118 protein-coding genes and 1 pseudogene (2 of these 119 running past the window's edge) are annotated in these 115,343 nt (G+C 51.3%); 49 read left to right on the plus strand and 70 right to left on the minus strand.

The window, feature by feature from the left end:
- Nucleotides 1-1,762: the 5' portion of a threonine--tRNA ligase gene (thrS, locus tag HV334_RS13840; RefSeq protein WP_047500283.1), read on the minus strand. Its footprint begins 167 nt before the window's first position; 1,762 of the gene's 1,929 nt are visible here — the first part of the coding sequence; its start codon is at nt 1,760-1,762; its stop codon lies beyond the left edge, outside the window.
- 304 nt (nt 1,763-2,066) lie between these two features.
- On the opposite strand from thrS, the gene yniD reads away from it, so the two are divergent.
- Nucleotides 2,067-2,174: a small membrane protein YniD gene (yniD, locus tag HV334_RS13845; protein ID WP_003030590.1), complete on the plus strand. Its 108-nt coding sequence runs from the start codon at nt 2,067-2,069 to the stop codon at nt 2,172-2,174.
- A 167-nt stretch (nt 2,175-2,341) separates the two neighbouring features.
- Here the strand turns inward: yniD and HV334_RS13850 are convergent, their stop codons facing one another.
- Nucleotides 2,342-3,100, minus strand: coding sequence for a YdiY family protein (locus HV334_RS13850; protein ID WP_016152863.1), 759 nt, complete (start codon nt 3,098-3,100; stop codon nt 2,342-2,344).
- A 287-nt stretch (nt 3,101-3,387) separates the two neighbouring features.
- Here HV334_RS13850 and pfkB point away from each other — a divergent pair, with 287 nt between their 5' ends.
- Entirely contained in the window at nt 3,388-4,317 is a 930-nt protein-coding gene (pfkB, locus tag HV334_RS13855; RefSeq protein WP_181220507.1) for a 6-phosphofructokinase II, read from the plus strand.
- Nucleotides 4,318-4,586: 269 nt separating this feature from the next.
- Nucleotides 4,587-5,447 carry a fructosamine kinase family protein gene (locus HV334_RS13860; protein WP_016152861.1) on the plus strand — a complete coding sequence of 287 codons (861 nt, stop codon included), beginning with the start codon at nt 4,587-4,589 and terminating at the stop codon, nt 5,445-5,447.
- A gap of 64 nt (nt 5,448-5,511) precedes the next feature.
- Here the strand turns inward: HV334_RS13860 and HV334_RS13865 are convergent, their stop codons facing one another.
- Nucleotides 5,512-6,048, minus strand: a complete 537-nt coding sequence (locus tag HV334_RS13865; protein ID WP_019076635.1) for a YniB family protein — start codon at nt 6,046-6,048, stop codon at nt 5,512-5,514.
- Nucleotides 6,049-6,216: 168 nt separating this feature from the next.
- Here HV334_RS13865 and hxpB point away from each other — a divergent pair, with 168 nt between their 5' ends.
- The 4 genes and pseudogenes from hxpB (at nt 6,217) to tcyP (ending at nt 9,248) form a co-directional block, all read left to right on the plus strand.
- A complete protein-coding gene (gene hxpB, locus HV334_RS13870) occupies nt 6,217-6,885 on the plus strand; it encodes a hexitol phosphatase HxpB (protein ID WP_016156335.1) in 669 nt (222 codons plus the stop codon).
- A gap of 16 nt (nt 6,886-6,901) precedes the next feature.
- Nucleotides 6,902-7,038 (plus strand): annotated as a pseudogene (locus tag HV334_RS13875) (SDR family oxidoreductase); the annotation flags it as partial.
- 83 nt (nt 7,039-7,121) lie between these two features.
- Nucleotides 7,122-7,721: a metal-dependent hydrolase gene (locus HV334_RS13880; RefSeq protein ID WP_087121839.1), complete on the plus strand. Its 600-nt coding sequence runs from the start codon at nt 7,122-7,124 to the stop codon at nt 7,719-7,721.
- Between the two features lie 135 nt (nt 7,722-7,856).
- Nucleotides 7,857-9,248: a cystine/sulfocysteine:cation symporter gene (gene tcyP / locus HV334_RS13885; protein WP_019078417.1), complete on the plus strand. Its 1,392-nt coding sequence runs from the start codon at nt 7,857-7,859 to the stop codon at nt 9,246-9,248.
- 67 nt (nt 9,249-9,315) lie between these two features.
- Here the strand turns inward: tcyP and cedA are convergent, their stop codons facing one another.
- On the minus strand, nt 9,316-9,558 hold the full coding sequence (cedA, locus tag HV334_RS13890; RefSeq protein WP_029139771.1) for a cell division activator CedA: 243 nt from the start codon (nt 9,556-9,558) through the stop codon (nt 9,316-9,318).
- Nucleotides 9,559-9,770: 212 nt separating this feature from the next.
- Here cedA and katE point away from each other — a divergent pair, with 212 nt between their 5' ends.
- Nucleotides 9,771-12,029, plus strand: a complete 2,259-nt coding sequence (gene katE, locus HV334_RS13895) for a catalase HPII (protein ID WP_181220508.1) — start codon at nt 9,771-9,773, stop codon at nt 12,027-12,029.
- A gap of 36 nt (nt 12,030-12,065) precedes the next feature.
- Here the strand turns inward: katE and chbG are convergent, their stop codons facing one another.
- The 7 genes from chbG to osmE form a co-directional block, all read right to left on the minus strand.
- Nucleotides 12,066-12,824, minus strand: coding sequence for a chitin disaccharide deacetylase (chbG, locus tag HV334_RS13900; RefSeq protein WP_181220509.1), 759 nt, complete (start codon nt 12,822-12,824; stop codon nt 12,066-12,068).
- Between the two features lie 12 nt (nt 12,825-12,836).
- Nucleotides 12,837-14,192 carry a 6-phospho-beta-glucosidase gene (locus HV334_RS13905; protein WP_016152854.1) on the minus strand — a complete coding sequence of 452 codons (1,356 nt, stop codon included), beginning with the start codon at nt 14,190-14,192 and terminating at the stop codon, nt 12,837-12,839.
- A 124-nt stretch (nt 14,193-14,316) separates the two neighbouring features.
- Complete coding sequence (gene chbR, locus HV334_RS13910; protein ID WP_085951046.1) at nt 14,317-15,159, minus strand: transcriptional regulator ChbR; 843 nt, start codon at nt 15,157-15,159, stop codon at nt 14,317-14,319.
- 10 nt (nt 15,160-15,169) lie between these two features.
- Entirely contained in the window at nt 15,170-15,517 is a 348-nt protein-coding gene (gene chbA, locus HV334_RS13915) for a PTS N,N'-diacetylchitobiose transporter subunit IIA (protein WP_003030618.1), read from the minus strand.
- Nucleotides 15,518-15,571: 54 nt separating this feature from the next.
- The gene (gene chbC / locus HV334_RS13920; RefSeq protein ID WP_003030619.1) at nt 15,572-16,930 is read right to left on the minus strand and encodes a PTS N,N'-diacetylchitobiose transporter subunit IIC; all 1,359 of its coding nucleotides are present in this window, start codon (nt 16,928-16,930) and stop codon (nt 15,572-15,574) included.
- An 86-nt stretch (nt 16,931-17,016) separates the two neighbouring features.
- Entirely contained in the window at nt 17,017-17,337 is a 321-nt protein-coding gene (gene chbB, locus HV334_RS13925) for a PTS N,N'-diacetylchitobiose transporter subunit IIB (RefSeq protein WP_003832547.1), read from the minus strand.
- 297 nt (nt 17,338-17,634) lie between these two features.
- Nucleotides 17,635-17,976, minus strand: coding sequence for an osmotically-inducible lipoprotein OsmE (gene osmE / locus HV334_RS13930; protein WP_003030621.1), 342 nt, complete (start codon nt 17,974-17,976; stop codon nt 17,635-17,637).
- Between the two features lie 208 nt (nt 17,977-18,184).
- Here osmE and nadE point away from each other — a divergent pair, with 208 nt between their 5' ends.
- Nucleotides 18,185-19,015, plus strand: a complete 831-nt coding sequence (gene nadE / locus HV334_RS13935; protein WP_103766219.1) for an ammonia-dependent NAD(+) synthetase — start codon at nt 18,185-18,187, stop codon at nt 19,013-19,015.
- 133 nt (nt 19,016-19,148) lie between these two features.
- Nucleotides 19,149-20,036, plus strand: coding sequence for an excinuclease Cho (gene cho / locus HV334_RS13940; protein ID WP_219916535.1), 888 nt, complete (start codon nt 19,149-19,151; stop codon nt 20,034-20,036).
- Here cho and ves read toward each other — a convergent pair.
- From ves to HV334_RS13975, 7 genes are all read right to left on the minus strand, one after another.
- Nucleotides 19,996-20,571: an environmental stress-induced protein Ves gene (gene ves, locus HV334_RS13945; RefSeq protein WP_016152850.1), complete on the minus strand. Its 576-nt coding sequence runs from the start codon at nt 20,569-20,571 to the stop codon at nt 19,996-19,998. The genes cho and ves overlap by 41 nt on opposite strands.
- A gap of 351 nt (nt 20,572-20,922) precedes the next feature.
- Nucleotides 20,923-21,408 (minus strand): ATP-independent periplasmic protein-refolding chaperone Spy, encoded by a 486-nt coding sequence (gene spy / locus HV334_RS13950; RefSeq protein ID WP_003030629.1) that lies wholly within the window; start codon nt 21,406-21,408, stop codon nt 20,923-20,925.
- A gap of 349 nt (nt 21,409-21,757) precedes the next feature.
- Nucleotides 21,758-22,723 (minus strand): succinylglutamate desuccinylase, encoded by a 966-nt coding sequence (astE, locus tag HV334_RS13955; RefSeq protein WP_181220511.1) that lies wholly within the window; start codon nt 22,721-22,723, stop codon nt 21,758-21,760.
- The gene (astB, locus tag HV334_RS13960; protein WP_181220512.1) at nt 22,716-24,059 is read right to left on the minus strand and encodes an N-succinylarginine dihydrolase; all 1,344 of its coding nucleotides are present in this window, start codon (nt 24,057-24,059) and stop codon (nt 22,716-22,718) included. Before astB ends, astE begins: the two co-directional genes overlap by 8 nt.
- Nucleotides 24,056-25,534: a succinylglutamate-semialdehyde dehydrogenase gene (gene astD / locus HV334_RS13965; protein ID WP_181220513.1), complete on the minus strand. Its 1,479-nt coding sequence runs from the start codon at nt 25,532-25,534 to the stop codon at nt 24,056-24,058. The genes astB and astD overlap by 4 nt, the downstream gene beginning before the upstream one ends.
- Nucleotides 25,531-26,565, minus strand: coding sequence for an arginine N-succinyltransferase (astA, locus tag HV334_RS13970; RefSeq protein ID WP_016152846.1), 1,035 nt, complete (start codon nt 26,563-26,565; stop codon nt 25,531-25,533). Before astA ends, astD begins: the two co-directional genes overlap by 4 nt.
- The gene (locus tag HV334_RS13975; RefSeq protein WP_181220514.1) at nt 26,562-27,782 is read right to left on the minus strand and encodes an aspartate aminotransferase family protein; all 1,221 of its coding nucleotides are present in this window, start codon (nt 27,780-27,782) and stop codon (nt 26,562-26,564) included. Before HV334_RS13975 ends, astA begins: the two co-directional genes overlap by 4 nt.
- Nucleotides 27,783-28,226: 444 nt before the next feature.
- On the opposite strand from HV334_RS13975, the gene xthA reads away from it, so the two are divergent.
- The 7 genes from xthA (at nt 28,227) to HV334_RS14010 (ending at nt 35,356) form a co-directional block, all read left to right on the plus strand.
- Entirely contained in the window at nt 28,227-29,033 is an 807-nt protein-coding gene (xthA, locus tag HV334_RS13980) for an exodeoxyribonuclease III (RefSeq protein WP_181220515.1), read from the plus strand.
- A 223-nt stretch (nt 29,034-29,256) separates the two neighbouring features.
- Entirely contained in the window at nt 29,257-29,913 is a 657-nt protein-coding gene (locus HV334_RS13985) for a TVP38/TMEM64 family protein (protein ID WP_016156322.1), read from the plus strand.
- On the plus strand, nt 29,910-30,620 hold the full coding sequence (locus HV334_RS13990; protein WP_181220516.1) for a TVP38/TMEM64 family protein: 711 nt from the start codon (nt 29,910-29,912) through the stop codon (nt 30,618-30,620). The genes HV334_RS13985 and HV334_RS13990 overlap by 4 nt, the downstream gene beginning before the upstream one ends.
- A gap of 32 nt (nt 30,621-30,652) precedes the next feature.
- Nucleotides 30,653-31,822, plus strand: coding sequence for an ABC transporter substrate-binding protein (locus tag HV334_RS13995; RefSeq protein WP_181220517.1), 1,170 nt, complete (start codon nt 30,653-30,655; stop codon nt 31,820-31,822).
- The gene (locus tag HV334_RS14000; RefSeq protein ID WP_181220518.1) at nt 31,795-33,330 is read left to right on the plus strand and encodes a thiamine ABC transporter permease; all 1,536 of its coding nucleotides are present in this window, start codon (nt 31,795-31,797) and stop codon (nt 33,328-33,330) included. The genes HV334_RS13995 and HV334_RS14000 overlap by 28 nt, the downstream gene beginning before the upstream one ends.
- Nucleotides 33,330-33,962, plus strand: a complete 633-nt coding sequence (locus tag HV334_RS14005; protein WP_181220519.1) for an ATP-binding cassette domain-containing protein — start codon at nt 33,330-33,332, stop codon at nt 33,960-33,962. Before HV334_RS14000 ends, HV334_RS14005 begins: the two co-directional genes overlap by 1 nt.
- A gap of 86 nt (nt 33,963-34,048) precedes the next feature.
- On the plus strand, nt 34,049-35,356 hold the full coding sequence (locus HV334_RS14010) for a sulfurtransferase (protein WP_181220520.1): 1,308 nt from the start codon (nt 34,049-34,051) through the stop codon (nt 35,354-35,356).
- A 100-nt stretch (nt 35,357-35,456) separates the two neighbouring features.
- Here the strand turns inward: HV334_RS14010 and HV334_RS14015 are convergent, their stop codons facing one another.
- Both HV334_RS14015 and HV334_RS14020 read right to left on the minus strand, forming a co-directional pair.
- Complete coding sequence (locus tag HV334_RS14015) at nt 35,457-36,080, minus strand: CDP-alcohol phosphatidyltransferase family protein (protein WP_181220521.1); 624 nt, start codon at nt 36,078-36,080, stop codon at nt 35,457-35,459.
- Nucleotides 36,073-36,642 carry a carboxymuconolactone decarboxylase family protein gene (locus HV334_RS14020; protein ID WP_103766208.1) on the minus strand — a complete coding sequence of 190 codons (570 nt, stop codon included), beginning with the start codon at nt 36,640-36,642 and terminating at the stop codon, nt 36,073-36,075. Before HV334_RS14020 ends, HV334_RS14015 begins: the two co-directional genes overlap by 8 nt.
- Nucleotides 36,643-36,721: 79 nt before the next feature.
- Between HV334_RS14020 and HV334_RS14025 the strand changes: the two genes are divergently transcribed.
- The gene (locus tag HV334_RS14025) at nt 36,722-37,135 is read left to right on the plus strand and encodes a pyrimidine (deoxy)nucleoside triphosphate diphosphatase (protein WP_181220522.1); all 414 of its coding nucleotides are present in this window, start codon (nt 36,722-36,724) and stop codon (nt 37,133-37,135) included.
- Here HV334_RS14025 and HV334_RS14030 read toward each other — a convergent pair.
- Complete coding sequence (locus HV334_RS14030) at nt 37,095-37,355, minus strand: YnjH family protein (RefSeq protein ID WP_219916543.1); 261 nt, start codon at nt 37,353-37,355, stop codon at nt 37,095-37,097. The two genes, HV334_RS14025 and HV334_RS14030, sit on opposite strands and share 41 nt — an antisense overlap.
- Before the next feature lie 252 nt (nt 37,356-37,607).
- Here HV334_RS14030 and gdhA point away from each other — a divergent pair, with 252 nt between their 5' ends.
- On the plus strand, nt 37,608-38,951 hold the full coding sequence (gene gdhA, locus HV334_RS14035) for an NADP-specific glutamate dehydrogenase (protein WP_181220524.1): 1,344 nt from the start codon (nt 37,608-37,610) through the stop codon (nt 38,949-38,951).
- A gap of 63 nt (nt 38,952-39,014) precedes the next feature.
- Here gdhA and topB read toward each other — a convergent pair whose 3' ends face one another.
- From topB to HV334_RS14050, 3 genes are all read right to left on the minus strand, one after another.
- Nucleotides 39,015-40,961, minus strand: coding sequence for a DNA topoisomerase III (gene topB, locus HV334_RS14040; protein WP_049282049.1), 1,947 nt, complete (start codon nt 40,959-40,961; stop codon nt 39,015-39,017).
- 4 nt (nt 40,962-40,965) lie between these two features.
- Nucleotides 40,966-42,009, minus strand: a complete 1,044-nt coding sequence (selD, locus tag HV334_RS14045) for a selenide, water dikinase SelD (protein WP_103766207.1) — start codon at nt 42,007-42,009, stop codon at nt 40,966-40,968.
- A 116-nt stretch (nt 42,010-42,125) separates the two neighbouring features.
- Nucleotides 42,126-42,677 (minus strand): NAD(P)H nitroreductase, encoded by a 552-nt coding sequence (locus HV334_RS14050; RefSeq protein WP_016152830.1) that lies wholly within the window; start codon nt 42,675-42,677, stop codon nt 42,126-42,128.
- Nucleotides 42,678-42,852: 175 nt separating this feature from the next.
- On the opposite strand from HV334_RS14050, the gene sppA reads away from it, so the two are divergent.
- The 5 genes from sppA to yajD all read left to right on the plus strand — a co-directional run bounded on the left by sppA (nt 42,853) and on the right by yajD (nt 48,386).
- Entirely contained in the window at nt 42,853-44,709 is a 1,857-nt protein-coding gene (sppA, locus tag HV334_RS14055) for a signal peptide peptidase SppA (protein ID WP_016156312.1), read from the plus strand.
- A 55-nt stretch (nt 44,710-44,764) separates the two neighbouring features.
- A complete protein-coding gene (gene ansA, locus HV334_RS14060; protein ID WP_016156311.1) occupies nt 44,765-45,781 on the plus strand; it encodes an asparaginase in 1,017 nt (338 codons plus the stop codon).
- 8 nt (nt 45,782-45,789) lie between these two features.
- Entirely contained in the window at nt 45,790-46,434 is a 645-nt protein-coding gene (gene pncA / locus HV334_RS14065; protein ID WP_181220525.1) for a bifunctional nicotinamidase/pyrazinamidase, read from the plus strand.
- Between the two features lie 260 nt (nt 46,435-46,694).
- The gene (locus HV334_RS14070) at nt 46,695-47,948 is read left to right on the plus strand and encodes a glycoside hydrolase family 18 protein (protein WP_181220526.1); all 1,254 of its coding nucleotides are present in this window, start codon (nt 46,695-46,697) and stop codon (nt 47,946-47,948) included.
- A 93-nt stretch (nt 47,949-48,041) separates the two neighbouring features.
- Nucleotides 48,042-48,386, plus strand: a complete 345-nt coding sequence (gene yajD, locus HV334_RS14075; protein WP_003832478.1) for an HNH nuclease YajD — start codon at nt 48,042-48,044, stop codon at nt 48,384-48,386.
- Nucleotides 48,387-48,430: 44 nt separating this feature from the next.
- Here yajD and HV334_RS14080 read toward each other — a convergent pair whose 3' ends face one another.
- Both HV334_RS14080 and msrB read right to left on the minus strand, forming a co-directional pair.
- Nucleotides 48,431-48,706 carry a YeaC family protein gene (locus tag HV334_RS14080; RefSeq protein ID WP_047498910.1) on the minus strand — a complete coding sequence of 92 codons (276 nt, stop codon included), beginning with the start codon at nt 48,704-48,706 and terminating at the stop codon, nt 48,431-48,433.
- A 42-nt stretch (nt 48,707-48,748) separates the two neighbouring features.
- Nucleotides 48,749-49,162, minus strand: a complete 414-nt coding sequence (msrB, locus tag HV334_RS14085; RefSeq protein WP_016152816.1) for a peptide-methionine (R)-S-oxide reductase MsrB — start codon at nt 49,160-49,162, stop codon at nt 48,749-48,751.
- A gap of 341 nt (nt 49,163-49,503) precedes the next feature.
- Between msrB and gapA the strand changes: the two genes are divergently transcribed.
- Together gapA and HV334_RS14095 are read left to right on the plus strand one after the other, a co-directional pair.
- A complete protein-coding gene (gene gapA / locus HV334_RS14090) occupies nt 49,504-50,499 on the plus strand; it encodes a glyceraldehyde-3-phosphate dehydrogenase (protein ID WP_003030697.1) in 996 nt (331 codons plus the stop codon).
- A gap of 199 nt (nt 50,500-50,698) precedes the next feature.
- On the plus strand, nt 50,699-51,583 hold the full coding sequence (locus HV334_RS14095) for a D-hexose-6-phosphate mutarotase (protein ID WP_131348412.1): 885 nt from the start codon (nt 50,699-50,701) through the stop codon (nt 51,581-51,583).
- A 95-nt stretch (nt 51,584-51,678) separates the two neighbouring features.
- Here HV334_RS14095 and HV334_RS14100 read toward each other — a convergent pair whose 3' ends face one another.
- From HV334_RS14100 to HV334_RS14110, 3 genes are all read right to left on the minus strand, one after another.
- A complete protein-coding gene (locus HV334_RS14100; protein ID WP_047498916.1) occupies nt 51,679-52,533 on the minus strand; it encodes an aldo/keto reductase in 855 nt (284 codons plus the stop codon).
- 178 nt (nt 52,534-52,711) lie between these two features.
- The gene (locus HV334_RS14105) at nt 52,712-53,065 is read right to left on the minus strand and encodes a hypothetical protein (protein WP_181220527.1); all 354 of its coding nucleotides are present in this window, start codon (nt 53,063-53,065) and stop codon (nt 52,712-52,714) included.
- Between the two features lie 10 nt (nt 53,066-53,075).
- A complete protein-coding gene (locus HV334_RS14110) occupies nt 53,076-53,318 on the minus strand; it encodes a hypothetical protein (protein ID WP_019076610.1) in 243 nt (80 codons plus the stop codon).
- Between the two features lie 536 nt (nt 53,319-53,854).
- Between HV334_RS14110 and HV334_RS14115 the strand changes: the two genes are divergently transcribed.
- A protein-coding gene (locus HV334_RS14115) for an IS1-like element IS1B family transposase (protein WP_095033700.1) occupies nt 53,855-54,552 on the plus strand; the annotation gives its coding sequence in 2 pieces (ribosomal slippage) (nt 53,855-54,104 and nt 54,104-54,552; 699 coding nt in all).
- A gap of 121 nt (nt 54,553-54,673) precedes the next feature.
- Here HV334_RS14115 and HV334_RS14120 read toward each other — a convergent pair.
- Nucleotides 54,674-55,420, minus strand: a complete 747-nt coding sequence (locus HV334_RS14120; protein WP_047498918.1) for a MipA/OmpV family protein — start codon at nt 55,418-55,420, stop codon at nt 54,674-54,676.
- Between the two features lie 434 nt (nt 55,421-55,854).
- Between HV334_RS14120 and yeaG the strand changes: the two genes are divergently transcribed.
- Together yeaG and HV334_RS14130 are read left to right on the plus strand one after the other, a co-directional pair.
- Nucleotides 55,855-57,789, plus strand: a complete 1,935-nt coding sequence (yeaG, locus tag HV334_RS14125; protein WP_047498919.1) for a protein kinase YeaG — start codon at nt 55,855-55,857, stop codon at nt 57,787-57,789.
- Between the two features lie 123 nt (nt 57,790-57,912).
- Nucleotides 57,913-59,196: a YeaH/YhbH family protein gene (locus HV334_RS14130; RefSeq protein ID WP_047498921.1), complete on the plus strand. Its 1,284-nt coding sequence runs from the start codon at nt 57,913-57,915 to the stop codon at nt 59,194-59,196.
- Between the two features lie 62 nt (nt 59,197-59,258).
- Here HV334_RS14130 and HV334_RS14135 read toward each other — a convergent pair whose 3' ends face one another.
- The 10 genes from HV334_RS14135 to HV334_RS14180 all read right to left on the minus strand — a co-directional run bounded on the left by HV334_RS14135 (nt 59,259) and on the right by HV334_RS14180 (nt 68,608).
- Nucleotides 59,259-60,515 carry a fimbrial protein gene (locus HV334_RS14135; RefSeq protein WP_181220528.1) on the minus strand — a complete coding sequence of 419 codons (1,257 nt, stop codon included), beginning with the start codon at nt 60,513-60,515 and terminating at the stop codon, nt 59,259-59,261.
- Nucleotides 60,508-61,113, minus strand: a complete 606-nt coding sequence (locus tag HV334_RS14140; RefSeq protein ID WP_047498925.1) for a fimbrial protein — start codon at nt 61,111-61,113, stop codon at nt 60,508-60,510. Before HV334_RS14140 ends, HV334_RS14135 begins: the two co-directional genes overlap by 8 nt.
- Nucleotides 61,114-61,174: 61 nt before the next feature.
- A protein-coding gene (locus tag HV334_RS14145; RefSeq protein WP_095033700.1) for an IS1-like element IS1B family transposase occupies nt 61,175-61,872 on the minus strand; the annotation gives its coding sequence in 2 pieces (ribosomal slippage) (nt 61,175-61,623 and nt 61,623-61,872; 699 coding nt in all).
- 92 nt (nt 61,873-61,964) lie between these two features.
- Nucleotides 61,965-62,579: a type 1 fimbrial protein gene (locus tag HV334_RS14150; protein WP_047498927.1), complete on the minus strand. Its 615-nt coding sequence runs from the start codon at nt 62,577-62,579 to the stop codon at nt 61,965-61,967.
- A gap of 16 nt (nt 62,580-62,595) precedes the next feature.
- On the minus strand, nt 62,596-63,162 hold the full coding sequence (locus tag HV334_RS14155; RefSeq protein ID WP_047498928.1) for a hypothetical protein: 567 nt from the start codon (nt 63,160-63,162) through the stop codon (nt 62,596-62,598).
- Nucleotides 63,163-63,341: 179 nt separating this feature from the next.
- Entirely contained in the window at nt 63,342-63,920 is a 579-nt protein-coding gene (locus tag HV334_RS14160; RefSeq protein ID WP_181220529.1) for a hypothetical protein, read from the minus strand.
- Between the two features lie 15 nt (nt 63,921-63,935).
- Entirely contained in the window at nt 63,936-64,502 is a 567-nt protein-coding gene (locus tag HV334_RS14165; protein ID WP_153690442.1) for a hypothetical protein, read from the minus strand.
- 63 nt (nt 64,503-64,565) lie between these two features.
- Nucleotides 64,566-67,193, minus strand: a complete 2,628-nt coding sequence (locus HV334_RS14170) for a fimbria/pilus outer membrane usher protein (protein WP_049282068.1) — start codon at nt 67,191-67,193, stop codon at nt 64,566-64,568.
- Between the two features lie 33 nt (nt 67,194-67,226).
- Nucleotides 67,227-67,934: a fimbria/pilus periplasmic chaperone gene (locus HV334_RS14175; protein WP_047498933.1), complete on the minus strand. Its 708-nt coding sequence runs from the start codon at nt 67,932-67,934 to the stop codon at nt 67,227-67,229.
- A 65-nt stretch (nt 67,935-67,999) separates the two neighbouring features.
- Nucleotides 68,000-68,608, minus strand: a complete 609-nt coding sequence (locus HV334_RS14180; RefSeq protein WP_141875090.1) for a fimbrial protein — start codon at nt 68,606-68,608, stop codon at nt 68,000-68,002.
- Nucleotides 68,609-69,468: 860 nt separating this feature from the next.
- On the opposite strand from HV334_RS14180, the gene dgcJ reads away from it, so the two are divergent.
- From dgcJ to HV334_RS14195, 3 genes are all read left to right on the plus strand, one after another.
- A complete protein-coding gene (dgcJ, locus tag HV334_RS14185; protein WP_016156302.1) occupies nt 69,469-70,959 on the plus strand; it encodes a diguanylate cyclase DgcJ in 1,491 nt (496 codons plus the stop codon).
- A 44-nt stretch (nt 70,960-71,003) separates the two neighbouring features.
- Nucleotides 71,004-71,507: a YbaK/prolyl-tRNA synthetase associated domain-containing protein gene (locus tag HV334_RS14190; RefSeq protein ID WP_046275927.1), complete on the plus strand. Its 504-nt coding sequence runs from the start codon at nt 71,004-71,006 to the stop codon at nt 71,505-71,507.
- Nucleotides 71,508-71,644: 137 nt separating this feature from the next.
- Nucleotides 71,645-72,091: a DUF441 domain-containing protein gene (locus HV334_RS14195; RefSeq protein WP_016152803.1), complete on the plus strand. Its 447-nt coding sequence runs from the start codon at nt 71,645-71,647 to the stop codon at nt 72,089-72,091.
- Here HV334_RS14195 and HV334_RS14200 read toward each other — a convergent pair.
- On the minus strand, nt 72,048-72,866 hold the full coding sequence (locus tag HV334_RS14200) for a helix-turn-helix transcriptional regulator (protein WP_181220530.1): 819 nt from the start codon (nt 72,864-72,866) through the stop codon (nt 72,048-72,050). The genes HV334_RS14195 and HV334_RS14200 overlap by 44 nt on opposite strands.
- 99 nt (nt 72,867-72,965) lie before the next feature.
- Between HV334_RS14200 and HV334_RS14205 the strand changes: the two genes are divergently transcribed.
- On the plus strand, nt 72,966-74,153 hold the full coding sequence (locus HV334_RS14205) for a CynX/NimT family MFS transporter (RefSeq protein WP_181220531.1): 1,188 nt from the start codon (nt 72,966-72,968) through the stop codon (nt 74,151-74,153).
- 37 nt (nt 74,154-74,190) lie between these two features.
- Here HV334_RS14205 and HV334_RS14210 read toward each other — a convergent pair whose 3' ends face one another.
- Nucleotides 74,191-74,898, minus strand: a complete 708-nt coding sequence (locus tag HV334_RS14210) for a CTP synthase (RefSeq protein WP_181220532.1) — start codon at nt 74,896-74,898, stop codon at nt 74,191-74,193.
- Nucleotides 74,899-75,096: 198 nt separating this feature from the next.
- On the opposite strand from HV334_RS14210, the gene HV334_RS14215 reads away from it, so the two are divergent.
- Entirely contained in the window at nt 75,097-75,444 is a 348-nt protein-coding gene (locus HV334_RS14215) for a DUF488 domain-containing protein (RefSeq protein WP_181220533.1), read from the plus strand.
- A gap of 7 nt (nt 75,445-75,451) precedes the next feature.
- Here HV334_RS14215 and HV334_RS14220 read toward each other — a convergent pair whose 3' ends face one another.
- A complete protein-coding gene (locus tag HV334_RS14220) occupies nt 75,452-75,700 on the minus strand; it encodes a DUF333 domain-containing protein (protein WP_094761889.1) in 249 nt (82 codons plus the stop codon).
- 186 nt (nt 75,701-75,886) lie between these two features.
- Between HV334_RS14220 and HV334_RS14225 the strand changes: the two genes are divergently transcribed.
- Genes HV334_RS14225 through yoaJ form a run of 3 tightly spaced genes read left to right on the plus strand, consistent with a single transcriptional unit; the run spans nt 75,887 to nt 77,135 of the window.
- On the plus strand, nt 75,887-76,912 hold the full coding sequence (locus HV334_RS14225; protein ID WP_103766195.1) for a sensor domain-containing diguanylate cyclase: 1,026 nt from the start codon (nt 75,887-75,889) through the stop codon (nt 76,910-76,912).
- Between the two features lie 47 nt (nt 76,913-76,959).
- Nucleotides 76,960-77,058 (plus strand): YoaK family small membrane protein, encoded by a 99-nt coding sequence (locus HV334_RS14230; protein ID WP_032941789.1) that lies wholly within the window; start codon nt 76,960-76,962, stop codon nt 77,056-77,058.
- Between the two features lie 2 nt (nt 77,059-77,060).
- On the plus strand, nt 77,061-77,135 hold the full coding sequence (gene yoaJ, locus HV334_RS14235) for a protein YoaJ (RefSeq protein WP_101700011.1): 75 nt from the start codon (nt 77,061-77,063) through the stop codon (nt 77,133-77,135).
- A gap of 50 nt (nt 77,136-77,185) precedes the next feature.
- Here the strand turns inward: yoaJ and HV334_RS14240 are convergent, their stop codons facing one another.
- Entirely contained in the window at nt 77,186-77,434 is a 249-nt protein-coding gene (locus tag HV334_RS14240) for a GlsB/YeaQ/YmgE family stress response membrane protein (protein ID WP_016152796.1), read from the minus strand.
- A 360-nt stretch (nt 77,435-77,794) separates the two neighbouring features.
- Here HV334_RS14240 and fdhF point away from each other — a divergent pair, with 360 nt between their 5' ends.
- Nucleotides 77,795-79,942 carry a formate dehydrogenase subunit alpha gene (gene fdhF, locus HV334_RS14245; RefSeq protein WP_181220534.1) on the plus strand — a complete coding sequence of 716 codons (2,148 nt, stop codon included), beginning with the start codon at nt 77,795-77,797 and terminating at the stop codon, nt 79,940-79,942.
- A 49-nt stretch (nt 79,943-79,991) separates the two neighbouring features.
- On the opposite strand, the gene HV334_RS14250 is transcribed toward fdhF, so the two are convergent.
- From HV334_RS14250 to HV334_RS14295, 10 genes are all read right to left on the minus strand, one after another.
- Nucleotides 79,992-80,639, minus strand: a complete 648-nt coding sequence (locus HV334_RS14250) for a hypothetical protein (protein ID WP_053389826.1) — start codon at nt 80,637-80,639, stop codon at nt 79,992-79,994.
- A gap of 216 nt (nt 80,640-80,855) precedes the next feature.
- Nucleotides 80,856-81,059: a DUF1869 domain-containing protein gene (locus HV334_RS14255; RefSeq protein WP_181221900.1), complete on the minus strand. Its 204-nt coding sequence runs from the start codon at nt 81,057-81,059 to the stop codon at nt 80,856-80,858.
- A complete protein-coding gene (yeaR, locus tag HV334_RS14260) occupies nt 81,025-81,387 on the minus strand; it encodes a DUF1971 domain-containing protein YeaR (RefSeq protein ID WP_005120376.1) in 363 nt (120 codons plus the stop codon). Before yeaR ends, HV334_RS14255 begins: the two co-directional genes overlap by 35 nt.
- A gap of 173 nt (nt 81,388-81,560) precedes the next feature.
- Entirely contained in the window at nt 81,561-82,199 is a 639-nt protein-coding gene (gene leuE, locus HV334_RS14265; RefSeq protein WP_016152793.1) for a leucine efflux protein LeuE, read from the minus strand.
- 140 nt (nt 82,200-82,339) lie between these two features.
- Nucleotides 82,340-82,951: a metal-binding protein ZinT gene (gene zinT, locus HV334_RS14270; protein ID WP_230330239.1), complete on the minus strand. Its 612-nt coding sequence runs from the start codon at nt 82,949-82,951 to the stop codon at nt 82,340-82,342.
- 124 nt (nt 82,952-83,075) lie between these two features.
- Complete coding sequence (locus HV334_RS14275) at nt 83,076-83,666, minus strand: ATP-binding cassette domain-containing protein (RefSeq protein ID WP_047417943.1); 591 nt, start codon at nt 83,664-83,666, stop codon at nt 83,076-83,078.
- On the minus strand, nt 83,650-84,444 hold the full coding sequence (locus HV334_RS14280) for an ATP-binding cassette domain-containing protein (protein ID WP_016152790.1): 795 nt from the start codon (nt 84,442-84,444) through the stop codon (nt 83,650-83,652). The genes HV334_RS14275 and HV334_RS14280 overlap by 17 nt, the downstream gene beginning before the upstream one ends.
- Entirely contained in the window at nt 84,438-85,250 is an 813-nt protein-coding gene (locus HV334_RS14285; RefSeq protein ID WP_049271223.1) for an ABC transporter permease, read from the minus strand. Before HV334_RS14285 ends, HV334_RS14280 begins: the two co-directional genes overlap by 7 nt.
- Complete coding sequence (locus tag HV334_RS14290) at nt 85,240-86,214, minus strand: ABC transporter permease (RefSeq protein ID WP_181220535.1); 975 nt, start codon at nt 86,212-86,214, stop codon at nt 85,240-85,242. The genes HV334_RS14285 and HV334_RS14290 overlap by 11 nt, the downstream gene beginning before the upstream one ends.
- Nucleotides 86,214-87,800, minus strand: coding sequence for an ABC transporter substrate-binding protein (locus HV334_RS14295; protein ID WP_103766191.1), 1,587 nt, complete (start codon nt 87,798-87,800; stop codon nt 86,214-86,216). Before HV334_RS14295 ends, HV334_RS14290 begins: the two co-directional genes overlap by 1 nt.
- A 432-nt stretch (nt 87,801-88,232) precedes the next feature.
- Here HV334_RS14295 and HV334_RS14300 point away from each other — a divergent pair, with 432 nt between their 5' ends.
- Both HV334_RS14300 and HV334_RS14305 read left to right on the plus strand, forming a co-directional pair.
- Nucleotides 88,233-90,320 (plus strand): TonB-dependent receptor, encoded by a 2,088-nt coding sequence (locus tag HV334_RS14300; protein ID WP_181220536.1) that lies wholly within the window; start codon nt 88,233-88,235, stop codon nt 90,318-90,320.
- 30 nt (nt 90,321-90,350) lie between these two features.
- A complete protein-coding gene (locus HV334_RS14305; RefSeq protein ID WP_049282075.1) occupies nt 90,351-90,551 on the plus strand; it encodes a hypothetical protein in 201 nt (66 codons plus the stop codon).
- A gap of 53 nt (nt 90,552-90,604) precedes the next feature.
- Here HV334_RS14305 and htpX read toward each other — a convergent pair whose 3' ends face one another.
- The 4 genes from htpX to HV334_RS14325 form a co-directional block, all read right to left on the minus strand.
- Nucleotides 90,605-91,486: a protease HtpX gene (gene htpX, locus HV334_RS14310; RefSeq protein ID WP_003034964.1), complete on the minus strand. Its 882-nt coding sequence runs from the start codon at nt 91,484-91,486 to the stop codon at nt 90,605-90,607.
- Between the two features lie 192 nt (nt 91,487-91,678).
- Nucleotides 91,679-93,727 (minus strand): carboxy terminal-processing peptidase, encoded by a 2,049-nt coding sequence (gene prc / locus HV334_RS14315; RefSeq protein ID WP_046276431.1) that lies wholly within the window; start codon nt 93,725-93,727, stop codon nt 91,679-91,681.
- A 19-nt stretch (nt 93,728-93,746) separates the two neighbouring features.
- Nucleotides 93,747-94,433 carry an RNA chaperone ProQ gene (proQ, locus tag HV334_RS14320; RefSeq protein WP_003833781.1) on the minus strand — a complete coding sequence of 229 codons (687 nt, stop codon included), beginning with the start codon at nt 94,431-94,433 and terminating at the stop codon, nt 93,747-93,749.
- A gap of 96 nt (nt 94,434-94,529) precedes the next feature.
- Complete coding sequence (locus tag HV334_RS14325) at nt 94,530-95,027, minus strand: GAF domain-containing protein (RefSeq protein ID WP_016152783.1); 498 nt, start codon at nt 95,025-95,027, stop codon at nt 94,530-94,532.
- A 128-nt stretch (nt 95,028-95,155) separates the two neighbouring features.
- Between HV334_RS14325 and yebS the strand changes: the two genes are divergently transcribed.
- The 5 genes from yebS (at nt 95,156) to HV334_RS14350 (ending at nt 101,177) form a co-directional block, all read left to right on the plus strand.
- Complete coding sequence (gene yebS, locus HV334_RS14330; protein WP_016152782.1) at nt 95,156-96,439, plus strand: membrane integrity lipid transport subunit YebS; 1,284 nt, start codon at nt 95,156-95,158, stop codon at nt 96,437-96,439.
- The gene (locus HV334_RS14335; RefSeq protein WP_181220537.1) at nt 96,408-99,041 is read left to right on the plus strand and encodes a PqiB family protein; all 2,634 of its coding nucleotides are present in this window, start codon (nt 96,408-96,410) and stop codon (nt 99,039-99,041) included. Before yebS ends, HV334_RS14335 begins: the two co-directional genes overlap by 32 nt.
- Before the next feature lie 116 nt (nt 99,042-99,157).
- Nucleotides 99,158-100,546 (plus strand): 16S rRNA (cytosine(1407)-C(5))-methyltransferase RsmF, encoded by a 1,389-nt coding sequence (gene rsmF / locus HV334_RS14340; protein WP_249415071.1) that lies wholly within the window; start codon nt 99,158-99,160, stop codon nt 100,544-100,546.
- A 100-nt stretch (nt 100,547-100,646) separates the two neighbouring features.
- Nucleotides 100,647-100,883, plus strand: coding sequence for a YebV family protein (locus HV334_RS14345; protein ID WP_029139506.1), 237 nt, complete (start codon nt 100,647-100,649; stop codon nt 100,881-100,883).
- A gap of 102 nt (nt 100,884-100,985) precedes the next feature.
- Nucleotides 100,986-101,177 carry a YebW family protein gene (locus tag HV334_RS14350; RefSeq protein ID WP_016152779.1) on the plus strand — a complete coding sequence of 64 codons (192 nt, stop codon included), beginning with the start codon at nt 100,986-100,988 and terminating at the stop codon, nt 101,175-101,177.
- Here HV334_RS14350 and pphA read toward each other — a convergent pair whose 3' ends face one another.
- The 5 genes from pphA to yobA all read right to left on the minus strand — a co-directional run bounded on the left by pphA (nt 101,178) and on the right by yobA (nt 105,368).
- Complete coding sequence (gene pphA / locus HV334_RS14355; protein ID WP_016156284.1) at nt 101,178-101,819, minus strand: protein-serine/threonine phosphatase; 642 nt, start codon at nt 101,817-101,819, stop codon at nt 101,178-101,180. It abuts the gene before it with no gap.
- A gap of 77 nt (nt 101,820-101,896) precedes the next feature.
- On the minus strand, nt 101,897-103,177 hold the full coding sequence (locus HV334_RS14360) for a hypothetical protein (protein ID WP_181220538.1): 1,281 nt from the start codon (nt 103,175-103,177) through the stop codon (nt 101,897-101,899).
- A gap of 581 nt (nt 103,178-103,758) precedes the next feature.
- Nucleotides 103,759-104,097, minus strand: a complete 339-nt coding sequence (locus HV334_RS14365; RefSeq protein WP_003833793.1) for a YebY family protein — start codon at nt 104,095-104,097, stop codon at nt 103,759-103,761.
- 20 nt (nt 104,098-104,117) lie between these two features.
- The gene (gene copD, locus HV334_RS14370) at nt 104,118-104,990 is read right to left on the minus strand and encodes a copper homeostasis membrane protein CopD (protein ID WP_049271209.1); all 873 of its coding nucleotides are present in this window, start codon (nt 104,988-104,990) and stop codon (nt 104,118-104,120) included.
- 3 nt (nt 104,991-104,993) lie between these two features.
- Nucleotides 104,994-105,368, minus strand: a complete 375-nt coding sequence (yobA, locus tag HV334_RS14375; RefSeq protein ID WP_047415373.1) for a CopC domain-containing protein YobA — start codon at nt 105,366-105,368, stop codon at nt 104,994-104,996.
- A gap of 143 nt (nt 105,369-105,511) precedes the next feature.
- Between yobA and HV334_RS14380 the strand changes: the two genes are divergently transcribed.
- The 3 genes from HV334_RS14380 to exoX all read left to right on the plus strand — a co-directional run bounded on the left by HV334_RS14380 (nt 105,512) and on the right by exoX (nt 107,191).
- Nucleotides 105,512-105,742 carry a DNA polymerase III subunit theta gene (locus HV334_RS14380; RefSeq protein WP_003034925.1) on the plus strand — a complete coding sequence of 77 codons (231 nt, stop codon included), beginning with the start codon at nt 105,512-105,514 and terminating at the stop codon, nt 105,740-105,742.
- A gap of 106 nt (nt 105,743-105,848) precedes the next feature.
- Nucleotides 105,849-106,505: a carbon-nitrogen hydrolase family protein gene (locus HV334_RS14385; protein WP_047415371.1), complete on the plus strand. Its 657-nt coding sequence runs from the start codon at nt 105,849-105,851 to the stop codon at nt 106,503-106,505.
- A 23-nt stretch (nt 106,506-106,528) separates the two neighbouring features.
- Nucleotides 106,529-107,191, plus strand: a complete 663-nt coding sequence (gene exoX / locus HV334_RS14390; protein WP_181220539.1) for an exodeoxyribonuclease X — start codon at nt 106,529-106,531, stop codon at nt 107,189-107,191.
- Here exoX and ptrB read toward each other — a convergent pair.
- The 4 genes from ptrB to yebG all read right to left on the minus strand — a co-directional run bounded on the left by ptrB (nt 107,173) and on the right by yebG (nt 110,861).
- Nucleotides 107,173-109,248, minus strand: a complete 2,076-nt coding sequence (gene ptrB, locus HV334_RS14395; protein WP_181220540.1) for an oligopeptidase B — start codon at nt 109,246-109,248, stop codon at nt 107,173-107,175. The two genes, exoX and ptrB, sit on opposite strands and share 19 nt — an antisense overlap.
- A gap of 86 nt (nt 109,249-109,334) precedes the next feature.
- Complete coding sequence (locus HV334_RS14400; RefSeq protein WP_016156220.1) at nt 109,335-109,994, minus strand: tellurite resistance TerB family protein; 660 nt, start codon at nt 109,992-109,994, stop codon at nt 109,335-109,337.
- Between the two features lie 101 nt (nt 109,995-110,095).
- Nucleotides 110,096-110,449, minus strand: coding sequence for a protein YebF (gene yebF, locus HV334_RS14405; protein WP_103766151.1), 354 nt, complete (start codon nt 110,447-110,449; stop codon nt 110,096-110,098).
- Nucleotides 110,450-110,570: 121 nt separating this feature from the next.
- A complete protein-coding gene (gene yebG, locus HV334_RS14410) occupies nt 110,571-110,861 on the minus strand; it encodes a DNA damage-inducible protein YebG (RefSeq protein ID WP_003833810.1) in 291 nt (96 codons plus the stop codon).
- A 132-nt stretch (nt 110,862-110,993) separates the two neighbouring features.
- Here yebG and purT point away from each other — a divergent pair, with 132 nt between their 5' ends.
- Complete coding sequence (gene purT, locus HV334_RS14415) at nt 110,994-112,172, plus strand: formate-dependent phosphoribosylglycinamide formyltransferase (RefSeq protein WP_181220541.1); 1,179 nt, start codon at nt 110,994-110,996, stop codon at nt 112,170-112,172.
- Between the two features lie 66 nt (nt 112,173-112,238).
- Here purT and kdgA read toward each other — a convergent pair whose 3' ends face one another.
- The 3 genes from kdgA to zwf all read right to left on the minus strand — a co-directional run.
- Nucleotides 112,239-112,880 carry a bifunctional 4-hydroxy-2-oxoglutarate aldolase/2-dehydro-3-deoxy-phosphogluconate aldolase gene (gene kdgA, locus HV334_RS14420; RefSeq protein ID WP_016152768.1) on the minus strand — a complete coding sequence of 214 codons (642 nt, stop codon included), beginning with the start codon at nt 112,878-112,880 and terminating at the stop codon, nt 112,239-112,241.
- A 34-nt stretch (nt 112,881-112,914) separates the two neighbouring features.
- Nucleotides 112,915-114,726 (minus strand): phosphogluconate dehydratase, encoded by a 1,812-nt coding sequence (edd, locus tag HV334_RS14425; protein ID WP_047358576.1) that lies wholly within the window; start codon nt 114,724-114,726, stop codon nt 112,915-112,917.
- Between the two features lie 232 nt (nt 114,727-114,958).
- Nucleotides 114,959-115,343 carry the end of a glucose-6-phosphate dehydrogenase gene (zwf, locus tag HV334_RS14430; protein ID WP_003034896.1) on the minus strand. The gene runs 1,091 nt beyond the window's last position, so only the last 385 of its 1,476 coding nucleotides appear in the window; its start codon lies beyond the right edge, outside the window; its stop codon occupies nt 114,959-114,961.

Consider the following 115,343-nt stretch of genomic DNA (forward strand, 5'->3'; position numbering starts at 1 on the left):
GTAAAGTGTGCTCGCGGATTTTAAAGCCAATCTTCTCATTTCTCAAGTCTGCTTTTACACGAATACCCGCATTTTGTAGTTTCTGCGTTAATTCGTTGACGTATTCAGACTGTGAATCGGTGATGTTCATGACGACAACCTGAACTGGCGCAAGCCAGGTCGGGAAGAAGCCAGCGAACTCTTCGGTCAGGATACCGATGAAACGTTCCATCGACCCAAGAATTGCGCGGTGAATCATAACCGGCACCTGACGCTCGTTGTTTTCGCCAACATAAGAGGCGCTTAAACGGGACGGCAGAGAGAAGTCCAGCTGTACAGTACCGCACTGCCATGCACGATCGAGGCAGTCATACAGGGTAAATTCAATTTTCGGACCGTAGAATGCGCCCTCACCCAGTTGGTACTCAAACGGGATGTTGTTTTCTTCCAGCGCAACGGCCAGGTCAGCTTCAGCACGGTCCCACATTTCATCGCTACCGATACGTTTTTCGGGGCGAGTGGACAGTTTGACGACGATTTTCTCGAAGCCAAAGGTGCTATACATATCGTAGACCATACGAATGCAAGCGTTAACTTCATCACGGATCTGCTCTTCTGTACAGAAGATATGTGCATCATCCTGAGTGAAGCCACGAACACGCATCAGGCCATGCAGCGCGCCTGACGGCTCATTACGGTGGCAGCTACCAAACTCGGCCATACGCAACGGCAGATCACGATAGGATTTCAGACCCTGATTGAAGATCTGCACGTGACCCGGGCAGTTCATGGGTTTAATACAGTATTCACGGTTCTCAGAGGAGGTCGTGAACATCGCATCTTTGTAGTTATCCCAGTGACCTGTTTTTTCCCACAGCACGCGGTCCATCATGAACGGACCTTTAACTTCCTGATACTGGTATTCTTTCAGTTTTGAGCGAACAAAGACTTCCAGTTCACGGAAGATTGTCCAGCCATCATTGTGCCAGAACACCATACCCGGCGCTTCTTCCTGCATATGATACAGGTCAAGCTGCTTACCGATTTTACGGTGGTCGCGTTTGGCCGCTTCTTCCAGACGTTGCAGGTAGGCATTCAGGGCTTTTTTATCGGCCCATGCAGTACCATAAATACGCTGCAGCATCTTGTTATTGCTGTCGCCACGCCAGTATGCCCCAGCGGTCTTCATCAGTTTGAAGTGATGACAGAAACGCATGTTCGGCACGTGCGGGCCACGGCACATATCGACATATTCTTCATGATGGTACAAGCCAGGCTTGTCATCATGGGCAATGTTTTCATCAAGAATGGAGACTTTATAGGTCTCGCCACGCTTCACGAAGGTTTCACGCGCTTCGTACCAGCTGACTTTCTTCTTAATGACATCGTAGTTTTTCTCAGCGAGCTCGTGCATCCGCTTCTCGAGCGCGTCGACATCTTCCTGGGTTAGCGTACGGTCAAGATCGATATCGTAGTAAAAACCGTTATCAACAACCGGTCCGATCGCCATTTTGGTGTGCGGCCAGAGTTGTTTGATCGCGTGCCCTAACAGGTGCGCACAGGAGTGACGAATGATCTCCAGACCTTCTTCATCCTTCGCGGTGATGATGGAGAGCTTCGCATCATGCTCAATCAGATCGGAAGCATCTACCAGCTCACCGTCAACACGGCCAGCAATAGTGGCTTTCGCCAGACCTGGACCGATGTCCAGCGCAACATCCATGGGGCTTACAGCGTGGTCGTAATGGCGTTGGCTGCCATCAGGAAGAGTAATAACAGGCATGTTATATCCTTATTTGCAGTGGTGACCCACACGTAAGATCACATACAAAGATTCAATATTTAAAATCATCAAAAAGGTGTGGGCTGATTCCCGCTTCACTCTGCGAAATATGTCACTGGTCGCCTTAATGGCTACACTGGACCTACACCCGCTTTTTGATAACACCGTTTGACAGTGTACACGGCATTACGAGCCGATCAAAGCAACAATCAACGCGCACTCTATGATGTAAATCAATTCACTGACACCCTGACGTTTTTGTTACACTTGTATAAAGTCATCTAACCTGAGCAGGAAAAGGACAATGCCAACAAATCGCTTTGCGAAGAAACACTGGAAGATGGTTGTGATACTGCTCGTTATTTGTGCGGCAATGCTGATGCTACGTTGGGCTGCGATGATCTGGGGTTAAAATACTGGTACACGCAGTTCCGGTTCCGTTGTATTTATCAATTAAATCGAATTCGTCTGAAAATAGCGCGTTATTGATAAGTATTAAAAATAAAACACAGATTTAATATTAAATAAATTTAACGTTAATTGAGAAAAGCCGGGCCAATTATTTGACCCGGCTTGTCATTACATACGATAGCCGAGTGACACAGTAGTACGACGATCGGTATGCTCCGGCGCTGTTGCCGGTGGTTCAGAGTTCCAGGTAACGTTGTAAGCCACCTTTAACCCAAAGTGTTCGTTGATAGCAACGTTCAAGGCCGTTTCAGAATTGAGCGTTGTATCGTCAGCACCAAATACCGACACACCTTGCGTAAACTTAGTATTGTCCGTCATCTGCCACGCATAGGCCCCGGACGCATAGCCCAGCGGCTGTGTTTCGGTGGTGCCATCCGTGTGCTCGTCATAGCGCACACCAGGACCGAATTCAAAACGGAAGCTGTGCACTGGTCCGTTTAGGAACTGACGACCATAACCTGCGGTCAGCACGTCACGCTCGCGATAGCCGTTGTAACGGTCGGTCAGCCAGCTTGCCTGACCAAAGAGATAATCATAGTCGGTCATGTTGTAACGACTACGGCCACCTACGGCATATTTCTCTGATGAACGCTCATCATTTGAGGAGGTATTGCTGGCATTTCCCCACAAAGACCACGCCGTAGTTTGACCGTACCAGGTCATGGTGGTGTCTGCAGTTAAAGAAGAACTTTTTGTGTTGCCTGACTGGGCGAGATATCCCGCGTTCAGGTTACCTTCAAAGGGTTTTTTCGCGCTGGAAGGGTCATCCATGACAGTAAAAACGGAATCATCGGCGGCAGCCTGCATTGACGCAAGCAGGCCACCCGTCAGCAGTAACGCTGCGGGCACTGTCTTCAAAAGCTTCATTTATTAAGAGTCCGTACAACAAAAAAAGAGACCATAACGGTCTCGGAAACTTTCATATGGATCAATGACAAAAGACCCTTGAAAGGTAACAAATTATAAAAAGACTCGAATAACATAGCAATAAATTCTTATTTCATTTTTTGAATAAGAGCGTTCCTAAACCGTTTTTTTATTTATATATCTTTAACGCGAATATTTTAAATAAAGATATGAAAAATCATGTTGTTAATTACTTCACTTTCGGGGGGTTAAGTGCCAGACTGAGGACAGCCTAACAGGAGGTAAAGATGGTACGTATCTATACGTTAACACTTGCGCCCTCTCTCGATAGCGCAACAATCACGCCGCAAATCTACTCGGAAGGTAAGCTTCGCTGTACCTCGCCGGTTTTTGAACCCGGCGGCGGCGGTATCAACGTCGCTCGCGCGATTGCCCATCTTGGCGGCACCGCTACGGCCATCTTCCCTGCGGGTGGCGCCACCGGAGAGCATCTTGTTGCTTTGCTCGCCGACGAAAATGTTCCCGTATCCACCGTCGAAGCTAAAGACTGGACCCGACAAAATCTCCATGTGCACGTTGAGTCCAGCGGCGAACAGTATCGCTTCGTCATGCCAGGCGCTGCGCTCACCGATGATGAGTTCTACCAACTTCAGGATCAGGTGCTGGAAATTGAGTCTGGCGCACTGCTGGTTATTAGCGGCAGTTTGCCGCCTGGCGTACAGCTTGAGAAGCTGACCCGGCTCATTACCACAGCACAAAAACAAGGGATTCGCTGTATCGTCGATAGTTCTGGCGAAGCGCTGGCGGCAGCATTAACCATCGGCAATATCGAACTGGTCAAACCCAACCTTAAAGAACTGAGCGCGCTGGTGAATCGCGAACTCACGCAGCCCGATGATGTGCGCAACGCCGCGCAGGAAATCGTGCAAAGCGGAAAAGCGCATCGCGTAGTAGTCTCGCTTGGACCACAAGGAGCGCTGGGCGTTGATCGTGAAACCTGTGTCCAGGTGGTTCCGCCACCGGTGAAGAGTCAAAGTACCGTAGGCGCGGGCGACAGTATGGTCGGGGCCATGACGCTTAAACTGGCGGAGAGCGCACCTTTTGCAGATATTGTTCGTTACGGTGTCGCCGCAGGTAGCGCCGCCACCCTGAATCAGGGTACGCGTCTGTGCGCTTTAGAGGATACGCAAAAAATATACGCGTATCTGGCTCAGTAATAACGGCTTCCTCTTGTTTAGCTACAAGGGGATTTCCCCGTAAAACTGTCGGCATAGGTGTTATACGTCTATGATGAAAAATCACGTGATTACAAAGCAGTGAATCATGTGCGACCAGGCGTCTTCACAACTATGCGAGGTGAAGAAGAACGACACACATTAAGTGCCTTTCCAGCGATGACGCGTCCGTGGTGTGCGTCAGTTCGTGTTTTTTAACCGCATTCTTGCGCTAACCTTATGATCTGGCAGACAACATGGGGAGAGACATCATGTGGCAGGCTATCAGTCGTCTTTTAAGCGAGCAATTAGGTGAAGGCGAAATCGAACTGCGTAACGAACTGCCCGGCGGAGAGATCCACGCCGCATGGCATTTACGCTATGCGGGGCGCGATTTTTTCGTTAAATGCGATGAAAGAGAGCTGTTAACCGGCTTTACGGCGGAAGCCGATCAGCTGGAGCTACTTTCTCGCAGTCAAACCGTGTCTGTACCGAAAGTCTGGGCGGTAGGCGCAGACAGAGATTACAGCTTTCTGGTGATGGATTTCCTCCCTCCCCGTCCGCTTGATGCGCACAACGCGTTTATCCTCGGCCAACAGTTGGCGCATTTGCATGAATGGAGCGATCAGCCGCAGTTTGGGCTCGACTTCGATAATGCGCTCTCTACCACGCCGCAGCCCAACACCTGGCAACGTCGCTGGTCAACCTTTTTTGCCGAGCAGCGTATTGGCTGGCAGCTGGAACTCGCCGCTGAAAAAGGCATTGCGTTTGGCAATATCGACGCCATCGTCGAGCATGTTCAGCAGCGTCTCTCTTCTCATCAGCCGCAGCCGTCTCTTCTGCATGGTGATTTGTGGTCCGGGAACTGCGCTCTCGGCCCGAACGGCCCGTACATCTTTGACCCTGCCTGCTACTGGGGGGACAGAGAGTGTGACCTGGCAATGCTGCCGTTACATACCGATCAGCCGCCGCAACTCTATGACGGTTATCAGTCTGTTTCTCCGCTACCATTGGATTTTCTCGACAGACAGCCTGTCTACCAGCTCTATACGCTGCTGAACAGGGCTATTCTGTTCGGGGGACAGCATCTGGTCGTGGCGCAGAAAGCGCTGGACAGGTTACTGGCGGCTTAGCAAAGTCGCACGTTGCTTATCTGGCCTGGCGTTTCGCAACGCGTCAGGCCTGATAGTGCAGCAGTTACAAAAAGCCCAGTAATGAAAAGAAGAAATAGCCAATCACGATAACGATCACCGGCAAAATATAGAGCGGGAAAATTTGTAAAAAGATCGTATGGTGCGGTACCACAATACGCGACTCAAGTTGCTCGCGTGATAACCCTTCACTGCCCTTTGCCTGTTCCAGAATCAACTGATCCTCAACGCCCTCGCGTAAATAACGCGCCTGACGGCTCATTCTGGCGCCTGAATCCTGCAATGCCAGACCGATAAAAATCAGAATGAAAATCAGCCAAAAAACGAGATTCAGTCCACTTTGAAAATCGGGCGTCGGCGAGTTATACCAAAACACGTTAAGAAAAGGTGTGTTCACACGCATCATGTCGATCATCACGTGTGCAAAATCGAGCATGACCGCGTTAATCCCTTCCTGCTTTTCGCTGTGCGCATACATAAACTTCAGTACTGAAACCAGGGTTGAAATCAGCGCGGGAATGAAAATCACCCATCCCACCAGCCTTTTCAAGATAGCAATGCGTCCAGCTTGTTGATACGTCATGAGTTCCCCTTGATTAAGACGTGTCATTTTGGCCTAAGTTTACCCGTTGATTATCGTTTTCGCCTGATCTTTAAAGGCGGTATACTGCTGAATTAGCCATAATGAACGCTCAGAGCCCGTCCAGGCTGGCTCTTAATCCCTTTTATCACCCGTAAAGGAGAGGTTGTGATGTCAACCCCGCGTCAAATTCTTGCTGCAATTTTCGATATGGATGGGTTACTGGTCGATTCTGAACCGCTTTGGGATCAAGCCGAACTGGATGTGATAGCAAGTTTAGGCGTTGATATCTCCCGCCGCCATGAACTTCCCGATACACTTGGCTTACGCATCGACATGGTGGTTGATTTGTGGTTTGCACAGCAACCGTGGAACGGTCCCTCACGTCAGGAAGTAACCGAGCGCATCATTACCCGGGCAATTGCGTTAGTTGAAGAAACAAAACCACTGCTGCCGGGCGTGCGTGAGGCCGTGGCATTGTGTAAATCTCAGGGGTTGAAAGTAGGACTGGCATCCGCCTCGCCGCTGCATATGCTGGAAAAAGTGCTAACCATGTTTGATCTGCGCAGCAGCTTCGATGCACTGGCTTCTGCGGAAAAACTGCCCTACAGCAAACCGCACCCGCAGGTTTATCTCGATTGCGCGGCGAAACTGGGCATTGACCCTATAAACTGCGTAGCACTGGAAGACTCGGTGAACGGCATGATTGCTTCGAAAGCCGCCCGTATGCGTTCCATCGTAGTACCTGCGCATGAAAATCAGGACGATCCTCGCTTCGTTCTTGCCGACGTCAAACTGGCCTCGCTCACCGAACTCACTGCCGCTCACCTGCGCGGCTAATCCTGCGACGGGCAATGATCGCATTGCCCGCCTGCCGGACGCTGGGGCACGCCTGATGATCTGAAAGGCCCGGTCGTGTTCCTCGCAAGTGCTGCCTCGGACTATATACATGGCTATACGCTGGTCGTGGATGGCGGTTGTCTGGCGCGGTAAAGGCGCACTTGTGACAAAGGGTTACAACGTCACCTCTTCCGCCTACTGTATAAAACCCCTATACTGTATGAATCGACAGTTTATTGGGTTTTATCATGACGGCGGAAGGTCACCTTCTTTTTTCTATTGCCTGTGCGGTATTTGCCAAGAATGCCGAGCTAACGCCCGTTCTTGCGCAGGGTGACTGGTGGCATATTGTTCCTTCAGCCATTTTGACGTGCTTACTGCCGGATATCGATCATCCCAAATCCCTGCTGGGGCAGCGTCTGAAGTGGGTATCAAAGCCCATTGCCCGGGCATTTGGTCATCGCGGGTTTACGCATAGCCTGCTGGCGGTTTTTGCCCTGCTGGCCACGTTTTACCTGAAAGTCCCTGATACCTGGATAATTCCAGCGGATGCCTTACAAGGTATGGTTCTCGGTTATCTCAGCCACATTCTGGCCGACATGTTGACCCCGGCGGGCGTCCCCCTGCTTTGGCCCTGCCGCTGGCGTTTTCGTCTGCCTATCCTCGTGCCGCAAAAAGGCAACCAACTGGAGCGGTTTCTGTGCATGGCGCTGTTCGCGTGGGCAATCTGGATGCCGCAGACCGTACAAGAGAACAGTGCGGTGCGCTGGTCATCACAGATGATAAATACGCTGCAAATGCAGTTTAATCGTTTTATAACGCACCAGGTTGACTAATAAATCAGCCAAAAAGTTATTTTTGGTATAAACAATTCCATTTGAATATAAGAGGCAAGTCACAGTTCTGCTAATCTTGCGCCAACAGAATCACCGTCACACGGTGATACGCATAATAAGATCAGGAGAACGGGGATGAACTATCCATTAATCGCGAACATTATCGTGTTCGTAGTGCTGCTGTTCGTGCTGGCGCAAGCCCGTCACAAGCAGTGGAGTCTGGCAAAAAAAGTACTGGTCGGTCTGGTCATGGGTGTGGTGTTTGGCCTCGCCCTGCACACCATTTATGGTTCCGACAGCCAGGTTCTTAAAGATTCCGTACAGTGGTTCAACATTGTCGGCAACGGTTACGTCCAACTGCTGCAGATGATTGTCATGCCGCTGGTGTTTGCGTCTATTCTCAGCGCCGTTGCGCGTCTGCACAACGCCTCTCAGTTAGGTAAAATCAGCTTCCTGACCATCGGTACGCTGCTGTTTACTACGCTGATTGCCGCGCTGGTAGGGGTTCTGGTGACCAACCTGTTCGGCCTGACCGCGGAAGGTCTGGTGCAAGGTGGGGCCGAAACCGCTCGTCTGAACGCGATTGAAACCAACTATGTTGGCAAAGTAGCTGACCTCAGCGTTCCACAACTGGTGTTGTCGTTTATCCCGAAAAACCCGTTTGCCGATCTGACCGGAGCTAACCCGACGTCAATTATCAGCGTGGTTATCTTCGCTGCATTCCTCGGTGTTGCCGCACTAAAGCTGCTGAAAGATGATGCGCCGAAAGGCGAGCGTGTGCTGGTTGCTATCGATACCCTGCAAAGCTGGGTGATGAAGCTGGTTCGTTTGGTGATGCAGTTGACACCATACGGTGTTCTGGCGCTGATGACCAAAGTGGTTGCAGGCTCCAACCTGCAGGACATCATCAAGCTGGGTAGCTTCGTCGTGGCCTCTTATCTCGGTCTGGGCATTATGTTCGTGGTACACGGGATCCTGTTGGGTGTTAACGGCGTTAGCCCGCTGAAATACTTCCGCAAGGTGTGGCCGGTGCTGACTTTCGCCTTCACCAGCCGTTCCAGCGCAGCCTCAATTCCGCTGAACGTTGAAGCGCAAACCCGTCGTCTGGGCGTGCCTGAATCCATCGCCTCTTTTGCCGCATCCTTTGGCGCCACCATTGGCCAGAACGGTTGTGCAGGGCTGTACCCGGCAATGCTGGCAGTAATGGTCGCCCCGACCGTCGGGATCAACCCGCTGGACCCGATGTGGATTGCGACGCTGGTCGGTATCGTCACCGTCAGTTCCGCAGGGGTTGCGGGTGTGGGTGGCGGTGCAACGTTTGCCGCGCTGATCGTCCTGCCAGCTATGGGTCTGCCGGTCACGCTGGTTGCGCTGCTGATTTCCGTTGAGCCGCTGATCGATATGGGTCGTACCGCGCTGAACGTGAGCGGTTCTATGACAGCCGGTACGCTGACCAGCCAATGGCTGAAACAGACCGATAAAACAATTCTGGACAGCGACGATAACGCCGAACTGGCGCATCGCTAAGTCTGTTAGATCTGAAAAACAAAAAAAACCGCCGGAGTGTCATGCTCCGGCGGTTTTTTTATATCCATTAATCGCTCAGTTCATTTTCCTGACGAACCTGATTAGCCCAGCGTTGCGCTGATTCCGGGACCGTAAATGCAGGCGAACGCTGAAACGCCTCCCCTATTAAGACAAAAGCGACATATTTTCCGCGCAGTATCCATACGTCACGAAACGCATCCATTTTAACTGCATGCTCTGGTGGGGCTGGCTCCACGCGAGGAACATAGCTAATTACCGGACGATTTTGTTGGCGAAGAGGTTTCATAATCAGTTGCTTCACTAAAGACTAATTCTAAAAATCAGAAAACGGCTATCTTAGCCGATTTTGCCTCCTGACGTCCTGCCTTGCGTGCGCTGTTTGCCTGGTTCATCGCGCTTTACGCCCTCGGTCAGTTCCTGCACCACTGAGCAAGTGGTCTATAGTTAAAGCTTTTGACGGCAACAACGACCTTTAAGCGATGAAAACAGGAGACGAGTTTAATGTCACAGAATGATAAGCACCCACTCCATCACTCAGCGCCGGTTCATGATGCCAGCGAATCCCAGCCAGGGCTTGACTCACTGGCGCCAGCAGACGGTTCACATCGGCCAACACCTGAACCCACGCCACCAGGCATGCAGCCCACCACGTCCGGCAGCTTAAAAGCGCCTGACACCAGAAGTGACAAACTCAACGCGCTGGATAGTTTTCGTAAAGGCAGCGAAGATTTTGCTCTGACAACCAATCAGGGAGTGCGCATCGCAGACGATCAGAACTCTCTGCGCGCAGGAAACCGTGGGCCAACTCTGCTGGAAGACTTTATCCTGCGGGAAAAAATCACCCATTTTGATCACGAACGCATCCCGGAGCGGATCGTACATGCCCGAGGTTCGGCCGCTCATGGTTACTTTCAGCCCTATGCCAGTCTCAGCGCGACGACGAAAGCGGACTTTCTGAGTGATGAAAATAAAATCACCCCAGTTTTTGTCCGTTTCTCTACGGTTCAGGGCGGCGCAGGCTCAGCGGATACGGTCAGAGATATTCGAGGATTTGCGACCAAATTTTATACTGAAGAGGGCATTTTCGATCTGGTGGGAAACAACACACCAGTCTTCTTCATTCAGGATGCCCATAAATTCCCGGATTTCGTTCATGCGGTAAAACCGGAACCGCATTGGGCTATCCCACAGGGTCAAAGCGCCCACGATACCTTTTGGGATTATGTCTCGTTACAGCCAGAAACGTTGCACAACGTTATATGGGCGATGTCCGACCGGGGTATTCCACGCAGCTATCGCACGATGGAAGGCTTTGGCATTCACACGTTCCGGTTGATAAATGCGCAAGGGAAAGCCACCTTTGTCCGTTTTCACTGGAAACCGCTGGCGGGCAAAGCTTCGCTGGTATGGGATGAAGCGCAAAAACTTACCGGTCGTGATCCCGATTTTCATCGCCGCGATCTGTGGGAAGCTATCGAAGCAGGCGATTATCCGGAATACGAACTGGGGCTGCAGCTCATTCCTGAAGAAGACGAATTCAAGTTCGATTTTGACCTGCTCGACCCGACCAAGCTGATCCCGGAAGAGCTGGTTCCGGTGCAACGCGTCGGTAAAATGGTGCTGAATCGTAATCCGGATAATTTCTTCGCCGAAAATGAACAAGTCGCTTTTCATCCCGGACACATCGTCCCTGGTATCGATTTTACCAACGATCCCTTGCTGCAAGGCCGCTTGTTTTCGTATACCGATACCCAAATCAGCCGCCTGGGCGGGCCCAACTTCCATGAAATACCGATTAATCGCCCGACCTGCCCGTACCATAATTTCCAGCGTGACGGCATGCATCGTATGGACATCGATACCAACCCTGCCAACTATGAACCTAATTCCATCAATGATAACTGGCCGCGTGAAACACCGCCGGGGCCAAAACGCGGTGGATTTGAATCGTATCAGGAACGGATTGAAGGAAACAAAATCCGCGAACGTAGCCCCTCTTTTGGCGAATACTATGCGCACCCTCGCCTGTTCTGGTTAAGTCAGACGCCAATTGAACAGCAGCATATTATCGGCGGATTCAGCTTCGAACTCAGCAAAGTTACGCGCCCCTATATTCGGGAAAGAGTGGTCGAACAGTTAGCCCATATTGATACAGCCCTCGCCGAGGCGGTTGCCGATAATCTCGGTTTTGAGCTAACCGAGGAACAGGCCAAAATCGCCCCACCGGCTAACGTCAATGGTTTGAAAAGTGCGCCGTCACTCAGTTTATATGCGGGTGCGCAAGGTGAGATTAAGGGCCGCGTGGTCGCCATTCTACTTAATGACCAGGTGAAATCGGGCGACCTGCTTGCCATCATGCAAGCCTTACAGGCCAAAGGCGTTCACGCCAAACTGCTCTATTCCCGAATGGGTAATGTGGTTGCCGATGATGGTTCCGTCCTGACAATCGCCGGTACCTTTGCGGGTTCACCATCGCTGACCGTCGATGCGGTTATCGTTCCGTGTGGCAATATCGCAGATATCGCTATGAACGGTGATGCCCGATATTACTTACTCGAAGCGTATAAGCACTTAAAACCTATCGCACTGGCTGGCGATGCGCGTCAGTTTAAAGCAACGTTGGATATCAAAACTGAAGGAGAAGAAGGCGTGGTGGAGGCAGACAGTGCAGACGCACAGTTTATGGATACCTTGCTGACGCTAATGACTGCGCACCGCGTCTGGTCACGCGCCGGAAAAATCGACACGATACCTGCCTAAAAAAATGCGGCGCATTATGCGCCGCAAACTCAGGAGTTAGACGTTCAGAAAACTGCCAAGACGATAACCGCGCTCCGCAATAGCATATTTCAGTGACGGAGACGTCAGCACGTCGAGCTCAGTTAAGCGGGGGTAACAGTAGGCACTTTGACGAATAATGTCATCGATAAAGGCCGGATGACACATCACTTCCAGCGAGGACTCTCCCCGGTCTGCTGACGCGTCAAGCGTTTGCAAAAACAGGGCTTCAGAAATCGCTTCGCCATAAAACTCGCTGCTGAATCCCTGGGAAGTCCGTAACGTCTGCGGAAAGTCAGACGCCTGGAATACCGTCTGACGATCGATCCGTAACGCAATCCCCCGTTGGGCAGCAAACCCGGCAACGATAGGGAAAATCTGCGGGAACATATGCACATGGTGATGGCTATCCAGATGCGTTGGCTCCTGCCCGAACAGGTCAATAAAACGCTGATACTGCGCGGCCAGTTCCTGAGAAATTTCATCCAACGGCAAGGTGTCTTCTTCAGCCATCTGCCAGATCCATTTTCCCAGTAACCCGTCACGAGTAAGGCCTGGCATTGCCGTCAACGGCCTGCCCAGCGTCAGAACAAAATGCATCCCAACGGCAAGTTCAGGAATATCGCGACTCAGCTGTACCGCATGGTCAATGGCTGCGCCATTAACCAGTGCGGTTGTCGAGGTGACCACGCCATTGCGACAGGCTTCAACAATGCCGTAGTTTTGTCCTTTACTCAGGCCAAAATCATCCGCATTTACAATCAGTACGCGTTCCATAGCCGACCTCAGTTAGTGTTGTTCGCTTTTGAGTTTCTCGATACACCCGGCGAAGTTTGGCAGCCATTTTTCATGCGCCAGAATCAGCTCACGCGCCAGAATCTCGGCATCGCTGTCAGAATGCACCAGCGGACTCAGGTTCAACGCCAGCAGCACATCATTCAGCTCACCGCTCAGTGCCGCATTGCTCGCCGCGACTTCAAAGCCTTTAATGGTATAGATAAGGCCGAGCACTTTCTCATCAAAATGGGTAATACGTGGGTGCGGCGTGGCGCCGTTGCGTCCCAGTGTACAGGTCATCTCAACCGCCCAGTCCGCCGGGATATTGTCAACATGCCCATGGTGCGGAACGTTGACATAGTGCTCGGTCTGTTTGTCGTTGTAGATGGCGTTGATCACTTCACAGGCCGCATCGGAGTAATAGGCTCCACCGCGCTGTTCCAGCTCTTTCGGTTTCACGTTCAAATCCGGGTTTTTGTAGAGATCAAACAGTTGTTTCTCCACTTTCTGTACCACCTGAGCGCGAGCGCCGCCCTTATAGTATTCACCCATTTCAATCGCCAGCATCTCTTTTGGCTTGAAGTAGTAAAGCAAATATGAGCACGGCAGCAGCTTCAGCGAGCGAATCAACCCTTCACTGAACGGCAGATCGAAGATGTTCTTCACGGTGGAGGCTTTCAGTTGACCTGAAGCCACGCCATCCAACAGTTCATCAAAGCGTGATTTACCATTCACCAGTACGTCTTTAATAAAGACCATATGGTTCAGACCAAACAGATCGATGGATAAGTCATCGCTCTCTTTCAGCGCCAGCACATCGCTAATGAACATTTTCATGCCGACAGGAATATTACATACACCGATGAATTTCTTAAAATTCGTATGGCGATAGACCGCTTCCGTCACCATCCCGGCCGGGTTAGTAAAGTTAATCACCCACGCATTCGGGCACAGTTCTTCCACATCTTTGACAATATCAAAGATAACCGGAATAGTACGCAGACCTTTGAACAGCCCACCAGCGCCGTTGGTTTCCTGCCCCAGATACCCGTGACTCAGCGGAATGCGTTCATCCTTTTCGCGGGCTTTCAGTTGCCCTACGCGCAGCTGGGTAGTAACGAAATCAGCATCTTTCAGCGCTTCACGGCGGTCCAGCGTTTTAAACAACTTCATCGGCACGCCAGCTTTATCGATCATGCGCTGGCAAAGGTCAAAAATAATGTCCAGCTTCTCTTTTCCATCGTCGACATCAACCAGCCACAATTCAGAAACCGGTAATTCATGATAGCGCTTAATAAAGCCTTCAAGTAACTCAGGGGTGTAGCTGCTCCCGCCACCGATAGTGACGACTTTTAATTTCTGGCTCATACTTTCTCCCTTCAGTGTCAAAACACTGACGTGTATTATGCTCAACCCGTTTGTCAGATATAGCGTGGCTGTCCCGACGCTATTTTGGGCAAGCTATAAAAAATGGGTTATTGGCAAATAATATCTACTGATTAAATTCAGTTAATTTCTTACGATAGCTATTAGGTGTAAATGACGTCAGCTTTTTAAACGTTTTAATAAACAGACTTGGACTACTGTAGCCAGATTCGTAAGCAATATCCGTTACAGAATAGTTAGTCATTTCCAGCTGTTTTTTAGCAAAGTTAATGCGGATTTCATTAATGATCTGCATCGGTGTTTTGCTGTAATAACGCTGGGTTGCGCGGGTCAGATACTCCTGGGATTTCGCGGACAGGTGTACCATGTTTTCCAGCGCATTCTCGCTAAACTGCCGTTTGTCATGCATGGTCTCCACGGTGGTTTTAAGCCACTGCGGAATATCATCCAACACCTGCTCTTCGCGATGATGGCGCAACCGGTTAATAATATAGAAGGTGACCACTTCTACAAATTCATCCAGTCCACTCTCGCGAAAGTTCAATGATGCAATAACCGTTTCAATGTAAGTGAGAAACGAATTATTCGCCCGATAGACCTGCGATGCAACGAAACAAAATGGCAGCAGCGGGTGGTAGTGCTGTTCAAAAAAGCGTTTACTGATACCGACGTTCAGGATCCTTGTCGCCCCAAAATCATAAAAACTCTGGTGGTGCGATCCCAATGGAATAAAAACAAAGTCCCCGCGTTCGAGCAATACGCGTTTACCGTTGATTTCCTGATAATAGCGCCCGGTTAAAACCAGGGTAAATTCGTAGTAGTCATGCTGATGCAGCCCGCTGATGCTCTCAGTTTTGTTATAGATGAACACATGGAAATTTTTGCCATTAAACAGCTGCTGTTCATAGACGGTTTTGATTTCCGGTGCGTTAATCTGTAGCTGCATTATGCACTCCTCGCTATTTCAGCTTTTCGTGAAGCTCAATCAGTTCAGTCACCAGCTCACGCGCCAGCATTGATGTCATCAGGTGGTCCTGAGCATGAACCAGCACCAGGCTAACTTTCATTTTACCTTCGCCCTGATCGCCTTCAATCAGTTTCGTTTGCACGAGGTGCGCTTCATTCAGCGCCAGACGGGACTGGTCCATCATAGCCTTAGCTGACTCGAAATCGCCTTGCTTGGCCATTTTGAGCGCGCCGTACGCCAGGCTACGCGCCTGACCGGAGTTGATGATCAGACCCATCACCACTTCTTCAAGTTCTTCTGCTTCTGACTGCGTGTCGACGATGTTTTCGATATCCAACATACTTTTTTCCTCTGGTTCAGTCCGGCATGACCGTGAAGCCATGCCGGATTAAATTTAGAATTTCAATGCGTTAGCGATATCTTCTTCGCTTTCTTCTTGATCAATAACGTTCTGCGCTTTGTTGGCTACCACCACGAACGGCAGGTAAACCAGCGTGGCGATACCAAGGTTGAACAGCGCGACCAGCAGAGCAGCGACGCTACCGTTGGTGTTAAAGAACGCGCCCAAACCGGTTGGCATGGTCCACGGTGCGATGTTGGTAATCGGTGGAATAATGCCGGAGTAATAAGCTGCCAGCGTAATCGCCGCCAGAATCGGTTGCACCAGAATGAACGGGATAAACATCACCGGGTTCATGATGATCGGCAGACCGAACAGGATAGGTTCGTTAATCTGGAACAGGCCTGACGGCAGTGCCAGTTTAGCAACCTGACGATAATCCGGACGACGCGATGCCAGGAAGATAGCGATAATCAGACCCAGCGTAGCCCCGCTACCCCCGAGGAAAATATAGGAGTCGAGCATCGGTTTCGCCCAGACGTGGAAGGTCTTTCCGGCTTCCAGCGCGGCGTCTACGGAACCAAACTGTTGGTAAATGGAGATGTTTTCCAGCGCCCATGGCGTCATGATACCGCTGTCCAGCGCGGTCAGCGCCAGTGAACCGTGAATACCGAAGAACCACAGCAGCGGAACAAAAATCACGTAGGCCCAACCCACCACGCTACCCAGCGATGCCAGCGGAGTTGAAATGGAATCCATGATGATCTGGTGGAAGTTCGTACCCCAGGTGTTCAATGCCCAGGCGATGATCCCCATAATGGAGAGGATAAGGAAGCCAGGAATCAGCGCAGAGAAAGAGCGCGACACGGATGTCGGTACGCTATCGGGTAATTTAATTACCCAATTGCGACGGACCACAAAGGTGAACATTTCCGCGACCGCGAGGCCGATAATAATACCGGAAATAATATTGGCACCGCCGAGCCAGTTCGCGCCAACGGCATAGGCTTCACCCACGCTATATGGCGTTACGGTCATAAACGCGGCGACGGATAACAGCCCGGCAGCCAGAGAGTCGACTTTGCGTTCTTCTGCCAGCGCCATACCGATAAAGAACGGCGCCATCAATGACATGATACCCAGCGTACCGTTATAGACGTTTCCACCAATGCCTTTCAAACTATTCAGCGTTTCAATAGTTGAAGCATCAAGTCGAATGCCCATTGAATAAAAAAACGACCCCTCCCCAAAGCTCAGGAAAACGTTATTGATTAATACAAACATGGCCCCTGCGAGGGTTAACGGCATTAAACGAATAAAACCGTTTTTGATTGCATTAACGTGTGGCTGCTTTCCAATTTTTACAGCAAAAGGAAGGAGTACCTTTTCAAGTGAAGCAATAGCGTTACTCATAGAAAAATACCCTTAAATACCGCAATTAATAATTACGGTGAATGTTAATGAAATAACTCTTTGACGGGAAAATTAAAATAAAATAATTAATTTGCTGCGGCTTTTTTAATTGCTGCAACCGCAGCCTTAAGCACGCCTAAACCATCGACTTTGCCATACAGCAGCGAGTCAATCACTTCCACAGGCTTGTTGGGTAACAAACGCTGAATTTCGGGCAACATATAAGCAATTTGTGGACCTAATAATACAACATCGGCCACTGGACCTTTTTCTCCGGCCAGCGTTTCAGGAAACGCTTCAATAATAACCGGTACTTCGTATTTTTCGGCCTGAGCACGCATCTTCGAAACCAACAATGAAGTCGACATGCCCGCAGAACAAAACAGATAAATGTGTTTCTTTTCCATTAAAACGATCCTCATGTGCGATTATCTGTCACCAGACACTCCGCAAGCCCTAACCTGCATCCATGCTCTGGGTAACTTGCGTCAGCTAAATTACTTTTTTAGGTGGCTGAAATGAGTATACGGGATTGCACCGGCGGATGGTATTTCCTTGACCAACTAAATTGTCTCTCCTTGACCTGGCGTTATGACCACCCTCACACTTCAGGTAAATAATTCGCGTCAATAATTAAGATCGTGTGACATAAAAAAACCGGCGCAGTGGCCGGTTTTCCCGAGTGCTCAGGCAATAATCAGTTGTTACTTCTTCGCTGCCTGCGGGTCAGTGTCGTACTCTGCGCAGGTCTGGTAGCCAGAGTTAATCACGTGTCCGGTGTCATCTAAAGCAACAAAATAGGTCTCAGCTTTACCATCTCGTTGACCCAGGATGTAGGTCTGACACGTCCCACGCGCATGGATCATACTGACTTCGGAAGACGGTTTACCGGCAATCTGCGCTACCTGCGCCCGGCTCATCCCTTTCTTCACATCTTTCACCACGGGCTGAACAAATTGGTCTTTCGTACGATCGTAGGCCGTACACCCTGCCAGCATAGTCAAAACAGCCGCTGCGCTCAGAATTCCTGTTAGATTCTTGTTCATATTCCGTCCTCTTGTATTTCAGCGTGTTATATAAGCCTGGAGCACAACAACGCATTTTTCAAGCAATCAGAGGATACTTAGGTGGTTTCGGAAAATTCTATTAAAACAAAATGATGCTATATCAGGCTCGCATCCCTTGTCGTTTGGGCCTCAACGCGTTAGCTTTAACACATCATTTTTTGATCATTTTTTTTTCGGAGGGGGTTAAATGACTCTGCAGCAAGAGATAATCCAGGCGCTTGGCGCAAAACCGCACATCGATGCAGAAGAAGAAATTCGCCGCAGCGTGGATTTCCTGAAATCGTATCTGCAGACCTACCCCTTTCTGAAATCGTTGGTGTTGGGAATTAGCGGCGGACAGGACTCAACGCTCGCGGGAAAACTGTGCCAGATGGCGATCACCGAGCTGCGAAAAGAAACGGGTAATGACGCACTGCAGTTTATTGCCGTACGCCTACCGTATGGCGTTCAGGCCGATGAGCAGGACTGCCAGGATGCCATCGCCTTTATTCAACCGGACCGCGTACTGACCGTCAATATTAAGGGCGCGGTGCTGGCCAGCGAGCAGGCCCTGCGTGAAGCGGGTATTGAACTGAGCGATTTTGTGCGTGGCAATGAAAAAGCCCGTGAACGTATGAAGGCACAATACAGTATCGCCGGCATGACCAGCGGCGTTGTCGTGGGTACCGATCATGCTGCAGAAGCCATCACCGGATTTTTCACTAAGTACGGCGATGGCGGTACCGACATTAACCCACTATTTCGTCTGAACAAGCGCCAGGGCAAACAACTGCTCGCCGCGCTGGGGTGCCCGGAGCACTTATATAAGAAAGCACCAACTGCCGACCTCGAGGACGATCGCCCTTCTCTGCCGGATGAAGCCGCACTCGGCGTCACTTACGACAACATCGACGACTATCTGGAAGGAAAAACGCTGGATCCCGACGTCGCGAAAAAAATTGAAGGCTGGTACGTGAAAACTGAGCATAAACGTCGCACCCCGATCACCGTGTTTGATGATTTCTGGAAAAAAGCGTAATCCTTTTCCCTTCAAAATGCCGGGTGGCGCCAGGATTGGCACTATCTGGCATTAGCCTGCTGAATCTCATGCCGCTTTTTTAATCGTCCTCAAACTGCTACACTGGATGAATAACCAGCATCTGGAGTCAACAGTGGTACAGCGTCAATCAGCCCCTCGTCTGACATTTGAGGCAGCGGCAATCTATGAATATCCCGAGCACCTGCGCCCGTTTTTGAGTGCGCTTCCCACCGCGCCAGGCGTCTATCTGTTTCACAGTGATAGCGACACCATGCCGCTTTATATTGGTAAAAGCGTCAATATTCGCAGCCGTGTGCTGGCGCATCTGCGTACCGCAGACGAAGCGAGTATGCTGCGTCAGGCCAGGCGCATTAGCTGGATTTGTACGGCCGGAGAAATTGGCGCCCTGCTGCTGGAAGCGCGGCTTATCAAAGAACAGCAGCCCCTGTTTAACAAACGGCTGCGACGCAATCGCCAGCTGTGTGCCTTGCAGCTTACCGACCGAACGGTTCAGGTGGTCTACGCACGAGATATTGATTTCTCCCACGCCCCCAATCTGTTTGGCCTGTTTGCCAACCGCCGCGCGGCGCTACAGACGCTGCAAAGCCTCGCCGATGAACAACAGCTGTGCTACGGCCTGTTGGGACTGGAACCCCTCAGCCAAGGGCGCGCCTGTTTTCGCTCCGCGCTTAAACGCTGCGCCGGAGCCTGCTGTGGGAAAGAAAGCCCTGAAGCGCATCATTTGCGTCTGGTAGAAGCCCTGGAAAGAGTGCGCGTAATCTGCTGGCCGTGGAGCAATGCCATTGCGCTGCAGGAAACCCGCGCTGAAATGACGCAGTACCATATCATCAATAACTGGCTGTGGCTGGGAGCCGTTTCAACGCTGGATGAGGCAGCTACACTGGCGCGAATGCCGGCCGGCTTTGATCAAGATGGCTACAAAATTCTCTGCCGGCCTATTCTGTCTGGTCAATATGACATTATTGAACTGAGTCCGGAGAATGCCCCGGCATCCAGTTGATCTCGCTGAACAGCAGTTTCCCCTCGCGCTCCAGCAGTCGTAACGTGTGTTTACCGTCGTGCCAGCTTGCACCCTGATCGACGGTCAACAGCTTATCACCCAGTTGCCAGGCTCCGCTGATAACAAACACCACGCCGCCGCGCGAACCAAAGGTCGTAAAGGTGCGATCGGCAACTCTGACTTTTGCCTGGCAGACATCCCGTCGGGTCATGATATTAAAATCCATCGACATCTGCCCTTCCGTCAGCTTCGCTTTTACCACCTTGTCACCGGCAAAGGTAAAAGGCTGATGCTGTTTCAGGGTATGCGTGAAGGTGTTCGGCTCTTCCAGCGTCACTTCTCCGCCTTCCAGCAGAGTAATCACGCGTTCTACGCCGGGAAAAAGAGAAAACTCTCCATTCGCTGCGATGGAGGCGATACTCGCCCGCCAGTGAAAATCTCGTGTTGCTGGCGGAAAACAGCAAATCTCACGCGTTTCTCCCGCACCATTTCGCCACAGATTGACCGGCATTTTGCGGATATCAAAGTATTCCATCATCCCTCCAGAAAGGCGCAGCACGGCAGCCCACCATAAACAGGCAGCCATAAATCATCATTGTTATGTTCACCCTGCAGATTATTGTTATCGGCAGCAGAGTTGATTTGCCTTAGCGATGAACCCGGTGTTTTGCAAAAAAGAACAACGCGCCCTCCAGGTGGAATTTTCGCGGGCTTCAGGAGAATAACGTGGCACAAGCGCAGTGCAAGAGGCAGCAAAGAAAAAACCGCCGATCCTGCCCACCTCGTTAAACGTGTTGTGGACAAGAGCGGCGGTCTTGAGTTTGATTTCACACTGTGCGGCAATCAGCACACACAGCGTGAATGATATAGTGTAGACGCTGAACGATTACTCAGCAGCTTGCGGCATTTTACCCTTCTGCGCGGCACGTTCTGTCAGACGCTTCTCAAAATTGGCATTAAACTGCTTTTTCTGTTCCGGGGTCAGAATGTTGTAAATCTTGTTCTGGGTTTCCATATGCGCCAGCATGTTGGCTTTGCGCTGTTCTTCCATCTTCGCAATCTGCGCTTCCGCTTTCGCTTTATCAAAGCTATCGCTGGCGATGATGTCGTGCATTGCGCGGCGCTCTTCCAGCGGCGGACGTTTCATCTGATCACGCTGACCTTTCATGATCTCGCGAATCTGCTGTTTCTGCGCATCGGTCAGGTTCAGGTCTTTAAACATCATGTCGTGATGCGGGGCAAACTTACCGTTGTGGTGCATCATTGGTTTGGCATCAGCTGGCGCAGCTGTTGTCGTGTCAGCGGCGTGGGCCAGGTTAGCAGCGCCCAGCGCCAGGGTAGAGGCAACAAACAGAGCAGTCAGTTTACGCATAATTTCTATCCTTTCTTTCAGTTATTTTGACGACACTCATGCGACTCTTATGCAATGTGATGTCGTGTTGACGAGATTAACTTTACCGGCTTAAGCGTCAATTAATCAGAGCAACGGTAAAACAATGAAAGTGTAAAAAACAAACTTTCATCAATTATGGAGAAAAAAAGAATAAATTGCGCAGAGTTGCAATAAAAAATTACAACAGAATGATTTTGAAGGGATTATGAAGAACTATACCTCATCCCTGATTATTAAGAAAGCAATTCACCAGGAATAATCCGTAATAAATAAAAACAGCACGCAAAAATAAGCCCTTAGGGATAAACAAAAAGGGCATATATATTTGTCACAATTTTTCGAGCATCAATCCGGCACGTAAACCACAGGCCACGTTTGGATTTGGAAAAAGAACGTATTCAACATCATGGGTGACGGTAAAACGTTCATCACCGTCCTGCGCCAGCAAGGTGCCCTCTGTAAAAGGGGTAAAGTTGAGCGTCTGGTTATCCATGTGAAGAATGAAATCGTCGCTACGCCGCGTGATTTGCGACACCACGCGGTAACGTAGCGGAGATGTTTCTCCCGGTGACATTCGCTCGCCCTGCAGCAGCTTCGCCAGCGCATCTGCCGTCTGCGCAAACTGAGTCAGATCGTTTTGTCCAAACGGCAGCGCTTTACCCAGTTCCAGCGTGCAGGCCAGCGCGCCAAAATGTTCAGCGCTAAAATGGGTGAACGTGCCGCCAGGTGTCTGATGGAAAACCAGCGCCTCCAGCCCAGCCTCTCCCAGCCATCCCAAAAAATCTTCGTCCCAGGCAACGTTGCGTTGTGGCAACACGCCAAAGCGCAGATGCTGCGAGCCGCGAATCGCGGTGTGCAGATCCAGATGCCAGCGTACTGGCTCTTTCGCCCGCGAATAAAAATCCTCCAGACACAGCTCAAGCTGATGAGCTCGGTGCGTTTCTTCACTCGCGGCAAAAATCTGCCAACGGCCGCCAAACATACGGTTCAGGTCGCTATGACAATAACGTTGTCCCGCCGCCAGCGCCTGCGGGTTCCCCAGAATCACCAGCAGCCGCCATGTCAGCGTCAGTTCACCGCTAAACAGCCTGGAGAGAATTGAATCAAGTATCTCTACCGGGGCCGTTTCATTGCCGTGGATCCCCGCAGACAGCACCAGCGAATATTCCGCCGGAGTGTCCGGCGTCAGCTCCAGAATTCCGTGACCAATCCACTGCCAGGAAAAGCCGCGAGCTGTGCCCTCGGTTGTCTCGGGGGTTATCCCTGCCAGCGTCTGGGCCAGAAAATTATCCATGGCTGGTCCTCTCCTGCTGGAAGGGATACACAGAGCCGAGGTTGAGCAATTGCGTCAACGTATCCAGCGCTTCACGCCCCTCACGTAACAGCTGCGGGTCGGCAAGGTCGGCGGCGGTAAGACGATCGCGATAGTAACGGTCGACCCAATTATTCAGCGTGTTAAACAGATTATCGTTCATGATAACCGCCGGATTTACGGCCTGCAGCTCCTGTGGCGTAAGCACCACTCTCAGGCGCAGACATGCCGGACCGCCGCCATTGGACATACTTTCACGCAGATCGAATACCTGCAGGTCATCGATCGGATTGTCTTCCTCGAGCAGATGGTTCAAATACCGCCACACGCCCGCATGCTCCCGACACTCCTGCGGCAGGACCAGCATCATCGAACCGTCATCACGGCTCAGTAACTGGCTGTTAAACAGATAGGTAGTCACCGCATCCTGCACCGACACTTCCGCAGCCGGGACTTCCAGCGGGGTAAAACCTGCCACCTGACTGCGTAACTGCTCGAACAACGCCTGCTGTCTGGCAAACGCCAACTGATGACAAAACAGTACCTGGCGATTCGACACCGCAATCACATCGTTATGAAACACGCCAAGATCGATAACGTCCGGGTTTTGTTGGGCAAAAATGCGCTGATGCGGGTTAACCTGATTCAGTCGGGCGACCGCCTCGCTGGCCTCACGGGATTGCCTCGCCGGATAGCGCTGCGGATGGGACGCATTCCCTTCTTCACGACCGTAAACAAACAGCTGTACGCCAGGGTCGCCGTAATCCCCGCCGAGGCGGTTATGGTTTGCCGCACCTTCATCACCGAATAGCGCAACCTGGGGTAACGCACCGTGGACCGTAAAACTATTCTCATCACGGAAAATCGCCCGTAGCAACGCTTCGGTGGTCGGCGCTTCCAGCGAACGGTGAAACTTATTATTCAGATTCGCCACCGTCAGATGCACTTTCCCGTCCAGCGCATCGGCTGAAGGGCAGACCGTTGCCGCATTCGCCACCCACATAGACGATGCGGAGCTGGCGCTGGAGAGCCAGTGAGGCGCCTGACGCGCCACGTTCTCCAGTATCTGTTCGTCGCGGCCGGTAAAGCCCAACTGACGCAGCACCGGAATATACGGCCGCTCATGAGGCGGGATCACCGCCTGGGGAAATCCCGCATCCGCCAGCGCTTTCATCTTTAGCAGACCCTGCTTCGCCGCCAGACGCGGGTTCGATACCTGAAAACGATGTTTGGTTGAGGCCTCATTACCAAATGACAGCCCCGCATAGTGGTGGGTCAGCCCCACCAGACCATCAAAATTTACCTCACGGGCTTTCATAGCTTATCCTCGCGAGAAAAATCCAGGCCGGGGCTAAGCGTCGTTGGCAGCGTTAAGGCCGGTGATTCCAGACTTGCCATCGGCCAGGCGCAATAATCTGCGGCATACCACGCGCTGGCGCGATGGTTCCCGGAAGCGCCAACGCCGCCAAACGGCGCTGTACTCGCCGCGCCGGTTAACGGCTTATTCCAGTTGACGATCCCGGCCCGCGCCTCGAGCAGCAGTTGATCAAACTGGCTGCGATCGGGGGAAACCAACCCACACGACAATCCAAAGCGGGTGTTGTTCGCCATACGAATTGCGTCATCAAAGCTGTCATAACGCCAGACGCCAAGCAGCGGTCCAAAGACCTCTTCATCGGGTACGTTCGCCGCCCCGGTCAGTTCGATGATCCCTGGGGTGAGCAGTGACGTTCCGGCTTGCACCAGACGTGGCGCTAACAGCGTCCGGCCCCCTAACGACTCCAGACGCTGCCAGGCATCATAGACATGCCGCGCGGCCTGTTCGGAAATCAGCCCGCCAATAAATGGCTGCGGTTCTGCATCCCAGTTGCCGGGCATTAAACGCTCGCTGACGTCCACCAGGCGCGTCAGGAACGCATCCCCCTGCGCGCCTTTTTTAACTAACAGGCGACGGGCGCAGGTACAACGCTGTCCGGCGGTGACAAACGCGGATTGAATAGTCAGATGCACTGCGGCATCAATATCTTCCGGGTTCTCAATAATCAGCGGGTTGTTGCCCCCCATCTCCAGAGCAAGGATTTTTTCCGGCTGGCCGGATAGCTGTCGATGCAGTTGATAACCAGTATTGGCACTGCCGGTAAACAGCAGGCCATCGAGATCGTCCTGCCCGCTCAGCGCCTGCCCCGTATCGCGACCGCCCTGCACCAGGTTCAGCACACCCGGCGGCAATCCCGCCTGCTCCCAGAGCTTTGTCACGGCTTCACCGGACCACGGCGTCAGCTCGCTGGGTTTGAAAATCAATGTGTTGCCTGCCAGCAGTGCCGGAACAATATGACCATTGGGTAAATGGCCAGGGAAGTTATACGGGCCAAAAACCGCCAGCACGCCGTGCGGGCGATGGCGCAACGTCGCTGCGCCATCCGGTAATTCGCTGTGCTGCTCTCCGGTACGCGCATGCCAGGCTTTCACGGAGATGGCAATTTTATTGATCATCGCCGTCAGTTCTGTAGCGGCTTCCCAACGGGGTTTGCCGGTTTCCCGGGCAATAATCTGTGTGAGTTCGGCTTTATTGCTTTCCAGTAATGAAGCAAATTTTTCAACAATGGCCTGGCGTGCGCCAAAGGGCTGTTTAGCCCAACCGGCAAAGGCTGCGCGCGCGGCCCGGCACGCCTGCGCTACCTGGGCTGCATCGGCATCATTCCCCTGCCACAGCACATCACCGCTTACGGGATTGGTTTTCACCCGACGCTCGCCCAGCCCCGTCACCCAGTCGCCGTTTATCCATAATGTCATGCTGTTTTCTCCTCTGCACAAAGACGCACAAAACGTACATGGTCGCCCGCGTGACATTTCAGGGCGTCCAGTTGCGCCGCCGTCAGTACCAGACGCTGAGTATCCGGGTCGGCACGAACCAACATGACGCGGAAATTTTGATAATTTTCATTGGCAACCAGACAAGCAGGATAGTCGCCCGGCGCAGGCTGCCCTTCAGCCACCTCCACCAGCCTGCTTTTACGGATAGCCCGTACCCGGTCAATATCGCACTCCAGGGTCGGTCCGCCGTCGAAAATATCGACGTAGTTGCGGTAGCGAAATCCTTCTTTCTCCAGCACCGCCCGCGCAGGAGCCGTTTGCGGATGCACCTGACCAATCACGCTTTGCGCTTCGTCAGACAGGAAATGGGTATAAATCGGATGCTTAGGCATCAGTTCAGCAATAAAGGCTTTTTGCCCGGTGCCGCAGAGAAAATCCGCCCGGCTGAACTCCATTGAGAAAAAACGTTTGCCGAGGCTTTGCCAAAACGGAGAGTAGCCGTGTTCATCGATCACGCCGCGCATCTCGGCCACGACCTTCTCATTGAATCGATCACGAAAGGCCGCCATAAACATAAAGCGCGACTTCGACAACAAATAGCCGTTGCCTTCTTTACGCCAGTCCGGATCGAGAAACAGAGAACAAAGTTCGCTACTGCCCGTGTGATCGTTACTCAGAAACAGCGTCGGCAGCGCGTTATACACGTTCAGCTCTTTCGAGGCGTGCACCAGAGTACCGACCCGGTAGTTGTACCAGGGATCGTTAAGCCCCACCGCCACCTCAATGGCGCAAATCCCTGCCACGGTTCCGCTGGCGCTGTCTTCAAGCACAAACACATATCCCTGCTCACTTTTGGGCAACTCACCGCGCCAGGTTTGTAGCGAACGTTCGATACGCGCCATCAGCGTAGCTTCATTCGCCGGTAGCGAGGTCAACCCGCCGCCGGTCTTACTGGCAAGCTGCATCAGCGCGGTGATATCAGCGCGTTCAATGGGACGAATCACCATCATGATGAACCTCCTGCTTTAATGCGTTCGCAGGCCAGCGCAAAGCGATCCAGTCCGGTGGCGATTTCTTCTTCGCTGACGTTTAACGCTGGCGCAAACCGCACCACATTAGCGCCAGCAATCAGCACCATCACTCCGGCAACCGCCGCTTCTTGCGAGATGAGTTTTGCTTTCCCGGCAAATTCCGCGTTCAGCACACAGCCAATCAGCAGTCCGAGTCCACGAATTTCACTAAACAGTCCAAAACGTTCGTTAATGGCGTTAATACGCTCCACAAACCAGTCGTGTCGCTGTTTCACTCCGTTAAGCATTTCCGGCGTGTTAACAATTTCCAGCAGTTTTCCCGCCACCGCAGTGGCCAGCGGGTTTCCGCCATAGGTTGTACCGTGCGTACCGACCGTCATCACACTGGCGCAACGCTCTGTCGCCAGCAGTGCGCCGATGGGGAAACCACCGCCCAGCGCTTTTGCTGTCGTCAGCAGGTCCGGCGTAACGCCGTAGTGCATGTAGGCATACAGTTCGCCGGTACGGCCAACCCCGGTCTGAACTTCATCAAAAATCAACAGCGCATTATGGCGATCGCATAATTCACGCAGCCCCTGCAAAAAGGCGTTTGTTGCCGGCACTACGCCGCCTTCCCCCTGCACCGGCTCCACAATAACCGCACAGGTGTTGTCATCAATCAGTTGACCGGCAGAGTCGAGATCGTTATACACGGCATGGTGGATATCCGGCGGCAGCGGCGCGAAGTCCTGTGAATAGGCGGGCTGTCCTCCGGCGCTGACGGTAAACAGCGTGCGACCATGGAAAGCATTTTTAAACGCCACAATGCCGCTCTTCTGGCTACCAAAACGATCGTGGGCATATTTACGTGCCAGTTTTAATGCCGCTTCGTTAGCTTCTGCGCCAGAGTTACAGAAGAAAATACGCTCGGCAAAAGTGGCATCAATCAGCTTTTTCGCCAGGCGCAGCACCGGCTCGTTGGTGTAGCCATTTCCCGTATGCCAGAATTTGCTCGCCTGGTCGTTTAATGCCTCGCGCAATGCCGGATGTGCATGACCCAGCGCGTTAACCGCAATGCCTCCCGCGAAATCGATATACTCTTTACCCTGCTGATCCCACAGACGTGAACCTTCGCCACGCACCGGAATAAAAGGGGCCGGAGCGTATACGGGCATCATCCATTCATCAAAATTTTCACGCGTAATTGACAGAGACATAGCGACCTCAACGGTAAATAAAAGGTTATTTATATGTTAATAAATATAGTGTTTGCGGTGTAAATGTAGATTGCAGGCTTCGTGCCAGCCAGCGAAAAAAGTGCATAAACGGAGGGCGGTGACGGAATATCAACGAGTTACAACCTGACGATATTCACTGTATGTGCATATAAAGTGAATATGTTTGCGTACCAGATGACTAAACAGAGGAAAAAACGCAATTTTATTCAGTCGCCAAATATAATTCTGGAATTGTGATCGTATACGAAATTTATCGGAAATTATTGCTCTATTCCGACGCGCTACGCGCCAAAACGGTGCAGTTTTTGCTCCATCGTTAACACCATTAGCAATCATTGTTGGAATCAGGTGACAAGAAGCAGTCAGCCTGCAGAAATTCTGCTACCATCCTTGCACTATTCATCTTGCAAAGTGGCAGCGACTATGAAATTTGTCTCTTTTAATATCAACGGCCTGCGTGCCCGTCCCCATCAACTGGCAGCCATTGTCGAAAAACACCAACCGGATGTTATTGGCTTACAGGAGACAAAAGTCCACGACGATATGTTCCCTCTCGAAGAGGTAGCAAAGCTGGGTTATAACGTCTTTTATCACGGTCAGAAAGGCCATTACGGCGTAGCACTATTAATGAAAGAAACACCGATTGCGGTGCGTCGTGGCTTCCCGGGTGATGGCGAAGAAGCGCAGCGCCGTATCATCATGGCGGAAATTCCGTCGCCTCTGGGCAGCATCACGGTGATTAACGGCTATTTCCCGCAGGGCGAAAGCCGTGACCATGAAACCAAGTTCCCGGCCAAAGCCGCGTTTTATCAGAACCTACAAAACTACCTGGAGACTGAACTGAAGCGCGACAATCCGGTATTGATCATGGGCGATATGAATATCAGCCCAACCGACCTCGATATCGGTATTGGCGAAGAGAACCGTAAACGCTGGCTGCGTACCGGCAAATGTTCCTTCCTGCCAGAAGAGCGCGAGTGGATGGAGCGTCTGCTGGGCTGGGGCCTGGTAGATACCTACCGTCACGCCTGGCCTGAAAAGAACGACCAGTTCTCGTGGTTTGATTACCGCTCAAAAGGCTTTGACGATAACCGTGGCCTGCGTATTGATCTGCTGCTGGCGAGCAAACCGCTGGCGGAGCGCTGCGAAGAAACCGGCATCGACTATGAAATCCGCAGCATGGAAAAGCCGTCCGACCATGCGCCTGTATGGGCTAAATTCCGCGTCTGATCGTCTGCGTATTTTCACTCTCCGGGCCTGGCCTGGAGAGTCTGTTTATTCTGTGCAAAATCAATAAAGCCACGGTAATACATTGTTGCAGCCGGAAATTTATTATATCTTCGCGCGCACTTTTCGCTGACGAAAACGCCACATTGCACTCGGTTTTACAGGAGAACCCCCATGAAAAAGAAGTTCGCATAACGCAGAATACCGGCTGCTAATTGTTGCGGTATTGTTCTGCGTTCTGGCGGGAGTTTTCCATCATTACGGTCTGACCGATCTGATCACCAATTTCCATCATTTACAAGATGTCATCCGCCAAAGCGGCCTGTTCGGCTATACCCTTTATATCCTGCTGTTTATAGTTGCCGCGCTGTGTCTGATCCCTGGCAGCATTCTGGTGATCGTCGGCGGTGTGCTGTTTGGCCCGGTGACAGGGACGCTTATCTCGTTAGTGGCGGCAACCATGGCTTCGGCGCTGTCGTTTATGCTGGCTCGCTGGCTTGGCCGGGAATTACTGCTGAAATACGTTGGCCATACGGCAACGTTTCAGGCTATCGAAAAAGGCATTGCCCATAGTGGAGTAGACTTTCTGATCCTGACCCGGCTCGTGCCACTGTTCCCCTATAACATTCAAAACTATGCCTATGGGCTGACGGCCATTCCGTTCTGGTCATTTACCGTGATATCTGCGCTAACCACCTTGCCCGGCATCTTTATCTATACGCTGATGTCGCACGAACTGGCCAGCGAAGGGATTAGCTGGGCATTTATCGGTAAGCTCAGCGTTGCGGGGCTGGCGCTATTCGTCCTCGTTCAGGCCGCCAAAGCCTGGGCGCGACATAAACATGTCGATCCGGCGCCCGGTCACGAGTACGCGGGTAAATGATCAAGATGAATAAAGCGCGGCGGACACGCTATTACCGTATAAGCTTGCTTGCCCTGCTGCTGCTCGCCCTGATGGCGTGGGCGTGGATACCTGGCGTGAGTGATTTTCTTCACGCCAGCCTGGCGGCATTTACCACGATCGATCAGCATGCTCTTGAGAACTTCATTCGTTCTTACGGAACCCAGGCGGCGGTCGTGTCGTTCTTCCTGATGATCTTACAGGCCATCGTCGCACCGCTTCCCGCCTTTGTGATCACCTTTGCCAACGCCTCGCTGTTTGGCGCATTTTGGGGCGGCGTACTGTCCTGGAGCAGCGCGATGGCAGGCGCGGCGCTGTGCTTTTTTATTGCCCGCGTTTTAGGTCGCAGCGCGGTGGAAAAACTGACCGGAAAAACGGTGCTGAACAACATGGACTCTTTTTTCGAGCGCTATGGCAAGCACACAATTCTTGTCTGTCGCCTGTTACCTTTTGTGCCGTTCGACCCGGTAAGCTACGCAGCAGGCCTGACCTCGATTCGTTTTCGCCATTTCTTCATCGCCACCGGCATCGGTCAGTTACCGGCCACTATCGTCTATTCATGGGCTGGTAGCCTGTTAACCGGCGGCACATTTTGGTTTGTTACCGGCCTGTTCATCCTGTTCGCTCTGAGCGTGGTGATTGCCGTGGCCAGAAGCCTTTATCTTGAGCATCAACGGAAAAAGACCTGAGTCTTTCCCCCATTTTTAGCAAGGGAGATATTATGCGTTACTGCTTATTGTGCCTGAGTTTGCTGCTCTCTCCGCTGGCGGCTTTCGCCGAGGACGCCAGTTGGCAGCAAATCAAAAATGACGCCCGCGGTCAGACGGTGTGGTTCAACGCCTGGGGTGGCGACAACGCAGTTAACCAGTATCTCGACTGGGTTAGCGGCGAGATGAAAACACACTATGCCATTAACCTGAAAATCGTACGCCTGGCGGATGCCGCCGACGCCGTAAAACGTATCCAGACGGAAGCGGCATCTGGGCGAAAAACCGGTGGCTCGGTCGATTTACTGTGGGTGAACGGCGAAAATTTCCGCACGCTGAAAGAAGCCGGGCTGCTACAGACCCAGTGGGCACAAACGCTGCCTAACTGGCGCTATGTTGATACCCAGAAACCGGTGAACGAAGACTTTTCCATTCCAACGGAGGGGGCTGAATCACCGTGGGGCGGCGCACAGCTCACCTTTATTGCCAGGCACGATCTCACCGCGCAGCCGCCGCAATCCCCGCAGGCACTGCTTGAGTTTGCCCAGGCGCACCCTGGCACGGTGACCTATCCGCGCCCGCCAGACTTTACCGGAACGGCTTTTCTTGAGCAGTTGTTAATTTCGCTCACCAACAAGCCGCAGGCGCTGAAAATAGCGCCCGATGCGTCCACATTCGCCGACGTTACCGCTCCATTGTGGCATTACCTTGATGCTTTGCATCCTGCCCTGTGGCGCGAAGGTAAAGATTTTCCGCCCACGCCCGCGCGAATGGATGCGCTGCTCAACGGTGGCACCCTGCGTTTATCAATGACCTTTAATCCTGCCCACGCGCAGCAAAAAGTGGCCAGCGGTGAATTACCCAAAAGCAGCTATAGTTTTGGTTTCTCACAGGGCATGCTCGGCAACGTGCATTTTGTCACCATTCCAGCGAATGCGCGTGCCAGCGCCGGAGCGAAAGTCGTGGCAAATTTCCTGCTTTCACCCGAAGCGCAGCTGCGTAAAGCCGACCCGTCAGTCTGGGGAGATCCTTCGGTGCTTGATCCACAAAAATTGCCTGTCGACCAGCGTAATGCGCTGCTGGCGCGGATCCCACAAGGGCTCCCTGCCGTACTGCCAGAACCGCATGCTGCATGGGTAAACGCTCTGGAACAAGAATGGCTACGCCGCTACGGTACACATTAATTCTGCTACTCTGGGCCATCATGGCGGGCGTTTATCTGCCGCTGGCGCCAGCGGCTTTTTCTCTGATAACGCCGGCGCTGAGCACCAGACACTGGCTGGCGCTATTTAGCGATCCTCAACTCCCGCAGGCGTTACTGGCAACGCTGGTTTCCGTAAGCCTCGCGGCTGGCGGCGCGCTGATCATCGCCCTGCTGGCGATCCTCGCCTTATGGCCCGGCGCGGGCTGGGCGCGTCTGTGCACGCGTCTTCCGTGGCTGCTGGCGATTCCGCACGTTGCCTTCGCCACCAGCGTGCTGTTGGTTTTTGCCGAAGGCGGCATGCTCTGGCAATGGCTCCCGTTCCTCAGCCCCCAGCCTGACCGCTACGGCATTGGGCTTGGCGTGACGCTGGCGGTAAAAGAGAGTGCCTTTTTGTTATGGATCCTCTCAGCTCTGCTGAGTGAAAAACAGCTTTCGCAGCAGGTTATCGTCCTGGATTCGCTGGGTTACAGCCGACTGCAATGCCTGAACTGGCTGGTTCTGCCCTCTCTCGCCCCCGCGTTAGGCAAAGCCATGCTGGCGATTGTCGCCTGGTCGCTCTCGGTAGTGGATGTAGCAATCGTCCTTGGTCCCGGAAACCCACCAACACTTGCCGTGTTGAGCTGGCAATGGCTCAGTCAGGGCGATGCCGAGCAACAGGCTAAAGGAGCACTCGCCAGCCTGCTGCTGGTACTGCTGCTACTCATCATCGCGCTGGTGGGGTATCTGCTCTGGCGCGCCTGGCAACGCACTATTCCCGCAGTAAACGGGGAACGCCTGCGTTTTTCATCCTGTACAATCGGCCGTTCGCTGGTACAACTTTTGCCCTTTGGCGGTGTGGTGTGCGCGCTGGTTCTGGCGCTGATCGCCAGCTATTCGTCGCTAAATAGCGAGGCGCTCAGCAATAGCCTGCAACTGGGGCTTCTCTCCAGCGTGCTGGCGCTGCTGATACTTTTTGCCTGGCTGGAATGGGGTCCACAAACCGGACACCGTTGGGTCTGGCTACCGCTCATTTTGCCTGCGCTGCCGCTGGTAACTGGACAGTATCTGTTGGCGTTATATGCCGGACAGGATGGGCTGATGATAACCATTGTCTGGGGACACCTGCTGTGGGTGATGCCATGGATGCTGTTTGTGCTCAAACCTGCGTGGCAACGCATTGACCCACGATTGATTTTGATTGCGCAAACGCTGGGTTGGACCCGGGGGCGCATATTCTGGCAAGTAAAATGTCCGCAGCTGGCGCGCCCGGCGCTGGTTGCCTTCGCGGTAGGGTTCTCAGTCAGTATCGCCCAGTATATGCCGACGCTGTGGTTAGGCGCCGGGCGCTATCCCACGCTGACCACCGAAGCGGTGGCATTAAGCAGCGGCGGTAGCACCGCCATTCTGGCAACCCAGGCGCTATGGCAGCTTCTGTTACCGCTTATAATTTTCGCACTGGCGGCGTTTCTCGCTGCGTGGATTGGCCGCTTTCGACAAGGACTCCGCTAATGCTCATTGTACAAGGCGTTTCGTTGTACCAGGGTACGACGGCGCTACTGAAGGACGTTAATTTCCAGGTTAATAAAAGTGACATTGTCACCATTATGGGACCTTCCGGCAGCGGTAAGTCTTCGTTATTTTCGTGGATGATCGGGGCGTTGTCTCCTCAGTTTCAGGCGTCAGGCGAACTGTGGCTCAACGAACAGCGCGTAGACACACTGCCTACTGCGCAGCGCCAGATTGGCATTCTGTTTCAGGATGCGCTGCTGTTTGACAATTTCAGCGTTGGGCAGAATTTACTGCTGGCCTTACCCGCCAGCGTGCAAGGTCCCGCCAGACGCCATGAGGTGGAAAGCGCCCTCGCACGCGCGGGCCTGGCAGGATTTTATTCACGCGATCCGGCTTCGCTCTCCGGCGGGCAACGCTCGCGTGTCGCCCTGCTTCGCGCGCTGCTGGCGCAACCCCAGGCGCTGTTACTCGATGAACCCTTTAGCAGGCTGGATGCGTCGCTGCGCGATACCTTTCTCCAGTGGGTCTTCACCGAAGTACGTAAACTGGGTATTCCGGTGGTCCAGGTTACCCACGATGCGCAGGACGTTCCGCCAGCAGGTCGCGTATTACAGATGGAAAACTGGGCGTGAATGTGGCGATATGCTGCGTTAACGCAAGGTTTTTACTTAACTGGCGGCACAGAATGTCGTCCTCTTTTTCAACGTCGGGCTATTCGATGAAACGTGTTTCTCAAATGACCGCGCTGGCACTGGCTTTAGGGCTCGCTTGCGCTTCTTCCTGGGCTGCTGAAACAGCACAGACGCTCACCCTCAACCAGTTACAGCAAAAGCAAGGCGCGGCGATCGATACCCGTCAGAGCGCTTTTTACAACGGCTGGCCGCAATCGCTTAATGGTCCTTCAGGACACGAGCCTTCCGCACTGAACCTGTCTGCCGCCTGGCTCGACAAGATGAATGATGAACAACTCAGCGCCTGGGTTAAGGCGCATCACCTGAAAACCGACGCGCCGGTGGCATTGTATGGCAGCGATACTGACATGCAGGCCGTCAAATCCCGCCTGCAGAAAGTCGGCTTTAACGCTATCTCAACCCTCAGCGATGCGCTTACGGACCCTGCCCGCCTGCAACGTCTGCCGCACTTCGAACAGTTGGTTTACCCGCAGTGGCTGCACGACCTTCAGCAGGGTAAAGAGGTGACCGCCAAACCGGCCGGTGACTGGAAAGTGATTGAAGCCGCCTGGGGCGCGCCGAAGTTGTATCTGCTCAGCCATATCCCTGGCGCGGGCTACATTGATACCAACGAAGTCGAAAGCGAACCGCTGTGGAATAAAGTGTCCGACGCGCAGCTCAAAGCGATGCTGGCGAAACACGGCATCCGCCACGACACCACGGTGATTTTATACGGCCGCGATGTCTACGCCGCCGCGCGCGTGGCACAAATTATGCTGTATGCAGGTGTGAAAGATGTTCGTCTGCTCGACGGCGGCTGGCAGACCTGGTCTGATTCAGGTTTACCGGTCGAACGCGGTACGGCACCAACGGTGAAGCCTGAACCTGATTTCGGCGTGACGATCCCTGCCCAACCGCAACTGATGCTGGATATGGAACAGGCTCGCGGTCTGCTGCATCGCCAGGATGCGTCTTTGGTGAGCATTCGTTCATGGCCGGAATTTATCGGTACGACCAGCGGCTATAGCTACATTAAGCCAAAAGGTGAGATCGCAGGGGCGCGTTGGGGCCATGCAGGCAGCGACTCCACCCACATGGAAGATTTCCATAATCCGGATGGCACCATGCGCAGCGCCGATGACATCGCCGCCATGTGGAAGCAATGGAATATCCTGCCACAGCAGCAGGTCTCATTCTATTGTGGTACCGGCTGGCGTGCTTCGGAAACGTTTATGTATGCCCGCGCAATGGGCTGGAAAAACGTCTCCGTCTACGACGGCGGCTGGTATGAGTGGAGCAGCTCTCCAAAAAACCCGGTCACCAGCGGTGAACGGGGTCCGGACGCCAGCAAGTAAGATTGTCATTGTTGCCGGATGCGGCGAGAACGCTTTACCCAGCCTACATAAACCATCGTTGTAGGCCGAATAAGCGAAGCGCATCCGGCAACGCACTACGTTACGCCTGACGCTGGATCGCCTTCAGCGTCAGATATCCGCTCCAGATCCGGGTGAACGTCGTCATCCAGCACAGCGCGCCAAAGACCCACGCCATTACGGCAAAATATTCCGGGAACAGACATCCCAACACAAACAGCAAAATCGTCTCGGTTCCTTCGGTCAGTCCGCCCAGATAATAAAACGATTTATGCGCATAACCGGGGTTATCAATCTGATGCTTTGCCGCCAGCGCGGCGAAGGCCAGGAAGCTGCTGCCGGTGCCAATAAATGCGAACAACAGCCAACCGCCTGCCAGCGCATTTTGCGCCGGCGCAGCAAGAATAAAACCAAACGGCACTAAGGCGTAAAACAGAAAATCGAGCGAGATATCGAGAAATCCTCCCGCGTCCGTTAGCCCTCTGCGCCGTGCCAGCGCCCCATCCAGCCCGTCAAACAGCCGATTGAGCACAATAGCCACCAGCGCCGCCATATACCAGCCTAACGCCAGAAATGGCAACGCCAGCACGCCAATAGCAAAACCGACCAGCGTAAGTCCGTCCGGGGTAATCGCCGGTCGATCAATGATGCCCACGCAGCGATGCAAAAGCGGTTTTAATCGCGGATGAAGATGACGGTCAAGCATGCGGGCGTCCTTTAAAACTGTCGCACAGTCCCTGGGAGGGAATATCGAGAGCGGCATTAAAACGCGCCGAGAGATTTTGAAACGCAATCAGCGCGGTCATTTCAGTAATGGCGTCATCGGTAAAATACTGCTTCATCTGCGCTTTCAGCGCATCGTCAACCTGTGGTGGCGTTGCGGTGACCGCATCAGCATAGGCCAGCCCTACACGTTCTTCTGCGCTAAATAGCGTCGATTCTTGCCAGTTGGCAACCTGTAAGACTTTATCCAGCGCGCCGCAGCGTTCAGCCAGCCGTAAACTGTTGGCGTCAACGCAGAAAGCGCAGTGGCACATCTGAGAAACGCGGGTCATCAACAGCGCGCGCATCACTGGCGACAGGCGTGCCTTTTTACGCTCCAGAAACCCGACAAACAGCGCCACCAGCCAGAACAGGAACGGCATCCGCCCCCACCAGCGCGTGGGATGCAGCACATCGCCATAATGTTTTTTCTGTGTAGCAACGAGCGGTTGCAAACTGGAAGGGATACGCGTTAACGGTTTTACCCACGACTGAGGATCGTTCAACGGTGGCTCCTGAATACTTTAGATAAAACAAAGATAACGATAGTATGTCATTTTCTACCGTTAGATCTTGATGAATATAATGAAAACCCTCGACGTGGTCGCCGCTATCATTGAACGTGATGGCAAAATTTTACTGGCTCAACGCCCGCAGCATGCGGATCAGTCAGGTATGTGGGAGTTTGCTGGCGGTAAGGTTGAGCCGGGGGAAAGTCAGCCAGAGGCGCTGGTCCGTGAACTGCGTGAAGAGTTGGGCATCGAGGCGGTCGTTGGGCGCTACATTGCCAGCCATCAACGCGAGGTTTCAGGCCGACTCATTCACTTACATGCCTGGCATGTACCGTCATATCAGGGGGAGCTGAGAGCGTATGAGCATCAGGATATCGTCTGGTGTTCACCCGAAGAGGCGCTGCGTTATCCGCTGGCGCCTGCCGATATCCCGCTATTAGAAGCGTTTATCCTTTTACGCGACGCCAGACCAGCGGATTCGTGCTGATCGTTTTATCATCACGCTGGCACTGAAGCAAAACGCCATCCGCTTTAATCACCGCCCCTTCTGAGTAGTTTTGATCCTGATAAATACAGCACTGACTACAGGGTTGCGCCCGCTGACCGCTGAAACTGAACACTTCCGGCGGGACATTCACCTGCACGTCCGGGCGATAGAGCTGATTTGCCAGCGTCGCGCTGGACACCAGTGCCAACGCTCCTGCCATGATTATACGGCGCATATTCTTTCCTTTTTGACTGACAGTTATGCTCAGTATAACGGTATAAACCGGCAGAAACTTTAGCCCTTGCCATCATCGCTTTTGGTTATGACCCACGCCGCAATATTAATTTACTTAGCGCGGTTAATTTTTTCTTGCGTCCCGTCACACTGCTGATGTTATAGTCAAAAACTGCAAAACACTTAACACAAAAATCAAAAATATAACCATATCAATACATAAGAGGTATTTATATCTATGGATCAGACATGTTCTCTGGAGTCATTCCTTAACCAAGTGCAAAAGCGCGACCCGAATCAGACCGAGTTCGCGCAAGCCGTTCGTGAGGTAATGACGACACTGTGGCCCTTCCTCGAGCAAAACCCGCGTTATCGTCAGATGTCGTTGCTGGAACGTCTGGTTGAACCGGAGCGCGTGATCCAGTTCCGCGTCGTCTGGCTGGACGATCGCAATCAGGTGCAGGTCAACCGCGCGTGGCGCGTGCAGTTTAGCTCCGCCATTGGCCCATACAAAGGCGGGATGCGTTTCCACCCTTCCGTGAACCTGTCGATCCTGAAATTCCTTGGCTTCGAGCAAACATTTAAAAACGCCCTCACCACGCTGCCAATGGGCGGGGGGAAAGGCGGGAGCGATTTCGATCCGAAAGGTAAAAGCGAAGGCGAAATCATGCGTTTCTGCCAGGCGCTGATGACCGAACTGTTCCGCCATTTAGGACCCGATACCGATGTTCCGGCGGGCGATATCGGCGTAGGCGGCCGTGAAGTCGGCTTTATGGCCGGGATGATGAAAAAACTGTCCAACAACAGCGCCTGCGTCTTTACCGGTAAAGGTCTCTCTTTCGGCGGCAGCCTGATTCGCCCGGAAGCTACCGGCTACGGTCTGGTGTACTTCACCGAAGCGATGCTCAAACGCCATGGCCTGGGCTTTGAAGGCATGCGCGTGGCCGTCTCTGGTTCCGGTAACGTGGCGCAATTCGCCATTGAGAAAGCCATGGAGTTTGGCGCGCGAGTAGTCACCGCCTCCGATTCCAGCGGTACCGTGGTCGACGAAAGCGGATTTACCAAAGAAAAACTGGCGCGTCTGTGCGCGATCAAAGACAGCCGCGACGGCCGCGTGGCGGATTACGCCCGCGAATTTGGCCTGACCTATCTGGAAGGCCAACAGCCGTGGTCGGTTCCGGTTGATATCGCCCTGCCGTGCGCCACCCAGAACGAACTTGATGTCGATGCGGCACGCGTGCTGATCGCCAACGGCGTGAAGGCTGTCGCCGAAGGGGCAAACATGCCTACCACCATCGAGGCCACCGATCTGTTCCTGGAAGCGGGTGTATTGTTCGCGCCGGGTAAAGCGGCCAACGCGGGAGGCGTAGCGACATCCGGTCTCGAAATGGCGCAGAACGCCGCACGTCTGGGCTGGAAAGCGGAGAAAGTGGATGCGCGCCTGCACCACATTATGCTGGATATTCACCATGCCTGCGTCGAGTACGGCGGCGAAAGCAAGCAAACCAACTACGTACGTGGCGCCAACATCGCGGGATTCGTGAAAGTTGCCGACGCGATGTTGGGCCAGGGTGTGATTTAATTCAGATCTGTTGTTCCCGTAGGCTAGATACGGCACACGTGCCTTATCCAGCCTAAGAGCGCATTACAGGCCCGCCTCTTCAGATGGCGGGCTTTTTTTCGCCGTGCGTTTACGCGGCGCACTCTTTTTCTTGTCACCACCACTACTACCCGGTGCGGCAATACCACGGAAGCGTCGTACCGGCGTGCTGCGCGCCTGATCGATTAGCTGATACAGCGTCCCCACCAGCGGCTGCATGAAATCCTGATATCGACACTGCTTTTCGCTGATTTGGGTCAGGATAGATTCCCAGTGCGCGGTCATATCCGGGCGCGTCGCCATTTCAGGCAGCGAATGAAACAGCGCTTTTCCGGCATCGGTAGAATGGATATAGCGCCCCTTCTTCACCAGGAAACCACGCTTAAACAGCAGCTCGATAATCCCGGCGCGCGTCGCTTCCGTTCCCAGTCCGTCCGTTGCGCGCAGGATCTTTTTCAGATCTTTATCCTGCACAAAGCGCGCGATTCCGGTCATCGCTGACAGTAGCGTGGCATCGGTAAAGTGCCGCGGAGGCTGGGTCTGTCGTTCAACCACTTCGCCTTTTTCGCACAGCAGTTCGTCGTCTTTTGCCACCACCGGCAGCGGCGTCCCGTCGTTATCTTCGTCGCGCTCTTTGTTGCCAAGCAGCGTACGCCATCCGGCCTCCGCCAGAAAACGGGCTTTGGCGACAAACTTACCTTTCGCGATGTCCAGCTCAATAACGCACTTCCTGAATACCGCATCCGCGCAAAACTGCATCAGATATTGACGGGCAATCAGGTTGTATATCTTCGCTTCATTATCGTTCAGGTTGATGGACGAACTGCGCGCGGTTGGAATGATGGCGTGGTGGGCATCCACTTTTTTATCATCCCAACAGCGGTTTCGCGTATCGGGATTGACCGCCGGTTGCGGAAGCAGATCCGGCGCATGGACGCTAATCGCGTTCAGCACCGCGTGACGTCCGGCAAAGTGTTCTTCCGGCAGATAACGGCTATCCGAACGCGGATAGGTGATCAGTTTATGGGTTTCATACAGCTTCTGGCAGATATCCAGAACGTTTTGCGCACTTAAGCCAAAGCGTTTCGCCGCTTCAATCTGCAACGCCGACAGCGAAAACGGCAGCGGCGCGGATTCTGATTCCCGTTTATCGTTATAGCTGGTGACAATCGCCGGCTGACCGTTAATGCGGTTTACCACGTGTTCAGCCAGCGAGCGATTCAGCAAGCGCCCTTCTTCATCCTGATGCGGCTCACACGCTTCGCTCGGCTGCCAGATAGCGGTAAACCGCTCATCGGCGGGCGTCACGATATGCGCTTTCACCTCGAAGAAGTCTTTGGCAACGAAGTTTTCAATCTCTTCATCGCGACGCACAACCAGTCCGAGCACCGGCGTTTGCACGCGCCCGACCGAAAGTACGCCCTGATAGCCCGCGTTACGCCCCAGAATGGTATAAGCGCGCGTCATGTTGATACCGTACAGCCAGTCCGCCCGCGCTCGCGCCAGTGCCGACACGCAAAGGGGGATGAACTCACTGTTGGCGCGCAGACGCTCAATCGCCCGCTCGACGGCCTGCGGGTTGAGGTCGTTAATCAGGCAGCGTTGCACCTGCTGGCGCTTTTCAGGGGCCAGTTGCAGGTAATCCAGCACTTCATCCACCAGCAGCTGTCCTTCACGATCGGGGTCACCTGCGTGAATGACTTCACTGGCCTCATGCAAAAATCGCTTAATAACGTTGAGCTGTTTGGTCACCGAGGGACGCGGCTGCAGTTGCCACTTTTCCGGGACAATCGGCAGATCAACCAGACTCCAGCGAGCATAACGACTGTCGTAGGCATCTGGCTGCGCCTGCTCAAGCAGGTGACCAATACACCAGGTCACCACTTGCCCGTTTCCGCATTCGATAAAACCGTCACCTTTGCGATGTGGCTTCGGCAGCACATCGGCGATAGCGCGCGCCAGACTCGGTTTTTCGGCAATAAACAACCGCATCGAGTTAACGGATCTCAACCATGGCGCGACCGCCACGAGCTTCCACTAACTCACCAATCGCGGTGAGGTCGATGCCAAACTGCGCCGCTGACGCTTTAACTTCGGCTTCAGCTTCCGGCGTTACCGCTAACAGCAGACCACCGGAAGTTTGCGGATCGCAGAGCAGATCGCGAACCGACTGCGGCATTTCACCCATCAGGTGTCCGTAGCTGGCAAAGTTACGCTGGGTACCGCCCGGCACCGCGCCCTGCGCGATGTATTCTTCAACACCTGGCAGCTTAGGAATAGCCTGGTAGACGATCTGCGCCTGAACGCCGGCCCCCTGACACATCTCGCTCAGATGCCCCAGCAGCCCAAAACCGGTAACGTCGGTCATGGCTTTCACGCCGTCGATATCGGCAAATGCCGCCCCGGCAATGTTCATCCGGCACATCACTTCCGTCGCCAGCCCTTTGTGCTCGTCCTTCAGCAGCGATTTTTTTTCTGCGGTGGTCAGGACACCAATACCCAGAGGCTTGGTCAAAAACAGCTTGCATCCCGCCTCGGCGGTGCTGTTTTTCTTCACGCGTTCAGTTGGAACAACGCCGGTTACCGCAAGACCAAAGATAGGCTCAGGGGCATCAATAGAGTGCCCCCCCGCCAGCGCGATACCCGCCTGACGGCAGGCAAAGCGTCCGCCTTCGGTTACTTCGCGGGCGATTTCCGGCGCCAGCTTATCAAGCGGCCAGCCCAGGATAGCAATTGCCATAATCGGTTTGCCGCCCATGGCGAAAATATCGCTGATGGCGTTGGTGGCGGCGATGCGGCCAAAATCAAACGGATTATCGACAATCGGCATAAAGAAATCGGTGGTGCTGATTACGCTGGTGCCGTTTCCCAGATCGTATACAGCCGCGTCGTCGCGGGTTTCATTACCCACCAGTAAGTTTGGATCAACAAACTTCGCCTGCTCGCTGTGCAGGATGGTTTCCAGCACTTTCGGGGAGATTTTACAACCGCAACCGGCTCCGTGGCTGTATTGCGTTAAACGAATAGCTTGCTCGCTCATGGACATCTCCTGTCATTGCAATCCGGATATGGTAGCGCTCATTCCATGATGTGGTAAGAGTGACTGTCTGAATTCGGGTGCCTTTGCTCATAATCCAGACAGTTTTGCCGTTGATATCAGAAATAACGGACGAATGCGCTCGGATCGGCAAGGGTAATCGTCGTGGAAGCTTTCAACTGTGGTGTGCCCAGATAGAGAAAACCGACGATTTTATCCTGTGGGCGACAGTCAAACGCTTCGCGGACGACCTCACTTTCGGTTAATGCGCCACTGCGCCAGATACCGCCAAAGCCCTGGGCAATGGCAGCCATCTGCATGGCCATAACCGCACAACCGGCAGACATTTCCTGTTCCCATAGCGGAACCTTGTCGTTTGCTTCACATTTCGCTACCACGGTAATAATCAGCGGTGCGCGAAACGGCGCGCTGCGCGCTTTTTCCTGGGCCTTCTCATCGCTGCCAGATGCAATAGCGCCTTTTTCAAGCACGGCGGCAAAGCGTTCACGCCCTTCGCCCTCAATGACAAAGAATTGCCACGGTTGCAGCGTTTTGTGGTCCGGCGCGCGCATTCCCGCACGCAGAATATTTTGCAGTTGCTCTCCTGCCGGGGCCGGTTCGACGAGACGAGAGGCGCTACGACGGGTCATAAGTAATTCGAGTGCATCCATTTGCTTAACTCCAACAATGAAATTTGTTCACAAAATTAACACGTGAGCGGATTTTGTTACAGCACAGGCGGTGATTCCTGCTGACAAGTGCCTGTCGGGTCATTACGATAGCCTCATCTTATCGCCTTTCTCCGGGATTTCGGGGTGGCGTGTTGTTAATTGGTAGGGAGAATACATGCGAACCCTGTGGCGATTTATTGCCGGATTTTTTAAATGGACATGGCGATTACTCAATTTCGTCCGTGAATTTGTGCTTAACCTGTTCTTCATCTTTTTGGTGCTGGTTGGCGTGGGCATCTGGATGCAGGTCAGCAGCAGCAACACCAGCGAACACGCTGAGCGAGGCGCGCTGCTGCTGGATATCTCCGGGGTGATTGTCGATAAGCCTTCGAGCACCAGTCGTTTAAGCGTTATTGGCCGTCAGCTGTTTGGCGCCAGTTCCGATCGTCTGCAGGAAAACTCCCTGTTCGATATCGTGAATACTATTCGCCAGGCAAAAGATGATCGCAACATCACCGGCATCGTGATGGATCTGAAAAATTTTGCCGGGGCAGACCAGCCTTCCATGCAGTATATCGGCAAAGCACTGCGGGAATTCCGCGACAGCGGTAAACCGGTCTTTGCCGTGGGCGATAACTTCAGCCAGGGGCAGTATTACCTCGCCAGTTTTGCTAACAAAATTTACCTCTCTCCGCAGGGTTCCGTTGATCTGCACGGCTTTGCCACCAACGGTCTGTACTACAAGTCCCTGCTCGATAAGCTGAAAGTTTCCACGCACGTATTCCGCGTCGGGACCTATAAGTCTGCCGTAGAACCGTTTATCCGCGATGATATGTCTCCTGCCGCGCGTGAAGCCGACAGTCGCTGGATCGGCGAGCTGTGGCAGAACTATCTCGACACGGTCGCCGCCAACCGCCAGATCCCAGCTCAGCAGGTGTTCCCTGGCGCACAGGCAATGCTGGACGGTTTGACGAAGGTCGATGGAGATACGGCGAAATATGCGCTCGACAACAAACTGGTGGATGCACTCGCCTCCAGCGCCGAAGTCGAAAAAATGCTGACCAAACAGTTTGGCTGGAGCAAAGCGGATAAAAACTATCGCGCCGTCAGCTATTACGATTATTCGCTGAAAACGCCGGCGGATACCGGAGACAGCATTGGCGTTATCTTCGCGAACGGCGCGATTATGGACGGTGAAGAAACCCCAGGAAATGTGGGGGGCGACACCACTGCCGCACAAATCCGCGAAGCACGTCTCGATCCGAAAGTGAAAGCTATTGTTCTGCGCGTGAACAGTCCTGGCGGCAGCGTCAGCGCCTCGGAAGTCATTCGTGCTGAGCTGGCTGCGGCAAAAGCGGCGGGTAAACCGGTTGTCGTGTCCATGGGCGGCATGGCGGCCTCCGGTGGCTACTGGATCTCCACCCCAGCCAGTTACATTGTGGCAAACCCCAGCACGTTAACCGGTTCAATCGGGATCTTTGGTGTGATCAACACCGTAGAAAACAGCCTGGATTCCATTGGTGTACATACCGATGGCGTGGCCACTTCCCCGCTGGCGGATATCTCCATCACCAAAGCGTTACCGCCTGAAGTGCAGCAAATGATGCAATTGAGCATTGAAAATGGCTATAAGCGCTTTATCACGCTGGTCGCGGATGCACGTAAGACAACCCCTGAGCAGATTGACAAAATCGCGCAGGGTCACGTCTGGACCGGTCAGGATGCGAAAGCCAACGGACTGGTAGACAGCCTCGGTGATTTTGACGACGCCATCGCGAAAGCGGCTGAGCTTGCCAAGCTGAAACAGTGGCACATTGCGTATTATCAGGATGAACCGACATTCGTCGATATGGTAATGGACAGCATGTCAGGCTCCGTTCGCGCCATGCTGCCCGAAGCTATTCAGGCCATGCTCCCGGCGCCGCTTGCTTCTGCGGCCAGTGCAGTTAAAGCGGAAAGCGATAAGCTGGCCGCGTTTAACGATCCGCAAAACCGATATGCGTTTTGCCTGACCTGCGCCAACGTTCGCTAACAATTGCCCCCTCTTCGGGATGAAGAGGGGTTTTCATTGAGACAGAAGAAAAGTCATGCAAAAGAAATCGATTTACGTTGCCTATACCGGCGGTACCATTGGTATGCAGCGCTCAGAACAGGGTTATATTCCTGTTTCTGGTCATCTCCAGCGTCAACTGGCATTGATGCCTGAATTCCACCGCCCGGAGATGCCAGACTTCACCATCCACGAATACGTCCCGTTGATGGATTCCTCCGACATGACGCCGGAAGACTGGCAGCATATTGCGGAAGACATTAAAGCACACTACGACGATTACGATGGTTTTGTCATTCTGCACGGCACCGACACCATGGCGTTTACGGCTTCAGCGCTCTCTTTTATGTTGGAGAACCTGGGTAAACCGGTAATTGTGACAGGGTCACAAATTCCGCTGGCAGAGCTACGTTCAGACGGGCAAATCAACCTGCTCAACGCGCTGTACGTTGCGGCAAATTACCCGATCAATGAAGTAACCCTGTTTTTCAACAATCGACTGTTTCGCGGCAACCGTACCACTAAAGCACACGCCGATGGCTTTGACGCCTTTGCCTCACCCAACCTTGCGCCGCTACTGGAAGCCGGGATCCACATCCGTCGACTGGGAACACCGCCAGCACCGCACGGCGCAGGCGAACTGATTGTTCATCCTATTACTCCACAACCGATTGGCGTGGTCACCATTTACCCAGGTATCTCCGCTGATGTGGTGCGTAACTTCCTGCGCCAGCCGGTAAAAGCGTTAATTTTGCGCTCCTACGGCGTGGGCAATGCACCGCAAAATAAAGAGTTTCTGCAAGAACTTGAAGATGCGAGCTCACGTGGCATTGTTGTGGTGAACCTGACCCAGTGTATGTCCGGCAAGGTAAACATGGGTGGCTATGCGACGGGTAATGCCCTCGCCCACGCTGGCGTGATTGGCGGCGCGGATATGACCGTCGAAGCCACGCTCACCAAATTGCACTATTTACTCAGTCAGGGACTGGATGTGCAGAGCATTCGTGAAGCTATGACGCAAAATCTGCGCGGCGAGCTCACCCCGGACGAATAAAGGAGTCTATGCCCATGGCCCGAGCCTTACTGTTGGTCGATTTACAAAATGACTTTTGTGCCGGCGGCGCTCTCGCTGTTCCGCAAGGCGACAGCACAATCGAGATTGCCAACCGTCTGATTGACTGGTGCGCCCTACGCGGCGACACGGTTGTTGCCAGTCTGGACTGGCATCCGGCTAATCACGGTAGTTTTGCCAGCCAGCATCAGGTCGCCCCCTACAGTCAAGGACAACTGGATGGTCTGGCGCAAACGTTCTGGCCCGATCATTGCGTGCAAAACAGCGAAGGAGCGGCCCTGCATCCGCTGCTGAAACAGCGTGCAATAGCGAAAACCTTCACCAAGGGCGAGAACCCGCTGGTCGACAGTTACAGTGCGTTTTTTGATAACGGTCGTCGTCAGGCAACCGCGCTGAACGCCTGGCTGCTCGAACACCGTATTGCTGAGCTTATTATCATGGGTCTGGCTAGCGACTATTGCGTTAAATTCACCGTTCTGGATGCGCTCGATCTTGGTTATACCGTCAGCGTTATTACCGACGGCTGCCGTGGCGTCAATATTCAACCCCAGGACAGTGCAGAGGCGTTTATGGAAATGGCCGCAGCGGGCGCAACGCTGTATACGCTTGATGACTGGCTGGAAACCCATCGCTAATATTTTAAAACGCCTTATCCGGCCTATTGAATTTGCGCATGTATGCAAATCTGTAGGCCAGAAAAAGGACTTGCGTCAACAATCAGTAATGTTTGCCCCAACCGATACAACCTACCAGAAATGGTTTGCCGCTTCGCCAACATGACGTGAACACCTTCGCATTTTTCCTGTTATGAAACTGTTAACCTGCAGGTGCTGTTTTTTTCGCCACGCCATTTCCGTGGCGTGTTTGCTTGTTTAAATGTCAAAGAGGAACACCGATGAAACTATTGCCTTTGTTGGCAGCATTACCCCTGCTTTGCGCCAGCGTTGTTTCCGCCAGTTCACTGATGTCAGTTGGCTACTTCAATGGTGGCGGCGACGTCACTGCCGGTCCTGGTGGCGACATCAATAAACTGGATGTTCGTCAGATAACCCATCTCAACTATTCGTTTGGCCTTGTCTACAACAACGAAAAAGACGAGACCAATGACGCCTTAAAAGACGCCGGCAAACTGCATCAGATTTGGCTTTCACCGAAAGTGCAGGATGATTTACTGAAAATTCCACAGCTGCGTAAACAAAATCCGAACCTGAAAGTATTGCTTTCCGTCGGTGGTTGGGGGGCACGTGGATTCTCCGGCGCGGCAGCAACGAAAGAATCGCGCGCGGTGTTTATTCAGTCTGCTCAGGAGATAATTGCGAAATATGGCATTGATGGCATCGACCTCGACTGGGAATACCCGGTCAACGGCGCCTGGGGACTGGTCGAAAGTCAACCGGCCGACCGAGCTAACTTTACCGCGCTGTTAAAAGAGCTCCGCGCCGCATTGGGGCATAAAAAACTACTGACTATCGCCGTGGGCGCAAATGCGGAAAGCCCGAAAAGCTGGGTGGATGTGAAAGCCATTGCGCCATCGCTCGACTACATAAACCTGATGACCTATGACATGGCTTACGGTACGCAGTATTTCAACTCGAACCTGTACGATTCGACACAATGGCCGACAGTCGCCGCGGCGGATAAGTACAGCGCTGATTTTGTGGTCAACAACTATCTTGCTGCCGGTCTAAAAGCGAGTCAGATGAACCTGGGCATTGGCTTTTATGGTCGCGTACCGAAACGCGCTGTTGAGCCTGGCATTGACTGGAGCAAACCTGACGCACAGAAAAATCCTGTTACCCAGCCCTATTTCGGGCCCGCGCAAATTGAATTGTTCAAATCACTGGGCATCGATCTGAGCAAAGATACCTATGTGAAGTACAACGACATTGTGGCGAAATTGATCAACGATCCGCAGAAGCGCTTTAGCCAGCATTGGGATGATGAAGCAAAAGTACCGTGGCTGTCAGTGCAGTCTGTGGATGGAAAAGCGCTCTTTGCCCTCTCTTATGAAAACCCGCGCTCGGTAGCGATCAAGGCTGACTACATCAAGAGCAAGGGGCTGGGAGGCGCCATGTTCTGGGAATACGGTGCGGATGACCAAAACCAGTTGGCGAAGCAGTTAGCCGATTCGTTAGGCATCAAACACTGATCCCAACGCCTGACACAATAGGTTATGATTATCGCATTCTGCTGCGCCAGCTTTTGGCGCAGCTTTTCATTTTCTACTGGAGGCATGAGCTTTATGGCTTTTATCCCTAAAAATTACGCCCGTCTGGAAGTCGGTTACCGGGAAAAGGCGCTTAAACTCTTCCCCTGGGTCTGCGGACGTTGTTCCCGTGAGTTCGTGTACTCAAATTTGCGCGAATTGACGGTACACCATATCGATCACGATCACTCCAATAACCCGGAAGATGGTAGCAACTGGGAAATGTTGTGCCTGTACTGCCACGATCACGAACATTCCAAATATACGGAAGCGGACCAGTATGGTTCAACGGTGGTTGCAGGCGAAGATGCGCAGAAAGCGGTGGGCGAAGCAAAATATAATCCGTTCGCCGATCTGAAGGCGATGATGAACAAGAAATAACTTCAACTGCGGGCCCGACATAGATGTTTGCCGGGCCTGAGTAATCAGGATTTAAACGTCGCAATGGGTTCGGGCGTAATACCAAACTCCACTTTCAACTGCTGCTTACTCTTCATCACCATCTCACCGTTGGTATCAATCGTCATATGCTGCGCGTCAATATTGTTTCGCGCCTGCCACAGCATCACCAGCTGTAAGCAGTTCTCTTTTTGTTCTACCGTTAGCGCCACGCCATCCGGCCATTTTCCGAGTTCAACGGCAGTTGATAAGCGCTGATAAACTTCCGGCGTCATGCTGTTGATCATCTCATCAAGATTCATGTTAAATCCACTCTCCGTAGAATAATTTGCTGAATCGTTTCTTCAGCCTTTGGTCTGCTCACCGTTTTCACCATCGGTGAAGTTCAAAGAGGCTGAGTTAACGCAGTAACGTTCACCGGTAGGTTGCGGACCATCCGGGAAAACGTGCCCCAGATGCGCATCACAGTTACCACAGCGGATTTCAATGCGCTGCATACCGTGTGAAGTATCTTTAATGTAACGGATAGCCTCTGCGCTGACAGGCTCGTAAAAGCTGGGCCAGCCGCAGCCAGAGTCATATTTTGTCTCGGAACGAAATAGCGGTTTGTCGCAGACCAAACAATGGTAGATGCCGTCACGCTTGTTGTGCAGCAAACGCCCGGTAAATGGTGGTTCTGTCCCGTGATTCTGCGTCACGTAGAACTGCATTTCGGTTAAATTTTTTTTTAGTTCTTCTGGAGAAGGTTGATTAGCCATTTGCTCACATCTCGCTTTATCTAAACTCACATCGCGAGACAGATTCTAACAAAACATTAACACCAGAGTGCGAACTTTTGTTCTAAACTTGATCCGTGCGAAATGGCAGCCTGCAATTCGTGATCACAATCACGTTTTTATCTTGATTGCCCTTTAAAATTCGGGCCGCCGACCCCATGTGGTTTCAAGCCCAAAGGAAGAGTGAGGCGAGTCAGTTGCGCAAAGCTTAAGCAGCAGATTGATTTGTCGCAATGATTGACACGATTCCGCTTGACGCTGCGTAAGGTTTTTGTAATTTTACAGGCAACCTTTTATTCACTAACAAATAGCTGGTGGAATATATGACTATCAAAGTAGGTATCAACGGTTTTGGCCGTATCGGTCGCATTGTTTTCCGTGCTGCTCAAGAACGCTCTGACATCGAGATCGTTGCAATCAATGACCTGTTAGACGCTGACTACATGGCTTACATGCTGAAATATGACTCCACTCACGGCCGTTTCAACGGTACCGTTGAAGTGAAAGACGGTCATCTGATCGTGAACGGTAAAAAAATCCGTGTTACCGCTGAACGTGATCCGGCTAACCTGAAATGGGACGAAGTTGGTGTTGACGTAGTAGCTGAAGCTACTGGCCTGTTCCTGACAGATGAAACCGCTCGTAAGCACATCACTGCTGGCGCGAAAAAAGTGGTTCTGACTGGTCCGTCCAAAGATAACACTCCGATGTTTGTTAAAGGCGCTAACTTTGACAAATACGAAGGTCAGGACATCGTTTCTAACGCTTCCTGCACCACTAACTGCCTGGCTCCGCTGGCTAAAGTTATCAACGACAACTTCGGCATCATCGAAGGTCTGATGACTACTGTTCACGCGACCACCGCTACTCAGAAAACCGTTGATGGCCCGTCTCACAAAGACTGGCGCGGCGGCCGCGGCGCATCCCAGAACATCATCCCGTCCTCTACCGGTGCTGCTAAAGCTGTAGGTAAAGTACTGCCAGAACTGAACGGCAAACTGACTGGTATGGCGTTCCGCGTTCCTACCCCGAACGTATCTGTTGTTGACCTGACCGTTCGTCTGGAAAAAGCTGCTTCTTACGAAGAAATTAAGAAAGCAATCAAAGCTGCTTCCGAAGGCCCGATGAAAGGCGTTCTGGGTTACACCGAAGACGACGTAGTATCTACCGATTTCAACGGTGAAGTTTGCACTTCCGTGTTCGATGCTAAAGCTGGTATCGCACTGAACGACAACTTCGTGAAACTGGTATCCTGGTACGACAACGAAACCGGCTACTCCAACAAAGTTCTGGACCTGATTGCTCACATCTCCAAATAAGTTGAGATGAAACAGTAATCTGTAAGAGCGACTCAGGTCGCTCTTTTTTTTGCCTGAAGATACCCGTCATACTTCAAGTTACCGGTGTGTTGGCAATGCTCTCTCACCCGAATCACTTACTTCTGTAAGCTCATCGGGATCGTTCACTTGCCGCCGTCCTGCAACTCGAATTATTTAGGGTAAAAAAAAGGATTGCATAATGATTAATAAAATTTTTGCACTTCCGGTAATCGAACAAATTACCCCGGTCCTCTCCCGCCGCCAGCTTGATGAACTTGAGATTCTTGTGGTCGATCATCCACAGGTTAAAGCATCTTTCGCACTGCAGGGCGCACATCTTCTTTCCTGGAAACCCAACGGCGAAGAGGAAGTCCTGTGGCTAAGTAACAATACCCCGTTTAAAACCGGCGTAGCGCTGCGTGGCGGCGTACCAATTTGCTGGCCGTGGTTTGGTCCGGCTGCTCAGCAGGGCCTGCCTTCTCATGGTTTTGCCCGCAACCTGCCATGGACGCTGAAAGCGCACAACGAAGACGACAATGGCGTGGCGCTAACGTTTGAATTGCAAAGCAACGCTGAAACGCGTCAGCTATGGCCGCACGAGTTCTGCCTGCTGGCCCGTTTCAAAGTAGGTGCCACCTGTGAAATGGAACTGGAAGCCCACGGTGAATTTGAAACCACCTCTGCGCTGCATACCTATTTCAACGTCGGTGACATTGCGGCAGTAAAAGTCAGTGGACTTGGCGATCGCCTGATCGACAAAGTGAATGATGCTAAAGAAGATGTGCTGGCTGATGGTATCCAGACCTTCCCGGACCGCACCGATCGTGTCTATCTGAATCCGCAAGCGTGCAGCGTTATCCATGATGATGCGCTCAACCGCAATATCGACGTCGTCCATCACCACCATCTGAATGTCGTGGGCTGGAACCCGGGTCCGGCGCTGTCCGTTAGCATGGGCGACATGCCGGATGATGGCTATAAAACGTTTGTTTGCGTAGAGACGGCTTACGCGACCGCGCCGCAGAAAACCCGCGAAGAAAAACCATCACGCCTGGCACAAACTATCCGCGTTGCTAAACGCTAAAATTGTGTCTGTAGCCTGACGGAGCTTGCGCCTTATCCGGCCTACCAAACATTGCGTAGGCCGGATAAGAAGCGTGAGCATCGCCATTCGGCAAATCAGGCCATATCCAGCGCCGTTTTACCCTTTGGCGCTGGATATGCCTTATCTAACTGCTTCAGCTCATCAACAGAGAGCGTTATCTCCAGCGCGGCGGCATTTTGTTCGACATGCGCTACGCTTGCCGCTTTTGGAATTGCCATCACGCCCGGCAGACGGATCACCCATGCCAGCAAAATCTGCGCAGCACTAACATTGTGCGCGTGCGCGATGTCGTTCACCACAGAGTGAGAAAGCAAGTCACCGCGCAATCGCCCCGCCTGAGCCAACGGACTGTAAGCCATGACCGGCATCTGCTGCTGCTGGCACCACGGCAGTAAATCATATTCAATACCGCGCGATGCTAAATGATAAAGCACCTGGTTAGTGGCACATTCCCGCCCACCTGTGACTTGCCATAACGCCTGCATGTCATCGTAATCGAGATTAGAGACGCCCCAGCGGCGGATTTTCCCCTGCGCAATGAGTGCTTCCATGGCATCAACGGTCTCAGCAAATGAAAAACTGCCCGTCCAGTGGAGCAAATAGAGATCCAGATAATCGGTTTTTAGTCGACGCAGGCTCGCTTCACAGGCGGCAATGGCTTTCTGACCACCGGCATTCCAGGGGTATACTTTCGAGACTAAAAAAGCGCTATCACGACGCCCGGTTAATGCTTCACCCACTACCTCTTCCGCTGCACCATCTGCATACATTTCGGCGGTATCAATCAACCGCAGACCGAGATCCAGACCAGCCCGCAGCGCTGAAACCTCTTCCCGGCGTCGGCCAGGATCCTCGCCCATGTACCATGTTCCCTGCCCAATAGCAGGCAGCGATACCTGCTTTGTAAACATCACCTGTTTCGCTGTCATCGCACCCTCCTGTGTTAATGCACCACAGTAAAGCAAAACAACTGGCATGTGTCCTGTTAGGGTGCACAAATTGCACCCTCTAAGATTGGAAGTTGACCGCTATGGCAACGGCAATAAAAAACCCGGCAACAAACAATGCTCCCGGGCCGAATGACAGAAAATCTTAACTGCACTGCGGTTATTTTAAGCGACCTAAATATTTCCCCTCTTTCATCGCGTTAATTTTCCCGTTTTTATAGACAATGACGGAAATCAAGCCCGCGCTATAAGACTGAGCGTCTGCATTGTTCTCATCATTTGCCGCAGCTTTGCCATTAATATAAGCAATACCATCAGCGCCACGTTTAAATTCTACGCCCAGTTTATTCACATGCACGGGTGTGATTTTACTGGCGTGCACCGGAGCATTAGCATCGCTGACCATCGTTTTATGTTCATGCTGTAACTGCTGACGGTAAGCCTCGCTGATGGCATAGGCTGGTGCAGCCGCAGATGTTGCGACCAGTGCAGCGATAATTATTAATTTCTTCATAAGTTACACCTTAATAATTATTGTGTTTGTGGTGATGACTGGAATTAGTATCATTTGAGTTATATACGTTTTGCGCGTTCTCCATAGCTTGTTTTTCAGCTACGGCATTGATTGTCGCCTGACGGTTTTGCTCAGCGATATAGCAGGCATCGCGGCTCACGCCCTTGCTTTCGCAAGCACTCATGCGTGAAGCCTCGGTGGAACATCCCGTCAGAATCCCACCCATCACTGCTATCATGATTAACTTTTTCATTATCTCTACCAGGTTTATTCGCAAGAAAACCACATGACATTTAATATCAGAGCCATGCAGCGTTACTGTCTTTACTTATTAAGTTGGAGTAATATCTGCAATCGCTTATTTAATGTCAATTTTAATTTTTTCAGATAAATACCTAAAAGATGTAAAATAAAAATTAACTTAATGATTTTATTTTTTTCAAATGAAAGTTAACTTTCATCGTTACACAAAAATAATAAAATAGTTATCTTGCTATTTTTAGTGGCGAGAGTTTCACGATAAAATTATACCGTGATTATAAAATAGAATATTATCAATATATTGCGAAACCAGAAATCACTCTCCCAGAACAATGATTCGTGAAACTGTACAGATACTCTTCCATTCACAAACGAATAGATTTCAGTCTCATCAAACAACAGGTTTAATTTTGGTAATTGCGGCAGGAAAAATACGTTAACTATTTGTTGCGGCCGATGTAATGCCAAAACAGGGTGATGCTGCCAACTTACTGATTTAGTGTATGATGGTGTTTTTGAGGTGCTCCAGTGGCTTCTGTTTCTATCAGCTGTCCCTCCTGTTCAGCTACTGACGGGGTGGTGCGTAACGGCAAAAGCACTGCCGGACATCAGCGCTATCTCTGCTCTCACTGCCGTAAAACATGGCAACTGCAGTTCACTTACACCGCTTCTCAACCCGGTACGCACCAGAAAATCATTGATATGGCCATGAATGGCGTTGGATGCCGGGCAACCGCCCGCATTATGGGCGTTGGCCTCAACACGATTTTCCGCCATTTAAAAAACTCAGGCCGCAGTCGGTAACCTCGCGCATACAGCCGGGCAGTGACGTCATCGTCTGCGCGGAAATGGACGAACAGTGGGGATACGTCGGGGCTAAATCGCGCCAGCGCTGGCTGTTTTACGCGTATGACAGGCTCCGGAAGACGGTTGTTGCGCACGTATTCGGTGAACGCACTATGGCGACGCTGGGGCGTCTTATGAGCCTGCTGTCACCCTTTGACGTGGTGATATGGATGACGGATGGCTGGCCGCTGTATGAATCCCGCCTGAAGGGAAAGCTGCACGTAATCAGCAAGCGATATACGCAGCGAATTGAGCGGCATAACCTGAATCTGAGGCAGCACCTGGCACGGCTGGGACGGAAGTCGCTGTCGTTCTCAAAATCGGTGGAGCTGCATGACAAAGTCATCGGGCATTATCTGAACATAAAACACTATCAATAAGTTGGAGTCATTACCCAAAACAGCACAAAAAATCAAATCACATGTTTTGGATCAATATTCATCTCTGATATGCACAAAAAAGCCCGCATCTCTGCGGGCTAGTGTTTGACACGCAGTGGCATCAGAACTTGTAGGTAACACCCGTTGAAATCAGACCCGTCCAGGATTTATCCACCATCGGGCTGTCTGTCACTTCATCAGACAGGCGGGTATAACGCGCAGTACCGTATACGCTCCAGTTGCCCAGGAAGTTATAGTTTGCGCTGAGCTCCAGATACGGGTTCCAGGAGCTTTCAGGATCGTAGCTACGCAAGCCGCTACGGGCAGATTCATGGCGTGAAACACCATAATAGTATTCATTCTGGTTTTCACTGTTCCACTCGACACCAATCCCCGGAGTCAACGTCAGACCGCCATTGGTATAGCGGTATAACCACGCCAGATCCCATACAATACCATTGCTGTTATCCAGCGTGTCCCCTGCAAGGCTGGTACGCAGGAAACCGTATTGCGTGTTGTGAATGTAAGAAAGGCCAGCCATCATGGTGCTCTTACGTTTATCCAGACTACGCAGACGGTTGTCGTCGCTGTCACCCGGTTTGAAGTACATTGGCGACCAATAGGCCATCACCGACAGCTTATCGATATCGTCATTCCACAGGTAGTAACCACCGCCCAGACCACGGAACCAGAAGTTATCGCTTTCATAACTCACAACCGGGACCGGGTAAACGTCACTGTCGTAATCTTTGTAAGGGTGCTCAACCACACCAACGCCTGCGCCCAGCGTCAGGTTGCTCTCTGCCTGTGCGACGTTAGCGGAAGTGGCAATAAGCACGCTAAGTGCCAGAAGTTTGAGTTTGGTCACAGTCAATAATTCCTTATTTAAATGTGTAGCGGTCAAAGTTTAACCGTCAATACGCTTCAGCCCAACTATTTTACGGATTCGCCCCAGAATGTAACCCCCTAATTTCTCAGCGAGTGATGACATTTTGCTTGCAGGACAGTGAACACCGCATGAATCCTGCCCCATATATTTACAAAAGACATGCTTTTTTTGCTGATGAGTTATTGATATGCCATTGAAATTCATTTGCGCACACAGGCAAGTTTTGCAAATGCCATCTACGCTTAATTTTAGAAGGTGTATCACCGAATACGTTGATCTCCTGACCACCACAATGGCATGAGAGTTGCTTATTTCTTCAGCAGCGACGTCGTTCAGTTTACCTCTTCAGGGGCCTCTACTATTCATATGAACGGCTCTTAACATGTGCTAAAAAAACGAAAGGACGGCATACCATGAATATATTCGATCACTATCGCCAGCGTTATGAAGCTGCCAAGGACGAAGAGTTCACGCTGCAGGAGTTTCTTACCACTTGTCGGCAAGATCGCAGCGCTTATGCCAATGCGGCAGAGCGGCTATTAATGGCTATTGGTGAGCCTGTCATGGTCGACACTGCCCACGAACCTCGTCTTTCTCGACTCTTTTCGAATCGGGTGATTGCACGATACCCCGCTTTTGAAGAGTTTTATGGCATGGAAGAGGCCATTGAGCAGATTGTTTCTTATTTGAAGCATGCGGCTCAGGGTCTGGAAGAGAAGAAGCAGATTCTGTATCTGCTGGGGCCTGTGGGAGGGGGGAAATCATCTCTTGCTGAGCGACTGAAGTCGCTGATGCAGCGAGTACCGATTTATGTCCTGAGCGCCAACGGCGAACGTAGCCCGGTAAACGATCATCCGTTATGCCTGTTTAACCCACAGGAAGACGCGCAGATCCTGGAAAAAGAGTATGGGATCCCGCGTCGTTATCTCGGTACGATCATGTCGCCCTGGGCTGCAAAACGTCTGCATGATTTTGGCGGGGACATTACAAAATTCCGCGTTGTCAAAGTCTGGCCGTCTATTCTGGAGCAGATCGCTATCGCCAAAACGGAACCTGGTGATGAAAACAACCAGGATATCTCTGCGCTGGTCGGGAAAGTGGATATTCGTAAACTCGAACACCACGCCCAGAACGATCCTGATGCCTACGGTTATTCGGGCGCACTGTGCCGCTCAAACCAGGGGATAATGGAGTTCGTTGAGATGTTTAAAGCACCGATTAAAGTGCTGCATCCTTTGCTGACCGCAACCCAGGAAGGAAACTACAACGGGACAGAAGGTATCTCTGCCCTGCCGTTTAACGGAATTATTCTTGCCCACTCGAACGAGTCCGAATGGGTGACGTTCCGTAATAATAAAAACAATGAGGCGTTCCTTGACCGTGTTTACATCGTCAAAGTGCCTTATTGCCTGCGGATCTCCGAAGAGATCAAAATTTACGAAAAACTGCTTAACCACAGTGAGCTGACCCATGCGCCTTGCGCACCGGGCACGCTGGAAACGCTCTCTCGCTTTACCATTCTTTCTCGCCTGAAAGAACCTGAGAACTCGAGCATTTACTCGAAGATGCGCGTTTACGATGGGGAAAGCCTGAAAGATACCGATCCAAAAGCGAAGTCCTATCAAGAGTATCGGGATTACGCCGGGGTCGATGAGGGAATGAACGGTCTTTCGACGCGTTTCGCGTTTAAGATCCTCTCACGCGTGTTTAACTTTGACCACGCCGAAGTGGCAGCTAACCCGGTGCATCTGTTCTACGTACTGGAGCAGCAAATCGAGCGCGAACAGTTCCCGCAGGATCTGGCAGAACGTTATCTTGAGTTCCTGAAAGGCTATCTGATCCCGAAATATGCTGAGTTCATTGGCAAAGAGATCCAGACGGCTTATCTCGAATCCTATTCCGAATATGGACAAAACATTTTCGACCGTTATGTCACTTATGCGGATTTCTGGATTCAGGATCAGGAGTATCGCGACCCGGATACCGGTCAGTTGTTTGACCGCGAGTCGTTGAACTCAGAACTGGAGAAAATTGAGAAACCGGCGGGTATCAGTAACCCCAAAGATTTCCGTAACGAGATCGTCAACTTTGTTCTGCGTGCCAGAGCGAATAACAGCGGTCGCAATCCAAACTGGACCAGTTACGAAAAACTGCGCACGGTCATTGAGAAGAAAATGTTCTCCAATACCGAGGAGCTGCTGCCGGTCATTTCGTTCAACGCAAAAACCTCAACTGACGAGCAGAAAAAACACGACGATTTTGTCGACCGGATGATGGAAAAAGGCTACACGCGTAAACAGGTGCGTTTACTGTGCGAATGGTATTTGCGCGTACGTAAATCGTCTTAAAATAAGTGCCCGGAGGCGCATACGCTTGCCGGGCCGACAATACACATCCGTAGGCCGGATATGCTCAGCGCATCCGGCGTTACTGATGTAGCATAAAGTTGGCAAATGCAGTACGGGGGGCTTATGACCTGGTTTATTGACCGGCGTCTTAACGGCAAAAACAAGAGCACGGTAAACCGCCAGCGCTTCTTACGCCGTTATAAATCGCAAATTAAACAGTCGATCTCCGAGGCCATTAACAAGCGTTCGGTGACTGATGTGGATAGCGGCGAATCTGTCTCTATTCCGACTGATGATATTAGCGAACCGATGTTCCATCAGGGGCGTGGCGGCTTGCGCCATCGCGTGCATCCGGGTAACGACCATTTTGTGCAGAACGACCGCATTGAACGCCCGCAGGGCGGAGGCGGTGGTTCAGGAAGCGGACAAGGCCAGGCCAGCCAGGATGGCGAGGGTCAGGATGAATTCGTCTTCCAGATCTCTAAAGATGAATATCTCGATCTGTTGTTCGAAGATTTAGCACTTCCTAACCTGAAGCAGAATCAGCAGCGTCAGTTAACGGAGTACAAAACGCACCGGGCAGGTTTCACCTCTAACGGCGTGCCTGCCAACATCAGCGTGGTGCGCTCCCTGCAAAACTCACTGGCGCGCCGCACAGCGATGACGGCAGGTAAGCGTCGCGAATTGCATGCGCTCGAAGCGGATCTGGAAACCATCGCGAAAAGTGAACCAGCGCAGTTGCTGGAAGAGGAACGGTTACGCAAAGAGATTGCCGAACTACGGGCAAAAATCGAACGCGTGCCGTTTATCGACACCTTTGATTTACGCTACAAGAATTATGAAAAACGGCCCGATCCTTCCAGCCAGGCGGTGATGTTCTGCCTGATGGACGTCTCCGGTTCAATGGATCAGTCGACCAAAGATATGGCCAAGCGTTTTTATATCTTGCTGTATCTGTTCTTGAGTCGGACCTACAAAAACGTTGAAGTGGTTTATATTCGCCACCATACCCAGGCGAAAGAGGTGGATGAGCACGAGTTCTTCTACTCTCAGGAAACCGGGGGAACCATTGTCTCCAGCGCGCTGAAGTTAATGGATGAAGTGGTAAAAGACCGTTACGACCCAGCCCAGTGGAACATCTATGCCGCACAGGCCTCGGACGGTGATAACTGGGCGGATGATTCCCCGTTGTGTCATGAGATTCTGGCGAAAAAACTGCTACCGATGGTGCGATATTATAGCTATATCGAAATCACCCGCCGCGCGCACCAGACCTTGTGGCGTGAATACGAACATCTGCAATCAACGTTTGAAAACTTTGCGATGCAGCATATCCGCGACCAGGATGATATTTATCCGGTATTCCGTGAGCTTTTTCACAAACAGGGCGCGTCAGTGAAAGATTAACTGAATCAGCACCATCCTGATAAACGACAATCCCAGCAGACGCTGGGATTGTCAGAATTCACTCAGGGAACTTCAAAGGTTACGGTAGCCGTCGCGTTAAAATCGCCACCACCAGATGGCTTGGTATATGTCGTCATCGTCGGGTAGGCATAAAACGTCGCCATTGCCTTATTGCCAATGACCTCTGCTCCTTGCAAATTATCACCACCTAGCTTAACAGGCGTATTTCCTGAAGAATCGCTGGTGATTTTCACCCCCACCCCATCAATGGTGTTCCCATTGCTGGGTTTCGCGACCAGCACGCCATCCAGCCCTGAACCACTGCTGGCTGAGGTCGGTGAAATTGACCATTTCATCGCACCGTAGGTATCGCCAATGTCTCGTTTACAGGAAAATGTCAGGACTGTGGGTTTTGGCGTATACCCCGATGGTTTTCCCCCTTTCGTCGTAAACGTCGAACTGACGATGTTACCCAGAGGCACTTCCAGAACGACGGGACCATTACTAATTTGGCAGGACTGATCCATCCTCAAAGTACCCGATAAAAAAAAGTGAAAATAGTCATAGCCTTGGCTACCAACAACACTTTTCGAATAATCGCGGGCAGCGGACCAGCTATCAGTTGAATACGCTGAATGGATCTTGCCCCTGGCAATCTCTATACCGGTGAACGTTATATCATTGGTCGGTATTTTAGGCATATAAAAATAGATCGTACCATTACGCCCGGAAACTGTACCATTTTGATTGATATCAATAGTAAGACTACAAGTATAAGGATCTTCTGTATTGGTCCACGTGTTTACACAATCGGAGTAACTACTCATGGTCTGTATCTCCGTCACCGAGTTATTATGTTCCAGATAGGGTACAAAATAGTAACTCATGGCGTCTGCTGTATTGTCGTAGATACCTTGTCTAATAGCGACATAGAGAGGAATGTTACTCCCTACGTCTGTACTTACCTTATAATATTTAATACCGCCAAACGTTGTGGTACTGGACGTGTCTACTGCACTTGTGAAATCAACTTTAAAAACCTGAGGGCCGAAAATATTCAACGTATTAGTTTTGTTCGGAAATCTCCAATTCATAGCACCTGAAGGGGAACTAAATTCTGTCTGCTCGGCCAGCGAGCCGACAGTGCCGGTAAAAAGCTTATCCACCTGCATGGTGTAGTTAACATTTGGCACTCCCCCATTTAGGGTTGCAGAGGCTGTTACCGCAGAGGCATTTTCTGAAACAATATATAAACAGACTGCGGGTATCAGTAAAGAATAGTGACAACTACGTAGTTTTGATCTAATCAACTTAATCATAAAATGCACTCACTAGCAATGTGGCTGTCACCTGCCCGGCGGTGATTGCGGTTCCCGCTTGCATATATCTGACATAATAATCACGCGGTGTCGCCAACGGAGCCTGAGGGGTAATCGGATACGTCAGAAGGCGACTCTGACCCGTATTATCTAACACGTTCTGATTATCCCGCTGGTCAAATACCGCAAAGCCCACGCCGTTATCAATACGTTGACCAGAACCGTCGACGGCCTGATTGGTAAATATGCCGGGCGCGGCTTTACCATTACTCGCCAACGCATCGAAGCTAATGCGAATGTTCGACGCGGTTATCGGAGACAATATACAGTTTTCAACTATCAACGAAAAATTTTTACTCAGGGAAGAGAGCCGTTGTTCTGAAAATTCCCCTACACCGATGGGTGATAAAAACAATACATCACTATTGAAACGGACATCGCAGGTTGTTTGAATTAGTTCACCGCCAAAATTTAAGCCATACCCACTACCGTCAGCAATAATACCGTCCGCCGCGACAGCATTCCCAGGCATAAAGTAAGGTGTCATCAGAAAGGCTAATGAAATAATTCCCTTTCTTTTCATTATCAACTCACTCACGGTAAACGCTCCAGAATATTCATATCAGATTAAAAAGCGCACGGCAGGTAATGACTCCAACTTATTGATAGTGTTTTATGTTCAGATAATGCCCGATGACTTTGTCATGCAGCTCCACCGATTTTGAGAACGACAGCGACTTCCGTCCCAGCCGTGCCAGGTGCTGCCTCAGATTCAGGTTATGCCGCTCAATTCGCTGCGTATATCGCTTGCTGATTACGTGCAGCTTTCCCTTCAGGCGGGATTCATACAGCGGCCAGCCATCCGTCATCCATATCACCACGTCAAAGGGTGACAGCAGGCTCATAAGACGCCCCAGCGTCGCCATAGTGCGTTCACCGAATACGTGCGCAACAACCGTCTTCCGGAGCCTGTCATACGCGTAAAACAGCCAGCGCTGGCGCGATTTAGCCCCGACGTATCCCCACTGTTCGTCCATTTCCGCGCAGACGATGACGTCACTGCCCGGCTGTATGCGCGAGGTTACCGACTGCGGCCTGAGTTTTTTAAATGGCGGAAAATCGTGTTGAGGCCAACGCCCATAATGCGGGCGGTTGCCCGGCATCCAACGCCATTCATGGCCATATCAATGATTTTCTGGTGCGTACCGGGTTGAGAAGCGGTGTAAGTGAACTGCAGTTGCCATGTTTTACGGCAGTGAGAGCAGAGATAGCGCTGATGTCCGGCAGTGCTTTTGCCGTTACGCACCACCCCGTCAGTAGCTGAACAGGAGGGACAGCTGATAGAAACAGAAGCCACTGGAGCACCTCAAAAACACCATCATACACTAAATCAGTAAGTTGGCAGCATCACCCGCACGGCATACACGCTACCGCGCGCTTTTATCGGTATTACTCGTAAGCAATATTTACATAAGCAGATGCGCTAAGATCTTTACCCGCACTGTTGGTATTGACAGCGGCAGAAGTGTTAAGCAGTGCGTTTTTAGTCACTACCATTTTGGCATACAGCGGTAATTTATAGGTTTCACCTGTCTTGGTCAGGTTGGCAAGCTCGAAATGTTCTAATTCGCCAGCTTTCATGCTAATGGCTTCAAGATTCGATGTTGTTGTTTGATCTTTGAAAATGGCAAAACCAAGGCCAGATAATGCATTAGCATTAAGCGGATCCACGAAAGACGCCGCGGTACCGTTAAAACCATACCCTGAAAGTGCTGTACCGACAAAATCTAGTGAAACACGGGTAATACCGCCACCACAACCCGTCAATTGTATGGACACATCTTTTACCGGAGCTGCTGTAATAACAGTATTGTCTGCTTTGCCCACAATATCGGATGCGTTGATGTTACCAAAAGCAATATCTGTCCCCCCCGCCATACCGGTAAATGCAGCACTACAGGTTGGCTGGGTCAGCGTTCCTTTGAACGTTAAATCAACAGTTGCATCTGCTGCCAGAGCAGAAAGCGGTGCGCAAAACAGAACCGCAGAGATAATTTTTTTCATTGTAAGCGTCCCTTTCTTACTGATAAGTAATATTTACAACAGCGGTGGAGTTCAGAGAACCTGAAACCATGTTGCTATACGCTGCAACGGTCGGCACGATAGTGGACTTAATATAAACACTCCGTTGTGGCGCAAATTTATCTGTGCCAGTATTCACCGTTTGGTTATCTGCCTGCATCGGATAATAGGTCCCCGTTGAATCGTCTTTCACCTCGGTCTTGAACGCCACACCTGTCGCACCACCGGTGGCAGGGATAACCCATTTACCTTTATAGGCACCAGCGGCAATATCAGTAGTACTGGTGGAACTCAAAGAAAGGGTCATGTTGTTTACAGCGACACAGTTATTCAGTTTGAATGACTGCTCAATATTCCTTGTCCCGGCAAATGCCACAACAGGCGTCACCTCGCCAAAATCATATACCAACCCTTCAGTCCCCGTACTCAGGGTACAGGTACCACGATTAATATGGGTGCTTGCCGTAAAGTCGACTCGTTCCGCCAGTGCGGAACCACTCAGCATCGCTGCGCACAGCAAACCTGAAATAAGTGCGGCTTTCCTACCCGCCAAATGCTTATTCATAATCATTCCTTTTTAATTTTAGAGAGTTTTTTACTCTCAAATAATTTGGCAGAAAATATCCTGCCCCTCATACGACAAGAGTGTTATAAGGCGAACACCCGCGCCGCATTTGAAAGAGTGTGTTGCACAACCCCGCTAGCGGGTATTAGTCATAAACAATATTTGCGTAAACATCTGCTTTAAGATCTTTTCCCGCACTGTTGCGTATTAACAGCGGCAGAATCTTTAAGCAGTGAGTTTTTAGTCACTACCATTTTGGCATACAGCGGCCAGGTATAAACTTCGCCCGTTTTGGCCAGGGTCGCCAGTGACAAAACGGTCGGTTCACCCGCTTTGTCCGCACTAACGTAAACCGCATCATCAGTCGAGGTAGAGTCGGCATTTTTGAGTAATGCGACCCCCAGACCTGACTCTCTATCACTGGTATCACGGAAATTTACCGCTTTACGGACAAAGCCATAACCTGAAGTGGATGCACCAACAAAATTGACTTTAATATTAGTGATACTATTACAGCCAGAGAACTTCAGAGAGACGTTTTTGACTGGCGCAGCTGGAACAATCGTCCCTTCCGCTTTCCCCACGATATCAGATGCATTGAGGCTGCCAAACGCAATATCCACACCACTAGAACCAGTAAAAGAAGCCGTACAGGTTGGTGCGGTCAGCGTTCCTTTAAAGGTTAAATCAACCGTTGCATCAGCCGCCAGAGCGGAAAGCGGTGCGCAAAGTAACATTGCAGAAATAAGTTTTTTCATTGGTCGCCGCTCCCCTTACAGATAAGTAATATTTAAAACAGCGGCAGAGCTCAGAGAGCCTGAAACCATAGCCGAATACGCGCTAACTGTCGGAACGATAGTTGTTTTGATATAAACGCTCCACTGTGGTGAAAATTTTTGCTCGCCAGTATCCAGCGTGTTGTTATCAGCCTGCAGCGAATAATATGTCCCCGTTGCACCATTTTTTACTTCGGTCTTAAACGCCACACCTGTCGCGCCACCGGTAGCCGGTGCAACCCATTTCCCCTGATAAGTCCCGGAGGCGATATTGACCGTACTGGAAGAACTCAGAGAAACGGATATGTTGTTGACAGCAACACAGTTTTGCAGATTAAATGACTGCTCAATGTTCCTTGTCCCGGCAAATGCCACAACAGGTGTCACCTCGCCAAAATCATATACCAGCCCTTCAGTCCCTGAACTCAGGGTACAGGTACCACGATTAATGTGGGTACTTGCCGTAAAGTCGACTCGTTCAGCCAGTGCAGAACCACTCAGCATCACCGCACACAGGGAACCCGTAATGAATACTGATTTCCCTTTTAATTTGAATTTATTCACTAAAAACTCCTTTTTTAATTAAAGACATCAATGCTGATGTGGCTTAACTTAACGATGATGTTATTAATCACAGATTACGTTATCGACAGACAACGTCTTACTGTTGATATCTTCCTGAGTCGTTTCAGGTAACTGATAATTAAACCGACACTGTTCTTCGGTGTTATCGCCCCAGATAACAGATAACGTCCCGGACTGCTCTATTCCTCGAGTAAAGGCACGACCACCTTGTCCAACCGTGCCCACGACCTCATTATTTTCATTAAATATCTCAGACCCCAGAGGAATATTTTTACCATTTTTCAAACTAAGACGGAAAAATACCGAGCGACGATCGTCCGTAGCGAAAGGAACATAAATAATAGCCCCTGCACGCGGAACAACTTTCGTCGATGTCTCTTTTAATTCGGTATCCTGTTCCATTTTCGATGGATCGATACTCACATCATTAAAGCGGTAAGGTGACAGGCTAGAAACATAGGCATACCCGGCACTGTTAATTCGCGCAGCCCTATCACCCATCGCCAGTGCGCCCTTCGCACCTTTCGCCTCAATCAATGCAACAGGCGTGTCACCGTTAATGGTTCGTCCGAAAGTTACGCCGCCCTTGTGAATTAAAACCCCACCGCTGCCGTTCACAGACATCTGACGGCTGTTCTCTGTATCGGCAGATATGTTCCCCCCCCAGCTACCGTAACGGGTATCCCAGGAGGCATTCGCCCCAATATTCTCAATCTTATTATCGTCGTAGCCGTTGCGGCGATAACTTGCGTTGACGCCATAGTTCATGCCTGCATCCTGGTTATAACCCGAGGTCGAGGTCGATAAATTACTGTCTCCCTTGCTGCTTCGGGTATAACTGGTGTTCAAATAATCAAACAGCGGCGCTTTATCACCGGAACGATCGCCAAGCGGTATAGAAAACGACAAATAAACCTGATCGTCTTTCTCATTACCGTCAGTGTAGTAACGGTTAACGGAAACGCTATAGCTGACTTGTCCCAGAGAGTTGCTGTAACCCAACTGATAACTTTTCTCTTTGCGCCCTGAACGCCAATACTCTGATAGCATCGCTGAAGAATAAAATGAGCCCCATCCATTTTCCAGCGACTGGTTGACGTTGAGTTGTACCTGTGACTTAAGGCGATCCTCCAGGTCCATCCAGTCGGTTTCCGATAGTCGATCCACTGCCTCACTCAGCGTATAGAAATCTTTTGTCGAATAACGGTAAGCCGCAATATTGAAACTGGTATTTGTCGAGGAGATAAAACTGTTGTATTTAATCCCCACACTCTGCCCTTCCCGACTGCCTTCTTCCGCTGACAAATGCGACTGTGTCAAGTCTATTGAGACTGCACCAATCGGCGTATTCAGCGCCACCCCGCCGAGAGCAGAGTAGTAGCCCGACATATATTCAGCACCGGTATATAAAGACAGATAATTATTCAGACCATATTGCCAGGTTCCCTGGGTGACAACAGGTTTCTCTGCGCTGCTCGATCCGTTATATTCCCCCACCGCCAGCGAATAAAGGCTGACCCCTGGGTAAAGCAGCTGCCCACTGCCATTGAAAGGTATAATCAACTGACGCGTCCGACCGTCCGCCTCCTGAATCGTAACGTCAAGCTGTTCGCTGGAGCTGATCGGATTATAATCGTCAATCGAAAATGCTCCCGGCGGCACGGTTGTTTCTAATATTTTAGTGCCAGCCTGGCTGATAATAATTTTCGCATTCGACTCCGCAACCCCACGAATAACCGGACGGAAGCTGTTCAGGGAGTCTGGCAGCATTCGCGTGTCGCTGCTCAGCGTCACGCCGCGTAATGGAAACCCATCAAAAAAGGTGCTGCTGCTATAGATCTCACCGACCCGTAGCCGTGACTTCAGCGGCGCGACATCGTGTTCCACGTACAGGTTCGAACTGTCGAACGTTGTTCCACTGTCTTTTGTGTAGTTCGCGTCGCCACGGACACGGACGCGCCAGCCCAGTAAATTCAGTCCACCATCAAGGCCGACCCAAGCGCTATCAGAGCTAACCCCACTGTAACTTGAACGATAATAACTGGTGTTATAACCGACAAACGCCGCGTTAACGCCGTCATCCCAGAGCGTATCCGGCACTTCATCAGGACGTGTTGCCAGTACCATGGCCTGTGGAATATTCAGCATAAAACGCTGATCGTTGATATCCATTTTCCATTTAGCCTGGGGGATCAGGATTTTCAGCGAAATGCAGCTTTCCGCCTCTGCGCCAGAAACATTAATGGCACCAGGATCAACACCAAAATTCGCCAATTCTTTCAGGCTCAGGCAAGGAATTGCACGTAACGGATCTTTTGGGTTTTCATCAAACTGAATTTCAAACTTACCCATTTCGCGCTCGTTAAGTACAACGGTTGCGTAATGCTTCCCGGCGGTAACAGGGTTTCCTTTGGAAAAACGGCTAACGTCTATTGGCTGATTAGATAAAAAGATATTACTAAATTCTACCTCTTCATCTTCAGTACCGATTTCCTCACTTTCTTTATTTTCTTCTTTTCCCTGCACATTAGAATTTTCTACTGATGATGCAGGCGAAACACTATTTTGTGCAGGGGTTTCAGTAGCATTCGCTGTCCCGACAACATTCAATAAAATAAATGTGCTAGCAATACTCGACAAACGAAAACGATCGCTAATTAACATATCCATAGAAAAACCCGAACGTTCCATCGTGAAAAAATACTATTTGATAACAGCAGTACCCTCTACATCGTTACCATAATCCGAAATATAGCTATACGTCAGATTGGTTCCTACAGCTGCTTTAAACGTTTTGTTATCAAATGTGAACTTTTCCGTTGCAAAAGGTGCAACCATTCCTGGCTTCGCCGAATTATTACCGACTTTCATCATGTTGAAGGTCAGATAATAAGGGGAGTTATTTTTTGCAACTAATGTGCCATTTTCCGCACGCCATTCAACCTTACCTGCCGCATCTTGTGGTTTTACGGGTAAAGCATCTGGGCGATAAAACATCTTAATCCGAGTACGAAACGCCAGTTGTAATTTATTATTGCCAGCAGCCTCACCTTTTGCTTTTGGCGGAACCTCTAACACGTTCAGATAATAAATACTTTCACGATCTTTCGGCAAACTGGCGTCCATTTTAGAAATACGCAGCGTCTGGCCTTTCTTCGCATCAATACGTGACACCGGAGGTGTTAACATAAATGGCAGATCGATATTTTCCGGCGATTCCGTTGCACGACCATCATCCAACCATGACTGCACCAGCAGTGGACGCGGCCCCTCATTGGTCAGGCGAACGTTAACTTCTTTGGCTGCTTCTTTATAAATCACACGCGTGGTATTAATGACGACATCGGCCCATACAGACGAACTGAAGGCCAAAGTCGCGGCCATAATTGCAGATAAATATTTGATGGACATTTAATTTATTACTCTCTGAAAAATAAGGCGGCAATAAAAACTGCCGCCTCAGTCTTAATCAATAATTACTGGTAAACTACGCTGAAGGTAGCTACCGTTTCGATATCACCAGCGACAACATCTGTACCCGTCTGGACATAACGAGTGTTAAAACTGTAGGTCTGGGCATTCGTCTCTGTACTTTTATAATCCGCTGGATCTACAGTATTTGGACCCATCGCCAGTGTTTTGGTAGCGTCAGTGTCTTTAGTGAAGCCAATCTGCACGCCTTTAGCAGCAGTATCCATGGTATTGACGGAGTCCAGCAGGACGTTACGATAGGTGCTGGTGCCTGAATCCGCATAACCAGTAGAATCAAAGCTAACCGCAACACCGGTTTTACCGGCTGGCATCACGCAGCCTTCCAGAGTGATATTTACAGTACGCATATCTCGAGAAGCATTCATATTGGTACCATTCGCGATCGCAACAGAATCCGTCATATCCACAGCAGCAATCGGATCAATCTGCAGCAAAGTAGAAGTCGGTGCACCGTTGATCGCCACAGCACACGTTTTGTTAATGACTTCGCCATTAATACGAATCTGGCCATCAGCCGCCATCGCATTCACCGCACTTAAACCACCTGCAACCAATGCAGCAACCTGAGCAATTTTAATAATTGAACGACACATAATTCATAACTCCATTTATTTACAAAAAATATAACTAATACTTACCGTGCATTATGCTGGCGTATACAAAAGCACCACATTTTAGTTCCACTGCAGCCCGCAATAGCGGTGTAGATCAAAAACAGTAGCAAAGATTATTAAGGGTAACGCCGTGAGCACATTATTATATTAATGGATGTAAATTGCAACCAATTGACACGCTACAAAATATATATGAAAGCATTCACAGACCGTATTTAAAATTCACTTAAAACATAGAAAAAAAGTCACACAAAAAATAAAATAATAAGTTAAAACAATTAGTTAAAGAAAACATAATATAATTTATAAATAGAAAAACCTATGACATCAATAGATGAAATACACTCTATTTTTAGGAATAAATCCAAGATCAATCGATCTCATGAATAAATTCACGAGATGAATTTAAAAAAAATATTGATACAATTACAATATAAGATATTTGAAAACAATTTTATTGTCGCAACTTATTTACCTTATCATTAATAAAACATATACATTAGGAACAATAACCACCGCCGTTATATTCCTCCCAACCCAGAACAATAAACGAGTCACTGGATGTCTGACTCTCCATTGCAAGCAATCTGCCTCTCGGCTTTTATAGATAACGTTGTTATCAGCGACCTTAGTGATAACTTCTGCCCATCTTTATGCCCGTATCAGCATGGTAAACACTCTGTTGCTTCAACGCCCCCGGACGCTGACGGGTTTTGCCCTGGCTGACTAAGAACACACGCGAATGATTTTTATTACAAAATGCCCTTCCCAGCAGCGTTAGAGCTGATGTATAGCGTGTGATAGACTGAAGTATCAGACTTACAGGGCTGTACATCATTATGCAATTGCATCATAAAGCGCTCAGGCTCTTTATCTCCGTCAGCGTCGTTGTTTTGACGTTTTCTTTTTTAGTTTATGAGCTCATTGCCAGCGATAAAGCAATGAATGCGTACATGCGCTATATCAATGAGAAAGCCGACTCATCGTTTCTCTATGATAAGTATACTAATCAAAGTATTGCAGCCCATCTGATGCGCACATTTTCATCCCCCCAGGTACCCGCTTCTATCGAGCAACAAAAAGCACTTTGCAACGCTTTCGACAGCGTTAACGGCACTCATGGGCTCAACCTCACCCAGCATAACTACCTACCATTACACGGTACGTTGCAAACCCCCACCACAAAATGTAGCGAGAAACTTGAAGACATATTTCTACTGCCCTCTTTTGACCGGGCGGTAAACGTTAATCGTGAGCAGAAAGATTACGGTCATGGGTTAGGTATGCAGGAGTATAAATTTCGATATTACGTCGATCTCAAAAATAACTACGTCTATTTCTTTGATCTGGTCGACTCGCGGAAATTTGCGATACACAACTGGTCGTTTTTGCAAAAAGGAAACCTGGGTATCAACCAGAATGATATTGACGGTATATTCACTGGCCGCACGGTAATCTCCCGTATTTATGAAGATAACCTGACCGAGAAAAAAGTGATGAGCTTTTTAACACCGGTCTACTATGCCGGTAAGTTAAAAGGCGTGGTGATGGTGGATATCAACAAAGAGAATTTAAAGAATATTTTCTATACCAGCGACCGCCCTCTCGTCTGGCGCTATCTTAACGTGACGCTTTCGGACATCAACTCAGGTAAAGAGATACTCGTTCACCAAAGTGAGAACAACCTGTTTAGCTATGTTCACTACCAGGAGGACATGCCCGGCGGTATACGCATCACCTTATCGCTTGATTTTATGTACTTTATTGTCTCCTCCTGGAAAGTATTCGCCTTCTATCTGCTGGCGACAATACTGTTGCTGAATATGGTCAGAACGCATTTTCGGCTGTATCACAACGTCACGCGTGAAAATATCAGTGACGCGATGACCGGGCTCTACAACCGCAAAATTTTAACACCGACGCTCGAACAACGTTTACAGCAGTTGGTAAACGCGGGCACCCTCGTGACCTTTATCGCCATTGATTGCGATAAACTAAAAGTCATTAATGATACGCTGGGGCATAAGGAAGGCGATCGAATTATCACCATTCTGGCTAGAGCCATTCAAACCTCGATTCGCAAAAACGACTATGCCATCCGCCTCGGTGGGGATGAATTTTGCATTATCCTCATCGATTACCCCGCTGAATTAACGCCTCGTCTGCTGGAGAGGATTCGCTATAACTTACAAATTATTGCGCAAGATAGAGCAATCAGCTTCTCCGCAGGGATTTATAATATGCAGCCAAACGACACCATTGATGATGCCTACAAAGCATCCGATGCACAGCTCTACCTGAACAAACAGAAAAAACGCGCGGATGCGTAATCATTTTTCTGACAGGATTTTCATTGTTGTACCAGGAGTAAGTCATGACGGAAGTGAACAAAGGTAACGCAACGCATCAGCGTTTAATTTCGCTGTTGTCAGAACAAGGCGCGACGTATCGCGTGGTAAGCCATGAAGCGGTCGGCAAATGTGAAGCGGTTTCTGAAATTCGCGGTACCGCACTGGGCCAGGGAGCAAAAGCGCTGGTTTGTAAGGTCAAAGGCAACGGCGTTAATCAGCATGTCCTGGCGATTCTTTCTGCCGACCAGCAGGCCGACCTGAGCCTGTTAGCCAGCCATATCGGCGGGTTAAGAGCATCACTTGCCAGCCCGGCGGAAGTCGATGCACTGACAGGTTGCGTATTCGGCGCTATCCCACCGTTTAGCTTCCATCCAAAACTTAAGCTGGTCGCCGATCCGCTATTGTTTGAGCGTTTTAATGAAATTGCGTTCAATGCCGGAGTGCTGGAAAAATCCGTGATTATGGATACCGCAGATTACCTGCGTATCGCGCAACCGGAATTACTCCCGTTCCGCCGCGTACAATAGCCGCCCGAGTCAGGTGTAAAAACGTAGCATCGTGCATTAGCCCAAAAAAAATCATAATCATTAAAAAAAGCCTGTTCCGTCACGCGTTTACGCGTACAGTAAGCAGGCTTATTTTTTCTTTTGGCAAGGAAACTACGATGTTTGATGTCACTCTGCTGATCCTGCTCGGACTGGCAGCTCTGGGCTTTGTCAGCCACAACACCACTGTCGCTGTTTCAATTCTGGTGCTGATCATTGTCCGTGTTACCCCTCTGAATACTTTCTTTCCATGGATAGAAAAACAGGGCCTGACTGTCGGGATTATAATTCTAACCATTGGCGTCATGGCGCCGATCGCCAGCGGAACGCTCCCCCCCTCCACGCTCATCCACTCCTTTGTGAACTGGAAATCACTGGTCGCTATTGCCATCGGGGTATTCGTCTCCTGGCTTGGCGGGCGCGGTGTCACGCTCATGGGTAGCCAGCCTCAGCTTGTGGCCGGTTTACTGGTGGGTACGGTACTGGGCGTGGCGCTATTTCGCGGTGTGCCGGTGGGACCGCTCATTGCGGCAGGTCTGGTGTCATTGATTGTTGGGAAGCAGTAGCCAGTCCAGCCAGATAACGGCCTGGCGTCTGTCCCAGGCCTTTTTTGAACATGGTGATAAATGCCGTGGTCGAATCGTAACCGAGCATGTGCGCAACCTGTTGCACGTTATGGCCATCTATCAGCGCCTGCAGCGCCAGAATCAATTGAAGCTGGTGACGCCAGCGGCGAAAACTCAACCCCGTTTCTTTAACGACCAGACGGGCGAGGTTCCGCTCACTCATCGCAAATACGCTGGCCCACTGTCCCAGCGTCTGCCACTGCGCGGGCTCCCGCGCCATCGTCGCGACCATTCTGCGGATTTTCGGGTGATCGGAAACCGGCAACTGCATTTGCTCCTGCGGTTGCTGCGGGAGTTCATCAAATAGCACTTGCGTCAGCCGCTGGGTAGACGGCTCCAGCCGTTGATCATCCGTTTTGGACGCCAGCGCCAGAATGAGCTCCCGACATAATGGGGCGATTTTCAGGGTGCAGCAGCGTTCAGGCATCACGACTGCCTGCGGCTCAATAAACAAAAAGCACAGTTGCGCCCCAACGGTAACGTGGTTGCTGTGTGGAATTGCACCGGGGATCCATACCGCATATTGTGGAGGCACCATCCACATGGCATTTTCAACCTCACAGGTGATCGCGCCATGCAAGGCCAGAATCAACTGCCCCTTACGGTGCTGATGCAGCGGACTGAAGAGTTCATCTTCCCGGGCCTGTATACAAAACGCCACCGCCGCATCGTGGTAAAGGTCGGGCTCATACCCATCCAGCCTCAGTCCTAACATAAAAATGTCCGTTTTTAGCGATAAACTGTCATTTTAGCTTGATTCATCCATTGAGTAAAAACGCTAAAGTATCGCCTCGCCTGACGATATGAGAAAAAAATGACAAATATGCCTTCCTCCCGCGGCAAAAACGCAGCCTGGCTGATCGCGGGGATCCTGATGATTGCCACCACGCTGCGCGTCACCTTTACCGGAGCCGCCCCGCTGCTGGATGCAATTCGCACCGACTACGGCCTGAGTACCGCCCAGACGGGACTTCTGACCACCCTGCCGCTCCTGGCCTTCGCACTGGTATCGCCTCTGGCCGCTGCCGTTGCACGCCGTTGGGGTATCGAACGCAGCCTGTTTGCCGCAATGCTACTGATTTGCGCAGGTATTGCGATACGTTCTCTGCCCACGCCAGGTTTCCTGTTTAGCGGCACCGCTATCATTGGTTGCGGAATCGCGCTGGGAAATGTGCTGTTACCTGGGCTGATTAAGCGTGATTTTGCTCAGCATGTGGCAAAACTCACTGGCGCATACTCGCTGACTATGGGCGCAGCGGCGGCACTGGGTTCAGCTATTGTGGTTCCGCTGGCGCTGAACGGGTTTGGCTGGCGCGGTGCGCTGATGGTACTGATGGTCTTTCCGCTGCTGGCGCTGATTATCTGGTTACCCCAATGTCGCCAGACGGCCAATGCCAGTTTGAGCAACTCGCGCGCTTTGCATTCCCGCGCGATCTGGCGCTCGAGCCTCGCCTGGCAGGTGACGCTGTTTCTCGGGATCAATTCACTTATCTACTACGTGATCATTGGCTGGCTACCCGCCATTTTAATCAGCCACGGCTACAGCGAAGCGCAGGCCGGTTCGTTGCATGGTTTACTGCAACTGGCAACCGCCGCGCCGGGGTTATTGATCCCTCTCGTCCTGAACAGATTTAAGGATCAGCGCGCCATCGCCGCACTGGTTTCGTTACTGTGCGCCATCGGCGCAGCGGGATTCGCGGTAATGCCCGGGCAGGCTTTGCTGTGGACCATACTGTTTGGCTTTGGCTCAGGCGCCACGATGATCCTTGGTTTGACCTTTATTGGCCTGCGCGCAAGCTCAGCGCATCAGGCCGCGGCCCTGTCCGGCATGGCACAGTCCGTCGGGTATTTACTGGCCGCCTGTGGGCCACCGCTGATGGGCAAGATTCACGACCTCAATGGTAGCTGGCTGATTCCATTAGCTGGGGTCGCCGTGTTAGCGATACTGATGGCAGTGTTTGGTCTGTGCGCAGGGCGTAATCGGGAGATCGCAAGCGCATAATGCAGCGGGCAGGTTTGGGAACAACCTGCCCGTTTTTTTATCCTCGCGCAGCGCGCAGCATTGCCTGAACTAACGGCACGGGTTTTCCCGCCAGCGCTCCACGTTCATGCTGAAAGAGTGTGCCGACAAAAAAAGGATGCGTCACCAGCTCAATGGCACGGATATCACCAGCCTCATCCCAGCCAGTCACACGAAGATCACCGCTCTCAAGCTCGGCGGCAAAATCTTCCGATACGCCATAGTTGCAGTGATACCCCTCGGAGATAACACCCCGTCCGTAGGCTTTGGCAATCAGCGTATTGGCCCTCAGTTCAATATCATCCGTTTTTTCTACCAGCGAGCAGGTCAACGGTGCGATGACCATCCGCCCCGTGGTATCCGTTTCCGCATGGGCAGCATCACTCCAGCCCAGCACGTTGCGGGCATACTCCAGAATCGCATGTTGAAAACCGCCACAGGTCCCGAGGAATGGGATGCTGTTTTCACGCGCGTAGCGTATCGCGATCAGTGCGCCTTCCAGGTGCCGATATGGACTGCCAGGAACGACCCAAATAGCATCATAGCCAATCAGATCTTCACTGCTGCTAATATCAGAGGTGGTTAGCCAGTCATAATCAGCCACTAATTCCAGGACGGCAGCGGCATCATCGATAGCAAGAGGAATGGCCTGATGCGCCACAATATCAGGGCTGTAATCACCCACCAGCGCAATGCGAAACGTATCTTTAAACGGGGAAATTTCCATTAAGCTTTCCTTATGTCCAGACAATGAGGGACAATATAAGGAGCCTCAGCCTACCGATTTTTTGTTGGTATCACAATCCCTTAAATTGGGAGTCAGGACGGGCAGAATGTTACAATTGTCACGTTTTACGATCTTATTTAACCGTAATAAAGGTGTCGAAATATATCAAAGCAGTGGATTAATGGAGCGGATGAAAAGATGAAAATTCAATGTAAACGCGTGTATGACCCAGCAGAAAAAAATGATGGTTATCGCGTACTGGTCGACAGGCTGTGGCCTCGCGGGGTAAAAAAGACCGACCTTATTTTTAACGAATGGAATAAAGCGCTTACGCCGTCATCTGATTTACGCAAGGCGCTCCACGCAGAATTGATTGATTTCACAAACTTTTCCGAGCAATATCGCGCTGAACTCTCCCTACAGCAGCAGGAAGGAAAGCGTCTCGCAGAGATTGCCCGACAGCAAACCTTAACGCTACTGTATGCGGCGAAAAACACCCAGCAAAACCACGCGCTGGTGCTGGCTGAATGGATACGTCAATGCTAACCGGATTTCATTTGCCCGTTGTCGGATGATCTCTGCGCCAGAGCACCCATTCATCAATCACTTCCCCGCCCGGTAATTTGCAGTCCGACCTTACGCCTTGCGTGGTCTGCACCGCAATCAGCGAGCCGCCCTTTTGTTCACAATATACCGATGCCGGATTCGCCAGACCAATCTTCGGCGGTTTGGGGGCTTCGGGCTGAGTGGTACATCCCGCTAACACCAACAAGCCGGGCAAAATAATAGACGCCAGTTTCATATCGACTCCTGTTAAAAACCTTATCCCGGCAGGTTACCCCGACTTTCCATCTATCTCCATGTTTTACTGCCAGCTTTCAATTTAATGTTTAAATTTTGAGCGGGATGGCGTGTTTCATCTTTCATCTTGATGTTCTATCATGTGGGCCACGTTAGCCCAGTCATTACTCAGGAGCATTTACACCTCATGTCGGACATGATCCTTGCCAGAGTCTCACAATCCTTAGCCACGGAGCAGTCAGTTGAGAGCCTGGTTCGGCAACTTCTGGAGATGCTGGAAGTGGTGACTGAGATGGAATCCACCTATTTAACCAAGGTCGATTTAGATGCCCGCCTGCAGCATATTTTGTATGCGCGCAATAGCAAGCAGATGCAGATCCCTGAAGGGCTGTCCGTACCCTGGGATGAGACGCTATGCAAACGCGCCATAGACGAAAACTGTCTGTACAGCGACAACGTCCCCGCTCGCTGGCCGGAGTGTACCGCCGCCCGCGCGCTGGAGATAACCACTTTCCTGAGCACGCCGGTTCATCTTCCCGACGGAACGTTTTACGGTACGCTCTGCGCCACCAGTCGCCACCAGCACGCATTAAGCCAACGTGGCGAACAGGTGTTACATCTGTTTGCAGGCCTGATCGCCCAGTCAATTCAAAAAGAGTCGCTGGTTGCTCAGTTACGCGAAGCGAATGCCGCGCTGATTGCGCACTCTTACACCGATGCCCTGACCGGATTACCGAATCGGCGCGCCATTTTTGAAAATGTTGAGACTCTTTTTTCTCTTGCCCGACATCTCAGGCAGAAGATTATTTTTGCCTATATTGATTTGGATGATTTCAAATTGATCAATGACCGCTTTGGCCACGAGGTTGGCGACCAGTTTCTGATCCAGATTGGTCAGCGTCTGCTTCGCGAATGCGGTGACAATGATATCCTTGGCCGACTGGGTGGTGACGAATTTTTAGTCGTGAGCCTGTCACCGGAAGATGACAGGGATCCGCGAGACCGCCTGCAGCAGGTGAAAAATCAGCTACAACAGCAAATTTGCGGTGACTACTACCTGGGTGACATTCATCTATTTTATCCTGGCGCCAGTCTGGGCGTGGTGGAAATTAATCCGTTGGAGACTGATGTAAACTGCGCGCTTCACCTCGCAGACAGCGCAATGTACAAGGATAAAAAGCGTCAGGATAAAACCACTTTTGTCGTACATTAAGCCCTGCTATGCTAACCCGTCTTTAAATAACTCTGGCAGATAATCGTATGCGACTCGGTATTATTTTCCCCGTCATCATTTTCATTTCCGCTGTCGTTTTCTTATCCTGGTTTTTTATTGGCGGCTACGCTGCGCCGGGAGCATAACGATGAAAAAAACAACGCTTATTATGATTGGTGTGGCTATCATCGTCGTTCTGGGAACAGAATTCGGCTGGTGGTGACCTAAAGAAAAAGGCCACATTTTAGTGGCCTCTATTGTCTGTATGTTTACTTAGCTTTTGATTTTTCTGTAGATAAACAACACCACAATCGCACCGATCACCGCCACGGCGAAACTACCGAAGTTGAAACCATCGACTTTACCAAAACCAAAGAAGGTGCTGATCCAGCCACCCACTACTGCACCCACAACCCCTAAGATAATGGTCATAAAGAATCCGCCGCCATCTTTACCCGGCATAATCCATTTTGCCAAAATCCCAGCAATAAGACCGAAAACCACCCATGAAATAATGCCCATAATTTCCCTCACTTATGTTTTTAAATTAACGATTCACTCGTCGTATAAAAGCATAGCATAGCGCTGAAAAATTAAAATTTGTGATCGCTATCACTTCTGTTTTTCATCTTTTTCTGATGTTTCATAAGGTTACACCGTTGACCGGCAGACTAAATTTTGTCGCGCCTCGTCATTAATGTCGAATCGTCAGTCATTCTGCATAACGCTTTGGCCGTCAGCCCCTGCTATTGCTGGGTTTTCACTTCTGGCACACTTTATGCTTAAACAGCCCGTCACTATGACACATCGTAGTCCGCGATGCGTATCGCGTGGCTGCGTCTACAATTCGCGCTATTTCAGCATTTAACAGGTCTGTTATTGATGAAAAAAATCACCAGTGTATGCCCATACTGTGGGGCCGGGTGCAAGCTCAAGCTTGTTGTTGAGAATAACAAAATCATCCGCGCTGAGGCCGCAGAGGGTGTAACGAACCAAAATCAGTTATGCCTGAAAGGCTATTATGGTTGGGACTTTCTTAACGACACACGCCTTCTGACTCCCCGTCTGACTCGCCCGATGATCCGTTATGAAAAAGGTGGAAAATTCACTCCCGTTAGCTGGGATGAAGCCATTCGTTACACCGCAAAACGCTTAACTGAAATCAAAAATACCTATGGCCCTCGTGCCATCATGACCACCGGCTCTTCCCGTGGAACTGGGAATGAGACCAACTACGTGATGCAAAAATTCGCACGAGGCGTGCTCCATACCAACAATGTCGATTGCTGTGCCCGCGTCTGTCACGGCCCTTCCGTTGCCGGGTTACAGGAGACGTTAGGCAATGGCGCCATGAGCACTTCCATCAGCGACATTGAAAACTCAAAATGCCTACTGATCTTTGGTTATAACTGTGCCGATTCACACCCAATTGTGGCCCGCCGGGTAATTAAAGCTCGCCAGAACGGCGCAAAAATCATTGTCTGCGACCCACGCCGTATTGAAACTGCCCGTATCGCTGACCAACATTTGCAGTTGAAAAACGGTTGCAATATGGCGCTGGTCAACGCGTTTGGCCATGTTCTCATCGAGGAGCAACTCTACGATCGCGAGTATGTACAAAAGCATGCGGAAGGACTGGAAACATACTGGGAAACCGTTAAGGAGTATGCGCCTGAAGACGTTGAACATTTAACCGGTGTTCCCGCACAGCAGGTTCGTCAGGCGATGCGTACTTTTGCCGCGGCGCCATCGGCCACCGTGATGTGGGGGATGGGCGTCACCCAGTTTGGTCAGTCCGTTGACGTGGTTCGTGGTTTGTCGAGCCTGGCCTTGCTGACCGGAAATCTGGGACGCCCTAACGTCGGTGTTGGCCCGGTGCGCGGGCAAAATAACGTGCAGGGCGCGTGCGATATGGGGGTGCTGCCTAACCAGTTTCCAGGGTATCAGGACGTAACCGATTTCGCCGTCAGGGAGAAATTTGCCACCGCATGGGGCATTGACGTTAATCAGATGGATGACAAGGTTGGGACCCGCATCACCGAAGTTCCGCAACTGGCTATCGAAGGCAAAATCAAAGCCTACTACATCATGGGAGAAGATCCGCTGCAAACCGAGGCCGATTTGGGTCTGGTCCGCGAAGGATTTAACGCGCTCGATTTTATCGTCGTGCAGGATATCTTCATGACCAAGACGGCGGAAATGGCCGATGTCCTCCTGCCAGCCACCTCATGGGGCGAACACGGTGGCGTCTTTACCTGCGCCGATCGCGGTTTCCAGCGTTTTGAGAAAGCGATTGAACCCACTGGTGATGTAAAGCGTGACTGGGAGATTATCAGCCTGCTGGCCAGCGAAATGGGTTATCCAATGCAGTATCAAAATAACCAGCAAATCTGGGATGAGATGCGCGAGCTGTGTCCACTGTTCTACGGCGTGACCTATGAGAAAATGGGTGAGATGGGTCATGTTCAGTGGCCATGTCCGGATCTCGATAGTCCTGGTACGCCCTACCTTTACGCGCACAGCCAGTTCGATACCGCCAATGGCAAAGGCAAACTGTTTGCCGCACCGTGGCGAGCGCCAGCAGAAGTTCCTGATGAGCAATATCCGCTGGTGCTGTGTACCGTGCGTGAGGTTGGGCACTACTCCTGCCGTTCGATGACCGGCAACTGCGCAGCGTTGCAAGCACTGGCAGACGAGCCAGGGTATGTGCAAATCAATACCCATGATGCTGAAAAAATGGGTATTCGTCATCGCGATCTGGTATGGGTCAGCTCGCGCCGCGGTAAGGTCATCAGCCGCGCGGATGTCTCCGAGCGCATCAATGTCGGAACGGTCTATATGACCTATCAATGGTGGATTGGCGCGTGTAACGAGTTAACCCAGGACAATCTCGATCCTATTTCGAAAACGCCGGAAACCAAATATTGCGCCGTAAATATTGAGCACATTACCGATCAGGGGTGGGCAGAAAAATATGCCGCACAAACGTATAGCGATATGAAGTCACGTCTGTGTGAGGCTATTGCGTAAGTCACCGCCATCATCGCCTGAGTCTGGCTTTCCAGACTCAGGCCTTATCTCATGACTTCGCCAGCAGTGGTTCACTGAAGCGGATGGATGCAGCTTCCTCCTGCTTATCCCGCCGCATAAAGCCGAGGTTCATCAGAAACAATCCCGCCATAAACGGTAGTTCGTACAGTTCTTCAATCAGATCGCCATACTGAGCATTGTGCAGAAAGATGGGAGCCAGCAGACGATGATGCTCTACCGTATCGGAGATCAAAAATGCACAGGTGGTGATCGCTAACAGCCACAGAGGTAGCGGTTCATTGCGCAAGCGACGGGCAATATCCTGGCGTAAGCGCTTCGAAATCAGCACTGGCAGAATAATCATGGCAATCAATACCACTGAGATAGCCCGGAACAGGAGTTTAGGATGCTCAGGAAAATAATCGCGGCCCCAACTTGTGCTTCGGCCCAGTAATACCAGCCACCACGCTGCCGCCCAAAGCCAAAATTGCTTCTCGCCTTCGGGACGTGATAAGGGCCTGATGTAACTGAGTGTAAATATGGCACCAAACAGCAGCCATAGCGCCTGGCCATTTTCAATCCAGCTGACGACAGTACCGTTGAGTAGCGGGAGATGCCAGTTCGCGGCGAACGGGATCGCCACGATGGCTAATCCGAGAATGATTGTGGGTAATGTAAGTCGGGTATTGAGTTTCATAAGCGCGATGTTCTGTTTTATATCTGTTTCGCGATCATAACCCCTGTGAATGATCAACTATTAGCAATCAATGCGAATCTCTTAAGGTATTCTTAAGGAATCCTTTCAGGATATTTCCCTGTTTCGCCCAGATAAAAAAATGCACTGCGCCGTCAAAGCGCAGTGCATTTTTTAGATTAAAAACTAATATATTCAATCAGTAGCAGTGACTAATGCCTACCACCCGCAGACTTCGTGCTCATTTTCGGTATCGTACGAACGCACGGTATTGACCAGATCTTTGACCACTTCTGCTGCCACATCCGGCACCAGTAATGTCATTGGCGCCTCTGTTTCATAATCAACAGAAACACCGTTGCTGTTATTGGTCACGGTTACGGTATATTTACTCCTTGCCGGTGCGCACGACTTTTCGTTGATTTGCACTCTCCATCAGAACTTCCGGGGCGACGAAAAAATCGATATTAAAGTAAGTGTCGTCGGTCATCACTTCGATGTTATGCCATTTTTCCGGTGGAAAAACGCCAAACTGACCGGCTTCAATAATCATCACCTCTACTGGCTCCGGACTGTGTTCGTCTGCGTATCCGAGATATTTGACCGCCCCCTGCATAACCGAAAGTCGAGGATAAACCCCGGCTCGGGTCCCTTTATCAAGGTGGCGTTCGAAAATTCCGGCAGGCGCCGTTTCTTTGTTCCAGAATGGCGTAGAGCGTGTATGGATATGATTCTGTGGAATTTGAAGCATTTTTCTTCCCTTTTCCAGTCGACAACCAGCGAGTCATATTGAACCGCTGCTGTACACAGGGTACGCCTCAAAATATATATTTAAAATACCATTTATTGGTTATAACCCTACGATTATAAATGAAAAGCAGAGCGCAATATTAAAGGCCCGCCGCAATCAGCGGGCCGATGGCATCACGATTGAAGCGTGGCCAGACGGGCGGCAAAACCAACGAAAATCAGGCCGATAAGGGAATTACCCACTTTGGCCAGTTTCTTCTTCGTACGGATATATTGCGTCACAAACGCGCCGGAGAAAATAAGGAAGCTCAAATAGAAAAAGCTCACTATCTCAAGCGTAATAGCCAGAATAAAGAATGACAGCCCTGAATGCGGCGCATTGACATCAATAAACTGCACGAAGAACGACACATAAAACAGAATAGCTTTGGGATTGGTCAGGCTCAGGATTAATGCGCGCTTAAAAATAGCGCCAAACGGGACTTCCTCAGGCGCGGCGTCACTTGCTTTCGATTTCAGTGTTGCATACAGGATCTTCGCGCCAAGATACAGTAAATAGAAAGCGCCAAGATAACGAACGATATTGAACAAAACGGGCGTTGTTTTAATCAATGCAGCAACACCGGCATAGGCCAAAAACATCAACACGGCATCACCAATAAACACACCGCTGGCGGCGAGATACCCCCCCTTTACTCCCCTACCGACGCTGTTTTTCAGCACGAATATCGTATTTGGCCCCGGTACCAGCACGATAAAAATAGCCCCCACCAGATACGTCCAGTAATTCAGAACTCCATACTCTGCGAACACGTTAACCTCTTCCTGAAAAAACACATGCACTTGCTGCGATACAATATGCTAACGAATGCGACAGGTGATGGAAAGAGCAGGTTATTAATTAAAAAAACCCGCCACTGGTGGCGGGTGTGTACAGATAAGGTTAGCCCAGATTAATGGTGCAGCATCTCATCCACTACTTCTTCGCCCTTCAGCTGATAAGGGTAGTAGGTAGGCCAGTTTTCCATCTCCTCAAGCAAGGCAGCCTGCGAGGTATTTCCCATAAAGATATGGAAGTGGCTCGATTTACGCGGCGCGATAATATGATCGCTGAATTGCACGTATTTAGGCGCTTTGCTGTCAGCGGCTTTACACTCAAACAGATACCGTACACCTTTCTTGCCTGATTTATAGTGCAAGATTTTATACCCGGCATAATCGTATTTGCACGATGCGACCTGATTACCGGTGTGAAATTCCATCACGCCATCTTCGATGCCGATGGTGTCTACATTGGTTGCATAGCCTGTACGGTAATAAGCTTTAATTTGTTCTGCCGTTTTGCTTTTATCTTTCTCCGCTTTCTTTTTGAAAACCGGATCAAGTTCGCCACTGACCAGATACGGATAGACAGATTGCCACATGCCATCCCAGTCGGACAGCGCCCGGTTCTGCACCTGGTTATCATCAAATACCCCTTCCGACGCCTTTTGTTCTGCTTCACTCATCGGCGCACCATGGGAATGATGACCATGGGCCAAAACCTGCCCACTGACCAAAAGCATCCCCAGAGCGATTGTCAGTTTGTTAAAACGAATAGCCAAAATTTCACCCTCAAATCGTTTGCGAGTGAATTGTTATAATATAACGTAACAGTTTAATCAATAGACATTACTGCACGTTATTGCCTCACGCTTCAATGAGTTTTCTGGAGCAAATTTGCTCAAGCAGAGCCTGCTGATGGCTGATAATGAGCATACCTAATGGCCGACGCTGGCACTCTTCAAGCAGCAATACCCAGATATCTTTTTGAATGGAAGGATCGAGCTGGGCGGTAATTTCATCGGCAATAAGAAAACGTGTCCGCGGATCCAGCGCGCGAAGTAAAGCAATTCGCGCCAGTTCACCGCCAGAAAGCTGTCCGGGACGGCGGGTTAACCACTCAGGGTTGATGTGAAGACGAGTAAGCAGTTCAGCATCAGGTCGCCAGGCATCATGAACCGCATCGCCGGTGCTGCGCCGCGGATTAAAGGTTAATTCCGGATGCTGTGGCACCAGTTGCACCGGGCAATACTGGTGCATTGGCAGCGGTTGGTCATCAACCAGAATGTCACCCGAGGTCGGTTTTTGCCAGCCCGCCAGTACGCGCCCCAACGTTGTTTTGCCGGTTCCGCTGGGTGCACAAACCCCAATGCGTTCTCCGGGGCGCAGAGAGAAGTTCAGATTTTGCCAAAGCACCTTTCCTCCCTGACAAATCGTCACTTCACGACAGCACAGCATCGCGCTCTCCAAAAAGTTGATTTCTTTCAGGCAGGGCCCGCCATTGGCGTTGCAGATGCTCGCTGATCTCTCCGCGCAACAGCTGTTCCCGGCTGACGTTATCCGACACCCTTCCCTGATGCAGCGCGACAATGCGGTCCGCGTGGCGAGCGGCCAGCGTAAGGTCGTGCGTTACCCATAAAACGCCAGCCCCTTGCTCACATTGCTCACGTAGCTGTTCAAGCAGTTGATTAGCCAGCGGTGCATCAAGCCAGGCGGTAATTTCATCCGCCAGAATATAGCGGGCCTGACTCAGCGACGCGTGACAGGCCAGAACACGTTTCGCCATCCCCCCTGAAAGCTGGCGTGGGAAGGCATCTAATACGCGACTTTCCAGTTGGCTGCGCTGGAGCAATCGTTCAATTTTTCCGGCATTCCAGGCCTGGCCGGAGAGCTGACTTGCCCTGCGCAGATGCTTTTCAATCGAGAGCAGCGGGTTAAGCGCCTGAACACCTTGCGGGACATAGCTGAAAGTATTGCCACGACATTTGCGAATATCATCACTATCCAGCGTTTTCCCCTCCAGGGTGATGGAGCCGTTGAAGCGCAAATTGTCCGGTAAGAGATCAAGCAGACATTGCAGCAACAGGCTTTTACCTTCCCCACTTCCCCCGACTAACGCCACCATCTGACCAGGCGCTACGTCGAAAGAGATATCCTGCAACAGCGAAGACCAGTTTCTCGCGCCGTACCAGCGATAACGCGCCACGTCCAGCGAGACCTGTCTTAAACTCAACATGCGTCACCTCGTAACCATAAACGATGCACTGCCCTTGCGAGCTGATCGAATAACATAACCAGACTGAATAGCATCAGCCCGGGAAACAGCACTAACCACCAGTCGCCATGACTGATAAACCTCAGCGCATCAGCCAGCAACAGGCCCAGCGATGGTTCATGCGGCGCCAGCCCAAAACCGAGGAAGCTCAACGCCGCGCTGTGCAACACCGCGTGGGGAAACATCAGCAAGGTTCCCGTTAACCACTGGGGTAACAATGCCGGGAGATAGTGATGCCGCCAGCAGTAAAAATGTCCGTGTCCCAGACGCCAGGTCAATGTCAGATAGTCACTGTGGGCCACGCGCTGCGCTTCGGCACGCAGGATTAGCGCCAGACGCGGCCAGTGGGTCAACGCAACTGCCATAATCACCCCATTTTTTCCGCCGCCCAGCGTGAAACAGATCAATATGAGCAACAGCAGATGCGGCATTGACAGCATGGCATCGGTAATCAGACGCATTAGTACATCCAGACGCGGATGTATACGTGAAACCGCCGCCATCATTAATGCGATGAAGCCGCTGCACAACGCCGCGCCAATACCAATTTGCAGACTGGTTAACGCGCCCTGAAAGCAACGAATCCACAGATCACGACCGAGGTTATCGGTGCCAAACCAATACAGCGCATCAGGCGGTAAATGACGGGCAAGCAGATTAACGCTCAATGGGTTATCCAGCGTCGCTGCGCCATACACCGCAATGCATAGCAGGCAGCTAAAAGAGAGCAGAAGACGAATCAGCGTCGGCGTCGGATTATAGAGCATCAGGTCGCTCCAGAGCACGGTTCAACACATGGACAAGCCAGGTAGACAGCGAGTTGCCAATGAACACCAGTATGGTACTGAACAACACAATTCCCATCAGTAACGGCAGATCGCCGCGTAATCCGGCATCAATAGTGGCCTGTCCCAGTCCCGGATAAGCAAAAACTTTTTCCGCTAGCAGTGCGCCGCCCAGCAGTTCTCCCAGCGAGGCGAACTGCAGGCACAGCGCGGGTGTGATAGCATGGCGCAGAACCTGATGACGCAGCAGCGACCAGCCTTTATCTCCCTGAGAACGCGCAAAACGGACAAAATCGCTTTTCATCACGCTGGCGATACTTTCCCGCGTATGAAGTGTAATTTGGCCAAGTCCCAATAAACTTAGCGCGCAAACGGGCAGCACTAAATGGCGCAGACGCTCAGCCAGCGTGGCCATATCGCCACTGTTGCCCGGCTCCCACGCGCAGCAGACCGGAAATACCGGCCAGCGCACGGCAAATAACGCCAGCAGCAGCATGCCAATCCAGAAGGTCGGCAACGACGAAAGCAGATAGCTGAGTCGACAGATTGCTTTATCCGGCCAGCGATTCAGATAACGACCCGCGACAAATCCCATTGCCGTTCCCAGTATGCCGGAGAGCAGCCACGCGCCGCCAAGCAAGGCAAACGAAGTCGCAAAGCGCTCCTTGATTACGCTGGCAACCGGTGCATTAAACAACATTGAGTAGCCGAGATCGCCCTGCAATACACGTATAAACCAGTGACCAAAACGCTCCCATAACGGCTGGTCTAATCCCCAGCGGGCAGCGATACGCGCATATTGTTCCGGTGGCACGTGCAGGAGATCGTTGCCGATATAGGCGCGAATCGGATCGACAGGAGAAAAGCTGAGCAGCGTAAAAGTGCCAGCCGCAACCAGCACTAATAACACTATCAGCCGTAGAAAATGGCCTACAACAGACTTCATCAACGGCAGGTCCAGGTCCATTCATCCAGATTATTGAGCAGGGACCAGCTACCGTGGATCTCCGGCGCGCCTTTGCCTAAGTCAATACACGGATTTGCCAGATAAGTGTGCTGAATGTTCAGCAGCCATGCCCAGGCGGCATCGCCCTGCACCCCAGCCCCTTGCTTGCCATCCCACTCCACCTGTTGCCAGAAAGGCAACGCTTTTTGCCAGTCCGGAGCATCAATGGCCTGTTTAAGATGTTGTTCAACGACGGGATTGCTGTAATAGCCTGGATTGTAGTATTCCACGCCCGCGGCCTGATTGCTGTAGTGATGGAAAAGTTCCATCGGATCCAGGCTTCCCCAGCCAAACAGCGTCGGATTCGAATGCATATGCCGCTCAACGGTTTCCCAGCTTCCGGATTGCAGCGAGACCTGAATACCCACGGGCTCCAGCATCGCACGTACGGCCTCGGCTAAATCCCGGCGCGTACTGTCACCGCTGGCGTACCACAGAGTCAGGCGAGCCTCTTTACCGTCTTTCACACGTACGCCGTCTTTCCCCACCTTCCAGCCGGCTTCTTCCAGAATCATCCGTGCTTTTTCGCTGTCGCCATCTTTGAACGCAACTGACTGTCCCTGCCATGGCAGGCCCTGAACCGCGCTATACGCCGGAATCGCATGACCTTCCATGACCTGATCGGCAAGTTGTTTACGATCGATGGCGTAGTTGATGGCGCGTCTGATGGCGATATCAGCCGTGATATCGTTACCGATCGGATAACCATTGGCGTCTTTTTTACCCGCTGGAACCATCGGGAACACAATGCCACGGTTTTCCACGCTGTCGCGTACCCACAGCTTCAAATTCTGCTGTTGAGGGGCGACCGCCATCGAAGGCGCAATACGCACGAGTCCCAGTTGACCACTGCGCGCTGCGGCATAAGCGTTATCTTCATCAAGGAAGACAAACACCAGCTTACTGAAATCATTTTTCTTACCGGCATACCAGGGGTTCGCCTCCACGATCAGCTGCTGCCCCGGCTGAAAACTCACCAACCGATAAGGGCCCGCGCCAATCGGATTTTTGGCGAATGTTTTTTCGTCATACCGTTTTTCGGGAACAATACCCAAAGAGCCCAGCACGTTCACAAAGGTGCTCTGCGGGCTGCGCAGCGTGATTTCTACCGTGCGGTTATCTTTCAGGCTGGCATGAGTAAAGTTTCCCATGTCGATTTTGCCGCCGCTCTTTGCGGCTTTATTATAGGTGAACACCACATCTTCAGCGGTTAGCGGGGAACCATCGGAGAATTTAAGGTCGGGTTTTAACGTCAACGTCCAGGTTTTGCCGTCAGCGCTGGTTTCAACTTTTTCCGTCAGTAGGTTACCCCAGCTCATATCTGCGTTTTGTTTTAATAATGGTGCATGCAAAAGCAAATAGCTGCCATGACTCCAGCCCAGCATCGGGTCAAACCCTTCCGTTGGCTCAGGTCCAATTGCCAGCTTCAACGTCTGCCCCTCGCTCACATTTTGCGCGGCGAGAAGTGGTGAGGTTAATGCGAGAGTCAATGCGCACGTAAGCAGTGCCAGCTTGCCTTTAATCATTATGTTATCCAGATTTGCGTTATTTTTATGCCGCTCAACGATTCATTGCCGTTAAATGGTCTCCTGGGGAAGGGATTATGGCGGACTGAAATGACGAAAAAAATGATGCGGCGCAGAAAAGTATGACGATTTTCTAAAATTATCATACTTTTTTCTGATACTCCTAATTGAGTACCCTCTGAATCACAGAAAATAGATTAAATGTTAGCCATTCAATTAATGGCAAATTAATTACAACCTAATGATTACAAATACTAATTATTGGTCATTTCCGCTATTTACTTAGCTAAAACTAATGACAATTTATGTATATTTATTCAAGAAAAACACCAGAAGTGATAAGTTATGTAAACATATAATGATAATTATTTTTATTATCATTCCCATCAATTATCTTACTTCCTTTGAATTTTTAACAAAGGAAGTTTGACTATGCGTTTAAAACCTGTTGCTTCTGTTGTTCTGTCCTGTTTAGGATTTTCCAGTCCCCTGGCCTTTGCTGAAGATGTTATGGTGGTAACCGCTTCCGGTTACGAAAAGAAAATCACCAACGCTGCCGCCAGCGTCTCCGTTATTTCACAGCAAGAGTTACAAGCCAATAAATATAATGATTTAGGCGAAGCCTTGCGTTCTGTTGAAGGGGTGGATGTCGAAAGCAGCACCGGTAAAACCGGTGGTCTGGAGATCAGCATTCGTGGCATGCCCGCCAGTTATACCCTGATCCTGATTGATGGTATTCGTCAAAACGGCAGCAGCGATGTGACGCCAAACGGCTTCTCAGCTATGAATACCAGCTTTATGCCTCCACTGGCGGCAATCGATCATATTGAGGTGATCCGCGGCCCGATGTCGACGCTTTATGGCTCCGACGCAATCGGTGGCGTGGTGAATATCATCACCAAAAAAAGCACCGATAAATGGAGCACCTCCATCAATACCGGCGTTAACCTGCAAGAGAGTAATAAATGGGGTAACAGCACGGTCGCCAACTTCTGGTCAAGCGGCCCGTTAATCGCTGGCGTACTGGATATGCAGGTTCGGGGTAGCACCACCCAACGTCAGGGTTCCAGCGTTACCTCCCTGAGCGATACCTCCTCCACCCGCGTACCTTATCCTACCGAGTCAGAAAACTATAACATCGGCACGCGACTCGACTGGAAAACGAATGAAAGCAATACGCTATGGTTAGATCTCGACTCCGCCAGACAGCGCTATGATAACGATGACGGTCAGTTGGGTAACCTGACGGGGGGTTACGATAAAACGCTGCGCTATGAGCGTAACAAAGTCACCCTCGGCCACGATACCGCCTTAACGTTCGGCACCTGGAAATCCTCCCTCGGCTGGAATGAAACTGAGAACAAAGGACGACAACTGGTCTCCTCCGCACTCACGCCAGAGAACGCAGGCCGGGCCGGTGACGCACGTGAACTGAAGAACACCAACGTCATTCTGGACTCAGTACTGCTGACGCCATTAGGTGATTCGCACCTCTTAACCCTCGGCGGGGAATATTGGGATGCGCGGATGAAAGACGGTGTGGTGCTGGCCAATACCGGCGAAACGTTCCATCAAAAAACGTGGGCGGCCTATGTAGAAGATGAATGGCATATTCTCGACTCGTTGGCCTTAACCGCAGGGACACGCTACGAGCATAACGATGTCTTTGGCGGTCATCTCAGCCCACGCGCGTACATGGTTTGGGACGTATCCGACGAATGGACGCTCAAAGGCGGCGTGACGACAGGTTATAAAGCGCCATCACTGAGCCAGTTACATAACGGGATCAGCGGCGTCACCGCGCAAGGAACCGTGAATACGGTCGGTAATCCGAACCTAAAACCTGAGGAAAGTATCAGCTATGAAACCGGGCTGTATTACGAGAACGACACCGGGCTGAACGCCAACATTACCGGCTTCTATACCGAATACAAAAATAAAATTGTCTCGTATTCTATCGATGATAATACCAACAGCTATACCAACAGCGGCAAGGCAAGGACCGATGGCGTTGAATTTGCCAGCACCTTCCCTCTGTGGTCGGATGTGCTGACTTTATCCCTCAACTACACCTACACCCAGAGCAAGCAAAAAGATGGTGACAATAAAGGCGCGCCGTTAAGCTACACGCCAAAACATATGGCTAACGCTCGCCTGAACTGGCAGGCAACGGAAGATATGAATGCCTGGCTGAGCGCACGTTATCGCGGTAAAGCCCCACGCTTTACCGAAAATTACAACAACCTCAGCGCAGTACAAAAGGCCGTCTATGACGATAAAGGCGCGGATTTAAAAGCCTGGACCGTTCTCGACATGGGAATGTCTTATAAGCTGACCAAAGATCTGACGCTGAATACGGCGGTCAATAACGTGCTGGATAAAGACTTTAGCGAGGTTAAACTTTACCAGGTGGGCCGTAATAGCACCTACGCAGGAGATTACTATCAGACTGCACAATCCACTACCGGATACGTAAACCCGGGCCGTAACTATTGGGTATCATTAAACTACCAGTTCTGATTTAGTTTTTTCCTACCAGACGGGCTGTCAATGATAGCCCGTCTACCACTGGGTTTCATCAAATGCCCGGCACTGTTCTTTTTGCCAGCCAGCGGGGCTCCAATGTTTTTACCAGAGATAAAGCGGCAAGGAATATTTTCGTCCCCGGCAGAGAAAAATGGCGAAATGAGAGATAAAGCAGAACTGGGACAGAATATGCTGGGTGAGGCTTTAATCGATAGCTTTAAATAGCCATTATGTTTTATGAGTCACGGAGCAACGGGTGCCCCGTGACAGTCATTAACTTACTTCAAATACTCTCCGCTGCGCAGCGCTTCAATACGTTTATCCAACGGCGGGTGAGTCATAAACAGCTCACTCAACGACTTGGATTTACCGTTGATGCAGAACGCCATCATGCTGGTCGCTTCCTGCGGCTCATAGCTGGTTTTCAGACGCTGCAGCGCGGCGATCATTTTCTCACGCCCCACCAGTTTTGCTGAACCGGCATCCGCATGGAATTCACGATGACGTGAGAACCACATGGTAATAATGCTCGCCAGAATACCAAACACCAGTTCCAGCACCGTCGCCACTGCGAAGTAGATCAATGGGTTGCCGTTACTGCCCTCACCCTCATCGCGGTTTCCGCCCATAAAGCCAGCGGCAATTTGCGCCAGAATACGTGAGATAAAGATAACGAAGGTGTTCACCACACCCTGAATGAGCGTCATGGTAACCATATCGCCATTAGCAATGTGGCTGATTTCATGCGCGATAACGGCTTCGGCTTCGTCCGGGCTCATGTTTTGCAACAGGCCTGTACTCACAGCCACCAGCGAAGCATCCCGGCGCGCACCGGTAGCAAACGCGTTAATATCTGGCGCATGGTAGATTGCAACCTGCGGCATAGCGATCCCAGCCTGGCGAGCCTGATTCGCTACCGTATTCATCAGCCAGCGTTCTCTTTCATTGCGAGGCTGTTCGATCACTTCCCCACCAACGGATTTTAACGCCATCCATTTGGACATCAGCAGCGAAATGAAGGAACCACCAAAACCAAACAGCAGTGCCATGATCAACAAGCCTTGAACGCTGCTTGACTGAATCCCTGTCAGGCTCAATACCAGCCCGAAAACGACCATCACAGCCAGGTTCGTCAGCAGGAAGAGCGCGATTCGCATCATAATTTTCTTTTAACCTCAATTTAACAAAACGCACTATGCGATTACCCATATCGTATGGGTCTTATGGCTATTTTCAAGCATCCATAGGTGCTAAGTCACCAGAAAGACACAACTTTACATTTTATCGTATCACACTGACGTCTTCATGCGTTTGTTAAAAAAACAGGCACAATTTCTTGTGCCTGTTGGAGGTTATTTACTGGTTGCGGGCTGTTCCGCTGGCTTTTCTTTTTCAAGATGCGCCAGGTCAAGCGCAATTTTTACCGTTTCATCCAGGTAGGGATCTGGCTCCTGGTAATCCTTCGGTAAATCGTCCAGTTTTTTCAGCGGCGGCTTACCTTCTCGCTTAAACCGATCGTTGATACGCGCCAGACGCATTGCGTCATCTTCGTTATTCTCTTTCTCACGCTGAGCGTAATTGAGAGAAGCGATGTTGCGTTTATCCTTCATCGCATTGAAACGCGCAATATCCTTCATGATGTACTGAAACTCAGGATCGTTGGCAATACGTGCATTGTGCTCTTTTAACAATTCAGGTCCGAACGGCGTCAGATTCTCTGATTTGGTGTAAGTCGCAGCATCAATGCTATCCCACGGCAGCGCGTTATCTTCAAACTTCTCACCGGTTTCTGTTTCTTCATTACCTGTCGGCATGATGATGTCCGGCGTAACGCCCTTACGCTGCGTACTGCCACCGTTTACACGGTAGAATTTCTGGATCGTATACTGAACAGAACCCAGCGCCGGCCATTCCGGACGCAGCATCTGATCATAAATACGGTTCAGAGAGCGATACTGCTGTACAGTGCCTTTCCCGAAAGTCGGTTCACCAACGATCAGCGCACGACCATAATCCTGCATTGCCGCAGCAAAAATCTCTGATGCCGAAGCACTGAAGCGATCGACTAACACTACCAGCGGGCCTTTGTAGTACACAACGCCGTCGGTATCGCTGTCTTCACGCACTTTACCGTTATTGTCACGAACCTGAACCACCGGGCCGGAAGGAATGAACAGACCGGAGAGCGAAACGGCTTCGGTCAGCGCGCCACCACCGTTAGTGCGCAGATCGATAATGACGCTGCTGACGTTCTGTTTTTCCAGCTTCTGCAACTGAACTTTGACATCATCCGTCAGACCAACATAGAAGCCAGGGATATCCAGTACGCCGACTTTTTCTTTGCCAACGGTTTTCACGGACATTTTCACGGCGCGGTCTTCGAGACGAATACGTTCACGCGTTAACGTGACGGTGCGCGTCTTGGTTCCTTTACCGGCAGGCAGGATTTCAAGGCGAACTTTGCTGCCTTTGGGTCCTTTGATCAGCGCAACAACGTCATCCAGACGCCAGCCAATCACGTCGACCATTCCCTTACCGGTCTGACCCACGCCGACAATACGGTCACCAACGCTTATTGCTTTGCTCTTGGCTGCCGGGCCGCCCGCCACCATGGAGTTAATGACGGTGTAGTCATCATCCATTTGCAAAACCGCGCCAATACCTTCCAGAGACAGGCTCATTTCAGTATTGAACTGTTCGGTATTGCGTGGAGAGAGATAGTTAGTATGCGGGTCGATCTCACGGGCGAAAGCCGTCATCGCCAGAGAGAACACATCTTCGCTGTTGGTCTGCGCCAGACGGCGAATCGCAAACTTGTAGCGACGCGTCAGCGTTTCACGAATTTCCGCATCGGTTTTGCCGGTCAGCTTCAGGCTGAGTTCGTCAAATTTAACCTTGCCGTCCCACAGCGCGTTAAGCTCTGCTTCGCTCTTCGGCCATGGCGCTTTGCTCCGGTCGAGGTTAAAGGTGTCGGTACCGGTGAAATCCATTGGACGTGCCAGTACGCTTAACGCGTACTGATAACGTTCAAATCGGCGTTTTTGCGCCAGATTATAGAGATCGTAAAAGACATCCAGCTTGCCGGTACGCAGTTCATCGCCAAGGACCGTTTTCTTTTTTGCATACTGTTCGATATCGCTCGCCAACAGCACGTTGTGGCTGTAGTCGAGCAGATTCAAATAGCGGTCAAAAATTTTTGCCGAAAACGCCTGATCCAGATCGAACTGGCGATAGTGCGAACGCGTAAAACGCGATGTCACACGTTCACTTACCGTCGCATGCTGGGTTTCTTCCTTTAAAACGGGGATTTGATCGGCACGCGTGATATCTTCCACAGCAAGTGCCTGGCCTGCTAATGCAAGCAGACCAGCTAACGCAGTAAGCCTAAAAAAAGTGTTCATGCCAGGCCTGGCCTCCGTTTCAGAACACCAGGTGTTCTGCGCGTACAATCAAAGACATACCCGAATTCAGCTGTACACGGACGCCATCTTTGGTGATTTCTAATACGGTGGCATCCATCGCATTATTACCTGCTTTCACCTTCAGAGACTGCCCTACCGTCAGTACTGAAATATCAGATACCGGGGTATGCTGTTCTTCACGAGGAGCACGCGGTGCTTTTGCTGCTGGTTTCTCAGCGCGAGGTTTACGCTCAGCGCCTTCTTTACGACGCGGTGCAGGACGCGGCTTACGCTCGCGACGCGGTGCGTCTTCTTTTTCACCGGCAGCAGCGGCTGCTTCGCGTTTTTTCGCCTGTTGCTCTGCACGTTGCGCCTGAACGCGGGCTTTAGCTTCTTCCAGCTGTTTGCGAGCATGTTCAACGTGCTGCTCATCCAGCTCACCACAAGGGTTGCCGTCGAGATCAACACGCGTTGCGCCCAATTTAACGCCATACAGATAGCGCCAGCTTGAAGTATAGAGACGTAAGGCAGAGCGGAGCTGCGTCTTGCTGAGGTTCATTTCGCCCTCAACACGCTCTACCAGATCCTGAAAAATGCCAATTTTCAGTGGGCGCGCTTCGCCTTCCGCACTAAAACACTGCGGGAAGCGTTCGGCCAGAAACGCGATGACTTCTTTACTGCTATTCAACTTAGGTTGATTTTCCATGAAATTTCCTGATTACAACGGACGTAGCCAACAAGCGCAGGCATGAACAGGCGACATTATAATGACGTCATCAGTAATTGCTACGTTATCCGTTGATTATCCTGCGACGCGCGCAAAGAATTTTTTGTAATCCGTCGTTGCAAGCACGGTTTCAAGCTGTGCCACCAGCGTTCGCAGCCCCTGTTCATCCTCGTCAGTAAAGCGGCCAAACGCCGTGCTATCGATATCCAGCACGCCGATTATCTGATTTTCGACGGTGATTGGCAGGACGATTTCAGCGTTGCTGGCGGCATCACATGCGATGTGTCCGTCAAAAGCATGAACGTCCTCAATGCGCTGAACCTGGTTCTGCGCTACTGCGGTCCCACACACCCCGCGTCCTACCGGGATCCGCACGCAGGCGATTTTTCCCTGGAAAGGCCCCAGCACCAGCGTATCGTTTTCGAGCAGATAAAAACCGGCCCAGTTCACTTCTGCAAGACGTTCGTACAACAACGCGCTGGTATTTGCCAGCGTTGCCAGAAAACTGGTTTCACCTGCCATTAATGCCTGAAAGTCACGGTTCAGATCCGTGTATAGCTCTGTTTTGTTCATTATGTAATCACTTAGTTGTCTTACTTAAAGCTGCAGCCTACTAAAATAAACATTAAATGCGTTAATGCTCAAGATCATTCCCGTCATGAGTTAAGATAACATTACTTCAACAATTTGATTCGCGATACATGGCCTTAACGACACCACGCATCACGCCGACTAAAAAAATAGCCATCAGGTCCATTGGTGATGCACTCCCTCGTGCGCATTACCATCGTTGCCCTGAATGTGACCTGATCTTTAGCTTGCCTAAAATGCGTTCGCATCAAAGTGCATTTTGCCCACGCTGTCAGGCAAAAATTCGTGACGGACGCGACTGGTCATTAACACGACTGGCGGCTATGGCTTTCACCATGCTGCTGCTGATGCCCTTTGCCTGGGGAGAACCGCTCCTGCACATCTATTTATTAGGTGTGCGCATTGACGCCAATGTGCTGCAAGGCATCTGGCAAATGACCCGACAAGGCGACCCACTCACCGCATCCTTCGTACTCTTTTGCGTTGCCGGTGCGCCCATCATTCTCGTGACCTCAATCGCTTATCTGTGGTTTGGCAATATTCTTGGGATGAACCTGCGCCCAGTGCTGCTGATGCTGGAAAGGCTCAAAGAGTGGGTGATGCTTGATATCTACCTGGTGGGCATTGGCGTCGCATCAATCAAAGTTCAGGACTATGCTTTTTTGCAACCCGGTGTAGGTCTGTTTGCTTTTATTGCGCTGGTGATCCTCAGTGTTTTGACGCTGTCGCACCTTAACGTTGAGCAGCTTTGGGACCGTTTCTATCCGCAAAGACCAGCCCGTCGGCCCGATGAAAAACTTCGCGTCTGCCTCGGTTGCCACTTTACAGGTTATCCGGACGCCCGAGGTCGCTGCCCTCGCTGTCATATCCCGTTACGCTGGCGCAGGAATCAAAGTATCCAAAAGTGTTGGGCTGCTCTGCTGGCCTCGATCGTCCTGCTTTTGCCTGCTAATCTGCTGCCCATCTCGGTAATTTATGTCAATGGCGGCCGCCAGGAAGACACGATCCTGTCAGGCATAATGTCCCTGGCGAACAGCAACGTCGGCGTGGCGGCGATTGTTTTTATCGCCAGTATTCTGGTGCCATTCACCAAAGTGATTGTGATGTTTACGTTGCTCATCAGCATCCATTTTAGATGTGAGCAAGGATTGCGTACCCGCATCAAACTGCTGCGTATGGTGACCTGGATTGGTCGCTGGTCGATGCTGGATCTCTTTGTTATCGCTTTAACCATGTCGCTGATTAATCGCGATCAGATACTTGCTTTTACTATGGGGCCAGCTGCGTTTTATTTCGGCGCAGCGGTAATATTGACTATTCTTGCTGTGGAATGGCTGGACAGCCGCTTACTTTGGGATGCACATGAGTCAGGAAACGCCCGCTTCGCAGACTGAAGCGCAGATTAAAACTAAACGCCGTATCTCTCCGTTCTGGCTGCTGCCGTTCATCGCGCTGATGATTGCAGGATGGCTAATCTGGGGAAGCTATGAAGATCGCGGCAATACCGTAACCATTGACTTTATGTCTGCTGACGGCATTGTGCCGGGCCGTACTCCCGTTCGCTATCAGGGCGTTGAAGTGGGCACCGTGCAGGATATCAACCTCAGCGAAGATCTACGCAAAATTGAAGTGCGCGTCAGCATCAAATCGACCATGAAAGATGCTCTGCGCAAAGATACCCAGTTCTGGTTGGTCACGCCGAAAGCGTCGCTGGCGGGGGTTTCTGGTCTGGATGCGTTGGTTGGCGGCAACTATATCGGCATGATGCCCGGAACCGGCGAGCCGGAAGATCATTTCGTCGCCCTCGATACGCAGCCCAAATATCGTCTGGATAATGGCGATTTGATGCTGCATCTGCGCGCCCCCGACCTCGGGTCGCTCAATAGCGGTTCGCTGGTTTATTTCCGCAAGATTCCGGTGGGCCGGGTGTATGACTACACCATCAACCCAAATCATCAGGGCGTAACCATCGACGTGCTGATCGAACGTCGCTTTACCAACCTGGTGAAAAAAGGCAGCCGTTTCTGGAACGTGTCCGGTGTGAATGCGGATGTCAGCCTCAGCGGAGCGAAAATCAAGCTGGAGAGTCTGGCGGCGCTGGTCAATGGCGCCATTGCTTTTGATTCGCCCGAAGACTCTAAACCCGCGGTGGCCGATGACACGTTTGGTTTGTATCAGGATCTCGCGCACAGCCAGCGGGGAGTGATCGTCAAGCTTGAGTTACCCAGCGGCGATGGACTCAAGGCCGGCTCAACGTCGCTGATGTATCAAGGATTAGAAGTCGGGCAACTGACCAAACTGGATTTAAATCCAGGCGGTAAAGTGACCGGCGAAATGACGGTCGATCCCAGCGTCGTAACGCTGCTGCGCGACAATACGCGGATTGAATTACACAGCCCTAAATTATCGTTAAACGATGCAAATATCAGTTCGCTACTGACGGGCAAAACTTTCGAGCTGGTACCTGGCGAGGGCGAGCCGCGTAACCAGTTTGCGGTTATTCCTGCTGAGAAGTCGTTGTTACACGATCCGGGCGTCATGACGCTTACGCTGACCGCGCCGGAGAGTTACGGTATTGATGCCGGTCAGCCACTGATTCTTCACGGCGTACAGGTCGGTCAGGTGATTGATCGCACGCTCTCTGGCAAAGGTGTTTCATTTACCGTTGCCATCGAACCACAGCATCGCGCCCTGGTGCAAGGTGACAGTAAGTTCGTGGTCAACAGCCGCGTTGACATCAAGGTCGGGCTTGATGGCGTGGAATTCCTAGGCGCCAGCGCCAGCGAATGGCTCAGCGGCGGCATTCGTATTTTGCCCGGTACCAAGGGTGAAATGAAAAAAAGCTACCCGCTGTATGCCAACCTGGAAAAAGCGATTGAAAACAGCCTGAGCGATCTGCCAACTACCACGCTCAGCCTGAGCGCCGAAACGCTGCCTGATGTGCAGGCCGGTTCGGTGGTGTTATACCGCAAATTCGAGGTCGGTGAAGTGATTAGCGTTCGCCCACGCGCCGATGCGTTTGATATCGATCTGCATATCAAACCGGAATATCGCAACCTGCTGACCAGTAACAGCGTATTCTGGGCCGAAGGCGGGGCAAAGGTTCAGCTTAACGGTAGCGGATTGACCGTACAGGCATCTCCCCTGTCGCGAGCGCTCAAAGGGGCGATTAGCTTCGATAACCTCAGCGGCGCCAGCGCCAGCCAACGCAAAGGCGACAAGCGTATTCTGTATGCTTCCGAAACCGCCGCGCGTGCGGTGGGCGGCCAGATAACCCTGCACGCGTTCGATGCCGGTAAACTCGCGGCCGGCATGCCAATTCGCTACCTGGGGATCGATATCGGCCAGATCCAGACGCTTGAGCTAATCACCGCCCGTAACGAAGTTCAGGCAAAAGCAGTTTTGTATCCGGAATACGTGCAGACTTTTGCCCGTAGCGGTACCCGCTTCTCCGTGATCACACCGCAAATCTCAGCGGCAGGCGTCGAGCATCTGGATACGATCTTACAGCCGTATATTAACGTTGAACCAGGACGCGGTAACCCGCGCCGTGATTTTGAACTGCAGGAAGCCACCATTACCGACTCTCGTTACCTCGATGGTCTGAGTATTGTGGTAGAAGCGCCGGAAGCAGGTTCGCTGAATATCGGTACGCCAGTCCTGTTCAGAGGCATTGAAGTGGGGACCGTCACCGGGCTGACGCTGGGCTCGCTTTCTGACCGCGTGATGGTGGCGATGCGCATTAGCCAGCGCTATCAGCATCTGGTGCGGAACAACTCCGTGTTCTGGCTGGCATCAGGATACAATCTCGACTTTGGTTTGACCGGCGGCGTCGTGAAGACCGGTACCTTCAATCAGTTCATTCGCGGCGGAATCGCCTTCGCTACGCCACCGGGTACGCCGCTGGCCCCGAAAGCGCAGGCAGGTAAACACTTCCTGCTGCTCGAAAGCGAACCAAAAGAGTGGCGTGAATGGGGAACCGCCCTGCCACGTTAATCTCTCCCCTTGCTCCGGCGTACATACTCGCGCCGGAGCACTTATGCTACACTGCGCACCTGTTTTTTTGCCGGTGGTACCAAGTGGCTTATTTTCCCGACGCCTTTCTAAACCAAATGCGTGAAGCAATGCCTTCCACGCTCTCATTTGATGATTTTATCGCTGCCTGCCAGCGTCCGCTTCGTCGCAGCATCCGCGTCAATACGCTGAAAATCTCCGTTGCCGATTTCCTCACTCTGACTGCACCTTACAACTGGTCGCTCACTCCGATACCCTGGTGCGCTGAAGGTTTCTGGATCGAACGCGATGATGAAAAGTCAGTACCGCTCGGCAGTACCGCGGAACATTTAAGCGGCCTGTTTTATATTCAGGAAGCCAGCTCAATGCTGCCGGTAGCCGCGCTGTTTGCCGATGGCAATACCCCGGATCGCGTGATGGATGTCGCGGCAGCCCCCGGCTCCAAAACCACGCAAATTGCCGCAAAAATGAAAAATCAGGGTGCGATTCTGGCGAATGAGTTTTCCGCCAGTCGCGTCAAAGTCCTGCATGCCAATATCAGCCGATGCGGGATAGCCAATGTCGCGCTAACCCATTTTGACGGGCGGGTATTTGGCGCAGCGTTGCCAGAAGCCTTCGATGCCATTTTGCTGGACGCGCCGTGTTCCGGTGAAGGCGTGGTGCGTAAAGATCCCGATGCGCTAAAAAACTGGTCGCCAGAAAGTAATCTGGAAATTGCCGCAACCCAGCGCGAACTTCTCGACAGCGCCTTTCATGCCTTGCGTCCTGGCGGCACGTTGGTTTACTCAACCTGCACGCTGAACCGTGACGAAAATGAAGACATTATGCAGTGGCTGATTGAGACCTACCCGGACGCCGTCGAGTTTTTACCACTGGGCGATTTATTCCCGCAGGCTGAACGCGCCCTGACCCCGGAAGGATTCCTGCATGTGTTCCCGCAGATCTACGAATGTGAAGGTTTTTTCGTCGCGCGTCTGCGCAAAACTGCCGCGATCCCTGCACTACCGACGCCAAAATACAAAGTCGGTAACTTCCCGTTCACCCCGCTTAAAGGACGTGAATCCGCGCTTGTCACTCAGGCCGCTAACGCCTGTGGATTGCAGTGGGAAGACACTCTGCGCCTGTGGCAGCGTGATAAAGAGATTTGGCTATTCCCAACCGAGATTGAACCCCTGATCGGCAAAGTCCGCTTTTCCCGACTCGGCATCAAACTCGCTGAAACGCACAATAAAGGGTACCGCTGGCAGCATGAAGCCGTCATTGCTCTCGCCAGCACAAATCACAGCCATGCGTTTGAACTGACCCTTGCCGAAGCCGAAGAGTGGTACCGCGGACGAGATGTCTACCCGCAGACCGCACCGACCACAGACGATGTGCTGGTTACGTTCCAGCATCAGCCGATTGGCCTGGCGAAACGTATTGGATCGCGATTAAAGAATAGCTACCCGCGCGATCTTGTCCGGGATGGCAAACTCTTTACAGGATAACGCACGTTTTTACTGGCGCTTTTGCTAACGTTGACTACGCTGAAAAATGGACGACCTAACTGGTCGTACCACAACCAGCAAATAAACGGAGAGCACGATGATGAAAACCAGTGTGCGCATTGGCGCTTTTGAAATCGACGACGCCGAGTTACATGGCGAATCGCCAGGGGACCGAACGTTAACCATTCCGTGTAAATCCGATCCGGATTTATGCATGCAACTTGATGCCTGGGATGCCGACACCAGCGTCCCGGCTCTTCTTAACGGAGAACATTCAGTTCTATTTCGCGAGCACTACGATCGTAAGTCAGATGCCTGGATCATGCGCCTTGCCTGATTCAAAAAGAACCCGTCGCCAGACGGGTTATTTCTTGGTTAATTTCCCTCATCTATCAACATCTTCTACACTACAGCTATGGCTTTACCATTTGAGGATGGAATGTTCACGCTGGTTCTTTTTGTGTGCTACCTGGGTGGCGGTTGTGAAGATATCGTTGTTGATGTCTACAAAACTGAGCAGCAGTGCCTGATATCGATGGACGATCAGCGTATTCGTAACGGCGGATGTTTACCCGCGGATGACTACATCGACAGCTTCTGGCGTCCGGCCCAGGAATACAGCGATTTTTGATTATTGCAGTTGCACCAGCGTCAACTCGCCACCAAACACCGCACCAGTATCAATATAGTGCAGATTCTCGTGATCCAGCCGCTGACGCAGAGGCGTATGGCCAAACCAAAAGTGATCCGCGCCGCGAATGCCGTTGCCTTTATTCATCAGCCTTGTGCGATCCCACAGTACCCGCTGTAAATCGACCTCTTTTTGCCACTGATAATTATCATCAGGGTAATCTGCGTGAGCAATAACGTGTATGCCGTTCTGGCAACGCAGCTCCAGAATCCAGGGTAATTGCCGACACGTTTCAAGAGCGGCTGTCGCCGCTGGCTGCTCCGCCTGCGCAAACCACGAACCGCCATTCATAAACCACAGGAATTGCTCCCCGGTTGCCAGCGCGTCCAGCCCCATCTGTTCATGATTCCCTCTGACCGCGATAATCCAGCGTTTACGCAGTAGTTTCAGGCAACGCAGACTGTCAGGCCCGCGATCGATAACATCCCCCACTGAAACCAGCAGGTCCTGCCACGGATCAAAATGACACAGGCGCAATTTCGCCATCAATAATGAGAAGCAACCGTGGATATCCCCAACCACCCAAACATGTCGCCAGCGCGTCGCTTCCACTCTTTGATAAGCATTGTCAGGCAGTCCCATTTGACCTCCTGTACACAAATATTGCCCTGTTCTAAATTAAACCATAGCAGTAAAAAACAGAGCGACCGAATCATACATCACGGTCCTACGCTATCCACGCGTCGACGAGGTACTAACGCAACAGCTTCCAGTTCTGCTTCCAGTTCAGCTACTATAGATTGCAGGTCATAAGTGGGTGCATTACGCGCACGAGCTCTTTCTTCTCTTTTCTGTTTACAACACAATTCCTGATAGAAATCATTAACCGCAGGGATATCCCCGGTAATTTTTATCACATCATGTTCATGATAAAACAGCAACGGCGGCCCACCTTTGGTATCAAATGCAACGGCCTTAAGCGGCGTGAGCTCCATCGCCTCAATAAAACCTTTGTCACAAGTCAATATTCCAGGGAAAAAATATCGCTCATCATTTCCTGTATTGAAGGTAAGTGCTTGCTCTAAATACCGACAATGAGTCAGATCCCAGGCCATACCATGTAATGCCGACCACATATTTTTCGACTTTTTATGTATTTTGTTAAAAAACCTAAATTCTGTCCCTCGTATAAAAAACTCACTCGCTAGAATTAACTCTCTTGTCGCCAAAAAGCATACTTTGGTGTGAGCAAAACTTAATAGATCGATCAATTTATTTTTGAGCGATCTGGCAGGCGATTTGATTTGGATGATACTCATCATAAGAACATAAGCGTAAATACTATCGTGCCTGTCTCTTAACGCACGCCTGAACTCAGAGTCTTTGTTTTTAGTGAGCAGTGAGCTAAAATGTCTGTCGGTATTAATAAAAAGCTCACCTTGCGATATTTTTGAGGTCAATATTCCGCTGGTTCCTGACTTAACGAGATCAACATCTTTTATAAATTCGTAACCCATCAACTTATCGAATATTTTATGGTGATTCTCTTTCTCATCCAGATTTTTAAGGTTCTCCAGCTCATATAACACAGAGTCTACTTGTGTATTCTGATGAGAAATAAATTTAAATATTTCTTCGATGTCATCATCCAGACCAGAACCTTTACCATTGATATATGGTCTGAGATAACTTAATGCCTGGCTATCAAGAGATATTGAGTAATCTATTTTAAATGTGGAGTGTCCTTTATCGCTGAACATTTCCTCTATGGTTTGAGGATCCATAACGAAAACATTTTCATCATTGAATAAAGAGCGTATAGACGCCCCATGCTTGAATTTCTTGTTAGTTTGAAACCCTGGATATGGCCCTTTAGGCGATGAAAAGACAAATTTATACTCTGGGATTAATAGATAGAAACTGGTGTATAGTTTTAATGCTGCAGAGAGATCTTCAGCATTACCAATCTCCATCACGAGTCTTTCTTTTAACTTTTCCATTTCTTATATCTCGTTATTGAGAAACTGAGTCCATGTATCAGGGGCCAGAACGGCATCAATTGATGGATAATTATACCGCTATTGATACAAGTGAGTCTAAACCTCTCGGCACTAGTGACAACTGAAATGCTGGCGCATAAGCAGACCATACGCCTGGAGAACAGGAAAAAATGGGCATCACGATCTGATCTTTTTCTGCGCAAATGAAGTGTAAATGTTAAAAGCAGTGTGGTATAAGGAAGAAATCCCGAATTGTGATATGCGGACAAATTTCGGAAACTTTCGGACATGATGTCCTAAGTGATTGAAATAAAATCCACATAAAAAGAGACCGAATACGATTCCTGTATTCGGTCCAGGGAAATGGCTCTTGGGAGAGAGCCGTGCGCTAAAAGTTGGCATTAATGCAGGCTAAGTTACCCTGCCATTTAAGAATAGATGACAGCGCCAGGTTTTCCAGTCCGCGACTAAAGTGGCCTGAAAAAAAGGACGATTGTCACACATCCAAACGTAAAAACCGCAAGTTCTCCTGAGAGAGCCTTGCGGTTTTTTATTGGAAATCAGAACGCTACATCTGACAATTAGCAGAGCTTTTCTGCACGCTCCACAAACGGTGCGAGGCTCATTTTTTCGCCCGGTTTCGCCGGGTCGTCAATCTGGATAATCTCGATCGGCTTCGCCGTAGTTTTCCCACTCTCTACCTGCTGTCTGGCAACATCATTCAATGGGTATTGCACCAGCGTACTGGGATTGATGACATACAGCGCGTTACCAGGACGGCAGGTCAGCATCACCTCTTCCCGATTAAACGCCCACTTATCTTTGCCAACCTCAAAACGGCTGACGGTGATGACCTGTGGCGCAGCCAGCGCGGCCCCTGAACTTGCCAGTAGTAATAACGAGATAATGATTTTTTTCATGCGTTTCGCCAATCCATCAATCAGAAAGGTTCGAGGGTTGCAAACAGGCTGACAATCGCCAGCACAACGGCCCCAATTCCCCATTCCAGCTTAGTCATCCAAACAAAATAGAGTGTCATACTGCGGTTATCCTGCCGCATGCGTGGTACCAGAACATACCTATTCACCAGCGCAATCGCCACCATTAGCATCACCAGAGCACCTTTTAACAAAAGCAGTTGCCCGTAAGCCATGTGCCAGGGAACAGAAAAACCGACAATAAACAGCGCATTCATGATACCGGTAAGTAAAACTCCGATAACGAAAAGATGCCCGTAGCGGGAGAAACGCATCATAGTATTGATGGCCTGTTCCCGCCAGCGGCCTTGCGCCATTTGCATACAGTAAAGTACGGGCAGCAAACCGCCGAACCAGGCGGCAGCGCATACCAAATGCAAGGCGTGGTTAACCTGCTGGATTGCACCAGCGATACCGCTATGCAGCGTCGCGTGTCCGACGCCAGCCAGCAAAATAAACTGCGCAATCGTCAGCATTAACAGCCTTCGCGGCATGCTGCGCGGCACTATAATTACCACCACCAGCGTGACCAACGCGAGGATAATCTGCCATAACCAGACGCCGCCAAACTGCGTTTGCAACACGGCGCCCCATATGTCACTAGAAATAACATCCCGCCAGCCTGAGCCCATTAAACCACCCTGGATCGCCAGCATCAGCGTCGCGCTAATAAAGCTCCACGCTGCGGCATGTCGTTGCAGACGCAAAAAACGACGCATCATTAAACGACGAACCGAAACGGGAGCCAGCCATGCGCCGTAGAGCGCACAGCCAAACACCAGCATCAACGTGGTAAAATGGATAAACCGTAGTGCAACCCAGGTAAATTCCAGCATCGGTTATTTCACGCTAAAGGTATATTGCCCCTTTGTCTTATGGCCATCCACGGAGACGACGTGCCAGTCGACAGTATATTTTCCGGCCTCAAGCGTTTGAGCAAGCGGAATAATCAGTTGTGTTTTGTCCTGTTCACTGCGTGATGCCTTGCCCGTTTTGATCTGTTCTTTGTTTGGGCCTGTTAGCGTTGCGCCGCTGAATCCCGGCTCGACACCTTCAGAGAAATTCAGCGTCAACGCCTGAGGAGATACCGCAACATCGGCATTAGCCGCCGGGCTTTGTTTCGTCAGGTGAGCATGAGCCAGGGCGGCGGGAGTTGCCAGAAGGCTGGCGAGTACGATGAGAGCGTTGCGAAGCATAGATGCAGATGAAGCCATTTCAACTATTCCTTTTTGTTATGTCTAATCTATAGAGAATAACCTTCTACAATGATCGAGTCGAGAATCATCATTTCGGTCTTGCCATTAATGCACACTCTTAGTAACTTTGCGCGCCGAAAGACAGAGAAAAGGAGAAGCCCATGAACATCAATCTGGCCAAACTTGAGCAAGCTGAAATGGATAAGGTCAATGTTGACCTGGCCGCGGCGGGTGTCGCATTTAAGGAGCGATACAACATGCCGGTTGTTGCCGAAGTCGTTGAGCGTGAACAGCCCGAACATTTACGCGACTGGTTTCGGGAAAGACTGATCGCGCACCGTCTGGCATCCGTTTCCCTTTCACGTTTACCCTACGAGCCTAAAGTTAAATAAAACTTATATTACGTTACGATTCCTTACATGATGCCTGCTACAGTATAAGTATATTCTTAATCTATACTTTAAAGATGGTTGTAGACACTATGAAAAGGAAATCATTATGTCGCACTGGAAAATCGCAGCAGCACAGTACGAACCTCTTCAAACCTCAGTTACCGAACATGTCGCGCATCACCTGCAATTCATTCAGGCAGCCGCTCAATGCCAATGTGAATTGCTGGTTTTCCCCTCCCTTTCCCTGTTGGGTTGTGTTGATGAGAATGACGCGCTCCCTGCCCCACCCGATGAAGCGTTGTTAGAACCTCTCGCGCATGCAGCCGTGACTTATCGCATGACGATTATTGCGGGGCTATCGGTAGAACATAACAATCGGTTCGTAAAAGGTATCGCGCTTTTCTCTCCCTGGATGACCTCCCCCTTAATGTTTCATCAGAGCCACGGGGCCTGTATCGCCAGACAGCAAAATGCCATCAGTGTTGTGGATAGCCAGCCGGAAGGTATCGATATCGACCCGGCGTACTCGCTATTCACCAGCAGTCAGTCTGTCAGTGAGCCCGAATTGCTCTCCTCCACATCTCGTCTACAGAGTTTCTCGCATAAATTTGCCATTGCGGTATTAATGGCCAATGCGCGTGGCAGCAGCGCGTTATGGGATGAGCAAGGTCGATTGATTGTTCGCGCAGACAGCGGTTCCTTACTCTTAACCGGTCAACGCACGCCACGGGGTTGGCAAGGTGATATCATTCCTTTACGCTAATCGTTTTGGGTCAGGAGCATGGCATGTTGCGCATAATAGATACGGAAACCTGTGGTCTGCAGGGAGGCATTGTTGAGATTGCTTCTGTCGATGTGGTTGACGGAAAAATAGTCAACCCCATGAGCCACCTGGTGCGTCCTGACCGCCCCATCAGCCCTGAGGCGATGGCAATTCATCGCATTACGGAAGCGATGGTGGCCGATAAGCCGTGGATTGAAGATGTCATCCCCCAATATTACGGCAGCGAATGGTACGTGGCGCACAATGCAAGTTTTGATCGCCGCGTATTACCCGACATGCCCGGGGAGTGGATTTGCACCATGAAACTCTCCCGTCGTTTGTGGCCAGGAATCAAATACAGCAACATGGCGCTGTATAAATCGCGCAAACTGAGCGTGCAGACTCCAGCTGGCCTGCATCATCACCGTGCCCTGTACGACTGCTACATCACCGCGGCACTGCTGATCGACATCATACAAACGTCAGGCTGGTCAGCAGAACAGATGGTCGATATTACCGGCCGTCCTGCGTTACTCACTACTTTCACTTTTGGTAAGTATCGCGGAAAACCTGTATCAGAAGTGGCTGAACGCGATCCGGGCTATCTGCGCTGGTTATTTAATAACCTCGACAGTATGAGCCCGGAGCTGCGCTTAACGCTGAAGCACTATCTGGATAACGCCTGAGCAGACGCCTGCCCAGGCAGTGTCCCCTGCGCCAGTCCGATCAAAAACGCGTATTCCAGGGCCACGCCTTCGTATGATTTAAAACGCCCGGATTTTCCACCATGCCCGGAATCCATATCCGTGCAGAGTAACAGCAGACGATCGTCCGTTTTCAGCTCACGCAGTTTTGCCACCCATTTTGCCGGTTCCCAATATTGCACCTGGGAGTCGTGTAATCCCGTCGTAACCAGCAGATGAGGATAAGCCTGCGCTGTAACATTGTCATACGGGCTGTAGCTTTTCATGTAGGTGTAATACTCTTCGTCCTGCGGATTCCCCCACTCTTCAAACTCACCGGTCGTCAGGGGAATGGACTCATCCAGCATCGTGGTCACCACATCGACAAAAGGCACTTGCGCAATGACGCCATGGAAGAGTTCCGGGCGCTCATTAATGGCAACACCCATTAACATTCCTCCGGCGCTCCCCCCCATGCCATAACACAGCGAAGGCGCGCCATAACCCATTTTTAGCAGCGCGTCGCAGACGTCGAGGTAGTCATTGAAGGTATTTTTCTTGAGCAGAAACTTACCGTCTTCGTACCACTGCTGTCCTAACTCGCCGCCGCCACGCACATGAGCAATGGCATAAACAAAGCCGCGATCCAGTAAGCTCAAGCGGCTGCTGCTGAAATCGGCGTCCATGCTGGCGCCATACGAGCCATAGCCGTAGACCAGTAACGGGTTTTTCCCTTTCAGGAAATACTTTTGATGGTAAACCAGCGAAACCGGAACCTCGGTGCCATCACGCGCGGTGATCCATACGTGTTCGCTACGGTAGTTCGCCGCATCAAATCCTGGGACCTCCGTCTGTTTGAGTACGCGACGCTCTCCGGTGTCCATATCCAGTTCAAACAGCGTATCCGGTGTGGTCATGGAGGAATAGCCATAACGCAGGCGCGATGTCTCAGGTTCTGGATTATAGGCAAGCCATGTCACATACGCCGGATCATCAAAAGCGATACCGACCACTTCGCGCGTTTTACGGTTAATCTGTCGCAGGCTGGTTAAGCCCCGCTGACGCTCTTCCACCACTAGCCAGTCTGTGAACAGCGTAAAGCCCTCCAACATGACGCTGTCGCGCGGCGGGATCAGCGTCTCCCAGGTTTGTTCATCACGCACACGGGTACGGTACAGGCCGAAGTTTTTACCCTGACGGTTGGAACGCAGATAAAACGTATGCTGATAGTGATCGAGGCTGTACTCGTGATCTTTGCGTCGCGCTAAAAAGACTAACGGCTCGGCATCCGCCAGTTCTGCGTCAAGCAGCAAAACCTCACTGGTGGTCGCGCTGGCGATATGAATAACCACATAATGTAACGAGGTGGTTTTATGCAGACTGACATAAAACATGTCATCGGCTTCTTCATACACCAGCTCATCCAGTGATGACGGCGAGCCGACGGTATGCCGCCACACTTGATACGGGAGCAGCGTCGTTGCGTGTTTGCGCACGTAATAGAAGGTTTGCGAGTCATTCGCCCAGACCAGATCCGCTTCAACGTTTTCCAGCACTTCCGGATACCAGTTGCCACTTTGCAGATTGCGAAAACGCACGCCATATTGCCGACGAGAGAGATAATCTTCGGCCAACGCCATGATGGTGTTATCCGGAGATATCGCCAGTCCCCCCAGCGTATAAAACTCACTGTGGGCCGCGCGCTGGTTACCATCCAGCAAGGTGTCCCATTCATCCCACTCTTCACTGAAGGCAGACTGACGCTGATAAATGGCATATTCGCACCCCGGCTCATAAATATGCCGGTAGCGATAACCATTCTTCACATAGGGGGCGGAAGCATCCTGAGGCGGGATACGGTCGATAATCTCTTTCAGGACGCGATCCTGCAATGCCTGCTGCGAGGCCATGATCTGGCGGCCATACGCATTTTCTTGTTGCAGATAATCCAGCACTTCTGGCTGCGAGCGGGTGTTATCTCGCAGCCAGTAATAATTATCAACGCGGGTATCGCCATGATTTGTCATGGCGTGGGGAATACGAGAAGCTTTTGGTAGCATGTCATTGTTCTTTTGCTTAAACATCCTATAAGGGTGGCAAAAGACAGCAATGATGCAAGCGAAACATGCGCCTTAACGGTAAGTAATTAACCCGGTAAAGCCTGTTTTTGTTCCTTGAGATCCTGTTCAATGCCTTCACGAACATCCTGCGGGATCTTCAACGCATCGCCCAGCGCGTTCAGATAGCTACGCTCCATAAAGTGGTCGATATCAATCGCCGCACAGCTCAGGAAGTAAATTTCCAGCGCCTCTTCTTCGTTGCGGATCCCTTGTGCCAGGCGCTGAGGATCTAACGGTTGTTCAATGGCGCGTTCGATCAGAACGCGGCCCTGCTCTTCCACGCCTGCTTCACGGAGCTGCTGCTCAATGGCGGTACGTTCTTTGGCATCAATATGACCATCGCTTTTCGCCGCAAAAACCAGCGCCAGGATCAGTCGTTCGGTTCGCTCATCCAGCGGCGAGCTTTGTGCACCGAACTGCGGCTCACCCTGATGCGCCGCGCGAACCTTATCTTTGTATTTGTTCCATAACACGGTACCGGCAACCGCACCGCCGCCCACCAGAAGCGCGCTGGTGCCGTATTTACTCAGTAATTTACGTGAAGATTTGTTGGCAACCAGTAATCCTGCCAGACCGCCTAACGCGCCGGGAACCAGAAGTTTACTCAGCCCTTGCTCACCAGAAGATGACGCGGAAGATCCTTTTTGCCCAAGAAGAGATTGAAGTTGATTCAGCCAGTTAGCCATGTTGCCCCTCAAGTACAGACGAATAATCATCAAAGCGTACCCGAGGGGATGTCAGGAAGTGTTCAGGTCATCAAAAGAAGTGCAAATACCTTCTGCCTTCGTTACTGCGACTGATACTCCGCCGTTCCGGCTTTGCAGTCGACTTTTACCTGGTAGTGAATATCCGCGCTTTTACCGCGAACCGTGAGGGGAACTGACCATTTCCCATCTTTGCCCGTAATATCGGGCGTGTTGACCCAGGCGACAGGATCGGCTTGCCCGACACGTTTTTGATCGTCAGCCCAGCGCGCGATGCGATTTTGCTGATAATCACGTTTCACGCTCGCCGCGATACCGTCAGCATTCAGTCCTTCGCACTTGGGGAACTGAACTTTCTTGCTTTCCATATTTGCCGCAAATACAGCTACGCTGGCAGACAACAACAGCAGGCTCAACAACGCTCTTTTTTTATACATTCTTTTCTCCTTAACCTCCCCTTCGTCCTTCAGGTTGCCTGTTGCAACGTGAAAAGACGTCAGGGAATGCACAATGATTCAGGGAAAAGCATGGTACAAAACGTCAGGAGCGCAAGTCGTTTCAGGCAGCCTGAGTATCATCCTCAGCGTGCGCATCGTTTTCGACCGCCTGCGGAGAGGGCAGCTTGCCGTTTTTCAGAATGGCGCTCAGCACATCTTTCTGCTCAGCCAGCCACAGGGAAAGCGCTTCGCGCTGCTCGTCTTCGAGCGCTACCGGCGATTGCTCCAGCCATGTGTCGAGCAAATCTGCTGTATCAAGCATTTTGTCATACGCATCGGCTTCCTTTTTGCTGGTAAACGACATTTTTTCCTCACCTTCCCGAATGACTACGTATTTAACTTCAACCGCCATTTTTGCAGCCTCTTAAATCACCTGTATTTATGTACAGTATATTCTTTTTGCGCCTTGAAATCAACCTGGTAATAAAGACAGACGCAAACGTTTTCGTATATACTGCGCCCAGATAAAACAGGGGATTAATTTATGACGTTATTAGGCACAGCGCTGCGTCCCGCAGCAACGCGAGTGATGTTATTAGGTTCAGGTGAACTGGGTAAAGAGGTGGCGATTGAATGCCAACGCCTGGGTGTGGAAGTCATTGCCGTGGATCGTTACCCCGACGCGCCAGCCATGCACGTTGCCCATCGCTCATACGTAATCAACATGCTGGATGGCGATGCTTTACGCCAGCTCGTCGAGCGTGAAAAACCACATTATATCGTGCCGGAAATAGAGGCGATTGCCACGGATATGCTGGTAAAACTGGAACAGGACGGTCAAAACATCGTGCCGTGCGCCCGGGCGACGCAATTGACCATGAACCGCGAAGGAATCCGTCGTCTCGCAGCCGAAGAATTAGCTCTACCGACCTCTTCTTACCGCTTTGCTGACAGCGAAGCCCGCTTTCGCGACGCCGTCGCCGAAATCGGCTATCCCTGCATCGTGAAGCCGGTAATGAGTTCCTCCGGTAAGGGACAGAGCTTTATCCGTTCCGCCGATCGACTCACTGAAGCCTGGAATTATGCTCAACAAGGCGGCCGAGCAGGTGCCGGACGCGTTATCGTCGAAGGCGTAGTGAATTTTGATTTTGAAATCACCCTGCTTACCGTCAGCGCCGTTGATGGCGTGCATTTCTGCGCACCGGTAGGACATCGTCAGGAAGATGGCGATTATCGCGAATCCTGGCAGCCGCAGCAGATGAGTGAACTGGCGCTGGCTCGAGCGCAGGAGATTGCCCGTAAGGTGGTGCTGGCGCTGGGCGGCCACGGTCTGTTTGGGGTAGAGCTATTTGTCTGCGGTGATGAGGTGATTTTCAGCGAAGTTTCCCCTCGCCCTCACGACACGGGTATGGTGACCTTGATTTCGCAGGATCTGTCTGAGTTTGCCCTGCATGTTCGCGCATTTCTCGGTCTGCCGGTTGGCGCAATCCGTCAATATGGGCCTTCTGCTTCCGCCGTTATTCTGCCGCAGCTTACCAGCCAGAATGTCACGTTTGATAACGTACAGGCCGCTGTGGGCACAGGTATGCAAGTCAGATTCTTCGGCAAGCCAGACATCGACGGGAGCCGTCGTATGGGCGTTGTGCTGGCCACAGCGCAGAGTATTGAAGACGCAGTAACACGCGCGAAAGACGCGGCGGCACAGGTGAAAGTCGCAGGATAAAAAACGGGCCAGATGGCCCGTTTCAGACTCGCAGGCCCGGTAATGATTACCGGGCATTTTGCGTTATTACAGCTTCGCGCCTTCTACTGCTTCACGAGCCAGCTTGGTAATGCGTGCGTAATCACCAGCTTCCAGCGCATCTGCCGGAACCAGCCAGGAACCACCGATGCACAGCACGCTTTTCAGTGCCAGGTAATCACGGTAGTTCGCCGGAGAGATACCGCCGGTTGGGCAGAAACGGACCTGAGAGAACGGACCCGCAATTGCCTGCAGCGCTTTAGTACCGCCGTTTGCTTCCGCCGGGAAGAATTTGAACTCTTTCAAACCGTAGTCCATACCCAGCATCAGTTCAGACACGGTGCTGATGCCTGGGATCAGCGGAATAGTGCCTTCAGTTGCAGCTTTCAGCAGCGGCTCGGTCAGGCCCGGGCTGATAGCAAATTGCGCACCCGCTTCAGTGACTTCAGCCAGCTGCTGTGGATTCAGTACGGTACCCGCACCAACGATAGCGTCGGGAACTTCTTTTGCGATCGCGCGAATGGCATCCATCGCACATGCGGTACGTAAGGTCACTTCCAGAACGCGCACGCCCCCTGCAACCAGCGCTTTTGCCATTGGCACCGCGTGTTCCAGTTTATTAACCACGATAACCGGTACAACCGGGCCAGTGGTCAGGATTGCTTCTGCACTTGTCTTCCAGTTTTTCATCAGAGTTTTCTCTCGCCTGATTACAAAATAAGTCTTAAAAAGTGATACAGGTTGCGCCCTGCTCCGCACCGGACAGCTTTTCACGCAACGCGCTGAACATTTCACGTCCCGTACCCACGCGCGATGCGCTGAGATCAGGAATGTGTGGCTGACGGGAGGCAAGTTCCTCTTCATCCACCAGCAGCGTCAATTCACCTGTCTGTCCATTCACACGAATGATGTCGCCATCGCGTACTTTTGCCAGCAGCCCGCCATCATAAGCTTCCGGGGTTACATGGATTGCTGAAGGCACTTTACCTGAAGCACCTGAAAGTCGTCCATCGGTAACTAACGCAATTTTGAAACAACGGTCCAATAATACACCAAGTGGCGGCATGAGTTTATGTAATTCTGGCATTCCGTTCGCTTTTGGCCCCTGATGGCGCACAACCACCACGCAATCCCGGTCAAGCAGACCGGCATCGAACGCGGGTAACACATCATGCTGACTTTCAAAGACGACTGCCGGTGCTTCAATAATCTGGTTTTCTACCGGTACCGCCGACGTTTTCATCACCGCACGCCCGAGGTTGCCGCTCAGCACTTTGGTGCCGCCGTGGTGGGAGAATGGTTGGTCAAAGGTGGCGATCACGTTGCTGTCCAGAGACTTCACCGCCCCTTCGCGCCAGTCCAGTTCACCCTCGTTAAGCCACGGTTCCATGGTGTAGCGGGATAAACCGAATCCGGCAACGGTGTTCACATCTTCATGTAGCAGACCCGCATTAAGCAGTTCACGCATTAACACCGGTACGCCACCCGCCGCCTGGAAGTGGTTAATATCTGCCGGACCATTCGGGTACAGACGCGCCATCAGCGGCACGATATCGGACAGATCGGAGAAATCATCCCAGTTAATCAGAATCCCGGCCGCACGCGCCATAGCCACCAGGTGCATCGTATGGTTGGTAGAGCCCCCGGTCGCCAGCAGCGCCACAATACCGTTCACTACCACTTTTTCATCGATCATTTTACCGATCGGCATCCATTCATTGCCGTTGCCGGTCAGGCGTGTTACCTGACGGGCTGCAGCCGCGGTCAGCGCTTCACGCAGCGGCGCATCAGGATGTACAAATGAGGAGCCAGGCAGTTGCATACCCATAAACTCCACCACCATCTGGTTAGTGTTCGCCGTGCCGTAGAACGTACAGGTACCCGGAGCGTGATAAGACGCCGCTTCGGATTCAAGAAGCGCCATGCGATCGACTTTACCTTCAGCATACAGCTGACGGATACGCACTTTTTCTTTGTTCGCCAGACCGCTCGCCATCGGACCGGAAGGAATAAAGATTGACGGCAGATGACCAAATGACAGCGCAGCCATTACCAGGCCCGGGACAATTTTGTCGCACACGCCGAGGAACAACGCGCCGTCGAACATGTTGTGGGAAAGGCCCACTGCAGCAGACATCGCAATCACTTCACGACTGAGCAGCGAAAGCTCCATCCCATCCTGTCCCTGGGTCACACCGTCGCACATTGCAGGTACACCGCCAGCAACCTGGCCTACTGCATTGGCTTCATGCAGTGCTTTACGAATGATGGCCGGATAGTGTTCATACGGCTGATGCGCGGAAAGCATGTCGTTATAGGAGGTAATGATCGCGATATTGTTACGCAGCATGCTTTTCAGCGAGGCCTTATCGTCCGGCTGACACGCAGCAAAACCATGCGCCAGGTTACCGCATGCCAGTTGCGAGCGATGAACGGTAGTTGATTTCGCTTGTTCAATACGGGCGAGGTAGGCGGAACGTGTGTCACGAGAACGTTCGACGATACGTTGTGTTACGCGTAACAAATTCGGATTCATAGAGGCTCCTAAAATTTATCTGTCAGAGCGTTGGATCAACAATGTGTTTCAGTTGGGTAAAAATAGCTGAATCGCTTGTTGGCCGTAGCTCAGGGGCAAAATCGTTTCAGGCAGTGTAATAAAAAAAGCCCCGCGGGTGAATCCACGCGGAGCTTAAAAGTGCAAAAATTATTCTACAATCTGTGTTAGATCATGTTACCGGTAAAATAACACCTATGGGCTAGATGATATTTTACTCGAATTCGTTCCAGGAACGACCATCTCGGGTAATCATCGCCACAGAAGCAACCGGGCCCCAAGTCCCTGCCTGATACGGCTTCGGCGCGTCGTTGTCCATCGCCCAGGCTTCGGTAATTGAGTCGACCCACTTCCATGCTTCTTCAACTTCATCACGACGCACAAACAGCGCCTGAATTCCGCGCATTGTTTCAAGCAGCAGACGCTCATAGGCATCGGCAAGGTGCGTCTGGTTGAAGGTTTCGGAATAGCTCAGATCAAGCTTGGTAATTTGCAGATTATGCTTGTGATCCAGACCCGGCACTTTGTTCAGTACCTGGATATCGACACCTTCATCAGGCTGCAAACGGATGGTCAACTTGTTCTGCGGCAGATCCTGC

Source organism: Citrobacter sp. RHBSTW-00944, assembly GCF_013615435.1.
GTDB classification, from domain to species: Bacteria; Pseudomonadota; Gammaproteobacteria; order Enterobacterales; family Enterobacteriaceae; genus Citrobacter; species Citrobacter braakii.

Coding starts and splice junctions, on each gene's coding strand:
- yniD (WP_003030590.1), top strand. CDS start 2,067: ATGCCAACAAATCGCTTTGCGAAGAAACACTGGAAGATGGTTGTGATA.
- HV334_RS13850 (WP_016152863.1), bottom strand. CDS start 3,100: ATGAAGCTTTTGAAGACAGTGCCCGCAGCGTTACTGCTGACGGGTGGC.
- pfkB (WP_181220507.1), top strand. CDS start 3,388: ATGGTACGTATCTATACGTTAACACTTGCGCCCTCTCTCGATAGCGCA.
- HV334_RS13860 (WP_016152861.1), top strand. CDS start 4,587: ATGTGGCAGGCTATCAGTCGTCTTTTAAGCGAGCAATTAGGTGAAGGC.
- HV334_RS13865 (WP_019076635.1), bottom strand. CDS start 6,048: ATGACGTATCAACAAGCTGGACGCATTGCTATCTTGAAAAGGCTGGTG.
- hxpB (WP_016156335.1), top strand. CDS start 6,217: ATGTCAACCCCGCGTCAAATTCTTGCTGCAATTTTCGATATGGATGGG.
- tcyP (WP_019078417.1), top strand. CDS start 7,857: ATGAACTATCCATTAATCGCGAACATTATCGTGTTCGTAGTGCTGCTG.
- katE (WP_181220508.1), top strand. CDS start 9,771: ATGTCACAGAATGATAAGCACCCACTCCATCACTCAGCGCCGGTTCAT.
- chbG (WP_181220509.1), bottom strand. CDS start 12,824: ATGGAACGCGTACTGATTGTAAATGCGGATGATTTTGGCCTGAGTAAA.
- HV334_RS13905 (WP_016152854.1), bottom strand. CDS start 14,192: ATGAGCCAGAAATTAAAAGTCGTCACTATCGGTGGCGGGAGCAGCTAC.
- chbA (WP_003030618.1), bottom strand. CDS start 15,517: ATGTTGGATATCGAAAACATCGTCGACACGCAGTCAGAAGCAGAAGAA.
- chbC (WP_003030619.1), bottom strand. CDS start 16,930: ATGAGTAACGCTATTGCTTCACTTGAAAAGGTACTCCTTCCTTTTGCT.
- chbB (WP_003832547.1), bottom strand. CDS start 17,337: ATGGAAAAGAAACACATTTATCTGTTTTGTTCTGCGGGCATGTCGACT.
- osmE (WP_003030621.1), bottom strand. CDS start 17,976: ATGAACAAGAATCTAACAGGAATTCTGAGCGCAGCGGCTGTTTTGACT.
- nadE (WP_103766219.1), top strand. CDS start 18,185: ATGACTCTGCAGCAAGAGATAATCCAGGCGCTTGGCGCAAAACCGCAC.
- ves (WP_016152850.1), bottom strand. CDS start 20,571: ATGGAATACTTTGATATCCGCAAAATGCCGGTCAATCTGTGGCGAAAT.
- spy (WP_003030629.1), bottom strand. CDS start 21,408: ATGCGTAAACTGACTGCTCTGTTTGTTGCCTCTACCCTGGCGCTGGGC.
- astE (WP_181220511.1), bottom strand. CDS start 22,723: ATGGATAATTTTCTGGCCCAGACGCTGGCAGGGATAACCCCCGAGACA.
- astB (WP_181220512.1), bottom strand. CDS start 24,059: ATGAAAGCCCGTGAGGTAAATTTTGATGGTCTGGTGGGGCTGACCCAC.
- astD (WP_181220513.1), bottom strand. CDS start 25,534: ATGACATTATGGATAAACGGCGACTGGGTGACGGGGCTGGGCGAGCGT.
- astA (WP_016152846.1), bottom strand. CDS start 26,565: ATGATGGTGATTCGTCCCATTGAACGCGCTGATATCACCGCGCTGATG.
- HV334_RS13975 (WP_181220514.1), bottom strand. CDS start 27,782: ATGTCTCTGTCAATTACGCGTGAAAATTTTGATGAATGGATGATGCCC.
- xthA (WP_181220515.1), top strand. CDS start 28,227: ATGAAATTTGTCTCTTTTAATATCAACGGCCTGCGTGCCCGTCCCCAT.
- HV334_RS13990 (WP_181220516.1), top strand. CDS start 29,910: ATGATCAAGATGAATAAAGCGCGGCGGACACGCTATTACCGTATAAGC.
- HV334_RS13995 (WP_181220517.1), top strand. CDS start 30,653: ATGCGTTACTGCTTATTGTGCCTGAGTTTGCTGCTCTCTCCGCTGGCG.
- HV334_RS14000 (WP_181220518.1), top strand. CDS start 31,795: ATGGCTACGCCGCTACGGTACACATTAATTCTGCTACTCTGGGCCATC.
- HV334_RS14005 (WP_181220519.1), top strand. CDS start 33,330: ATGCTCATTGTACAAGGCGTTTCGTTGTACCAGGGTACGACGGCGCTA.
- HV334_RS14010 (WP_181220520.1), top strand. CDS start 34,049: ATGAAACGTGTTTCTCAAATGACCGCGCTGGCACTGGCTTTAGGGCTC.
- HV334_RS14015 (WP_181220521.1), bottom strand. CDS start 36,080: ATGCTTGACCGTCATCTTCATCCGCGATTAAAACCGCTTTTGCATCGC.
- HV334_RS14025 (WP_181220522.1), top strand. CDS start 36,722: ATGAAAACCCTCGACGTGGTCGCCGCTATCATTGAACGTGATGGCAAA.
- HV334_RS14030 (WP_219916543.1), bottom strand. CDS start 37,355: ATGGCAGGAGCGTTGGCACTGGTGTCCAGCGCGACGCTGGCAAATCAG.
- gdhA (WP_181220524.1), top strand. CDS start 37,608: ATGGATCAGACATGTTCTCTGGAGTCATTCCTTAACCAAGTGCAAAAG.
- topB (WP_049282049.1), bottom strand. CDS start 40,961: ATGCGGTTGTTTATTGCCGAAAAACCGAGTCTGGCGCGCGCTATCGCC.
- selD (WP_103766207.1), bottom strand. CDS start 42,009: ATGAGCGAGCAAGCTATTCGTTTAACGCAATACAGCCACGGAGCCGGT.
- HV334_RS14050 (WP_016152830.1), bottom strand. CDS start 42,677: ATGGATGCACTCGAATTACTTATGACCCGTCGTAGCGCCTCTCGTCTC.
- sppA (WP_016156312.1), top strand. CDS start 42,853: ATGCGAACCCTGTGGCGATTTATTGCCGGATTTTTTAAATGGACATGG.
- ansA (WP_016156311.1), top strand. CDS start 44,765: ATGCAAAAGAAATCGATTTACGTTGCCTATACCGGCGGTACCATTGGT.
- pncA (WP_181220525.1), top strand. CDS start 45,790: ATGCCCATGGCCCGAGCCTTACTGTTGGTCGATTTACAAAATGACTTT.
- HV334_RS14070 (WP_181220526.1), top strand. CDS start 46,695: ATGAAACTATTGCCTTTGTTGGCAGCATTACCCCTGCTTTGCGCCAGC.
- yajD (WP_003832478.1), top strand. CDS start 48,042: ATGGCTTTTATCCCTAAAAATTACGCCCGTCTGGAAGTCGGTTACCGG.
- HV334_RS14080 (WP_047498910.1), bottom strand. CDS start 48,706: ATGAATCTTGATGAGATGATCAACAGCATGACGCCGGAAGTTTATCAG.
- msrB (WP_016152816.1), bottom strand. CDS start 49,162: ATGGCTAATCAACCTTCTCCAGAAGAACTAAAAAAAAATTTAACCGAA.
- gapA (WP_003030697.1), top strand. CDS start 49,504: ATGACTATCAAAGTAGGTATCAACGGTTTTGGCCGTATCGGTCGCATT.
- HV334_RS14095 (WP_131348412.1), top strand. CDS start 50,699: ATGATTAATAAAATTTTTGCACTTCCGGTAATCGAACAAATTACCCCG.
- HV334_RS14100 (WP_047498916.1), bottom strand. CDS start 52,533: ATGACAGCGAAACAGGTGATGTTTACAAAGCAGGTATCGCTGCCTGCT.
- HV334_RS14105 (WP_181220527.1), bottom strand. CDS start 53,065: ATGAAGAAATTAATAATTATCGCTGCACTGGTCGCAACATCTGCGGCT.
- HV334_RS14110 (WP_019076610.1), bottom strand. CDS start 53,318: ATGAAAAAGTTAATCATGATAGCAGTGATGGGTGGGATTCTGACGGGA.
- yeaG (WP_047498919.1), top strand. CDS start 55,855: ATGAATATATTCGATCACTATCGCCAGCGTTATGAAGCTGCCAAGGAC.
- HV334_RS14130 (WP_047498921.1), top strand. CDS start 57,913: ATGACCTGGTTTATTGACCGGCGTCTTAACGGCAAAAACAAGAGCACG.
- HV334_RS14135 (WP_181220528.1), bottom strand. CDS start 60,515: ATGATTAAGTTGATTAGATCAAAACTACGTAGTTGTCACTATTCTTTA.
- HV334_RS14150 (WP_047498927.1), bottom strand. CDS start 62,579: ATGAAAAAAATTATCTCTGCGGTTCTGTTTTGCGCACCGCTTTCTGCT.
- HV334_RS14155 (WP_047498928.1), bottom strand. CDS start 63,162: ATGAATAAGCATTTGGCGGGTAGGAAAGCCGCACTTATTTCAGGTTTG.
- HV334_RS14160 (WP_181220529.1), bottom strand. CDS start 63,920: ATGAAAAAACTTATTTCTGCAATGTTACTTTGCGCACCGCTTTCCGCT.
- HV334_RS14170 (WP_049282068.1), bottom strand. CDS start 67,193: ATGGATATGTTAATTAGCGATCGTTTTCGTTTGTCGAGTATTGCTAGC.
- HV334_RS14175 (WP_047498933.1), bottom strand. CDS start 67,934: ATGTCCATCAAATATTTATCTGCAATTATGGCCGCGACTTTGGCCTTC.
- HV334_RS14180 (WP_141875090.1), bottom strand. CDS start 68,608: ATGTGTCGTTCAATTATTAAAATTGCTCAGGTTGCTGCATTGGTTGCA.
- dgcJ (WP_016156302.1), top strand. CDS start 69,469: ATGCAATTGCATCATAAAGCGCTCAGGCTCTTTATCTCCGTCAGCGTC.
- HV334_RS14190 (WP_046275927.1), top strand. CDS start 71,004: ATGACGGAAGTGAACAAAGGTAACGCAACGCATCAGCGTTTAATTTCG.
- HV334_RS14195 (WP_016152803.1), top strand. CDS start 71,645: ATGTTTGATGTCACTCTGCTGATCCTGCTCGGACTGGCAGCTCTGGGC.
- HV334_RS14200 (WP_181220530.1), bottom strand. CDS start 72,866: ATGTTAGGACTGAGGCTGGATGGGTATGAGCCCGACCTTTACCACGAT.
- HV334_RS14205 (WP_181220531.1), top strand. CDS start 72,966: ATGACAAATATGCCTTCCTCCCGCGGCAAAAACGCAGCCTGGCTGATC.
- HV334_RS14210 (WP_181220532.1), bottom strand. CDS start 74,898: ATGGAAATTTCCCCGTTTAAAGATACGTTTCGCATTGCGCTGGTGGGT.
- HV334_RS14215 (WP_181220533.1), top strand. CDS start 75,097: ATGAAAATTCAATGTAAACGCGTGTATGACCCAGCAGAAAAAAATGAT.
- HV334_RS14220 (WP_094761889.1), bottom strand. CDS start 75,700: ATGAAACTGGCGTCTATTATTTTGCCCGGCTTGTTGGTGTTAGCGGGA.
- HV334_RS14225 (WP_103766195.1), top strand. CDS start 75,887: ATGTCGGACATGATCCTTGCCAGAGTCTCACAATCCTTAGCCACGGAG.
- HV334_RS14230 (WP_032941789.1), top strand. CDS start 76,960: ATGCGACTCGGTATTATTTTCCCCGTCATCATTTTCATTTCCGCTGTC.
- HV334_RS14240 (WP_016152796.1), bottom strand. CDS start 77,434: ATGGGCATTATTTCATGGGTGGTTTTCGGTCTTATTGCTGGGATTTTG.
- fdhF (WP_181220534.1), top strand. CDS start 77,795: ATGAAAAAAATCACCAGTGTATGCCCATACTGTGGGGCCGGGTGCAAG.
- HV334_RS14250 (WP_053389826.1), bottom strand. CDS start 80,639: ATGAAACTCAATACCCGACTTACATTACCCACAATCATTCTCGGATTA.
- yeaR (WP_005120376.1), bottom strand. CDS start 81,387: ATGCTTCAAATTCCACAGAATCATATCCATACACGCTCTACGCCATTC.
- zinT (WP_230330239.1), bottom strand. CDS start 82,951: ATGCTTTTGGTCAGTGGGCAGGTTTTGGCCCATGGTCATCATTCCCAT.
- HV334_RS14275 (WP_047417943.1), bottom strand. CDS start 83,666: ATGCTGTGCTGTCGTGAAGTGACGATTTGTCAGGGAGGAAAGGTGCTT.
- HV334_RS14280 (WP_016152790.1), bottom strand. CDS start 84,444: ATGTTGAGTTTAAGACAGGTCTCGCTGGACGTGGCGCGTTATCGCTGG.
- HV334_RS14285 (WP_049271223.1), bottom strand. CDS start 85,250: ATGCTCTATAATCCGACGCCGACGCTGATTCGTCTTCTGCTCTCTTTT.
- HV334_RS14290 (WP_181220535.1), bottom strand. CDS start 86,214: ATGAAGTCTGTTGTAGGCCATTTTCTACGGCTGATAGTGTTATTAGTG.
- HV334_RS14295 (WP_103766191.1), bottom strand. CDS start 87,800: ATGATTAAAGGCAAGCTGGCACTGCTTACGTGCGCATTGACTCTCGCA.
- HV334_RS14300 (WP_181220536.1), top strand. CDS start 88,233: ATGCGTTTAAAACCTGTTGCTTCTGTTGTTCTGTCCTGTTTAGGATTT.
- HV334_RS14305 (WP_049282075.1), top strand. CDS start 90,351: ATGATAGCCCGTCTACCACTGGGTTTCATCAAATGCCCGGCACTGTTC.
- htpX (WP_003034964.1), bottom strand. CDS start 91,486: ATGATGCGAATCGCGCTCTTCCTGCTGACGAACCTGGCTGTGATGGTC.
- prc (WP_046276431.1), bottom strand. CDS start 93,727: ATGAACACTTTTTTTAGGCTTACTGCGTTAGCTGGTCTGCTTGCATTA.
- proQ (WP_003833781.1), bottom strand. CDS start 94,433: ATGGAAAATCAACCTAAGTTGAATAGCAGTAAAGAAGTCATCGCGTTT.
- HV334_RS14325 (WP_016152783.1), bottom strand. CDS start 95,027: ATGAACAAAACAGAGCTATACACGGATCTGAACCGTGACTTTCAGGCA.
- yebS (WP_016152782.1), top strand. CDS start 95,156: ATGGCCTTAACGACACCACGCATCACGCCGACTAAAAAAATAGCCATC.
- HV334_RS14335 (WP_181220537.1), top strand. CDS start 96,408: ATGAGTCAGGAAACGCCCGCTTCGCAGACTGAAGCGCAGATTAAAACT.
- rsmF (WP_249415071.1), top strand. CDS start 99,158: ATGCGTGAAGCAATGCCTTCCACGCTCTCATTTGATGATTTTATCGCT.
- HV334_RS14345 (WP_029139506.1), top strand. CDS start 100,647: ATGAAAACCAGTGTGCGCATTGGCGCTTTTGAAATCGACGACGCCGAG.
- HV334_RS14350 (WP_016152779.1), top strand. CDS start 100,986: ATGTTCACGCTGGTTCTTTTTGTGTGCTACCTGGGTGGCGGTTGTGAA.
- pphA (WP_016156284.1), bottom strand. CDS start 101,819: ATGGGACTGCCTGACAATGCTTATCAAAGAGTGGAAGCGACGCGCTGG.
- HV334_RS14360 (WP_181220538.1), bottom strand. CDS start 103,177: ATGGAAAAGTTAAAAGAAAGACTCGTGATGGAGATTGGTAATGCTGAA.
- HV334_RS14365 (WP_003833793.1), bottom strand. CDS start 104,097: ATGAAAAAAATCATTATCTCGTTATTACTACTGGCAAGTTCAGGGGCC.
- copD (WP_049271209.1), bottom strand. CDS start 104,990: ATGCTGGAATTTACCTGGGTTGCACTACGGTTTATCCATTTTACCACG.
- yobA (WP_047415373.1), bottom strand. CDS start 105,368: ATGGCTTCATCTGCATCTATGCTTCGCAACGCTCTCATCGTACTCGCC.
- HV334_RS14380 (WP_003034925.1), top strand. CDS start 105,512: ATGAACATCAATCTGGCCAAACTTGAGCAAGCTGAAATGGATAAGGTC.
- HV334_RS14385 (WP_047415371.1), top strand. CDS start 105,849: ATGTCGCACTGGAAAATCGCAGCAGCACAGTACGAACCTCTTCAAACC.
- exoX (WP_181220539.1), top strand. CDS start 106,529: ATGTTGCGCATAATAGATACGGAAACCTGTGGTCTGCAGGGAGGCATT.
- ptrB (WP_181220540.1), bottom strand. CDS start 109,248: ATGCTACCAAAAGCTTCTCGTATTCCCCACGCCATGACAAATCATGGC.
- HV334_RS14400 (WP_016156220.1), bottom strand. CDS start 109,994: ATGGCTAACTGGCTGAATCAACTTCAATCTCTTCTTGGGCAAAAAGGA.
- yebF (WP_103766151.1), bottom strand. CDS start 110,449: ATGTATAAAAAAAGAGCGTTGTTGAGCCTGCTGTTGTTGTCTGCCAGC.
- yebG (WP_003833810.1), bottom strand. CDS start 110,861: ATGGCGGTTGAAGTTAAATACGTAGTCATTCGGGAAGGTGAGGAAAAA.
- purT (WP_181220541.1), top strand. CDS start 110,994: ATGACGTTATTAGGCACAGCGCTGCGTCCCGCAGCAACGCGAGTGATG.
- kdgA (WP_016152768.1), bottom strand. CDS start 112,880: ATGAAAAACTGGAAGACAAGTGCAGAAGCAATCCTGACCACTGGCCCG.
- edd (WP_047358576.1), bottom strand. CDS start 114,726: ATGAATCCGAATTTGTTACGCGTAACACAACGTATCGTCGAACGTTCT.